Origin of the sequence: Gemella sp. GL1 (genome assembly GCF_013415365.1) — a bacterium.
Classification (GTDB): domain Bacteria; phylum Bacillota; class Bacilli; order Staphylococcales; family Gemellaceae; genus Gemelliphila.
On the sequence record NZ_JACBYB010000011.1, the window covers coordinates 1 to 115,343 of the forward strand.

113 protein-coding genes, 5 tRNA genes, 2 other RNA genes, 2 riboswitches and 1 other annotated feature are annotated in these 115,343 nt (G+C 28.4%); of the genes, 110 read left to right on the forward strand and 10 right to left on the reverse strand.

Annotation, left to right across the window (positions count from 1 at the left end; translation table 11 throughout):
• Nucleotides 1-115: 115 nt before the first annotated feature.
• The 24 genes from HZY82_RS02050 to asd all read left to right on the forward strand — a co-directional run bounded on the left by HZY82_RS02050 (nt 116) and on the right by asd (nt 24,575).
• A complete protein-coding gene (locus HZY82_RS02050) occupies nt 116-889 on the forward strand; it encodes a TIGR01457 family HAD-type hydrolase (RefSeq protein WP_135155740.1) in 774 nt (257 codons plus the stop codon).
• A gap of 11 nt (nt 890-900) precedes the next feature.
• A complete protein-coding gene (gene map, locus HZY82_RS02055; protein ID WP_135155741.1) occupies nt 901-1,662 on the forward strand; it encodes a type I methionyl aminopeptidase in 762 nt (253 codons plus the stop codon).
• Between the two features lie 76 nt (nt 1,663-1,738).
• Nucleotides 1,739-3,781, forward strand: coding sequence for a type I DNA topoisomerase (gene topA / locus HZY82_RS02060; RefSeq protein ID WP_135155742.1), 2,043 nt, complete (start codon nt 1,739-1,741; stop codon nt 3,779-3,781).
• 99 nt (nt 3,782-3,880) lie between these two features.
• Complete coding sequence (locus HZY82_RS02065) at nt 3,881-4,720, forward strand: P-loop NTPase family protein (protein ID WP_135155743.1); 840 nt, start codon at nt 3,881-3,883, stop codon at nt 4,718-4,720.
• 2 nt (nt 4,721-4,722) lie between these two features.
• Nucleotides 4,723-5,445, forward strand: coding sequence for a hypothetical protein (locus HZY82_RS02070; protein WP_135155744.1), 723 nt, complete (start codon nt 4,723-4,725; stop codon nt 5,443-5,445).
• Between the two features lie 202 nt (nt 5,446-5,647).
• Entirely contained in the window at nt 5,648-6,421 is a 774-nt protein-coding gene (locus HZY82_RS02075; RefSeq protein ID WP_135155745.1) for a TerC family protein, read from the forward strand.
• 85 nt (nt 6,422-6,506) lie between these two features.
• On the forward strand, nt 6,507-6,845 hold the full coding sequence (locus HZY82_RS02080) for a thioredoxin family protein (protein ID WP_135155746.1): 339 nt from the start codon (nt 6,507-6,509) through the stop codon (nt 6,843-6,845).
• Nucleotides 6,846-6,965: 120 nt separating this feature from the next.
• Complete coding sequence (gene mraZ / locus HZY82_RS02085) at nt 6,966-7,394, forward strand: division/cell wall cluster transcriptional repressor MraZ (protein ID WP_135155747.1); 429 nt, start codon at nt 6,966-6,968, stop codon at nt 7,392-7,394.
• A gap of 14 nt (nt 7,395-7,408) precedes the next feature.
• Nucleotides 7,409-8,341: a 16S rRNA (cytosine(1402)-N(4))-methyltransferase RsmH gene (gene rsmH, locus HZY82_RS02090; protein WP_135155748.1), complete on the forward strand. Its 933-nt coding sequence runs from the start codon at nt 7,409-7,411 to the stop codon at nt 8,339-8,341.
• A gap of 20 nt (nt 8,342-8,361) precedes the next feature.
• Complete coding sequence (locus HZY82_RS02095; protein WP_135155749.1) at nt 8,362-8,688, forward strand: cell division protein FtsL; 327 nt, start codon at nt 8,362-8,364, stop codon at nt 8,686-8,688.
• A gap of 93 nt (nt 8,689-8,781) precedes the next feature.
• A complete protein-coding gene (locus HZY82_RS02100; RefSeq protein WP_135155750.1) occupies nt 8,782-10,896 on the forward strand; it encodes a penicillin-binding transpeptidase domain-containing protein in 2,115 nt (704 codons plus the stop codon).
• An 11-nt stretch (nt 10,897-10,907) separates the two neighbouring features.
• Nucleotides 10,908-11,867, forward strand: coding sequence for a phospho-N-acetylmuramoyl-pentapeptide-transferase (mraY, locus tag HZY82_RS02105; protein WP_135155751.1), 960 nt, complete (start codon nt 10,908-10,910; stop codon nt 11,865-11,867).
• Nucleotides 11,867-13,228, forward strand: a complete 1,362-nt coding sequence (gene murD, locus HZY82_RS02110) for a UDP-N-acetylmuramoyl-L-alanine--D-glutamate ligase (protein ID WP_135155752.1) — start codon at nt 11,867-11,869, stop codon at nt 13,226-13,228. The genes mraY and murD overlap by 1 nt, the downstream gene beginning before the upstream one ends.
• Before the next feature lie 98 nt (nt 13,229-13,326).
• A complete protein-coding gene (locus HZY82_RS02115) occupies nt 13,327-14,175 on the forward strand; it encodes a cell division protein FtsQ/DivIB (protein WP_135155753.1) in 849 nt (282 codons plus the stop codon).
• 174 nt (nt 14,176-14,349) lie between these two features.
• Nucleotides 14,350-15,708: a cell division protein FtsA gene (gene ftsA / locus HZY82_RS02120; protein WP_245174654.1), complete on the forward strand. Its 1,359-nt coding sequence runs from the start codon at nt 14,350-14,352 to the stop codon at nt 15,706-15,708.
• Nucleotides 15,709-15,736: 28 nt separating this feature from the next.
• Nucleotides 15,737-16,849, forward strand: coding sequence for a cell division protein FtsZ (gene ftsZ / locus HZY82_RS02125; protein WP_135155976.1), 1,113 nt, complete (start codon nt 15,737-15,739; stop codon nt 16,847-16,849).
• Between the two features lie 71 nt (nt 16,850-16,920).
• Nucleotides 16,921-17,277, forward strand: a transfer-messenger RNA (tmRNA) gene (ssrA, locus tag HZY82_RS02130).
• An 83-nt stretch (nt 17,278-17,360) separates the two neighbouring features.
• Nucleotides 17,361-17,495: riboswitch (Lysine riboswitch) on the forward strand.
• 87 nt (nt 17,496-17,582) lie between these two features.
• Nucleotides 17,583-18,875 carry a diaminopimelate decarboxylase gene (gene lysA / locus HZY82_RS02135; RefSeq protein ID WP_179938554.1) on the forward strand — a complete coding sequence of 431 codons (1,293 nt, stop codon included), beginning with the start codon at nt 17,583-17,585 and terminating at the stop codon, nt 18,873-18,875.
• Nucleotides 18,876-18,887: 12 nt separating this feature from the next.
• Nucleotides 18,888-19,763, forward strand: coding sequence for a 4-hydroxy-tetrahydrodipicolinate synthase (gene dapA / locus HZY82_RS02140; RefSeq protein WP_135155756.1), 876 nt, complete (start codon nt 18,888-18,890; stop codon nt 19,761-19,763).
• Between the two features lie 9 nt (nt 19,764-19,772).
• A complete protein-coding gene (dapB, locus tag HZY82_RS02145) occupies nt 19,773-20,516 on the forward strand; it encodes a 4-hydroxy-tetrahydrodipicolinate reductase (protein WP_135155757.1) in 744 nt (247 codons plus the stop codon).
• Between the two features lie 20 nt (nt 20,517-20,536).
• The gene (gene dapD, locus HZY82_RS02150) at nt 20,537-21,238 is read left to right on the forward strand and encodes a 2,3,4,5-tetrahydropyridine-2,6-dicarboxylate N-acetyltransferase (RefSeq protein WP_135155758.1); all 702 of its coding nucleotides are present in this window, start codon (nt 20,537-20,539) and stop codon (nt 21,236-21,238) included.
• Between the two features lie 10 nt (nt 21,239-21,248).
• Nucleotides 21,249-22,412 carry a M20 metallopeptidase family protein gene (locus HZY82_RS02155; RefSeq protein ID WP_135155759.1) on the forward strand — a complete coding sequence of 388 codons (1,164 nt, stop codon included), beginning with the start codon at nt 21,249-21,251 and terminating at the stop codon, nt 22,410-22,412.
• Nucleotides 22,413-22,415: 3 nt separating this feature from the next.
• Nucleotides 22,416-23,483 carry an alanine racemase gene (alr, locus tag HZY82_RS02160; protein ID WP_179938556.1) on the forward strand — a complete coding sequence of 356 codons (1,068 nt, stop codon included), beginning with the start codon at nt 22,416-22,418 and terminating at the stop codon, nt 23,481-23,483.
• 9 nt (nt 23,484-23,492) lie between these two features.
• Nucleotides 23,493-24,575: an aspartate-semialdehyde dehydrogenase gene (gene asd / locus HZY82_RS02165; RefSeq protein ID WP_179938558.1), complete on the forward strand. Its 1,083-nt coding sequence runs from the start codon at nt 23,493-23,495 to the stop codon at nt 24,573-24,575.
• A gap of 31 nt (nt 24,576-24,606) precedes the next feature.
• Here the strand turns inward: asd and HZY82_RS02170 are convergent, their stop codons facing one another.
• Nucleotides 24,607-24,897 (reverse strand): YutD-like domain-containing protein, encoded by a 291-nt coding sequence (locus tag HZY82_RS02170; RefSeq protein ID WP_218925232.1) that lies wholly within the window; start codon nt 24,895-24,897, stop codon nt 24,607-24,609.
• Entirely contained in the window at nt 24,897-26,102 is a 1,206-nt protein-coding gene (locus HZY82_RS02175; RefSeq protein WP_135155762.1) for a hypothetical protein, read from the reverse strand. Before HZY82_RS02175 ends, HZY82_RS02170 begins: the two co-directional genes overlap by 1 nt.
• Nucleotides 26,103-26,352: 250 nt before the next feature.
• Between HZY82_RS02175 and HZY82_RS02180 the strand changes: the two genes are divergently transcribed.
• The 12 genes from HZY82_RS02180 (at nt 26,353) to lplA (ending at nt 38,459) form a co-directional block, all read left to right on the forward strand.
• Nucleotides 26,353-27,033, forward strand: coding sequence for a response regulator transcription factor (locus tag HZY82_RS02180; protein WP_135155763.1), 681 nt, complete (start codon nt 26,353-26,355; stop codon nt 27,031-27,033).
• Nucleotides 27,023-28,213, forward strand: a complete 1,191-nt coding sequence (locus HZY82_RS02185; protein ID WP_135155764.1) for a sensor histidine kinase — start codon at nt 27,023-27,025, stop codon at nt 28,211-28,213. Before HZY82_RS02180 ends, HZY82_RS02185 begins: the two co-directional genes overlap by 11 nt.
• Before the next feature lie 116 nt (nt 28,214-28,329).
• Nucleotides 28,330-28,833, forward strand: coding sequence for a YceD family protein (locus HZY82_RS02190; RefSeq protein WP_135155765.1), 504 nt, complete (start codon nt 28,330-28,332; stop codon nt 28,831-28,833).
• Nucleotides 28,834-28,867: 34 nt separating this feature from the next.
• Nucleotides 28,868-29,044 (forward strand): 50S ribosomal protein L32, encoded by a 177-nt coding sequence (rpmF, locus tag HZY82_RS02195; RefSeq protein WP_135155766.1) that lies wholly within the window; start codon nt 28,868-28,870, stop codon nt 29,042-29,044.
• A 91-nt stretch (nt 29,045-29,135) separates the two neighbouring features.
• Nucleotides 29,136-29,792: a DUF554 family protein gene (locus tag HZY82_RS02200; protein WP_179938560.1), complete on the forward strand. Its 657-nt coding sequence runs from the start codon at nt 29,136-29,138 to the stop codon at nt 29,790-29,792.
• Between the two features lie 15 nt (nt 29,793-29,807).
• Complete coding sequence (locus HZY82_RS02205) at nt 29,808-30,638, forward strand: metallophosphoesterase (RefSeq protein WP_135155768.1); 831 nt, start codon at nt 29,808-29,810, stop codon at nt 30,636-30,638.
• Nucleotides 30,639-30,700: 62 nt separating this feature from the next.
• Nucleotides 30,701-30,916: a binding site (T-box leader), on the forward strand.
• A gap of 71 nt (nt 30,917-30,987) precedes the next feature.
• On the forward strand, nt 30,988-33,651 hold the full coding sequence (locus tag HZY82_RS02210; RefSeq protein ID WP_483299219.1) for a valine--tRNA ligase: 2,664 nt from the start codon (nt 30,988-30,990) through the stop codon (nt 33,649-33,651).
• Between the two features lie 420 nt (nt 33,652-34,071).
• A complete protein-coding gene (locus HZY82_RS02215) occupies nt 34,072-35,268 on the forward strand; it encodes an NADH-dependent flavin oxidoreductase (protein WP_135155770.1) in 1,197 nt (398 codons plus the stop codon).
• 164 nt (nt 35,269-35,432) lie between these two features.
• Nucleotides 35,433-35,765 (forward strand): glycine cleavage system H family protein, encoded by a 333-nt coding sequence (locus HZY82_RS02220; RefSeq protein WP_135155771.1) that lies wholly within the window; start codon nt 35,433-35,435, stop codon nt 35,763-35,765.
• Nucleotides 35,758-36,534: a protein-ADP-ribose hydrolase gene (locus tag HZY82_RS02225; protein WP_135155772.1), complete on the forward strand. Its 777-nt coding sequence runs from the start codon at nt 35,758-35,760 to the stop codon at nt 36,532-36,534. The genes HZY82_RS02220 and HZY82_RS02225 overlap by 8 nt, the downstream gene beginning before the upstream one ends.
• A 13-nt stretch (nt 36,535-36,547) precedes the next feature.
• Entirely contained in the window at nt 36,548-37,420 is an 873-nt protein-coding gene (locus HZY82_RS02230; RefSeq protein ID WP_135155773.1) for an SIR2 family NAD-dependent protein deacylase, read from the forward strand.
• 19 nt (nt 37,421-37,439) lie between these two features.
• On the forward strand, nt 37,440-38,459 hold the full coding sequence (gene lplA, locus HZY82_RS02235; protein WP_179938562.1) for a lipoate--protein ligase: 1,020 nt from the start codon (nt 37,440-37,442) through the stop codon (nt 38,457-38,459).
• A gap of 77 nt (nt 38,460-38,536) precedes the next feature.
• Here lplA and HZY82_RS02240 read toward each other — a convergent pair whose 3' ends face one another.
• The 3 genes from HZY82_RS02240 to HZY82_RS02250 are packed head-to-tail and all read right to left on the reverse strand — an operon-like array spanning nt 38,537 to nt 40,767.
• Entirely contained in the window at nt 38,537-39,346 is an 810-nt protein-coding gene (locus tag HZY82_RS02240; RefSeq protein ID WP_135155775.1) for a MetQ/NlpA family ABC transporter substrate-binding protein, read from the reverse strand.
• A 31-nt stretch (nt 39,347-39,377) separates the two neighbouring features.
• On the reverse strand, nt 39,378-40,040 hold the full coding sequence (locus tag HZY82_RS02245; protein WP_135155776.1) for a methionine ABC transporter permease: 663 nt from the start codon (nt 40,038-40,040) through the stop codon (nt 39,378-39,380).
• Nucleotides 40,033-40,767: an ATP-binding cassette domain-containing protein gene (locus HZY82_RS02250; protein ID WP_135155777.1), complete on the reverse strand. Its 735-nt coding sequence runs from the start codon at nt 40,765-40,767 to the stop codon at nt 40,033-40,035. Before HZY82_RS02250 ends, HZY82_RS02245 begins: the two co-directional genes overlap by 8 nt.
• Nucleotides 40,768-41,027: 260 nt before the next feature.
• Between HZY82_RS02250 and HZY82_RS02255 the strand changes: the two genes are divergently transcribed.
• The 7 genes from HZY82_RS02255 (at nt 41,028) to HZY82_RS02285 (ending at nt 45,724) form a co-directional block, all read left to right on the forward strand.
• Nucleotides 41,028-42,035, forward strand: coding sequence for a LacI family DNA-binding transcriptional regulator (locus HZY82_RS02255; protein ID WP_135155778.1), 1,008 nt, complete (start codon nt 41,028-41,030; stop codon nt 42,033-42,035).
• Nucleotides 42,036-42,095: 60 nt separating this feature from the next.
• Complete coding sequence (gene rlmH / locus HZY82_RS02260; RefSeq protein WP_135155779.1) at nt 42,096-42,572, forward strand: 23S rRNA (pseudouridine(1915)-N(3))-methyltransferase RlmH; 477 nt, start codon at nt 42,096-42,098, stop codon at nt 42,570-42,572.
• Between the two features lie 10 nt (nt 42,573-42,582).
• Nucleotides 42,583-43,335, forward strand: coding sequence for a class I SAM-dependent methyltransferase (locus tag HZY82_RS02265; RefSeq protein WP_135155780.1), 753 nt, complete (start codon nt 42,583-42,585; stop codon nt 43,333-43,335).
• Nucleotides 43,336-43,428: 93 nt separating this feature from the next.
• Nucleotides 43,429-44,109, forward strand: coding sequence for a YjjG family noncanonical pyrimidine nucleotidase (locus tag HZY82_RS02270; RefSeq protein ID WP_135155781.1), 681 nt, complete (start codon nt 43,429-43,431; stop codon nt 44,107-44,109).
• Nucleotides 44,103-44,480 (forward strand): VanZ family protein, encoded by a 378-nt coding sequence (locus HZY82_RS02275; protein WP_179938564.1) that lies wholly within the window; start codon nt 44,103-44,105, stop codon nt 44,478-44,480. The genes HZY82_RS02270 and HZY82_RS02275 overlap by 7 nt, the downstream gene beginning before the upstream one ends.
• A 66-nt stretch (nt 44,481-44,546) precedes the next feature.
• Complete coding sequence (locus HZY82_RS02280; protein WP_135155783.1) at nt 44,547-44,822, forward strand: UPF0223 family protein; 276 nt, start codon at nt 44,547-44,549, stop codon at nt 44,820-44,822.
• 8 nt (nt 44,823-44,830) lie between these two features.
• Complete coding sequence (locus tag HZY82_RS02285) at nt 44,831-45,724, forward strand: 1,4-dihydroxy-2-naphthoate polyprenyltransferase (RefSeq protein WP_179938566.1); 894 nt, start codon at nt 44,831-44,833, stop codon at nt 45,722-45,724.
• 183 nt (nt 45,725-45,907) lie between these two features.
• On the opposite strand, the gene HZY82_RS02290 is transcribed toward HZY82_RS02285, so the two are convergent.
• Nucleotides 45,908-46,543: a YigZ family protein gene (locus HZY82_RS02290; protein ID WP_179938568.1), complete on the reverse strand. Its 636-nt coding sequence runs from the start codon at nt 46,541-46,543 to the stop codon at nt 45,908-45,910.
• A gap of 150 nt (nt 46,544-46,693) precedes the next feature.
• On the opposite strand from HZY82_RS02290, the gene HZY82_RS02295 reads away from it, so the two are divergent.
• The gene (locus HZY82_RS02295) at nt 46,694-47,530 is read left to right on the forward strand and encodes a DegV family protein (protein ID WP_135155786.1); all 837 of its coding nucleotides are present in this window, start codon (nt 46,694-46,696) and stop codon (nt 47,528-47,530) included.
• Nucleotides 47,531-47,703: 173 nt separating this feature from the next.
• Here HZY82_RS02295 and HZY82_RS02300 read toward each other — a convergent pair whose 3' ends face one another.
• A complete protein-coding gene (locus HZY82_RS02300; protein ID WP_135155787.1) occupies nt 47,704-48,573 on the reverse strand; it encodes a polysaccharide deacetylase family protein in 870 nt (289 codons plus the stop codon).
• A 150-nt stretch (nt 48,574-48,723) separates the two neighbouring features.
• On the opposite strand from HZY82_RS02300, the gene HZY82_RS02305 reads away from it, so the two are divergent.
• The 8 genes from HZY82_RS02305 to HZY82_RS02340 all read left to right on the forward strand — a co-directional run bounded on the left by HZY82_RS02305 (nt 48,724) and on the right by HZY82_RS02340 (nt 55,041).
• On the forward strand, nt 48,724-49,935 hold the full coding sequence (locus tag HZY82_RS02305) for an LCP family protein (protein ID WP_218925233.1): 1,212 nt from the start codon (nt 48,724-48,726) through the stop codon (nt 49,933-49,935).
• 140 nt (nt 49,936-50,075) lie between these two features.
• Complete coding sequence (secE, locus tag HZY82_RS02310) at nt 50,076-50,246, forward strand: preprotein translocase subunit SecE (protein ID WP_135155788.1); 171 nt, start codon at nt 50,076-50,078, stop codon at nt 50,244-50,246.
• 9 nt (nt 50,247-50,255) lie between these two features.
• On the forward strand, nt 50,256-50,804 hold the full coding sequence (gene nusG / locus HZY82_RS02315; RefSeq protein WP_135155789.1) for a transcription termination/antitermination protein NusG: 549 nt from the start codon (nt 50,256-50,258) through the stop codon (nt 50,802-50,804).
• Between the two features lie 23 nt (nt 50,805-50,827).
• Nucleotides 50,828-51,685: a DegV family protein gene (locus HZY82_RS02320; protein ID WP_179938570.1), complete on the forward strand. Its 858-nt coding sequence runs from the start codon at nt 50,828-50,830 to the stop codon at nt 51,683-51,685.
• Between the two features lie 97 nt (nt 51,686-51,782).
• Nucleotides 51,783-52,166, forward strand: coding sequence for a lactoylglutathione lyase (gloA, locus tag HZY82_RS02325; RefSeq protein ID WP_135155791.1), 384 nt, complete (start codon nt 51,783-51,785; stop codon nt 52,164-52,166).
• A 258-nt stretch (nt 52,167-52,424) separates the two neighbouring features.
• On the forward strand, nt 52,425-52,928 hold the full coding sequence (locus tag HZY82_RS02330; protein WP_135155792.1) for a hypothetical protein: 504 nt from the start codon (nt 52,425-52,427) through the stop codon (nt 52,926-52,928).
• Nucleotides 52,918-53,862 carry a polyprenyl synthetase family protein gene (locus HZY82_RS02335; RefSeq protein WP_135155793.1) on the forward strand — a complete coding sequence of 315 codons (945 nt, stop codon included), beginning with the start codon at nt 52,918-52,920 and terminating at the stop codon, nt 53,860-53,862. Before HZY82_RS02330 ends, HZY82_RS02335 begins: the two co-directional genes overlap by 11 nt.
• Before the next feature lie 9 nt (nt 53,863-53,871).
• A complete protein-coding gene (locus tag HZY82_RS02340; RefSeq protein ID WP_135155794.1) occupies nt 53,872-55,041 on the forward strand; it encodes a tetratricopeptide repeat protein in 1,170 nt (389 codons plus the stop codon).
• A gap of 16 nt (nt 55,042-55,057) precedes the next feature.
• On the opposite strand, the gene HZY82_RS02345 is transcribed toward HZY82_RS02340, so the two are convergent.
• A complete protein-coding gene (locus HZY82_RS02345) occupies nt 55,058-55,474 on the reverse strand; it encodes a hypothetical protein (RefSeq protein ID WP_135155795.1) in 417 nt (138 codons plus the stop codon).
• A 133-nt stretch (nt 55,475-55,607) separates the two neighbouring features.
• Between HZY82_RS02345 and tmk the strand changes: the two genes are divergently transcribed.
• From tmk to HZY82_RS02510, 33 genes are all read left to right on the forward strand, one after another.
• Nucleotides 55,608-56,231: a dTMP kinase gene (gene tmk / locus HZY82_RS02350; RefSeq protein WP_135155796.1), complete on the forward strand. Its 624-nt coding sequence runs from the start codon at nt 55,608-55,610 to the stop codon at nt 56,229-56,231.
• A complete protein-coding gene (locus tag HZY82_RS02355) occupies nt 56,219-57,007 on the forward strand; it encodes a DNA polymerase III subunit (RefSeq protein WP_179938572.1) in 789 nt (262 codons plus the stop codon). The genes tmk and HZY82_RS02355 overlap by 13 nt, the downstream gene beginning before the upstream one ends.
• Before the next feature lies 1 nt (nt 57,008).
• Nucleotides 57,009-57,746 (forward strand): tRNA1(Val) (adenine(37)-N6)-methyltransferase, encoded by a 738-nt coding sequence (locus tag HZY82_RS02360; RefSeq protein WP_218925234.1) that lies wholly within the window; start codon nt 57,009-57,011, stop codon nt 57,744-57,746.
• Between the two features lies 1 nt (nt 57,747).
• Nucleotides 57,748-58,041, forward strand: coding sequence for a GIY-YIG nuclease family protein (locus tag HZY82_RS02365; RefSeq protein ID WP_135155980.1), 294 nt, complete (start codon nt 57,748-57,750; stop codon nt 58,039-58,041).
• On the forward strand, nt 58,041-58,874 hold the full coding sequence (gene rsmI, locus HZY82_RS02370) for a 16S rRNA (cytidine(1402)-2'-O)-methyltransferase (protein WP_135155798.1): 834 nt from the start codon (nt 58,041-58,043) through the stop codon (nt 58,872-58,874). The genes HZY82_RS02365 and rsmI overlap by 1 nt, the downstream gene beginning before the upstream one ends.
• Nucleotides 58,858-59,196 (forward strand): hypothetical protein, encoded by a 339-nt coding sequence (locus HZY82_RS02375; RefSeq protein ID WP_135155799.1) that lies wholly within the window; start codon nt 58,858-58,860, stop codon nt 59,194-59,196. The genes rsmI and HZY82_RS02375 overlap by 17 nt, the downstream gene beginning before the upstream one ends.
• Before the next feature lie 108 nt (nt 59,197-59,304).
• Nucleotides 59,305-59,769, forward strand: a complete 465-nt coding sequence (locus tag HZY82_RS02380) for a ribosome maturation factor RimP (protein WP_179938574.1) — start codon at nt 59,305-59,307, stop codon at nt 59,767-59,769.
• A 21-nt stretch (nt 59,770-59,790) separates the two neighbouring features.
• The gene (gene nusA, locus HZY82_RS02385; protein ID WP_135155801.1) at nt 59,791-60,837 is read left to right on the forward strand and encodes a transcription termination factor NusA; all 1,047 of its coding nucleotides are present in this window, start codon (nt 59,791-59,793) and stop codon (nt 60,835-60,837) included.
• Between the two features lie 24 nt (nt 60,838-60,861).
• A complete protein-coding gene (rnpM, locus tag HZY82_RS02390) occupies nt 60,862-61,149 on the forward strand; it encodes an RNase P modulator RnpM (RefSeq protein WP_135155802.1) in 288 nt (95 codons plus the stop codon).
• The gene (locus tag HZY82_RS02395) at nt 61,149-61,478 is read left to right on the forward strand and encodes a L7Ae/L30e/S12e/Gadd45 family ribosomal protein (RefSeq protein WP_135155803.1); all 330 of its coding nucleotides are present in this window, start codon (nt 61,149-61,151) and stop codon (nt 61,476-61,478) included. The genes rnpM and HZY82_RS02395 overlap by 1 nt, the downstream gene beginning before the upstream one ends.
• Nucleotides 61,465-63,588: a translation initiation factor IF-2 gene (gene infB, locus HZY82_RS02400; RefSeq protein WP_179938576.1), complete on the forward strand. Its 2,124-nt coding sequence runs from the start codon at nt 61,465-61,467 to the stop codon at nt 63,586-63,588. The genes HZY82_RS02395 and infB overlap by 14 nt, the downstream gene beginning before the upstream one ends.
• Before the next feature lie 18 nt (nt 63,589-63,606).
• Nucleotides 63,607-63,957, forward strand: a complete 351-nt coding sequence (rbfA, locus tag HZY82_RS02405) for a 30S ribosome-binding factor RbfA (protein ID WP_135155805.1) — start codon at nt 63,607-63,609, stop codon at nt 63,955-63,957.
• A complete protein-coding gene (locus HZY82_RS02410; RefSeq protein WP_135155806.1) occupies nt 63,958-65,559 on the forward strand; it encodes an ABC-F family ATP-binding cassette domain-containing protein in 1,602 nt (533 codons plus the stop codon).
• A 65-nt stretch (nt 65,560-65,624) separates the two neighbouring features.
• Nucleotides 65,625-65,802, forward strand: a riboswitch (Lysine riboswitch).
• 68 nt (nt 65,803-65,870) lie between these two features.
• Nucleotides 65,871-67,343, forward strand: a complete 1,473-nt coding sequence (locus HZY82_RS02415; protein ID WP_179938578.1) for an amino acid permease — start codon at nt 65,871-65,873, stop codon at nt 67,341-67,343.
• A 104-nt stretch (nt 67,344-67,447) separates the two neighbouring features.
• Complete coding sequence (locus HZY82_RS02420; protein ID WP_135155807.1) at nt 67,448-67,951, forward strand: PTS sugar transporter subunit IIA; 504 nt, start codon at nt 67,448-67,450, stop codon at nt 67,949-67,951.
• A gap of 42 nt (nt 67,952-67,993) precedes the next feature.
• Nucleotides 67,994-69,430: a hypothetical protein gene (locus HZY82_RS02425; protein WP_135155808.1), complete on the forward strand. Its 1,437-nt coding sequence runs from the start codon at nt 67,994-67,996 to the stop codon at nt 69,428-69,430.
• Between the two features lie 14 nt (nt 69,431-69,444).
• The gene (locus HZY82_RS02430; protein WP_135155809.1) at nt 69,445-69,633 is read left to right on the forward strand and encodes a YqgQ family protein; all 189 of its coding nucleotides are present in this window, start codon (nt 69,445-69,447) and stop codon (nt 69,631-69,633) included.
• Between the two features lie 3 nt (nt 69,634-69,636).
• On the forward strand, nt 69,637-70,839 hold the full coding sequence (locus tag HZY82_RS02435) for an FtsW/RodA/SpoVE family cell cycle protein (RefSeq protein WP_135155810.1): 1,203 nt from the start codon (nt 69,637-69,639) through the stop codon (nt 70,837-70,839).
• 34 nt (nt 70,840-70,873) lie between these two features.
• Nucleotides 70,874-71,899: a tRNA preQ1(34) S-adenosylmethionine ribosyltransferase-isomerase QueA gene (gene queA, locus HZY82_RS02440; protein WP_135155811.1), complete on the forward strand. Its 1,026-nt coding sequence runs from the start codon at nt 70,874-70,876 to the stop codon at nt 71,897-71,899.
• A gap of 12 nt (nt 71,900-71,911) precedes the next feature.
• Nucleotides 71,912-73,066: a tRNA guanosine(34) transglycosylase Tgt gene (gene tgt, locus HZY82_RS02445; protein WP_135155812.1), complete on the forward strand. Its 1,155-nt coding sequence runs from the start codon at nt 71,912-71,914 to the stop codon at nt 73,064-73,066.
• Nucleotides 73,067-73,126: 60 nt separating this feature from the next.
• Nucleotides 73,127-73,387, forward strand: a complete 261-nt coding sequence (gene yajC, locus HZY82_RS02450; RefSeq protein ID WP_135155813.1) for a preprotein translocase subunit YajC — start codon at nt 73,127-73,129, stop codon at nt 73,385-73,387.
• A 132-nt stretch (nt 73,388-73,519) separates the two neighbouring features.
• Entirely contained in the window at nt 73,520-74,281 is a 762-nt protein-coding gene (locus tag HZY82_RS02455; protein ID WP_135155814.1) for an undecaprenyl pyrophosphate synthase, read from the forward strand.
• Entirely contained in the window at nt 74,271-75,047 is a 777-nt protein-coding gene (locus HZY82_RS02460; protein WP_179938580.1) for a phosphatidate cytidylyltransferase, read from the forward strand. Before HZY82_RS02455 ends, HZY82_RS02460 begins: the two co-directional genes overlap by 11 nt.
• 8 nt (nt 75,048-75,055) lie before the next feature.
• On the forward strand, nt 75,056-76,330 hold the full coding sequence (gene rseP / locus HZY82_RS02465; protein ID WP_135155816.1) for an RIP metalloprotease RseP: 1,275 nt from the start codon (nt 75,056-75,058) through the stop codon (nt 76,328-76,330).
• A 269-nt stretch (nt 76,331-76,599) separates the two neighbouring features.
• A complete protein-coding gene (locus HZY82_RS02470) occupies nt 76,600-77,346 on the forward strand; it encodes an RsmE family RNA methyltransferase (RefSeq protein ID WP_135155817.1) in 747 nt (248 codons plus the stop codon).
• An 11-nt stretch (nt 77,347-77,357) separates the two neighbouring features.
• A complete protein-coding gene (locus HZY82_RS02475; protein WP_135155818.1) occupies nt 77,358-77,882 on the forward strand; it encodes a hypothetical protein in 525 nt (174 codons plus the stop codon).
• 1 nt (nt 77,883) lies between these two features.
• A complete protein-coding gene (gene coaBC, locus HZY82_RS02480) occupies nt 77,884-79,062 on the forward strand; it encodes a bifunctional phosphopantothenoylcysteine decarboxylase/phosphopantothenate--cysteine ligase CoaBC (RefSeq protein WP_179938582.1) in 1,179 nt (392 codons plus the stop codon).
• Nucleotides 79,063-79,072: 10 nt separating this feature from the next.
• Nucleotides 79,073-81,433, forward strand: a complete 2,361-nt coding sequence (priA, locus tag HZY82_RS02485) for a replication restart helicase PriA (RefSeq protein WP_135155820.1) — start codon at nt 79,073-79,075, stop codon at nt 81,431-81,433.
• Between the two features lie 130 nt (nt 81,434-81,563).
• Nucleotides 81,564-81,809 carry a type B 50S ribosomal protein L31 gene (locus HZY82_RS02490; protein ID WP_135155821.1) on the forward strand — a complete coding sequence of 82 codons (246 nt, stop codon included), beginning with the start codon at nt 81,564-81,566 and terminating at the stop codon, nt 81,807-81,809.
• Nucleotides 81,810-81,877: 68 nt separating this feature from the next.
• On the forward strand, nt 81,878-82,471 hold the full coding sequence (locus HZY82_RS02495; protein WP_135155822.1) for a thymidine kinase: 594 nt from the start codon (nt 81,878-81,880) through the stop codon (nt 82,469-82,471).
• A gap of 1 nt (nt 82,472) precedes the next feature.
• On the forward strand, nt 82,473-83,561 hold the full coding sequence (gene prfA, locus HZY82_RS02500; protein WP_135155823.1) for a peptide chain release factor 1: 1,089 nt from the start codon (nt 82,473-82,475) through the stop codon (nt 83,559-83,561).
• Nucleotides 83,561-84,403: a peptide chain release factor N(5)-glutamine methyltransferase gene (gene prmC, locus HZY82_RS02505; RefSeq protein ID WP_135155824.1), complete on the forward strand. Its 843-nt coding sequence runs from the start codon at nt 83,561-83,563 to the stop codon at nt 84,401-84,403. The genes prfA and prmC overlap by 1 nt, the downstream gene beginning before the upstream one ends.
• Complete coding sequence (locus tag HZY82_RS02510; protein ID WP_135155825.1) at nt 84,404-84,898, forward strand: GNAT family N-acetyltransferase; 495 nt, start codon at nt 84,404-84,406, stop codon at nt 84,896-84,898.
• 216 nt (nt 84,899-85,114) lie between these two features.
• Here the strand turns inward: HZY82_RS02510 and HZY82_RS02515 are convergent, their stop codons facing one another.
• Nucleotides 85,115-86,374, reverse strand: coding sequence for a replication-associated recombination protein A (locus HZY82_RS02515; protein ID WP_135155826.1), 1,260 nt, complete (start codon nt 86,372-86,374; stop codon nt 85,115-85,117).
• 455 nt (nt 86,375-86,829) lie between these two features.
• On the opposite strand from HZY82_RS02515, the gene HZY82_RS02520 reads away from it, so the two are divergent.
• Nucleotides 86,830-87,105 carry a hypothetical protein gene (locus tag HZY82_RS02520; RefSeq protein WP_135155827.1) on the forward strand — a complete coding sequence of 92 codons (276 nt, stop codon included), beginning with the start codon at nt 86,830-86,832 and terminating at the stop codon, nt 87,103-87,105.
• Nucleotide 87,106: 1 nt separating this feature from the next.
• Nucleotides 87,107-88,168: a M42 family metallopeptidase gene (locus tag HZY82_RS02525; RefSeq protein WP_135155828.1), complete on the forward strand. Its 1,062-nt coding sequence runs from the start codon at nt 87,107-87,109 to the stop codon at nt 88,166-88,168.
• A gap of 33 nt (nt 88,169-88,201) precedes the next feature.
• Here HZY82_RS02525 and HZY82_RS02530 read toward each other — a convergent pair whose 3' ends face one another.
• A complete protein-coding gene (locus HZY82_RS02530) occupies nt 88,202-89,431 on the reverse strand; it encodes an FtsW/RodA/SpoVE family cell cycle protein (protein ID WP_135155829.1) in 1,230 nt (409 codons plus the stop codon).
• A 99-nt stretch (nt 89,432-89,530) separates the two neighbouring features.
• Between HZY82_RS02530 and mutS the strand changes: the two genes are divergently transcribed.
• The 23 genes from mutS (at nt 89,531) to HZY82_RS02645 (ending at nt 115,343) form a co-directional block, all read left to right on the forward strand.
• Entirely contained in the window at nt 89,531-92,083 is a 2,553-nt protein-coding gene (mutS, locus tag HZY82_RS02535; protein WP_135155830.1) for a DNA mismatch repair protein MutS, read from the forward strand.
• Between the two features lie 4 nt (nt 92,084-92,087).
• Complete coding sequence (gene mutL, locus HZY82_RS02540; protein ID WP_179938583.1) at nt 92,088-93,923, forward strand: DNA mismatch repair endonuclease MutL; 1,836 nt, start codon at nt 92,088-92,090, stop codon at nt 93,921-93,923.
• 25 nt (nt 93,924-93,948) lie between these two features.
• Nucleotides 93,949-94,851, forward strand: coding sequence for a tRNA (adenosine(37)-N6)-dimethylallyltransferase MiaA (miaA, locus tag HZY82_RS02545; protein WP_135155832.1), 903 nt, complete (start codon nt 93,949-93,951; stop codon nt 94,849-94,851).
• Complete coding sequence (locus HZY82_RS02550; protein WP_135155833.1) at nt 94,848-95,639, forward strand: RecX family transcriptional regulator; 792 nt, start codon at nt 94,848-94,850, stop codon at nt 95,637-95,639. The genes miaA and HZY82_RS02550 overlap by 4 nt, the downstream gene beginning before the upstream one ends.
• Before the next feature lie 12 nt (nt 95,640-95,651).
• Nucleotides 95,652-97,469, forward strand: coding sequence for a translation elongation factor 4 (lepA, locus tag HZY82_RS02555; RefSeq protein ID WP_135155834.1), 1,818 nt, complete (start codon nt 95,652-95,654; stop codon nt 97,467-97,469).
• Complete coding sequence (locus tag HZY82_RS02560; protein WP_135155835.1) at nt 97,459-98,559, forward strand: coproporphyrinogen-III oxidase family protein; 1,101 nt, start codon at nt 97,459-97,461, stop codon at nt 98,557-98,559. The genes lepA and HZY82_RS02560 overlap by 11 nt, the downstream gene beginning before the upstream one ends.
• Before the next feature lie 43 nt (nt 98,560-98,602).
• An RNA gene (ffs, locus tag HZY82_RS02565) (signal recognition particle sRNA large type) lies at nt 98,603-98,866 on the forward strand.
• Nucleotides 98,867-98,940: 74 nt separating this feature from the next.
• The gene (locus HZY82_RS02570) at nt 98,941-100,284 is read left to right on the forward strand and encodes an MATE family efflux transporter (RefSeq protein ID WP_135155836.1); all 1,344 of its coding nucleotides are present in this window, start codon (nt 98,941-98,943) and stop codon (nt 100,282-100,284) included.
• A 68-nt stretch (nt 100,285-100,352) separates the two neighbouring features.
• Nucleotides 100,353-100,426, forward strand: a tRNA-Asn gene (locus HZY82_RS02575).
• Nucleotides 100,427-100,429: 3 nt separating this feature from the next.
• Nucleotides 100,430-100,517 (forward strand) — tRNA-Ser (locus HZY82_RS02580).
• 8 nt (nt 100,518-100,525) lie between these two features.
• Nucleotides 100,526-100,600, forward strand: a tRNA-Glu gene (locus HZY82_RS02585).
• Between the two features lie 29 nt (nt 100,601-100,629).
• Nucleotides 100,630-100,705, forward strand: a tRNA-Asp gene (locus HZY82_RS02590).
• A gap of 34 nt (nt 100,706-100,739) precedes the next feature.
• Nucleotides 100,740-100,815 (forward strand) — tRNA-His (locus HZY82_RS02595).
• A gap of 109 nt (nt 100,816-100,924) precedes the next feature.
• Nucleotides 100,925-101,632: a ribonuclease III gene (rnc, locus tag HZY82_RS02600; RefSeq protein ID WP_135155837.1), complete on the forward strand. Its 708-nt coding sequence runs from the start codon at nt 100,925-100,927 to the stop codon at nt 101,630-101,632.
• A gap of 10 nt (nt 101,633-101,642) precedes the next feature.
• A complete protein-coding gene (gene smc / locus HZY82_RS02605) occupies nt 101,643-105,191 on the forward strand; it encodes a chromosome segregation protein SMC (protein WP_167753202.1) in 3,549 nt (1,182 codons plus the stop codon).
• Nucleotides 105,184-106,239, forward strand: a complete 1,056-nt coding sequence (gene ftsY, locus HZY82_RS02610) for a signal recognition particle-docking protein FtsY (protein ID WP_135155839.1) — start codon at nt 105,184-105,186, stop codon at nt 106,237-106,239. Before smc ends, ftsY begins: the two co-directional genes overlap by 8 nt.
• A gap of 46 nt (nt 106,240-106,285) precedes the next feature.
• A complete protein-coding gene (locus HZY82_RS02615; protein ID WP_135155840.1) occupies nt 106,286-108,169 on the forward strand; it encodes an ABC-F family ATP-binding cassette domain-containing protein in 1,884 nt (627 codons plus the stop codon).
• Between the two features lie 322 nt (nt 108,170-108,491).
• On the forward strand, nt 108,492-109,574 hold the full coding sequence (locus tag HZY82_RS02620; protein WP_135155841.1) for a PIN/TRAM domain-containing protein: 1,083 nt from the start codon (nt 108,492-108,494) through the stop codon (nt 109,572-109,574).
• Nucleotides 109,575-109,633: 59 nt separating this feature from the next.
• Nucleotides 109,634-109,864 carry a preprotein translocase subunit SecG gene (gene secG, locus HZY82_RS02625; RefSeq protein WP_135155842.1) on the forward strand — a complete coding sequence of 77 codons (231 nt, stop codon included), beginning with the start codon at nt 109,634-109,636 and terminating at the stop codon, nt 109,862-109,864.
• Nucleotides 109,865-109,939: 75 nt separating this feature from the next.
• Nucleotides 109,940-112,123 (forward strand): ribonuclease R, encoded by a 2,184-nt coding sequence (rnr, locus tag HZY82_RS02630; protein ID WP_135155843.1) that lies wholly within the window; start codon nt 109,940-109,942, stop codon nt 112,121-112,123.
• A gap of 5 nt (nt 112,124-112,128) precedes the next feature.
• Nucleotides 112,129-112,587, forward strand: a complete 459-nt coding sequence (smpB, locus tag HZY82_RS02635) for an SsrA-binding protein SmpB (RefSeq protein WP_218925235.1) — start codon at nt 112,129-112,131, stop codon at nt 112,585-112,587.
• 85 nt (nt 112,588-112,672) lie between these two features.
• On the forward strand, nt 112,673-114,517 hold the full coding sequence (typA, locus tag HZY82_RS02640) for a translational GTPase TypA (RefSeq protein ID WP_135155845.1): 1,845 nt from the start codon (nt 112,673-112,675) through the stop codon (nt 114,515-114,517).
• A 97-nt stretch (nt 114,518-114,614) separates the two neighbouring features.
• Nucleotides 114,615-115,343 carry a zinc metallopeptidase gene (locus HZY82_RS02645; protein WP_483299220.1) on the forward strand — a complete coding sequence of 243 codons (729 nt, stop codon included), beginning with the start codon at nt 114,615-114,617 and terminating at the stop codon, nt 115,341-115,343.

A 115,343-nucleotide genomic window follows, 5' to 3' on the forward strand; every position in this document is an offset into this window, starting at 1 on the left:
AGAAGAAAGTTTAGAGTTAAATTAATATAGAATTAGAGAACTTTTAGTTAAAAAAATTCTTTCTAAGAATTGGGGAGTATGTTATAATATAAATTATTTGTCATAGGAGAAATGTATGAAAAATTATAAATTATATTTAATAGATTTAGATGGGACTATATATAATGGTAATACTCCTATAAAATATGCTAAAGAATTTATAGAATATTTAAAAGAAAATAATCTTGATTATTTATTTATTACTAATAATTCAACAAAAACGGAAGAAGAAGTGGTAGATAAATTGAAAAATATGGAAATTAAAACTTCTAGCCAGCATGTTTATAGTTCAGCAATAGCCGCCGCTGAATATGTATATAAGGAAAATTATAAAAAAATACATGTAATAGGGGAGGGAGGCCTAAGAAAATCTTTAATAAAAAAAGGATTAAATTTAGTAAAACAAGAAGAAGCTGATGCTGTTGTAGTTGGTTTAGATAAAAATTCAACATATGAGAAATTAACTAATGCAGCTTTTGCTTTACAAAGAGGACTTCCCTTTATAGCAACAAATCCAGATAGATTAATACCTACAGAAAATGGTATGACACCTGGTAATGGGGGGCAAGTGAAGTTTCTAGAGTATGTTACAGGAAGAAAAGCAGTTGTCATAGGGAAACCAAGTAGTATAATAATGGAACTTGCTATAGAGAAATTTGATTATAAAAAAGAAGACATTGTTATGGTAGGCGATAATTATGATACTGATATTAAATCAGGAATAAATATAGGAATAGATACTATCCATGTTCAAACAGGAATTACAAGTAAGATGGAAGTTTTAAATAAAGAAAAAAAACCAACCTATACTCTAGAAAATTTAAAAGAATTTATGGATAGTATTAAATAAGGAGTAATGATATGATAATTAAAACTGAAGAGCAATTACAAAAAATGAAAGAAATTGGAAGAATCTGTGCAACTATTAGGGATGCAATGCAAGAAGCATCCCTACCTGGTGTGTCCACAAAAGATCTTGATAATATTGCGAAAGAATTATTCGAAAAATTTAATGCTAAGTCGGCACCTATAGCTGAATATGATTTTCCAGGTTATACTTGTATATCATTAAATCATCAAGTAGCACATGGAATTCCATCTAATTCAAAAATTTTAAAAGATGGAGATTTATTAAATATCGATGTTTCAGGTTGTAAAGATGGATATTATGCAGATACAGGTATTTCATTTGTTGTGGGCAAATGTGATGATGAACTTAAGCAAAGAGTATGTGATGTCGCAAAAGAATCATTCTTTGAAGGAATAAAATACGCACAAGTAGGTAAGAAGATAAATCAAATTGGGAAAAATATCCACAAGAAAATAAAAGAACACAAACTAGAAGTTATAGAAAATCTTACGGGACATGGAATAGGTACTGCATTGCATCAAGAACCAAATTATGTATTTAATTATTTTGACCCATGGGATAATATGATATTAAAAGATGGATTATGTTTAGCTGTAGAGCCATTCGTATCGACAAAAACTAAAGAAGTATCAAACAGTGGAAGAGATGAATGGGAGTTAGTAAGTAAAGATGGGTCTTACGTAGCTCAATATGAGCATACAATTATGATAAGAGAAAATCAGGAACCACTAATTCTTACAAAACTAGATTAAATATATTCTGAGTTGACAATTTAATAAAAATAAATTATTATACTAAATCTTAAGTTTAGTAATGTAGGAGAATTTTATGGCAGAAAATTTAGTTATTGTTGAGTCGCCATCAAAAGCAAAAACAATAGAAAAATATTTAGGAAAGAAATATAAGGTACTATCATCCAAAGGACATATTAAAGATCTACCAAAAAGTAGAATGGGTGTAGAAGTAGTAGATAAAGATAATATACAAGCGGATTATATATCTATTAGAGGAAAAGGGGATTTAATCAAATCTTTAAAAAAAGAAGCTAAAGGTATGAAAAACATATATCTAGCATCCGATCCAGATAGGGAGGGGGAGGCTATTGCTTGGCATATTGCATCCATCCTTAATTTGGAGAATGGAAAAAATAGAGTTATTTTTAATGAGATAACAAAAGATGCAGTAAAAGAGGCGATAAAAAGTCCTAGAGAAATTGATTCTAATTTGGTAGATTCGCAACAAGCAAGACGAGTATTAGATAGATTAGTAGGATACAATATATCTCCAGTATTATGGAAGAAGGTTAAACCAAAATTATCTGCCGGACGTGTGCAAAGTGCATCCTTAAAGTTAATAGTGGACAGAGAAAATGAAATAAGAAGTTTTATTCCAGAAGAATATTGGACTATACCGATTGATTTTATTAAAGATAGGAGAATATTGACGGCTAATTTTTATTCGTATAAAGGTGAGAAAGTAAAATTGCAAACTAAGAAAGATGTGGATGTAATTTTAAAAGGGATAAAAGGAAATACTTTTGATGTTATAGAAGTGAATAAATCTAATAAAAATAGGACGTCTCCACTTGTGTATACAACTTCGACTATGCAACAAGACGCATCTAGAAAAATTAATTTTAAAACAAGAAAAACAATGAGTGTTGCTCAAGAATTGTATGAAGGGGTTAATTTAAAAAAATTGGGAGGAATAACAGGTCTTATCACTTATATGAGAACAGATTCTACTAGAATCTCAGAAGAAGCGAAAAAACAAGCTTATGCTTATATAGTTGATCAATTTGGTGAAGAATATGTAGCTACTGTTGCAAAAAAAATAAAAGGAAATAAAAATGTACAAGATGCTCACGAAGGAATTAGACCCACTAATGTAAACTTTAGTCCTAATCTAGTAAAAGATTATCTTACGCCCGATCAACTAAAATTATATACATTAATTTGGAATAGGTTTGTTGCTAGTCAAATGGCTGCAGCTGTTTATGAAACACGCACAACTACTTTTGAGAATAATCAAATAGTCTATAAAGCATCTGATTCAAAAATTATTTTTGATGGATTCCTAAAGGTTTTAAAAGAAAAGGAGAAAGTTAAAGTTTCTGCAAGTTTTGAAAAAGGAGATGCGGCTAAGTATAAAGAGATAAAGGAAGAACAACATTTCACCCATCCCCCAGCTAGATACTCAGAGGCAAAATTAATTGCTAGTTTAGAAGAATTAGGTATTGGAAGGCCATCAACTTATTCATCTATCATTGAAACATTGCAAAAAAGATACTATGCTAAGTTAAATAATAAGGTCTTCACTCCAACTGAATTAGGGGAAATAGTTTCCAATATGATAGCTGAATACTTTCCTAATATAATAAATGTAGAATTTACAGCTAAATTAGAAAGTGATTTAGATAAAATTGCTGAAGGGAATATTAAATGGCAACATGCTATCTATGATTTTTATTCTAACTTTGAAAAGGATGTAGTGAAGGCTGAAAAAGAATTAGAAAAAGTTGAAATCCAAAAAGAGTATACAGGAGAAGATTGTCCAGAGTGTAGCTCCCCCTTGTTATATAAATTAGGAAAATTTGGCAAGTTTGTAGCTTGTTCTAATTTCCCAGATTGTAGATATACAGAAACCATTCAAAAGAAAGTAGGAGTGACATGCCCTTCATGTAAAAAACATGAAATACTTGAAAAAAAGTCTAAAAAAGGAAAAGTATTTTATGGATGTGAAGATTTTCCTAATTGTGAATTTGTTTCATGGGATAAACCAATAAATAGACAGTGTCCTAAATGTCAAAATATCTTATATGAAAATAAAAAACATGTTTTTTGTGCATCCTGTGACTATAAAGAAAAATAGTATAAAAAGAAAGTAGCTAGCTACTTTCTTTTTTATTTGAAATAGATAAATATTTAAGCTATTATTAAATAGCAATCTATTAAATACAAGAGGTATTTTATGTCATTACAATTTATAAACTTTAAGAAAAAGATCGAGAAAAACGAAGAATTACAAGTATCATTTAAGCTAGCCGATAAACAATCATTAGCGATTATCAATAAAAATTATAGACAATTAGATATATTTAAAAATATTTTTAAAAAAGTAGAAAATTATAGAGGTAATGTTTTAATAAATAATACTGATGTAAGAGAAAAGAAAATATTATTTGTGTTTGATAATATAGGTATGTATTCTAATTTTTCTTTATATCAAAACTTCAAATTTTTATTGAGGATACATTCGGTAAAAATTAGTAAAGAAACTTTATTAAAATATTTTGAAGACTTACGATTAGATTCCAAAAGGAACTATGTAAGTTTAGATGCTAGCGAAAAAGAAAAAGCAGAATTTTTACTGAGATTTTTAATATCAAAAGAAATATTTTTACTTGATTTATCTAAGAAAAATTTTATGGATATTAGAATTATTTCTGAATTTATAAAAGTAAATATAGATAAAATTGAAAAAAATGTAGTAGTTTTATCTAAGGATTTAAATGAGGTAACTTATCTTATGGATAAATTTTTGATAATAGATAAAAATAAACAAGAATATTATGGTGATAATAAAAATCATGAATTAGTAAGTAATTTAGTGGTTTTAAAATTATCAGTTTTAGATAATGAAAGTTTTGAAGATAGGTTAACTATGGATTATACAATAGTTAATAATAAACTAATTTTAGAAAAAAAGAATTTAGAAGCGGCTTTATATTATTTTGTTAGTAATGATATACAAGTGGAGAGTATTACTGACTTTGTAGACAATGATAGTTTGTATATGGATGGAGAATAAGAATGATAGTAGTAGAATTTTTAAAAATTTTAAAGAGAAAGTTCAATTATATATATGTGTTAGGAAGTATAATAGTTTTAATAGGTTTACATTATGCAACTAATATGGTGTATAAGGAAATAAGTGTTAATAAAGTAGAATTTTTATATAATTATTCTTTGAAATGGATAGTATCTATAGTAGTATTATTTTCTATCTTAAATACTATATTTTCGTATAGAAAGGACTATATAGATGGATTGAGCAAGCTGATACGATATTCAGAAGTTTCAAGACTTTACAATCTTTTTTCTAAATTAATAGCAAATTATCTTATAGCAGTGATATTTTTTATATTCATAACTGCCTTTTATTCAATATTTATTTATTATATGCAAGGTGCAGATGGATTTTTTTTAATAAACAGTACTATGAAAAATAACACAGCACTATCTTTATCGCTAATACTCTATGCTTCATCTGTAGCTTTACTAGTAAGTGTCATTTTCAATAATATATATCTTGCAATTTCCTTGAGTATATTTCCATTGACTGCTTTAACTTTTATTAGGGAATTTATTAGAGAAACATATAAGGTTCAGATAGGAGGAGATATATTTGCAGATACATTTGCTAAAATATCTGAGCATGCTTCTTTTGAAAGTTCAAATTTAATTCAAATAATAATATATTCAGTATGTATATTTTTAATTTCTCTATTTATAAAATTGTTGAAGAATAATTAGTTGACAGAAAAAATATTATTTAATATAATATTAAGGTATTATTCAAAGGGGAGTAACTTAACTCTTTATGAGTTTCTAGTATCGTCATTTCATAGATATAAAATCTATCGGTGCTAGAGATAACTGTGTTTATTTAGTAAGACCTTTGCTTTATTTAATTGTAAAGCAAAGGTCTTTTTATATTGATTGAAGGGAGAATAAAATGGATACACAGATTTTGATACAATATGGTATAGTATTACTAAGTTTGATAGTTTTAGAAGGATTACTATCGGCAGATAATGCTATAGTTTTAGCGATAATGGTTAGACATTTACCACCTAAGCAACAAAAACAAGCTTTAATGTATGGACTTGTTGGTGCTCTAGTATTTCGTATAGTAGCTATATTTTTAATTACTATTTTAGCAAAATATTGGCAAATTCAGGTAATTGGAGGAATATATTTACTCTACATGGCCTTTACTCATATTAAAGAATTTTACGCTAAATTAAATAATAGCGAAGTAGAAGAAGAGAATGTTCAATCAAAAACACAAAGTGGTTTTTGGATGACAGTTTTAAAGGTTGAACTAACGGATATTGCTTTTGCAGTAGATTCGATTTTAGCTGCAGTTGCTATCGCAATAACTTTACCTGCAATTACAGATATAACTATTGGTGGGATTAATGCTGGACCATTTGTAGTAATGGTTTTAGGTGGATTAGCTGGGGTTGTATTAATGCGTTTTGCAGCGAACTTTTTTATTAAAGTTTTAAAAGAACAGCCGGGATTAGAGTTAGCAGCTTTTCTTATTGTAGGCTGGGTAGGTATTAAATTATTAGTTATAGCAGCAGCTCATGAAGGGATTGGTTTACTAGCACACGACTTTCCTCATTCACCAGTTTGGACAGCCATTTTTTGGATAGTATTATTTGGATTAGCTGTATTTGGTTTCATTTATTCAAAAAAATTAAACAGAAATATGAATAAATAAGCATTAAGATAAGCAGAATAATTTTGCTTATCTTTTTTTTGTGATAAAATTTTATTAATAATAATAATTTAAAAGGAGATAACCTATGTCATTTTTTGATTATATAAAAGATTTTCCGCTAATTACATCAGAACAAGCAGAAGAGAAAATTAATAAAAAAGAAGAGTTAGTTTTATTTGTAGGGAAAGCAACTTGTTCATTTTGTTTAATATTTGCTCCGAAACTTTATTCTGTAGCTAAAAAAGAAGGAATTACTGTGCATTTTGTAAATAGTGAAGATTTCTCAGACTCTACACTTTCAGCATTCAGAACAAAATATAAAATTAAAACAGTTCCTGGTTTACTTGTTGCAAGAAATGGAGAGACTAAAGTAGTTTGTGATTCATCATTATCGGAAGAAGATATAACAAATTTTATAAAATAATTAAAAGACACTGAACGTTTTAAGTTTAGTGTCTTTTAATTATTCTTCAAGGAAAATTTAAATTTTAGTGGAAAAAAGTGGGGAAATGTGGTAAATTATATATTAAAGGTGGTGAAGCATGTGTTTATTGGTCAATATAATAATAAAATGGACGCCAAAGGGCGTATTTCAATGCCTGTAAAATTCAGAGATGAATTAGGAAATAAATTTATTATAACAAGAGGATTAGATTCTTGTTTATTTGGCTATTCACTGCTTGAGTGGCAAAAAATTGAAAGTAAAATAAAGTCACTACCCCTTACTAAAAAAAGCGCTCGTGCATTTCAACGTTTCTTTTTTTCTGGTGCAAGTGAGGTTGAAATAGACAAACAAGGGAGAATAAATATACCACAATCTCTTATAGAACATGCTAAGCTTGAAAAGGAATGTGTAGTTAATGGTGTTTCTAATAGGATAGAGATTTGGAATAAAGAAACCTGGAATTCACAATTATTGGATAGTGAAGAATCATTTGAAGATATTGCTGAAGAATTAGATTTTGAATTTTAAAATTAGGAGAAATTATGTTTAAGCATTATAGTGTGCTTCTAAATGAGGCAGTAGACGGATTAGATATAAAAGAAGATGGAATATATGTTGACTGTACTCTAGGGGGGGCGGGGCATAGTTTAGAAATTTTAAAAAGATTAAAAAATGGTAAATTGTATGCTTTTGATCAAGATCAAGTAGCCTTAGATAATGCCAAGGAAAAATTGGCTGAATATAGAGATAGGGTTGTATTTATCAAGTCCAATTTTAAAAATTTAGAAAAAGAACTTGTTAAACTTGGGATTGATAAAGTAGATGGAGTTCTTTATGATTTAGGAGTATCTTCACCTCAACTAGATACACCAGAAAGAGGTTTTTCATACAATTATGATACTAGATTAGACATGAGAATGGATATGGATGCCGAAATTTCTGCTTATGAGGTGGTTAACAACTATGATTATCATGAACTTGTAAAAATATTTTATCGCTATGGGGAAGAAAAATTTTCTAAGCAAATTGCAAGGAATATTGAAAAAGTTAGAGAATTAAAAAATATTGAGAGTACATTTGAATTAGTGGATATAATAAAAGATTCTATTCCAGCTGCAGCAAGAAGAAAGGGAGGACACCCAGCGAAAAGAGTATTTCAAGCAATAAGAATTGCGGTTAACAATGAACTAGGTGTTTTTGAATCTTCTTTAGAACAGGCGATTAAATTAACTAAGATTGGGGGACGAATTTCAGTAATTACTTTCCATTCTTTAGAGGATAGAATTTGTAAACAAATTTTTAATTCATATGCCAAAGGAAAAGAGTTACCTAGGAATTTTCCTGTGTTGCCAGAAGAATTTCAAGCAAAATTAAAAAATATAACAAGAAAACCTATTTTACCAAGTAAAGTAGAACTTGAAGAAAATAATCGTTCAAGAAGTGCTAAATTAAGAATAGCAGAAATATTAAGATAAGGAAATGAAGGGATAAATAAGTGGCAACGTTAAAAGTCTATAGTAGAGAATACGGTGTAAAAAAGATTGAAGAAAAAGTAAAGTTAACTAAGCCAGAGTTATTTATATATTTAACGATTCCAATTACATTATTTGTTAGTATTTATGTAATGTTAAGTTATGAAGGTGAACTATATTCTTTAAAAAATCAAGAAACAGTAAATTCTCAACAAATACAAAAAATAAAAAATGCTAATGAAGAACAAAAGGTTATTATAAATGATTTGTCTTCATATGATAGAATAAAAAATATATCGGAAGTATTGGGGATGACTTCACAAAAAGAAAATATAAAGGTTGTGAGATAATTGAGATTTTTAATTAGATTATTAACTCTAAGATTTCTTGAAGATCCCAAAAGTATTAGGAATAATGAGCATATATCAAAAAAAAGAACAAAAATGATATTTACATTTCTTTTTGTTTTTTTCTTTATATGGGTATTAATTTTTAATATTGGTCAGATGACCGTTTTAGGAACCATTAGAGGGAAAGATCTTAGTAAGTTAGCTGAAGAAAAATACACAGTAGATAGTGTTATAGAAGCTACAAGAGGAAAGATATATGATAGAAATGGCTTGATACTAGCAGATAATATTGAGTCATATAAGTTAATTGCCGTAGTATCTGATAAAGCATCAGAAAGTGTAAAAGATGGAGAAGAAAAAAAACATGTTGTTGATAAAAGGAAAACAGCGGAGGAATTATCCAAGTATATAAGATTGTCTAAAGAAGAAATTGAAAAAATATTAAATAATGATAGAGTATATCAAGTAGAATTTTCTTCAGCTGGTAAAAATATTGATGTTGAGACAAAAAGAAAAATTGAAGAACTGAAATTACCAGGTATACAATTTCAATCTACAACTAAAAGATATTATCCCAATGCTGCTATTTTAGGAAACTTTTTAGGATTTGCTCAGACTAGCGAAGAAAGTAATCAACAAATTCAAGGAAGATTAGGAATAGAGAAAATATTTGACCATTATTTAAGTGGAAAAAATGGAAGAATAGTATATGGTAGAGATGCTTGGGGGAAAGTTGTATCTAATATTCCGACGCATGAGGAGAAATCCGTCGAAGGTTCGGATGTATATCTTACAATAGATAAGAATATCCAAACTTTTGTGGATAATACACTGGAAGATATCCAAGAAACCTATAATCCTGAATTGGCCTTTGCATTCGTTATGTCGGCAAAAACAGGAGAATTATTAGCAATAGGACAGACACCAGCTTTTAATCCAAACACTTTGGAAAATTTAGATAGTGCATGGACTAATGCATTATATAACGGAATCTTTGAACCAGGATCTACAATGAAAACATTTGTCTTAGCCTTGATGATAGAAAATGGAATATATGATCCCAATAAGCTTTATAATTCGGGGTCATATAAACTGGAAGATAGGGTAATTTATGACCATAATAGAAAAGGTTGGGGGCGAATAAATTATAGATATGGATTCCAAGAATCTTCAAACACGCTTATGTTGACAATGTTTGAAGAACTGGGAACTGAAAAATTAAAAACAGGTCTTGAAAAATTTGGTTTTGGTAAGACTACAAACTCTCTGTATGAAAACGAATCATATGGTAAGCTATCTTTTGACAATAGAGTATCTGCTGGATCAGCAACATTTGGACAAGGTTCGGCTGTAACTGCAATACAAATGTTGCAAGCACAAACATCTATTTTAAATGATGGAAATATGCTTAAGCCATATTTTTTACAAAAAGTGCACGATAAAACTAACAACATAGATGTTAATATAGGTAGTAAAGAGATAGTGGGAAGTCCAATTTCTAAAGAAACTGCTGATAAAGTTAAATTAGAATTAGAGGGTGTTGTGAATGGTCAGTGGTCTAATGCAGGAACTAAGTATAAAATAGAGGGGTATAATGTAGCAGGAAAAACGGGAACTGCTGAGATTGCGGATCCTATTACTGGGAAATACTACGAAAGTAAGTATCAAGTTATGCATTCCTTCTTAGGATATGCACCAAGTGAAAATCCGGAAGTAATAGTATATGCTGGAATGAAACTTCCTAAAAAAAATCTACAGGCTAGTTTCAGAAATGCTGTAAAAGAAATATTTAATCCAATTATGACTACAACCTTAGAATATTTAAATATCTCTAAAAATTCAGAGGGAGTTAACAATAAAACTTTTGTGCTTGATTCATATATAAATAAGGATACAAAATTTAGTGTGAATGAGTTAACTAAAAGAGGTGCAGCTATAGTTCAAATTGGAAGTGGAAAGCAAGTTTTATCACAATATCCACAAGCTGGAGTCGAGATTTCTAACTCAGATAAGGTGTTTATCGTAACAGAGAATTTAGTTATAAACTTACCTAATTTGAAAGATTGGTCTAAATCCGATATCTTAAAATATTCAGAATTATCAGGAATTAAATTTAAAATAAATGGAAGTGGTTATGTAACTAGCCAAAATATCAATCCAGGTCAGAGAGTAAAGTCTGGCGATGAAGTCATAGTAAACTTAGCATAGGAGGTAGTATTATGAATTTATTTTTCATATTAAGTTTTATATTAACAGTACTAATGCTGCCAAGTTTAATAAAATATTTACATAAATTAAAATTTGGTCAAGCTATTAGAGAAGAAGGTCCACAAAGTCATGCAGCTAAGAAAGGAACGCCTACTATGGGAGGTATTTCCTTTATTTTAGCAATAACTATATCATTGATAATTGCAGCAATAGTAGATAAAACTAATGCAGTTTATTATTTCTTATTTATATATACAACATTATCATTTTCTTTAATTGGTTATATTGATGACATGTTGATAGTTGTAAAAAAGAAGAATGATGGATTAAAACCCAGACACAAATTATTTATGCAAATTGGATTTTCAATAATATTTTATATTTTATTAAAATTAATTTACGTTGATGTAGATTACATAGATTTACCACTTACAGATGTAAATATTAATCTATCAATAGTATATCTATTATTTGTAGTATTTTGGCAAACAGGATTTTCTAATGCGGTTAACTTAACCGATGGACTTGACGGTTTAGCAACAAGTGTAACAATAATAACAAGTTTAACTTTTGCCTTAATTGCCTATAAAGAAAATAATACAGCAGTTTTAACATTTTGCTTAATTATTGCAGGAAGTTTAGTAGGATTTTTATTGTTTAATAAAAAGCCTGCAAAAATTTTTATGGGGGATACGGGATCTTTAGCATTAGGTGGAATGTTAGCAGCAATTTCTATTATCTTACATAAGGAAATAGCATTCTTATTTATTGGTTTAGTATATATATTAGAAACTGCATCAGTTATGATTCAAGTTGCTTATTTCAAAAAAACAGGTAAAAGAATATTTAAAATGTCTCCATTGCACCATCATTTTGAATTATCGGGATATGGAGAAGTTAAAACTGTGTGGATATTTGTAGTAATAGCATCAGTATCTTGCTCAATTGGATATCTTATAGGAGTATTATAATGAATCAAGTAGAACTAGATAAATTAAAAAATAAAAATATATTGATTTTAGGTTTTGCCAGAAGTGGTTATAAAACGGCTTTAATTTTAAATAAATTAGGTATTAATGTAACAGTTAATGCTAGCGATGATTTATCTGATAATGAGCAAGCACATGAACTAAGAAATTTAGGAGTTAAGATTATATCAGGGGAACATCCATTAGAACTGCTAGATGAGACAGATTTAATAATAAAAAATCCAGGAATACCTTATAAAATAGAGTTTTTACAAAGAGCCTTAGAAAAAAACATAGATATTATTACAGAGATTGAACTAGCTTCGACCTTATTTAATCATAATATAATTGCATTAACGGGGACTAATGGAAAAACTACTACATCAATGATGCTGTATGAAATATTGAAAAAAGAGAAAGAAAATACATATTTAGCAGGAAATATAGGTTATCCAGCAATAGAAGTTGCTTATGAAAATGAAGAAAGTGCAAATATTGTAATGGAATTATCTTCTTTTCAACTAAATGGAACGATAAATTATAGACCGCATATTGCAATTATTACGAATTTAGGAGAAGCTCATTTGGATTATCATGGTTCAAAAGATGAATACCATAATATGAAGAAAAGAATTTTCAGAAATCAAAGTAAAAATGATTATGTTATTTTAAATGTTAAAGAAAAGAAATATTATGACAATACTGAAATTAAATCGCAAATAATCTATTATTCGACATCAGGAGATAGTGATCTTGAAGCATATGTAAAAAATAATAAATTCCTTTTTAAAGGTAAAGAGGTATTTGAAATTTCAAAAATAGCTTTACCAGGAGAGCACAATATAGAAAATTCAATAAACGCTGCAATAGCAGCTCAACTTGAAGGAGTGAGTATAGAAAATATTCAAGAGGTACTTTATAATTTTCAGGGTGTGAAACATAGATTACAGTATGTTGGTGAACATAGAGGTGTTAAGTACTATAACGATTCCAAAGCAACGAATCCAGAATCGACGATAAAAGCAATGAGTGGATTTGATAGAAATGTTATATTAATTGCTGGAGGAAAAGACAGGGGAATCGACTTTAAAGAACTAGAATCTATTTTACCTAAAGTAAAAGAACTTATCTGTGTAGGTGAATCAAAAGAAATTTTGTATAGTTTAGGTTTAGAAAATAAAGTAAGTAGTCATAAGGCGGAAAGAGTTGCAGATGCAATTCAATTAGCTAGTAGTTTAGCATATGCGGGAGATGTAGTTCTTCTATCCCCTGCATCAGCTTCATGGGATCAATATCCTAATTTTGAAGAAAGAGGTAATGAGTTTATAGAGAATTTCGAGATAATTAAAAACAGCATTTATTAAAAGAGTGTAATATATTACACTCTTTTAATATTGTGTAAAAATTATAAGTTATGTTATAATGAAGGGGAAATCTGTAAAAATAAAAGTGGAATTTGATCATGAAAAAAGATGAAATATTAGAAAGATATAGAAAAAAAAGTTATAATTCAACATTGAAAAGATATGAAAAGAAGAGACGAAATGAAATAATAATTTTGATAACTATTATAAGTTCAATAATATTATTTATTTCATTTTTAAATAGTTCATTTGTAAAAGTGGAAAATATAAATGTTGAAGGGCTTGTTCAACTTGAAGAAAATGAATTAATAGCTACTATTAATATTCAAGATGATGATAAAATTTGGAAGATAAAAGAAGAAGATATTGCTAATAAACTAGAAAATACACACAATATAATAAAAAATGCACAAGTTGAAAAAGAATTTTTAAATACATTAAATGTAAAAATTCAGGAAAAAAAACTTTTAGCTCAAGAAGAAAAAAATGGGCAGTATGTTAAACTACTAGAAGATGGACAGGAATATGGAGGTAAAGTAGTGCAGAATTATAATTTACCTGTATTAGAAAATTTTTCAAGCCATCCTCTAGAAAAAAATGAAATTTTAAAAAGTTTATCGGAAGTAGATAGTAATGTTTTACATAAAATTTCAGAAATAAGTTTTGATGAACAAAATAATAAAATTGCAAATATTTATATGAGAGATGGACAAAGAGTAAAAGTAAGCCTGGTGAATTTTTCTTCTAAATTAAATTATTATAATCAAATCGAAAAGTTTATTGATGATAAACGTTCTACAGTATTGAATCTTGTAAATGGTGCATATTTAGAAACAGAGACATCTGAAAAATATAAAGTAGAGAAAGTTAATTCATTGTTGAATTCTTATGAAGACAAGCAAGAAACAAAAGTAGATGAAAATGACAAAATAACAGTAAGTGCATAATAATATAATCCCCTAAAATTATAAAATTTAGGGGATTATATTATTAAAAACAGAAATTTATCAAAATTTAAAGGTTTTAGTTCCTATTTTATATATTTTTGTGTTATAATATTGCCATAGTATTATAATTAGTCGTATAAGGCAAATTTACATATAAGAATTTTTTGGAAAGGAGTGTTTGGATTGAATTCTCAATTATATACTGCATTAGATTTAGGTTCATCCTCTATAAAGGTTATAATAGCCGATGTGGCTTATGAAAAACTAAACATACTGGGTGTTGGGGTTGTTAACACTAATGCAATAAAAAGAGGGAATATTGTTGATGTAGAAAATGCAGCAAAAGATATAGAAAAAGCATTAGAATTAGCAAAAAAAGAAGCTGGTAAAGACATAAGATCTTTATATGTAGCTGTTCCAAGTGTACACACTCAAATAAAAAAAAGTGTAGCAGAAATACAATTTGATAATAAGCATGATATAGATGGTAGGGATATTGAGGAAGTAATTGAAGAAGCGAAAATATTATCGCTGCCTCGTGAAAGAGAAGTGGTGCAGGTAATACCTGATTATTACCGAATAGATGATATAGAGCATATTAGACAACCGAAAGGTATGACAGGTCATTCAAGTTTTGAAGTTACAGGTAATAGAGTATTAACATCGAAAACACATCTACATACTATATATAAAAGTATAGAGAAGTTAAAAATTGATTGTAATGAAACATTTTCTAGTTCCCATACTTTGGGTACTTTATTATTAACAGATGAAGAGAGGGACTATGGATCAGTAATTATTGATATAGGAGCAGGCCTAACAACCGTAAGTTATTATGAAGATAATATACTTCAATTATCACAGTCTATAGAACTAGCTGGAGACGACATTACAAGATTAATTTCGGATGTACTGAACGTGTCTTCAAAAAGAGCTGAGGAAATAAAAGTTACTCAAGGTCATAGTTTTTATGAATTAGCATCTGATGATGTAATAATTGAATTAGAAAATATTGGACCTGATGAAGAACCTTATACTCAAAAAGAATTATCAGACTACATTGAAGAAATTGTAGAGGAAATAATTCTTAAAGCATTCGCTGTTCTAAGAAAATCAGGAATAAATAGAATTAAAGGTAATGTTGTTTTTACTGGGGGGACAACACTGATGCCGGGTGTCTTAGAATTAGCTAAAGACATGCTTAAAAAAATGAATGTAAGAATAGGAACACCTAAAATAATAGGAGCCAATTCACCAGACCTTTCTGTTGCAGTTGGTACTTTAACAAGTAGCTACAATATAGAAACTTTATTTGGATATCAAAGTATTAATGAAGCTAATTTTGTTAATAAAGAACTGGAACAAGACGCAAGTTCTGATTTAGAACAAGTTATTAGTCAAAAAAGAGCGGCAATAGAAGAAGAGGAATACTATGAGGAAGAATATTATGAAGAAGATTACTATGAGGAAGATGATGATAACTCAAGTATGTTTGGAAGGCTAAGAAAGAAATATAGTTCGTTCTTTGAATAGAACAATTAGGAGGAAGAAATAAATGAATATGTTTTTAGATAATGAATTTGCACAATCAGCAGTGATTAAAGTAGTAGGAGTTGGTGGTGGAGGTGGAAACGCCGTAGACCGAATGGTAGAAGCAGGAGTTCAAAATGTAGAGTTTATTGCAGTAAATACAGATGCTCAAGCATTACGTCGCTCAAAAGCTGATATCAGAATTCAAATTGGAGAAAAATTAACAAAAGGACTGGGAGCAGGAGCAAATCCAGAAGTGGGACGTAAAGCAGCAGAAGAAACTAAAGATAAGTTAGAAGCAGCTTTAGAAGGTGCTGACATGGTATTCGTAACATCTGGAATGGGTGGTGGAACAGGAACTGGTGCTGCACCAATCGTTGCAAGTGTTGCTAAGGAGTTAGGAGCATTAACTGTAGGGGTAGTAACTCGTCCATTCAACTTTGAAGGAAAAAAACGTCAAGTACAATCAACAGCTGGGATTAATGCACTTAAGGGTGCAGTTGACACACTTATTGTAATTCCTAACGATAGATTACTAGATATTGTGGATAAATCAACTCCGATGATGCAAGCATTTGTTGAAGCTGATAATGTATTACGCCAAGGGGTTCAAGGTATTTCTGATTTGATTAATGTATCAGGAGCTGTAAACTTGGATTTTGCAGATGTTAAGGCAATTATGTCTGATCAAGGATCTGCATTGATGGGTATTGGTGTAGCATCTGGAGAAAACAGAGCTATTGAAGCTGCTAAAAAAGCAATATCATCTCCATTATTAGAAACTTCTATAGTAGGAGCTAGAGGAGTGCTATTAAATATAACTGGTGGACCATCATTAAGTTTATTTGAAGCACAAGCTGCAGCATCTATCGTACAAGAAGCAAGTCATGAAGATGTAAACATGATTTTTGGTACTGTCATCAATGAAGAATTAGAAAAAACTGATGAAATCATTGTAACTGTAATTGCAACAGGCTTTGATGATGAATCATCAGTAGATAGAGAAACATCAAGATTCCAAACTTCATCTCAGCAGGTACAACAACCACAAGCATCTACATTCACTTCTAATTATGGAAGTAGAGAAGAAGTTGATTCAGAAATGTTTCCACGTCCAAGAAGACGTTCAAGAAGAGATATTTAATAAATAGATTTAAAGTGAAGATACTTGTCTTCACTTTTTTTTACTAATATGATATAATATACAAATAATAGGGGGATGTTTAGGATTCGACAGGGATGCTGATTTATTTAATTGCACGTAAGAGATTCCGCTCTTTAAAAACGGTACAGTTTATAATAACTGACAACAATAAATCATTAGCTTTAGCGGCTTAATTTGCTAAAGACTGATTACCAGATATGACTGTGTTCTGGATAATCGGTTCATTAATTTACAGTCTATATCTAGATTCTTCTGTTTGTAGAATTTAGACTGAATCTAATCAAACTCGTTTTTTATAGCTTGTTTGTCAGCTTAAATAAAAAATTAAATTTAGTAGATAAACTAAACGTGTAGAGGTTAGGTGAAGGTATTCTTGGACGCGGGTTCAAATCCCGCCATCTCCATTTAAAACTTAGTAGGTGACTACTAAGTTTTTTTTAGATTGACAAATTATATAAAATTTGCTATTATATTGATTAAATAAATTATTGTTATAAAAAGAGGCCGCGATGACTAATTTAAAAGGTAGCATCGCCGAAGCGTGAAAACGCTGGGGCTATACTTGAATAAAGATAGCACTGTCACAAGAGGATGCCCATCCTTTTGTAGGTGAGCTTTTTATAATAGGGCAAAAGGATTAGATTTTTTTATAAACTATAAGAACCTTTTGTTCTTATAGTTTATTTTTATATATTTTTAGAGAGGTATAGTTATGCGTTTATTTGAAGGAATGAAGAATGAAAATGGTGTTTTAAGCATTGGAGGAGTAAAACTGACAGATTTATATAATAAATATAAACAAGCATTATATGTATATGATGAGCAGCTACTAGAAGATACCTGTAAATTATTTACAGAAAATTTTAAAAGTTCAAATTTTGAAACTGAGATTTTATATGCATCCAAAGCATTTTCTTGTTTAGAAATTTATAGATTAATATCTAAGTTTAACTTAGGTACTGATGCTGTATCACAAGGAGAAATGTTTACTGCGAAACAAGCAGGATTTGATATGAAGAAAGTATATTTTCATGGTAATAATAAAACTTATGAAGAATTAGCCGCTGCCTTAGATTATGGAGTATCTAATATTATCATAGATAATGACTATGAGTATCATTTTATAAATGATTTAGCGAAAGAAAGAGAAGTTCAGGTAAATATATTATTAAGAATTAATACAGGAATAGATGCACATACGCATGAATATATAAAAACATCAAAAGATGATTCAAAGTTTGGCTATTCAGTATATGATGAAAAAATATATGATTTAATTTATGATATGAGCAATCAGTCTAATCTAAATTTTTTAGGGTTCCATTCGCACATTGGTTCTCAAATTTTTGAAGAAGAATCCTTCTTTGAAGCAACCAAGACAGTCTTTAATTTTTCTAAAAAAGTTCAAGAAAAAGTTAAAATAGATATTAAGGTACTAAATTTAGGTGGTGGTTTTGGAGTATACTACACGAAAAATGACAAACCAATGGAATTAGTAAGTTTTTTAAATAGGTATATTAAAGTTATTGAAGATGAAAGAAATACATCAGGATTAAATATTGAAAAAATAATTATTGAACCAGGAAGAAGCCTTATCTGTAATGCTGGATCGACTTTGTATGAAATTGGTGGTACAAAGAAAACATATGCTGGACGAGAATATATTTTTGTAGATGGAGGAATGGGGGATAATCCTAGATATGCCTTATATAAAGCAGAGTATGAGTGTTGCATTGTAAATAAAATTAATAAAGAAAATATTAGAGAATATACAATAGCAGGTAAGTATTGTGAATCTGGAGATATAATTATTAAAAATGTAAACTTACCTCAAGCTGAAAGAGGCGATTTATTATTAGTAACTTCAACGGGAGCATATAACCATAGTATGGCAAGTAACTATAATAAAATGCGAAAATTGGGAGTGGTTTTCTTAAAAGATGGAAAAGATAGATTAGTGGTAAAAGCAGATACATTAGAAGATTTAATAAAAAATGATATATAGGAGATGATAGATATGACAATATATACAGGAAGTGGAGTAGCCATTATAACCCCATTTTTGGAAGATGGTATGGTAGATTACAAAGAGTTGGAAAAATTAATTGAATTTCAAATTAAAGAAGGAACAAAAGCCTTGATTATAGTAGGAACTACGGGAGAAAGTTCAACTATGCTAGATGATGAACAAATTGAAGTAATAGAATTTGCTGTAAAAAAAGTTAATAAGCGTATTCCAGTTATTGCTGGGACAGGAGTGAATGATGCACGTCATGCTGTATATTTAAGTACAGAAGCTGAACGAGTAGGTGCAGATGCGTTACTAGTAGTAACTCCCTACTATAATAAAACAACACAAAAGGGATTAATAGAGCATTTTGAATATATAGCAGATAGAGTAAATATTCCAATAGTATTATACGGAGTGCCAGGTAGAACAGGGCAAGTAATGACGCCAGAAACAATAGCTCATTTATCTAATCATAAGAATATAGTTGCATATAAAGATGCAACTGGAGAAATGTCACATACTTTAGAAGTTATCCGTCTTTGCGGAGATTCGATAGATATTTATTGTGGAAATGATGATATTAATGTACCTATGATAGCTGCAGGAGCTAAAGGTTCAATTTCTGTTTTAGCTAATGTATATCCAAAAATAAATCAAGAGATGTGTAAACTTGCATTAGAAGGAAAAATTTCAGAGGCTATGAAAATTCAGCTAAAATATAATAAATTTACAAATTTATTATTTGCAGAACCAAATCCAATGCCGGTTAAGAAATGTCTGGAGCATTTAGGATTCTCTAAAGCTTACTATAGACTACCTATGACACAAATTAATGATAGTTTATCCCGAAAATTGAAAAAGGAAATGGATAATTTAAATTAGGAGTAGAAGATGAAAGTAATTATTAGTGGATTTACTGGTGCTATGGGTAATACATTAGTTAAATTGATAGAAGAAAGTTTTTTTGACATAGAAATAGTTGCAGGTGTTAGCAATAAAAGTAGAGGAGAATGCAAGTTTCCAGAATATGAATCGTTTTATAAAATAAAAGAAAAGGCTGATGTTATAATTGATTTCTCACATCACATTTTGACAAAGGATATGGTAAAGTATGCTAGTAGTACTAAAACAAAAGTAGTAATAGCAACTACGGGACATACAGAAGATGAATTAGCGAAAATCCATAACTTGTCTAAAAAAGTTGCAGTAATATATAGTGGTAATTATAGTTTAGGAATTAATGTACTAGTAGAATTAGTAAACAAAGCTAGTGAGTTTTTAAGTGGCTATGATATAGAGGTAATTGAAAAACATCATAATAATAAAATAGATTCTCCAAGTGGAACGGCTAAAATGTTAGTAGATGCTGTTTATAATGTAGAAGATTATGATAGAATTTACGGCAGACATGGAGATGGTAAACGTGAAGATAGAGAAATAGGTATCCATGCAGTTAGGGGAGGAACTATAGTAGGAGAGCATGAAGTAATTTTTGCAGGAGATGATGAAATCATTGAAATTAAGCATACAGCATTAAGCAAAAGAATGTTTGCTAATGGTGCTATAAAAGCAGCTTTGTGGTTAAAAGATAAACCAGCAAAACTTTATTCAATGAAAGATGTATTAGGAATATAGTAAAATTAAAGAGGTATAAAATGAAAACAACAGAAGAAATTATCAAATATATAGCAAGTTCAGTAAAAAAAACACCTGTAAAGGTGTATGTAAATTTTAAAGAAGAAATAGAATTTCCAAAAACATTGGAAGTATATGGAGAGGGTAAGTCAAAAGTAATTTTTGCAGACATGAAAGATTGGCAAGAATTTTTCTCAGGAAATGAAGAAAAAATTGATCAATTTAGATTGGAAAATAAGGCGCGTAATTCAGCGATTCCTATGAAAGATTTGACAAATGTAAATGCTCGTATAGAGCCAGGTGTTTCAATTCGTGAACATGTAGAAATTGCAGATAATGCTGTAATTATGATGGGAGCAGTAATAAATATAGGAGCAAAAATAGGTAAGAATACCATGATTGATATGAATGCAATTTTGGGTGGTCGAGCAGAGGTTGGAGAAAACTCACATGTAGGAGCAGGAGCAGTTTTATCAGGAGTTATTGAACCAGCTAATGCAAAACCAGTGAAAGTTGGAAACAATGTTTTAATAGGTGCTAATGCAGTAATTCTTGAAGGAGTTCAAATTGCAGATAATGCAGTAGTGGCAGCTGGGTCAGTTGTGACAAAAGATGTAGAAGCAGGAGCAGTTGTTGCAGGAGTACCAGCGAGAGTAATTAAAACAAGAGAAGAAGTTGCAAATGAGAAAGTAGATATCATTGCAGAATTAAGAAATTTATAGTGGGTAATTTATGAATATTGTAACTAGACAAATGCTAACAAAATGGAGAAGGGAGATGCATGCTCATCCAGAGTTATCATTGCAAGAATATAAAACAAAAGAATATATTAAAAGTATATTAGAAGGAAATAATATTCCTTATGAGGAAGTATTAGAAACAGGATTAATAGTAAAATTTAATGCTAGTGAAGACAATGCAGAAACACTATTATTTAGAGCAGATATAGATGCTCTTCCTATACAGGAAGAGAATGAAATTGAGTTTGTTTCAAAAAATACTGGAGTCATGCATGCTTGTGGGCACGATGGACATACTGCTATGTTGCTGGGAGCAGTATTAGAAGCGAAAGAATATTATGAAAATAACAAAACCAAGTACAATTCGATGTTTGTTTTCCAGCCAGCAGAAGAAACTATCGGTGGAGCAGCTTTAATGCTAAATGCATATAATTTTAAAAAAGATAAGATCAAAGCAGCATTTGCTTTACATATGAATCCAGATTATGAAGAAGAGGCTATAGTATCAAAAGAAAAAGATATTATGGCTAGTGCTACAGAATTTAAAATAAAAATTGAAGGACAGGCAGCTCATGTTGGATTAAAGCATTTAGGCTCGGATGCTATCAATACAGCTAGCATTTTCTATCAAGAATTATTAAAATTGAATACGTTAAATCTTAGTGCAAGAGATACTAATATAATACATATTGGCTTACTTAGTGGAGGAGATGCTCTTAATATTGTTGCTCAATCAGCGAAACTAGAGGGAACCATAAGAACATATTCTAAAGAAAATTTTTCAATAATCTCCAAAAAAATTTTAGATATAGCAAAGGGATTAGAATTAATTACAACAACTAAGATAAGTGTGGATTTTGGAGAAAGCTATGATGCGGTTTATAATGATGGGGAAGAATATAAGTTAATAAAGGACGTTTGTAAAAATAAGGGTATAAAATATATAGAGTTGGAAAATACCTATTTATACGGTGAAGATTTTTCTACTTTTAGAAAAATTTCACCTATTAATTATTCTTTCCTAGGTGTCAGAAATGAAGAAAAAGGCTATATTTGGGGTTTACATACTCCAAAATTCAATTTTGACGAAATTGTATTAGAAACAGGAGTGAAATATTATATGGGGATATTGGAAAAATATAATAAAGGAGGATAAAGTGTGGCTGAATTGGAGATAGATTATAAAAAAATTGCTAAAAATATTAATCAATTTAAGCTTAATAAGGAAAAAATAATTGCAGTAGTAAAAAATAATGCCTATAATATGGACTTAGAAGATTCTATAAGAACTATGTATCAAACAGGAATAAGATATTTTGCTACAACAAGCTTGAACGAGGCTATTAGTATTAGAAAAATATTAAAGGATGTAGATATTTTTCTAATAAATCCAACATATAAGTTTGAAGAAGTGAAGAAGTATGATATAGAAATAAACATTAGTTCTTTAAACTACTTGAAAGAAAATTATGAAAATTTAAGTGGCTTGAAATTACATATGGAATATGCTGGCTTTATGAATAGGTCTGGAGTTAAAAATTTAGAAGAAGCTATTGAAGTTATAAAATTTTCCAATGAAAATAATCTTATTTTGAAAGCCTTATGGTGCCACTTTGCTCATGCTGATGAATTTGATGGTAATTATGAAATTGAAAAATCTAGAATCTTAAATATATATGAAGAATTATGCAAAATTCATAAATTTGAAGTTAAGCATTTTCAAAATTCAGCTTCATATTTGAGAGATGGAATATTTGAAATTGCTAGCCATATTAGACCAGGAATTATGTTATACGGTGCTTATCCTTATGATGTGAAAAAAAATCCGACTAAGGAAGTATATAAACCATATCAAACTTTTGAAGTAAGAGCTAAAGTATTAAATATCAGAGAACTTGACAAAAATGATTCAATAGGTTATTGTAATTCTTATATAGCAAATAAAAAAACATGTGTTGCTATCGCAGATATTGGGTACGGAGATGGTATTTTAAGATCTAGACTTACAGGAAAAACATGTATAATTAATGGACGAGAATATGAAATTTTGTCCGTAATGATGAGTCATATTGTTGTTGAAATTGATAAAGATGTGAAAATAGGGGATCAAGTTATTATTTACAATGATAACTTACCTATATATTCTTATAATAAATACTGTAACTCCAATTCAGAACAGATGGCAGTATTGAATAAAAATTCATTACATGTAATAAAGAAATATTAGGAGAAGAAAATGAACAAATCAAGAGTGGCAGTTCTTGGAGCAACTGGAATGGTTGGTCAAAGACTATTAATGCTTTTAGAAAATCACCCATACTTTGATGTGGTGAAACTTGCAGCTTCTGCTAGATCAGCGGGACAAAAATATGGGAAATTAATGGAAAATCGTTGGAAATTAGAAGAAAAAATGCCTTCTTATGTTGAAGATTTAGAAATATATGACGTTTTTGATATTGACAATATTGCCTCTAATATTGATATGGTATTTTGTGCTTTGGATTTAGATAAATCAAGGCTTATTAAGTTAGAGGAAGATTATGCTAAAAGAGAAGTTGTAGTAGTTTCTAATAATTCGGCAAATAGGATGATGGAAGATATCCCTATGATTATTCCAGAAATTAATGTGGAACATTTGGACATAATAGATTTTCAAAGAAAAAGATTGGGAACAAAGTATGGATTTATAGTGGTAAAACCAAATTGTTCAATTCAATCTTATGTTCCAGTATTTAATGCAATACGCGAATATGGCATAAAAGAAGCATCTATCTGCACCTATCAAGCAATATCAGGTTCAGGAAAAAACTTTGATGAATGGCCAGAAATGATAGAAAATATTATTCCATATATTGGTGGAGAAGAAGAAAAATCTGAACAAGAACCATTAAAAATATTTGGAAAAATAAAAGATGGAAAAATTATTTCAGATTCATCTATGAAATTATCAGCACAATGTATTCGTGTACCAGTCTTAGATGGACATATGGCTGCTGTATCATTTAATTTAGAGAATGATCCAGGAAAAGAAGTCTTATTAGAAAAAATAAAAAATTATGTATCTGATATTGATAAATATGATTTACCTTTAACTCCTAAACCATTTATCAAATATTATGAAGAAGATAACCGCCCTCAACCTATATTAGATAGAGATCATGAAAAAGGAATGCAAATCTCTGTAGGACGTTTTAGAGAAGATAATTTATTTGACTATAAATTTGTAGCTTTATCACATAATACAATGAGAGGAGCTGCTGGAGGGGCATTACAAACAGCGGAGTTAATTAAAAAATTAGGATATTTGGATAAAAAATAAAAAGAAATTCATCGTATAGATGAATTTCTTTTTATTTTATTCTTTTTATTACAAAGAAAGGACAACCGAGATTACAATATTCTAATAGAAAGTCTTCTAAATTAGCTATATTACGAGGACTATTTTTTTCTTTTGTAGTTATAAAACCAGTTAACCTCAATTTTTCATGGGATATATCTCCGATAATAAAGTCTCTATCATCTAGTATATCAACATATTTTTCAAAAAATAAATCTTTATCGAAGGCATCTTTATAATTAAATATAAGTTCAAATTTGTGATGTTTCATTTCGAAAAAAAGATGTTCTTGTGATATGTGCATTATGAATTTCTCCTAAAAATTTTTTTAAAAATATAGATAAGACTATATAGAGAGATATAGATGAATAGTAAGAAAGATAAGATGTAAGAAATATTTGAAATAGTTGAATCAAGTTTCTCTTTATCATTAAAGCCTCTAATACTAGTATTTTTTCTGAAATTATTCATTAAGACATCTCTAATATTTATAGTCTGTTTTTCTTTATTTGTATAGCTTGTGAAAACACTGGAATTATTGAAAGAAAGTGTGTCATAGTTTTGTATTAAAATAATTCTTTCATTCATTAATTGGAAATTCAAATTATTTTGATTATGATTTTTATAGAATAAATCATATATTTCAGAATTGATTTCTATGTCTTGTTCATTAATTTTATGATTTCCAGCCTGGACAATTACTTGGTAAGCATAATTTGAAAATAAATAAGGGTATAATTTGTTTAAGTTTTCAAAAATAATATTTTTATCTAGTGAAGAATTTAATAAAACTATTATAAAGTTAGTATTTCCTGAATTAATAAGTATCTCTGAATTTTTTTCCTTATATGATAAACCTAGGATAGTGGTGTTTTCAGAAGTAATGGGAATAGTATTATTTAAAGTAGTTCCATTTTCTAATGTATATTTTTCTTGCTTTGTTATTTGACTAAGCTCATAGAAATTTTTTAAGGTTTCTTGAGTAAGATAGGCAAGATTTCTGGAACTAATTTTATTTTCGGAGTTAATTTCTAATTTATTAAGCTCTGTATCAGAAAGTGTAAGCTTATCAAGAATTGATTGGGCTTTTGATTGATCTATATTAAGGGCATTTAAAACATTTATTGCTAAAGTGCTTGTGTCACTTTGTTCAAGTAAAAATAAGGCATCTTTAATATTAATATCTTCAGTGATATTTAATGTTTTTAAAACTTCATCTTCTGTAACCTTAATTCTATGTTCTAATGTAATAGAATTGTCTTTTAATTTTTCAGATAGTGAGAAAATTGCAAGTTTATTTATTAAATTTTTATAGGTAACTTTTTGATCTGCATCTTGTCCTGCGATTATTTTTCCGGTATTAAGTTCTGCAACAATAAATTTAGAATTATTGTCATTTACAAATGATGTAATATTTGGATCAGTAAATTTATTATTAGCATAAGTCGAAGTATTTAAATTAAATAATAAAATAGATGCTGAAATAATAATTTTTTTAATTAGTTTCATTGAATGCTCCTTTTTAATAATTGAATACCAATTTAATTATATATTATTTTTTTGAAAAAAACTATAGACAAAGTAAATTGTAGTATTTCATAGAATTAAGAATTTAATTAAGTCAATATTGCCGAAAATAAAAAATTTAATATTAGGGATAATAACTATTGTAGATAGGTAGTATTTTGAATATAAATAATGTATACTATATGTTATAATTAAGATATAAAATTTAGTAATATATTACAGGAGGTTGCAGATGAGAATATTATTAGCAGAAGATGAAAAAGATTTGGCTGAAGCTCTCGCTGCTTTATTAAAGCACAATAATTATTCAGTAGATGTAGTGAATAATGGGAAAGAGGCTCTAGATTATCTAAAGTTAGAAGACTATGATGGGGCTATTCTTGATCTCATGATGCCCCAAATGGATGGAATACAAGTGGTCAAAGAACTAAGAAAAGAAAAAAAATCGACACCAGTCTTAATTTTAACTGCTAAATCTCAAATTGAAGACAGAGTAGAAGGATTAGATGCTGGAGCAGATGATTATTTAACAAAACCATTTGACACAAAAGAATTACTTGCCCGTGTTCGTTCAATGACTAGAAGGCAATCGTCTTTTACAGCTAATGAGTTAGAATTTGGAAATACAAAATTAAATAAACTTACTTTTGAATTGAGCACAAGTAAGGATGCTATTGTATTATCTAATAAAGAATTCCAAATTATAGAAATGTTGATGAGAAATCCATGGAATGTTATTTCAACGGAAACATTTTTAGAAAAGATATGGGGTTATGACAGTGACTCTGAAATAAATGTAGTTTGGGTAAATATTTCATATTTAAGGAGAAAATTAAAAACTTTAGATGCTAATATCCACATAAAAGCTAAGAGAAATGTAGGATATACTTTGGAGTTATTAGATGATAAATAAGTTAAGAAAAAAATTTATAATAGTAGCAACAGCTAGTATTACCTTAGTAGTATCTTTAGTATTTATTATTGTTAATTTATTGAATTATTATAATATATGGGAAAATGGAACTAATAGTATTGACAAAATAAAAAATAATTCTACACTAGTAAATGAAATAGTTAATGATGAATATTTTGATACAAACAAAATTACTCTTGATCGTGGAATTCTTATCGCTATAATAGATTCAAGTAAAAATATTTCAAAGATATATAGCAAGAATCTACAATTTTCTGAATCAAATAAAATGGATTTGATTAAAATAGCGATAGAAAATCTAGATAATGAGAAAGAAGCTTATGTGAATAATTATAAGTATGATTATATCCAACATCAAGATAAGAATATATTATTTTTAGTTGATGTAGATAGAGAATTAAAAATATTTAATTTATTTTTATTTAATAGTTTAATGGTAGTGAGTGTAATAGTATTACTAGTGATACTATTACTAATAATACTGTCTAATAAAGTTATTGAACCCTTAGCTGAAAATGTAAAGAAACAAAAACAATTTATAACTTATGCTTCTCATGAATTAAAGACTCCCTTGGCTATTATTTCTTCTAATACAGATTTATTAGCAATAGAACAGGGTAAATCTAAATGGTTGAGAAACATTCGTAAGCAGATAGATAGGTTGTCAGAACTTATTGCTTCGCTTATAGAATTCTCGAAAGCTGAAGAAAAATATACAGTAAAAAGAAATATATTTTCTCTAACAGAATTAATTGAAGATAGGGTAGAAGACTTTTCGGAATTTAATTTTAAGAATATACATGCTAATATTGAAAAGGATATTTATTATAATGGGGAATATGAGTCAATATTTCAGGTCATAGATATTTTATTAGATAATGCAATGAAATATTCTGATGAGGAGAGCTATATAGAAGTAAGTTTAGTATCATACAGAGGAACACCTAAATTAACAGTTAATAATAAATCTAAGTTTACCAAGAGAGGGAATTTAGAAATAGTCTTTGATAGGTTCTATAGAGAAGAACACTCGAGAGAAAATAGTCAAGGTTACGGTCTAGGACTAGCTTTAGCAAAATTGGTATTAGATAGACATGATGCTAAAATAAGAGCATATTCTGAAAAAGATGGAGAATTTACAATAGAAATACTCTTTTAAATAATCTTAGAGATTGAATAATTTCATAAAAAATAGAAGTGTAAACTTTTTATGTTGACATCTAATCTTATATACTATATAATAATAGATGTGTGTTAATAAAGGAGAAAATTTAAATGAAATGGTTAAGGTCAACTTTATTTATAGATAATAAAGATGAGTTTAAATTTGAAGAATCAGTAAATGTCAACATAGCCAATTTTAACGCCAGTGTAGAAGGTGTTGAAAATGTAATAGTTGGAGGAACTTTAACTAGAAATGGTCAAGATAAAATACTTGTTGATTTAATAATTAAGGGTAATTATAAGGTAGTTTCTAGTAGAAGTCTTAACATAATATCTGTTCCTTTTGAAATAAGAGAAACAGAAGATTTTATTGATAAATCTATCCTTAATGGAGATGACTATAATACTTTTGCAATGGATGCTTATATTGATATAAGCAATCTTGTTAATGAATTAGTATTGCTTAATGCTCCATTAAACTACTACTTAGAGGAAGAAGAAGTGGTTAATAAAAAAGGGAAAGATTGGCAATTATTGACTGAAGATGAAATATTGTCTAAAGAAAGAAAGGACAGTCCTTTTTCAGCTTTAGGAGATATGTTTAAAGAAAAATAATTTTCATAATTTATAATATTGGAGGAAATTAAAAATGGCAGTTCCTTTTAGAAGAACATCGAAAACAGCTAAAAGAAAAAGAAGAACTCATAAAAAATTATCTGCACCTGCAATCACTTTAGATGCACAAAGCGGAAACTATGTTATGGGACACCGTATTGACAAAAAAACAGGAATGTATAAAGGTCGTCAAGTACTAGAAGTTAAATAATTTTTTTGATAAGTAGTTATGTTGTGAGCATGATTGCTTATTTTTTTATGATATAATAAGGAATAAATAAAATAGGGAGGTTGATTTATGTATGCCAACAGGTATGATAGTAAACAGCATAGCAATTATCTTAGGTGGAATAATTGGAGTAAGGTATGGAGATAAATTATCTGAAGATTTAAAACAAAAATTAAATTTAGTCTTTGCTCTAAGTGCTATGACTATAGGAGTATCATCTATAACCTTGATGAAATATATGCCTGCAGTAATATTTGCAACGGTACTTGGAACAATATTAGGAGTTTATTTTAAAATAGGAGATAGAATTCAGAATGTTCCTACGTGGGCTCAAGCTTTGATAACGAGAAATTTAGGAATGAAAAAGGGACCAATTAATGAGGAAGTATTCAATCAAATGGTAACTTTAATTATGATATTCACTGCAGCTGCAACTGGAATATATGGTAGTTTAGACCTTGGAATTACTGGAGATAGTAAAATATTGATTGTAAAATCTATGTTAGATTTTTTTGTAGCAATCATATTTGCTGCTAATTTAGGAATTATAGTGCCTGTCATAGCTATTCCACAATTTATAGTATGTATATGCGGAGGAATAATTTTATTATCCAATGGATTTAGGCTGGCTAATATTAAAATGTTTCCGTCTGCAGAACTATTACCAGCAACGGTTTTAGTAGTGCCATTTTCATACATATGGCTACAATATATTTTACCTTTATTTTAAGAAAAGAGACATAAGATGATAAAAAAAATATTACTTACAACAACTATTTTATCAATAGCTTATCTATATCAAAATAGGTATATTAAAAAGAGAAAATATATAATAAGTGATAAAAAAATTTCACAAAGTTTTAATGGATTTAAGATAATTCAATTATCTGATATTCATTGTGGAAAATTGGGATTTTCTGATCAAATTTTTCTAAAAAATATAAAAAAAGAAAAAGCTGATATAATTGTTATAACGGGAGATATACTTGATAGTTATAGAAATGATTCTGCATGTGCATACAATATATTATCACAGATTTCAGACATTGCTCCTACATACTTTATTTCAGGTAATCATGAAGTAAGGTTATCTAAAGAATATACTGAATTAAAAGAATTTTTAAAAAAATTAGATATTAACCATTTAGAGAATAAATCTCAGCCGATATCTAGAGAGAGAGAATCAATTAATTTAGTGGGAATTGAGGACTTTAATTTCTTTAGAAAAAATGATAAAAAAAATTATTATGCAAATTATAGAAATATTTTAAAAAATAATTTTCAAGAAAATAAATATAATATTTTGTTAGCTCATAGACCAGAAAAGTTTTTTATGTATTCAGAATTGGGATATGATTTGATATTTTCTGGACATGCCCATGGGGGACAGTGGAATATTCCACTTCTAGGTAGAATATTTTCACCTAGTCAAGGTTTATTTCCAAAATTTACTCATGGGATTTATGAAGAAAAAAATTCTAAAATGATAGTTTCTCAAGGACTGGGTAATAGTTCATTTTCTACAAGAATTAATAATTTTTTGGAGTATATAGTAGTGGAATTAAAAAATGAATAATAATTTACTTGCATTATTCTGAATTATATGCTAGAATGACAGTATATTAAATTTTTTAATAGATATATGCGATGAGCCGACAAGTAGGAGTACTTGCGTACCGAGGATACAGAAAAGGAATCAGTGGATGAGAGATTTCTCCTTGGCAAACTTTGAAGTAGACGGTGAGCATTTAGGGTGAAAATAAGTAGTCCTAGACGTGTATAGAGCGATAATCTAATAAAGTGCTAACTTAAAGTTAGAAAAAAGGTGGTACCACGGTAAATGTCGTCCTTTGATGTTTACTGGTATTATTGTCAATAGAATTTAAACAAAGATCTAGTAAATTAATTTGCTAGATCTTTTTAATATGTTATATAAAAGGAGAAATATTATGTCAGAAATGTCTACGAAATACAATCCACAAGAAGTAGAAGCTAATAGATATTCTTGGTGGTTAGAGAAAGAAGTTTTTAAAGCAGATAATAAATCTAAGAAAAATCCATATACAATTGTAATTCCACCACCGAATGTAACTGGAAAATTACATATAGGACATGCTTGGGATACAACATTGCAAGATATGTTGACACGATTTAAAAGATTGCAAGGTTACGATGTACTATACCTACCTGGTATGGATCATGCAGGTATAGCAACTCAAGCAAAAGTTGAAGAAAGATTAAGACAAGATGGAATTTTACGTCATGATATTGGACGTGAAAAGTTTTTAGAAAAAGCTTGGGAGTGGAAAGATGAATATGCAGGCTATATTCGTGAACAGTGGGCTAAATTAGGATTAGGCTTAGATTATTCACGTGAACGATTTACTCTAGACAAGGGATTGAGTGAAGCAGTAACAAAAATCTTTGTTGATCATTATAATAAGGGAATTATTTACCGTGGTGAAGGAATTATTAACTGGGATCCGGTACAAAGAACAGCCTTGTCTAATATTGAGGTAATTTACAAAGATATAGAAGGAGCATTCTATCACCTAAAATACTTTTTAGCAGATGGTTCGGGAGATTATCTAGAAGTAGCAACAACTCGTCCAGAAACTTTATTTGGAGATACTGCTGTTGCTGTTAATCCTAAAGATGAAAGATATACTAAATATATTGGAAAGAAAGTATTATTACCAATAACAGGAAAAGAAATTCCAGTTATTGCTGATACATATGTAGAAATGGACTTTGGTTCGGGGGTAGTTAAGATTACGCCAGCCCACGACCCAAATGATTTTGAAGTAGGAAATCGTCATGATTTAGAAAGAATTGTAGTTATGGACGAATCTGGAATTATGAACGAGCATGCAGCTAAATATGCAGGACAAGATAGATTTGAATGTCGTAAAAATTTAATCACGGATTTAGAGGCAGAGGGAATATGTTTTAAAATTGAAAAACACATTCATTCAGTAGGACATTCAGAACGTTCGGGTGCAGTAATAGAACCTTATCTTTCTAAGCAATGGTTTATAGCAATGAAACCTTTAGCAGAAAGAGCGTTAGAAAATCAAAAAAATGAAGATAGTAAAGTACACTTTTATCCAAATAGATTTGAAGGAACTTTTACAACTTGGATGGAAAATGTTCAAGACTGGTGTATATCTCGACAATTATGGTGGGGACATCGTATTCCTGCTTGGTATCATAATGAAACGGGAGAAGTATATGTTGGAACAAGACCTCCAGCGGATCTTGAAAACTATACACAAGATGAAGATGTTCTAGATACTTGGTTTTCATCTGCTTTATGGCCATTTTCTACACTTGAGTGGCCGAATGAAGATTCAGAGGATTTCAAACGCTACTATCCGACAAATACATTAGTAACAGGTTATGATATTATCTTTTTCTGGGTATCACGTATGATTTTCCAGGGATTAGATTTTACAGGAAAGCGTCCATTTAAAGATACGTTAATCCATGGTCTAGTTCGTGATGAGCAAGGACGAAAAATGTCTAAATCATTAGGTAATGGAGTTGATCCAATGGAAGTTATTGAGCAGTATGGTGCTGATTCTCTACGTTACTTCTTGGCGACTAATTCTACACCAGGCCAAGATTTACGTTATTCAAAGGAAAAAATTGAGGCATCATGGAACTATATTAACAAAATTTGGAATGCTTCAAGATTTGTAATTATGAACCTTGAGGGATTTGACTATTCAGATATAGATTTATATGGAGAGAAAACTTTAGCGGATAAATATATTCTAACTAAGTTAGCAGAAACATCTAAAGATTATGAAAGATTATTTGAAAAATATGAGTTTGGAGAAGCGTCACGTATTCTTTATAACTTTATTTGGGAAGAATTTTGCTCTTGGTATATTGAAATTGCTAAAATTAGTTTGAATGGTGGGGACCTAGCTGCTAAGAAAACTACTCAATCAGTACTTATTTATGTATTAGATGCGTCTTTAAAAATGTTACATCCATTTATGCCGTTCGTAACAGAAGAAATTTGGCAACACATTCCGCATAAAGGAGATTCTATTGTAACTTCTGAATTCGTTAAATTAAATGAGGATCTAGTATTTGAAAAAGAAACAGCACAAATGCAACTAGTACAAGATGTAATTACTCTCGTTCGTAATATTAGAAGTGAAGTAAATGCACCTATGTCAAGAGAAATTCCAATTAAGATTAAGTATACAGCTGATGAAACAAAAGAAACTTTATTAGCAGGTAAATCTTATTTAGAGAAGTTTGCTAAACCAAGTCAACTAATTATTGAAAAAGATGTGGAGATTTTTGAAACAGATATCTCTAGAGTAATAGCAGGTCTAGAAATATATGTGTCACTAGCTGATTTAATTGATGTTGATAAAGAAAGAGAAAGATTAGAAAAAGAACTAGAAAAGCTTCAAAAAGAATTAGAGCTAGTTAACAAGAAATTATCTAATGAAAAATTTGTATCGTCTGCACCAGAAGCAGTAGTTAATAAAGAAAAAGAAAAATTAGCTATGTATCAAGAACAATTTGATACAGTAGAAGGTAGAATTAAATTTTTAAATAATTTATAGAAAATAATAGCAGAGAATTTAAAAATTCTCTGTTATTATTTTTTACTAGGATACTTGTGAAAAATATTTACCAAAATTTTAGGATATGGTTGTGCTGGATATAACAATAAGGTAATAAAATTTTATAGAGTTATATTAATTGAGATATATTAATTGAAAAATTTTAAATTAATAAGTCGTAAATCATACTGTGATTTTTTAGGAGAATTTATATATAAGAAATTCACAGTCATATTTTATATTCTTTAAATATTTAAGAAAAAAATTAAAACACCAAATGAATTAGTTTTCTATGATATTGATGATAAATATGTTATACTTTAATTAAGTATAAAATTCATATATTGTGAATCTTATATTGAAATATTATAAATAATTTATAAAAATAATTAACTTACTAATTAAAGAGGTGGAAGAATTTTGTTTACAAATACGGATTTATCTAAACCATTAAAACTTTCTAATGGAGTAATTTTGAAAAATAGATTTGTTTTATCTCCTATGGTAACCAATTCGTCAACAAGTGATGGAAAAGTTAGTCAAGATGATTTGAACTATGCACTTAGAAGGGCCAATTCAGCTCCTTTACAGATAACAGGAGCAGCCTATGTGGATGAATATGGTCAATTATTTGAGTATGGATTTAGTGTAGTAGATGATTCGTGTATTGAAGGTCTTACTAGTTTAGCAAAAGCTATGAAATCAAAAGGAGCCAAAGCTATTCTACAATTAACCCATGCAGGAAGATTTTCTAGTCACGCTTTATTTAAATATGGTTTTGTTTATGGTCCGAGTTATATGAAGTTACAAAGTCCTATTCCACACGAAGTGAGAGAGCTTAGTATATCACAGATAGAAGATCTAATATTTTCTTATGGGGAGGCAACTAAAAGAGCTATTGCAGCTGGCTTTGATGGTGTAGAAATTTCATCAGCTCAGAGATTGCTAATTCAAACATTCTTTTCTAAGTTTTCAAATGAAAGACAAGACGCTTATGGTAGACAAACTTTGGAAAGTCGTTCTAAATTTGCTCTAGATATTTTAAAAATAGTTCAGAGAACAATAGAAAAATATGCTAATTCAGATTTTATTTTGGGTTTTAGAGCAACTCCGGAAGAAACTAGAGGGAATCAAATAGGATATACTATTGAAGAATTTTTAAAGTTTATGGACTTGGCAAATGAAGTTGCTAATATTCATTATTTAGCTGTAGCTAGTTGGGGACATGATGTATATAAAAATAGAGTAAGAGCACCGGGAAAATATCAAGGAAAGTTAATAAATAGAGTTGTAAAAAATCATTTGGAGGGAAAAATTCCTTTAATGGCAACTGGTGGAATTAATACCCCTGAAAAATCTTTTGAAGCCATAAAAGATTCAGATTTTATAGGTTCATCAACCCCCTTTGTAGTAGATCCTGAATTTGCTATAAAAATAATTGATGGAAATTTCCAAGATATTCAATTTAAAATAAAAATTGATGATTTGGAAGAATTAGCAATACCGCAAGCATCGTTTAAGGATATAGTATCTTTGATGGATTATGGAGAATCTTTACCAAAGGATACACGTGATTTTTTTAGAAGTTTAGAAAAAAATTATGAGGATAGATTATGAAGGTTCTAGTTTGGATTAAGAATAAGAGGGATGAGTTTTTTTGAGTATTTTATAAATTTAAGTAGAAGAATTTTTGAAAATATTTATGTGTTTACAGATAAAAATTTCATTAATGATAACTTTAATTATAGGGAAGAATTATGAATTAAATTAGGAGAATATTAATGAGAAAATTTGCAAATTATCTATGGGTAGAAAAAAAAGATGATGTATATACTATAGGGATGACGGCGGAATTACAAGATGATGTTGGTACTATTGGATATGTAGAATTTACAGAAGGAGATCGTGTAGAAGTTGATGATATTATTTTAAACTTAGAAGCTTCCAAAACAATAATGGGAATTTTATCTCCTTTAGCAGGAAAAGTAATAGAGCGTAATTTAAATGCAGAGGCAAGACCAACATTACTTAATTCAGGAAAGAAAAATGAAAATTGGCTTATAAAGTTGATTGATGTTGATCAAGATGCTTTTTATAATTTAGAAGATGAATAGAAGAAATATTCTCTTAAAAGAAATGATAAAATATCTTTTAGAAGAAAAGAATGAAACAAATCAAATTCTTGAAGATAGTTCAGATTTACATACTATTTGGAGATCTTTAATTAATTGTAGGTATGCTAATCCAATTTCTTTAAAATATTTAGAGCTTGAAGATGAATATTTACGAATGATTAATAATTTGCAATATAATATTTCTGATTGTATACCTACAAATAATCCAAGAATTTTTATTTTTAAGGGAGATATAACAAATCTAGCAGTAGATGCAATTGTAAATTCAGCTAATAGTGATATGTTGGGGTGTTTCACTCCTAATCATCATTGTATAGATAATGCTATTCATACCTATGCAGGAGTTAGATTGCGTTTAGAATGCAAACTCTTGATGACAAAGCAGGGAAGAAAAGAATCTGTCGGACAAGCCAAAATAACATCTGCATATAATTTGCCTTCAAAGTATATAATTCACACTGTGGGACCTTATATTGAAAAAGGAAAAGAAGTATCAGCTATAAGGAAAAATTTATTAAAACAATCATATTTATCTTGTTTGAAAATAGCACAGCAATATGGTATTACTACTATAGCTATATGTGCTATTTCTACTGGAGAGTTTGGATTTCCAAAGGAAGAGGCATGTTCAATTGCAATATCTACTGTTAAGGATTGGTTAAATAAAAGTGATGCAAACTTAAATGTAATTTTCAATCTTTTTAATCAAGAAGATTTTGATTTATATCATCAGCAATTATTAATTTAAGGAGTTGAAGTTTATGCTTGTATGGAAATCATTGACGAAAGTAGGCTTATCCCAATCTGAACAACTTGCGGAACTTATTAGAGAGGCGGATGCACTTGTAGTAGGTGTTGGAGCTGGAATGTCAGCTTCAGATGGTTTTACTTATATAGGAGCTCGTTTTGAAAATATGTTTTCGGATTTTATAAATAAATATAAATTTCTAGATATGTTACAAGCTAGTCTTTTTGATTTTGAAGATTGGCAAGAATATTGGGCTTTTCAAAGTAGATTCGTATTTTTAAACTATATCTCACAACCAGTAGGTAAGGGATATCTGGCTTTAAAATCAATTTTAAATCAAAAGCCATATCATATCATAACAACAAATGCAGATAATGCTTTTGATATAGCTGATTATAATATGGAAAAAATTTTCCATATTCAAGGAAAATACTGCCTATGGCAATGTAGTGAATATTGTCACAATCAAACCTATAGAGATGATAGAACTATATTGAAAATGCTGTTGAATCAAAAAAATATGAAGATTCCATGTGAACTAGTCCCCTTGTGTCCTAAGTGTAAAGCTCCATTTGAAATTAATAAACGTAATGAAGAAAGAGGAATGGTCGAAGATAGTAGTTTCTATGTAAAAAAGGAAAAATATGAAAAATTTTTAAGTAAGTATGAGAATGGAAAAATTATGTATATAGATATTGGGGTAGGAAATACCACACCTCAATTTATAAAACACCCATTTTGGAAAAGGGTAGAAAAAAATCCGGATGCACTATATGTTGTTTTAAATTATAAACATTATCGTATACCTACAAGTATTCGATCAAGGAGTGTAGAATTTACGGATAATATATCAGAATTAATTATTAAAACTAATAACTTATTATAAACTTAAGGAGAAATTATTTATGTATCTTATTGAACCGATTAGAAAAGGAAAATATATAACAGATGGAGCTACAGCTTTAGCATTACAAGTGTATGTGCAACAAAATGTGTTTTTAGATGACGATATTTTATTTCCATATTACTGTGATCCTAAAGTAGAAATTGGTAAATATCAAAATGCAGTTATTGAAACAAATCAAGATTATCTGAAAGAACATAATATTCCAGTAGTTCGTCGTGATACTGGAGGAGGAGCTGTGTATGTAGATTCTGGAGCTGTAAATGTTTGTTATTTAATTAAAGATAATGGAATTTTTGGTGATTTTAAACGTGCTTATGAGCCAGTGGTTAGAGCTTTACACGAATTAGGTGCTAGGGGTGTAGAACATAGTGGAAGAAATGACTTACTTGTTGAAGGAAAAAAGGTATCTGGAGCAGCTATGACTATTAGTAATGGACGTGTTTACGGTGGATTTTCATTACTTTTAGATGTTAATTTTGATGCTATGGAGAAAGTTTTAAATCCAAACCGTAAAAAGATTGAATCTAAAGGGATTAAATCTGTTCGTAGTCGCGTAGGATCGCTTAGAGAGTATTTCTCATCAAAATATAAAAATATAACAACAGTAGAATTTAAAGATATTATGATTTGTAAATTACTTCAAATTGATAATATAAATCAAGCAAAACGTTATGAATTAACAGAAAAAGATTGGGAAGTTATTGACAAGTTAACAGAAGAAAAATACAAAAATTGGGAGTGGAATTATGGAAATTCACCTCAATACTTTTACCAACGAGATGGAAGATTTAGTGTGGGAACTATTGATATTCATTTAGATGTAAAAAAAGGGCGTATTAATGCATGTAGAATTTATGGAGATTTTTTTGGCCGAGAAAATATTGCTGATATCGAAAAAATTCTTATAGGTAGTAAGATGATTCAAGAAGAAATTTTTGAAAAACTTGATAATATAGATTTATCTCCATATTTTGGTACTATAACAGCTCAAGAATTAACTGATTTAATTTTCAGTTAAATAATAAAATTATAACGAAACAAGCACATCTCGATGAGATGTGCTTCGTTTATACTATTCAATTATGGGTTATTTTCTTAGAAAGCAGGAGTATTAACTGCTTTTTCTTTTAGTAAATTTTTAACAGATTCGCTAGTTAGAGCTTTTTGTAATGCTTTAACAGCATCAGAATCTTTGTTATCTTCACGTGCAGCTAATCCTAAAGCATAAACTGGATCTGGTGTTTCTTCTGCAAGAACAGCATCCTCTACTTTAGTATATTTTGTTGCTGAACTTGGATAGTCGAATACTAGATCAGCTTCTTGGTATTTTTGACCAATTGTTGCAAGAGAAGCAGGTTCGATATTAATATCTTTAACTTTAGTCACGTGTTGGTCAACTTCATCAGGCTTAATAGCAAGAACAGAAGAATCTTTTAATTTGATAAGTCCAGCTTTTTCTAATAATTTTAGTGAGCGTGCAAAATTGAATGGATCGTTTGGTACAGCAACTTTAGCCCCATCTTTTAAATCTTCAATTTTTTTCACATCTTTTCCATAGAATGCTCCAAGGAAGTTATAAACTGGTTGAACGTGAACTAGGTTAGCATTCTTTCCTTTATTAAACCCTTCCATGAATGGTTTGTGTTGGAATAAGTTAGCATCAACTTCTTTATTGAATAGTGCATCGTTAGGTGCAGTATAATCAGAAAATTGTTTTACCTCTAAAGTATATCCATCTTTTTCTAATTCTTTTTTAGCAACTTCTACGATCTCATCAACAGCAGAAATTTTAGCTACAGATAATTTAATAACTTTATCGTTTGCTGAAGCAACAGGAGTAGTTAATCCAGTTGCTACTAAAGCTAATGTTGCAGCTGCAACGAATGATTTAAATAGTTTTTTCATTATGATATATTCTCCTTAAATATAAACCTTATTATCTTTTGTTTACCCTGTTTGCGAAGAAATAACCAATATTTTGAATAATATAAACATAGACAATAAATATAAGTGCTAGTAAATACATAACATCATAGTCGTATTCTTGATAACCATAAGTATAAGCAAAATCACCTAAACCACCGGCTCCAATAACTCCCATTACGGTAGAGTAAGAAAGCAGACTTATTGTTACTGATGTAAATGATAAAATTAAATCAACCTTAATAGAGGGTAATAAAAAATATCTTATCATTTGAAATTTTGTAGTTCCCATAGAAATAGCTCTATCAATAATCTTATCTGGAACATTTAATAATGCCTGTTCAACAAAACGACTATATAGACTAACAGAAACTAATGTTAAGGGTAAAACTGCAGGTAAATTACCAAAACCAGTACCAAATATAAATCTATTTACGGGTATAATCATAAGTATGAAGATTAAGTAAGGAATACTTCTTACTGTATTTAGAATTATACTTAAAATTTGGTATGCTAAGGGGTTTTCTAGTAAATATTTATTTCTAAATGAAAATAGTAAAAATCCACAAGGAATAGCAATAAGCAAACATAGTATTAGAGATGCGAAAACCATAAAATTAGTTTCCCAGAAAGCTTCCCATATTAGTTTATAATACTTTTCAAACATATTAATCATTTGTTAAAAATTCCTTTACGTGATTAAAATAATCTTGCTTATAGTTACTTGATAAAGATTTTTTAGGGGTAATCACTTCTTTTATTTGTGAATCTCCAAGTATAATAACCTTATCACAGAAATTTTTTAAAATACTTAAGTTATGAGAAATAACAACGAGTGATATATTAGTTGTATCTCTTAATTTTAAAAGTAAGTTAAATATTTCTTGTTCACTATTTACATCAAGTGCAGAACTTATCTCGTCACATAATAGAACCTTAGGATTCTGTAAGATAGACATAGCTATTGCGACTTTCTGTTGTTGACCTCCTGAAAGATTTCGACAAATTTCCTTTTTTAAATGAAAAATATTCATGAAACTTAAGATTTCATCAATTTTCTTTTCATCAATTTTTTCTCCGTTAAGCTTAAAGATAAGTGATAAATGATAGTAGACAGATTCTCCTTCTAGTAAGTTACTATTTTGAAAAATATAAGAAATAGATTTTCTCATTTTTCTTAATTCGTCATCATTCATTTTTGTAATATCTTTACTATCAATAAGTATTTGTCCTGAATCAAAAGAAATTAAGCCATTCAACATTTTTAAAATTGTTGATTTACCAGATCCGTTAGGGCCGATAAGACCGATAATTTCTTTTTCTTTAACTTGAAAAGAAATATTATTCAATTTGAAATTAGAATTTTTATATTGCTTAGCAATATTATTTACTTGAATTACCATTGTTTTCCTCCCAAAAATAATATAACATTTTTCATATTAAATTTCAAGACTTTTTATTGTTGTTTTATTAGATTTATATACATATATATATTTAATTAGATAGCGAGGGAATAGAATTTTCAAATCTGTTTCTTATCACCACAAACATCTGTACTAATCCTTTCAATATATAGGAAAACGTTTGAATAAATAGAATTAAATTTACAAATTGCTATAAATTCAGTATAATTAATGTATGATATTGGTAAAGGATGCAAATTATGAAAAAAATAACAATTGTAGATATCGCTCGCTTAGCAGGGGTAGGAACTACAACAGTATCTAGATATTTTAATAATGGTAAATTGAAAGAAGAAACAAAAAAAAAAATTAAAAAAGTAGTAGAAAAGTATAATTATAGTCCGAATACTTTTGCAAAAGCTTTAAAAAGTAATGAGAGTAGGATAATTGGGGTCATAGTGCCAACTTTGTCATCATTTGTATCCAGTAGAACTTTAATGTATGTTGATCAAAAATTAAAAGAAAATAATTATGAAACATTAATAATGAATTCTAATTTTAGTTCGAAATTGCAGTTAGAGTATTTAAAAAAATTAGCAAGAATGAATGTAGATGGTATAATTTTACTACCAACAATAATGGATAAAAATTTTGAAGCTACAATAAAATCAATAGATATACCTGTTGTTATTTTAGGACAAGAAGGTGAATATACTTATAGTGTAGAATATAATGATTTTCATGCGGGAAGAGATATTGCTAATTTTGTAATGGCTTCGGGGCATAGAGATATTGTTTATTTAGGTGTAGATGAAAAAGATATAGCTGTGGGGACATATAGAAAGATGGGAATAGTTCAAACATTAGGAAAGTATGGAATTATTCCTAAAGAAATTATTACAACTTTTGATCAAAATTATTCCTATGAAAAGGTAATTGAAAATATAAAGTTTTTTAAAGATTCTACTTGTTTAATCTGTGCTACTGATAATATAGCCTACGGAGCTATAAGAGCATTAGAGAAAAACAATTTAATAGTTGGAGAAAACTACTCGGTAGCAGCTTTTGGAAATTATGAATCATCTGTATTATTGAAATCACCTTTAACTACAATAGAGTTCAATATAAAAGAAGCAGCTGAAAAAACGGTAGATATTATTTTACAAACTATAAAAGGGGAAGAAGCTACGATAAAAACCTTGATAGGTTATGAATTGAAGATTAGAGATAGTGTACTAGACATAGGTTTTAAAGATATAGAAGATTAGGATATGCCTAATCTTTTTCTATAGAACATAATAAAATGTAATTTATATTAGGAGATTTATATGAAAATAAGTATAGTTTGTATAGGTAAAATTAAAGAAAAATTTTATAAAGATGCAATTAATGAGTATTTAAAAAGGTTATCTGCATATACGAAATTAAATATAATAGAATTAAATGATGAAAAAGTAAAAAATGAAAATGAATCAGAAATAAAACTTGCTATGGATAAAGAAGGGAAAAATATTTTATCAAAAATAAAAGATGGACAATTCTTAGTAACACTAGAGATATTAGGAAATAATTTTTCAAGTGAAGAATTGGCATCTAAAATAAATTTTCTAGCATTGCAAGGAAGTAGTGATATAGTATTTGTCATTGGAGGTTCTTATGGATTATCTGATGAAGTTAAGAGCAGAAGTGATTTTGCTCTATCGTTTAGTAGAATGACATTCCCTCATCAGCTTATGAGAGTTGTTTTAGTGGAACAGATTTATAGAGCGTTTAAAATAATAAAGAAAGAACCATATCACAAATAGGTAACATAATATGATAGTAACAACTAATGTAAATAAAAGAAAAGCCAATAATGAACTGGAAGAAGAGGCTATAAAGGTAGCAAAATATTTTAATTGCCAATATATTGATAGAGGAAGATTAACGGTTAAAGAGTTAATTGGAAAATTTGGAGAATGTATAATTATATATAAGCAAAAGACAGTATATATTAATAAAAACTTTGAAGAGTTATACTTTCATCTAGATACTGCTATGCTTAGAATAAAAAATAAATGTGTGCCGCTTCTAAAAATAATAGAAGGAAGAGAGCAAAGTATTTTGGATATGACTATGGGTCTTGCAAGAGATAGTATAACATTGTCTTATTTTGGTCATAAAGTAGAGGCTTTGGAAGATAATAAAATAATTCATTATATTGTATCCAATGGTTTAAAAAAATTTGATTCAGGTAAAAGTGATATTAATGAAGCTATGAGAAGAATTAAAACTTATAATATTAATAGTTTAGATTTTTTAAAAAAGCAAGAATCAAAATCAATAGATTACATATATTTGGATCCAATGTTTATTTATAAAATAAAAGACTCTAGTAATATATCCATATTTGATAGTTTAGCTTGTCAAGATTCTATAAATGATGATTTAATGAATGAAATGACAAGGGTAGCTAAAAAAAAGATTATTCTCAAAGCTCATAAATTAGATCCAATATTTGAAAAATACAATTTCAATATAATAGAGAGAGTTGGGGCTAAATTTTTTTATGGTTATATAGGCTTATGATTAGTTGATGATTAATCATAACTACTGATAAATTAGAATGATAATCTAGTGGTAAGTTATAATATAATTACGAATACGATAAGGAGAATATAGATGAAATATAAGTATCTATTATTTGATTTAGATAACACACTTTTTGATTTTGATAAATCTCAAGATAGAGCAGTTAGAGAATTGTTAAGAGATCAAGGTATAAAGAATATAGAAAAATATTTAGATAAATATATAGAGATAAATAAAGCATTATGGATTTCTTTTGAAAAAGGAGAAATAAGCAGAGAATATTTAGTTAATAATCGTTTCAAATTATTATTTAGTAACTTTGGAATAGATGTTGATGGAAATCTTTTAGCCAAAAAATATGAAGAAATATTATCTAAAAAATCTTATACTTATGATGGGGTAAATAGTTTATTGGAAAAATTAAAAGAAAGAGGATATCAGATTTTTGCTGCAACAAATGGACTATCTGTAATACAAAGAGGAAGACTTGCTAATGCAAGTTTTACTAAATATTTAGATGATATTTTTATTTCGGAGGAAATAGGCTATCAGAAACCAGAAAATGAGTTTTTTGAATATATATATAATAAAATAGGCGGAGTAAAAGATGAATACCTTATGATTGGAGATACACTATATTCGGATATAAAAGGCGCAAATGATTTTGGGATAGATAGTGTGTGGTGTAACTATAAGAATATAGGTAAAGTTGATGTTTATGCAAATTATATAGTGAAAAATTTAAAGGAACTGGAGAAAATACTGTGTTAAAAATTTTATTTAATAGAAAGTTTTCTTTAATTATGGTTATTTTTTTAATGGGAACTATATTTTATTTTTCCCATCAAATTGGATATGAATCTAATCAATTATCCAATAATGTACTAATAAGGAAATTAGCACATATCACAGAATACGCAGTTCTAGGATTTTTTGTATATATCCATTTATTAAATTGCAAAATAAATAGGGTAAATTTAGTTGCAGGTGCAGTTTCTATTGTATATGCAGCAAGTGATGAATATCACCAAACATTTATAGAGGGTAGAAGTGGTAATATTATAGATATTTTTATAGATGCTATAGGGGTGATGATAGGAATAGGTATTGCAAGTTACTTTGTGGAAAAAATTGTTATATAATATAATAACTTGCTTTTTATCTATAAATCATATAATATTATGTATAAGCGTTTAGGAGGTGTAGAAATGGAGTTTGATTATCCAATTGATTATACTTTGTATAATGTTGAAGAGATAACTTTGATAATAAAATTCTTAGACACTATAGAAAATTGTTATAAGAAAGGTGTGAATTTAGAAGAATATAAATCTTTATATAGAGAATTCAAAACTATAGTTATATCAAAATCTGAGGAGAATAATATTTTTAGGACATATAAGGAAGTTACGGGTTATGATGGTTACTTAACAACAAAAGCAATGAGAAATAACGAAAAAATTATTAAATTGAAATTAAATTAGGAGGAATTATGGAAAAGTTTAAAGAATATTTAAGGTGCGCTAGAGCTCATTCATACCCAGCAGCAATAGCACCAGTTTTGGTTGGAGCTACTTATTCGCTATTTTATATAGAAAAATTTGATTTTTTTAAGTTTTTTATATTTTTAATAGCATGTTTATTAATTCAAACATCAACAAATTACTTTAATGAATACTATGATTTTAAACTTGGATTAGATAAGGTAGATTCACAAGGGATTTCAGGATCTATTGTTCATGGTCGTTTGAAACCTCAAGAAGTTTTTAAGGCAGCTGTTATATTATATATAGTGGCTTTGATTTTAGGACTGTACTTAGCAAGTCTGACATCATATTATATACTGCCAGTTGGATTGATGTGTATGCTAGTAGGGTATTTATATACGGGGGGAAAGTCACCTATTGCTTATGGTCCCTATGGAGAGGTCGCAGCTGGTTTTTTCATGGGAACAATAATTATAGCTTTATCTTTTTACGTTCAAACAGGATTTGTTAATTTATCAGTTATTTTATTATCAATTCCTTTATTTTTAATGATCGGTAATATTTTATTAGCTAATAGCATAAGAGATGCAAAAAATGATGAAGAATCAGGGAGAAGAACCCTAGCTATAGTAGTAGGTAAGAAGAGATCTGTAGAAATACTAACTATATCATTTTTATTAGTATATTTATCTAGTGTAGCTCTTATTTTTATTAATAATGGTACAATTTTTTATTTATTAGTATTAGTTTCGATACCTTTAGCAATTAAAGTAATAAAAGGATTAGCTGTAAATAAAACAAAAGAAACAATGGCACCATTTATGGTATTAACAGCTAAAATGACAATTATTATAGGTTTTACAATGGCATTAGCTAATATTTTAAACTATTATATTTAAGAAAATCACTCTAAGAGAAACTTAGAGTGATTTTCTTTTTATTATGAATTAGATGTTTAAAGATATGATTATATTCATTAATAACTATTATGCTTTTAAATTTAATCAGCTATTAAATGTAGATTAACCTATATTATGTAAAAAAGACTAACACTAATTTATGGTAAAGTTAATTTGAGAAAATTAATTTATATCAAACTCTAATTTTTTCTCTTTCCTATCAATTATTTTAAAATTATCACTGGTTATTTCTTGGATCCATTGTAAAAAATTTTCTTCATTTTCTTTCATGACATACACATCATAAGCTATTTTATCTGTATAAGATATATTATTAACTATATATGGAGTTTTTGCAATTTCATATTCTATTTTTCCATTTAAGTGATAGTCAATTTCAAACTTGATTTCTATAGCATTTTTTCGTTCTACTAAACTTGCATTTTTAATAGCTTCGATTAAGCCGTGAGTGTATGCTCTAACTAAGCCACCAGTTCCCAATTTTATTCCACCATAGTAACGAATTACAACAGCACATACATTTCTTAAATTATTTTTTATTATACAGTCAAGCATAGGAGCCCCAGCCGTACCACTAGGTTCACCGTCATCATTAATGCGACATATTTCATTATTATCTCCTAATGCAAAGGCAAAGCATACATGGCTTGCGTTATAGTGCTCTTTTTTCATATTTTTTATAAAATTTTTAGCATCATCTTCATCTGTTATTCTTATTAAATGTGTAATAAATTTGGATTTTTTTTCAATAAATGAAGTAGATATGTTGTTCTTTATAGTAATAAATTGTTTTTCCATAATAAAGTCCTTATGATAATTTATAGTATTATCTAGTATAACATAAAAATAAAGTAAAATATTATTTAATATTATGTATTGTAAAATTTTCTACTTAATAGTATACTATAAAAGTAAACTAAAAAGTTTATTAATTTAAGGGGTGATGATATGAAAAAGATTAAAATAGTTACTGATTCAACAAGTGATTTAAGAAAAGAAGAAATTGAAAAATATGGTGTAGAAGTTGTATATTTAACAGCTTTAATTGATGGAGTAGAGTATAGAGAAATTGATAATACAGAATATATTTATAAATTGAGAGAGGCAAAAAATTTCTCTACGAGCCAGCCATCGGTAGGCCAATTTATGGAAACTTATGAAAAATGGACGAAGGAAGGATATGATATTATTTCTATACATTTGACACCAGCAGTATCTGGAACATACTCGACAGCAGTTTCTGTAGCAAATGATTATAAAAATGTAAAGGTGATTGATACAACTACTAGTTCTAGAGGTATGATTTATTTTATTAAGGATGCTTATAAGTATATTCAAGAGGGGAAATCTTTAGATGAGATTTATAAATTATTACAAGAAAAACGAGAAAAGGTTATTACCTATGTAAGCATTGATAAATTAGATAATCTTGTAAAAGGAGGTAGACTTAAGAAAACTGTAGGATTTATGGGAGGTTTACTTAATTTAAAAATTTTAACAAAAGTAACAGAAAATGACGAGTTAGTTCCTATAGAAAAAGTGAGAGGAAAGAAAAAATTAGTTCAAGCAATTATTGATAATATGAAGAAAGATCTTGCAGGTCAGGAATTAAAAACTATAAGTTTAGTTCATGCCCTATCTGATGAATATATTAAATTATTGAGAATTGCTCTGAAAGAAGAATTTGGATATCAAATAAAAGATGAAGATATAGAAATTGTAACAGCTGTTATTTCAACACATGTTGGAGAAGGTGCAGTAGGTATTTTAATAGAACTTAAATAATATTTAAATATTTTAAATCCATAGAAGATTTGAACATTGATAAGAAATAGATCTTTGTTCAGTTAATATGAACATTTAATAGTTTTTCTTAAAGAAGTATAGATATATTATTAAGTGTGATTTATGTTGAAATTATTTAAAAATAAGAGAAGCGAATTTTTCGCTTCTCTTATTTATTCTAAAATTCCAAATTCATAACCTTGATCTTTAAAATACTTAATTATTCTAGGTAAAGTTTCAACAGTTATTTCTCTTCCTACAGTATCATGCATTAAAACAACTTTAACAGTAGTTTCTGGATAATATTGACCAGAACTATGTAAGTATGTCATCATCTGTTCTGGAGTTTGAGGTTTTTTAAGTGGAGATTCAGCATCACCATTCATTAGATTCCAGTCTATGTTTTCGATTCCCTGTGCTTTAAGAGTAGTATCTACAGTTTCTAAGCCACTCCATGACATAGCTCCACCTGGATATCTCCAAACAGATGGGAAGTAGTCATTGCCTAGTATGTTTTTGATAGCATCCTGAGTATCCTTAAATTCTTGTAAGATAACAGGTGTGTTTCCTACCATATAAGGATAAAGAAGACCAATGTTATGAGTGTAAGAATGAATTCCAATAGCATGTCCTTCACGGATTTGTCGAGTCATTATATCTTTCGCACTCTCAGTAACGTATTGTCCTACTACAAAGAAAGTAGCGGGAACTTGATGCTCTTTCAAAATATCTAATATCTGAGGAGTTATAAGGGTATCAACTCCATCATCGAAGGTAAGAAACACTAATTTTTTATCAGTTTGACTTTCTCCCTTGATATAAGAATTTATCTCACTTGTTTTATAAGCATATTCGTCAGCTTTCAAATTGTGATTAGAGCCCTTTTTCAAGTTATCTTTATCGACAAACTCGGTAGTGGTTGTTATTAATAAGTTATTTGTTGGATTGGTTCCATATATGATATTCTTTCCTAATGTATAGGAACCGAATAATAAAACACCCATAGTAGCAAAAGTAAGGATATATAAAAATATTTTTTTCAAAATAAAGCCACGTCCTTTGTAAAATAAAATGTTCTAAACTAATTGTACCTTAAATTGCTGTTAAAATAAAGTGAAACAAAAAAATTTTTACTAGAAAATAAGTATTTTTTGTAGTATAATTTTGTGGAAGTAAAGTATATAGGTGACAAGATGCAAATTCATAATAAATTATCTAGAACAGAACGGTATTTAGAAGAAAAAAAGAAAGTAAAGAGAAAGAAAAGATTTGCTATATTTACACTTGCTGTTTTACTTGCTTTTATAGCATATGTAATATATATAGTTTATCACAATATCAATAATGGATATAAAAAGTCTTCATCAACAGTAGAAATTGATCCTAACTTCAATAGTTTTTCAGTTTTGGTTATGGGAATTGATGAAAATGAATCTAGAAAAGCACAAGGACAGACAAGAGATAACAGTAGAACAGATTCATTAGTTTACTTGGCCGTCAATAAAGAAAAGAAAAAAATGGATATGGTTTCTATTCCAAGAGATTCCTTAAGTCTTATGAAAACTGAGTTTGATAACAGAGAGAATTCTTATTTCTTTGATAAAATAAATCATGCATATGCATATTCTGGAGTTGATGGTACTATCGAGTCGGTATCTAGTCTCCTTAATGCTCCAATAAACTTCTATATTGTAATCAACTTTGCTGCATTTGAAAAAGTAGTGGATTCATTAGGTGGAGTGAATTTATATGTACCATTCGATATGAAGGAACAAAATGCTAATGGTGAGCAAGGAACGATTGAACTGAAAGAAGGTTGGCATACCTTAAGTGGGGCTCAAGCACTTGCTTTCTCTAGATCTAGATATTATGACAGTGATTTAGATCGAGGACAAAGACAATTACAAGTAATTCATGCGGTAATTGATAAGGCTAAATCGTTAGGTGCTCTGGCTAAAATTGATGAATTGATTCAAATTACAGGTTCTAATGTAACTCATGATTTGTCAGTAGGTAATATTGCAACAATAGCGAGTATGTTTACTGCAAATGAAATAAATATAGTTGCTCACAAGATAGGGGGTTATGATGCTTATATGGACGGTGTTTATTACTATTATCCTAAACCTAAGCATTTATTATATCTATCTTCAGTTTTAAATGATACTCTAGGATTACCGCTTCCGAAGAGTGATGATTTATTAAATATAGTATATCAAGATTATATTAGACCATTAGAGAGAAAGTACACTCTATCAATACCTACAGATATTGAAAATACGCATACTAGATTTTTTTATATAAATTTAGATGATGAAGATCAAAAGAAGAATCTTCCTAAACAATTAAAGCTTGAAGATTTAGCATATGATCCTACGATAAGTAATGAAAATAGACCTACATAAAAAATAGTAACTAAAAGCAATATATCATTTTTTGGATATATTGCTTTTTATTAAGTAATAGACTTGAATAAGTATATATGGTATAATTACATAATATTATTTAATTAATTTGAATATAAATTATAGGAGACAGAGTATTAATGTTTAGTTTTTTTAAAGGTGTAGTTTCTGAAATGAAAAAGGTTTCTTGGCCTACATTTCCAGAATTAGTAAAAAAGACATCTATAGTTATTTTTACGATGATATTATTAATGCTATTTATTTACATTGTAGATTTAGGAATATCTACTTTAATTAGAAATATAAAATAGGAGGAACTAATGGAGAATACAGTAAAAAAAGCCTGGTATGTAATTCACACTTACTCGGGATATGAAGATAAAGTTAAAGAAAACTTAGAAAAACGTGCAGAAACTTTAGAAATGCAAGATCAAATTCATAGAATTGTGGTACCTAAAGAAAAAGAAATAACAACGACTCCAACCGGAAAGAAAAAAGAGTTAGAAAGAAAAACTTTTCCAGGCTATGTTTTAGTAGAGTTAGTGATGTCTAATGAAGCTTGGTTTATAGTGAGAAACACACCTGGAGTAACAGGTTTTGTAGGATCTCATGGTGGTGGTACGAAACCAGAACCACTGTTGGAAGAAGAGATTGACTTTATTTTAAGAGAAATGGGTCTATCTACAATTACAGAAGTGGATTTCCAAGTTGGAGATTATGTAAAAGTTATATCAGGACCATTTAATAATATGGAAGGTAAAGTAGTAAGCTTAGACTTATCTAACTATAAGTTGGAAGTTCTACTAGAATTTATGGGACGTGAAACTAAGACAGAGTTGGAGCTATATCATGTGGTAAAAGCTAATTAATTATAGAAAGGCAACTAGTTTAAGTGAGTAAAATAGCAGTGTTAGTAGATTCTACAGCGTATGTAAGTGAAGAATTGAAAAACAATAAAAATTTAAGATTAGTTTACTTATCGGTAACGATAAATAATATAGTAAAAAAAGAAATAGAAGAAATTTCTTTAGATGAATATAAGTTTTATTTACAAGAGGAAAATGGAGAATTTCCTACAACATCACAGCCTGCTATAGGTGATGTAGTTCTTACATTAGAAGAATTAAAATCAAATGGTTACGAAGAAGTAATCGCGATTGCTTTATCTAGCGGAATTAGTGGTACTTGTTCTTCTTATTCAATTGCAGAATCAATGGTTGAGGGGATAAAAGTATATCCTTTTGATTCTGAGGTTTCAGCTCAAGCAGAAGAGTTTTATGTGAAAAAAGCCTTGGAAATGATTTCTAAAGGTGCAACAAGTTCAGAGATCATTAGCACCTTAAACGAGGTTAAAAAAGTATCTCAGGCTTATTTTATAGTAGATGATTTGAATCATTTACAAAAAGGGGGAAGGTTGAGTTCGACTCATGCTTTAATTGGCGGTCTTCTGCAGATAAAGCCAGTTTTGCATTTCCAAGATAAAATAATTGTTCCTTATCAAAAAATAAGAACATATAAAAAAGCAATTGCAGCAATTTATAGTTTGTTTGATAAATTTTATAAAGATCATAAAGGAAAAAATATTAATATATGCATAATTCATACTCTTGCGGAAGATAAAGCTAATGAGGCTGAGGAATACATAAGAAGTAAATATCCTGATGTGAAAATTGAAAAGGGAATTATTGGACCTGTAATAGCGACGCATTTAGGTTTAGGTGCTATTGGTGTAGGCTGGACAATTTTGTAAGCAATAGACTTTACTGAAAATGAATTATAGTCTATAATTTATATAAGTAGTTTATATTTTTGTATTATAAACAATAATTACATTAAGGAGATTTATCATGTTTCAAAAAATGGCACATACTTGCTACAGAGTAGCTAACTTAGAGGAATCGGTTAAATTTTATACAGAGGCTTTTGACTTTTCTATCAGTCGTAAACGTGATTTTCCAGAACATAAGTTTACATTAGTTTATTTAACTTTACCTGGAGAAACTTATGAGTTAGAGCTTACTTATAACTATGATCATGGACCATATGAATTAGGAACAGGGTATGGGCATATTGCAATTGCAGTTGATAATTTGGAAGAATTACATGTAAAACATAAAGCCGCTGGTTATAACGTAACAGATTTAAAAGGATTACCAGGAACTCCACCAAGTTACTATTTTATTATGGATCCAGATGGATATAAGATAGAAGTAATTAGGATCAAAAAATAAAATTGAAATAAGGAACATAATGTACATTATGTTCCTTATTTCAATTTTATTTCAATCACTAAACTTAAGAATTAACTAATTCTTAAGTTTAAGTAAGTGGAATAGTTTATTATGGTCTTTAATAAGTATATAAATATTCCCTTCAATATAAATTTTTAAAACATTATAAAAAGGCGTAGTTAGAATACCAATAATAGTAATGACTGTTCTAATCTTACTATTTGTGCTATAATTTTAAAAAATAATAAAGGAATGAAAATGAAAAATAGTGAGTATAAATATGATGAAAATTTAATATCAAATTTAGCTTATGATAGGCTAGTAGATAGATATGGTCTAGACAAAGAAAATGTTAATCATGCTATATATTATGCGATTACTTCTTTAGACAGTCATATTAATTCTTTAAAAAAAATCGAAAATAGCGAAGAAAATATTTTATTAGGGGATTATTATTCCTTTGAATACTATAATTTAGTTCAAGGGGATTTGTTTTTGCTTAATAAAATATCATCACATATGGCTAATATTTATAAATATTTACAAAAAGGAAATCTAAGTAGAAATCAATTATATCAAGTTATTTTTAATCTATATGCCATTTTATTGGATGAGTACGGTCTTAAACTGAAATATGACGATATAGATCTAATATTAGATTCTTACATGAATTTTTATCATGAAAAAATAGTCAGTGTGGCAGAAGTGGAATTTGATAAAGAATATTTATTAGAAAAAGCGAGGGCTATGTATGATAGATAAATATAAAAAAGATATAGCATTAGCAAGAAGTGAGATTAGAAATATATATTTATCTGATGATAATGAACTGAATTCGATTATTGATGATTATTTCAAAATAGGTGGTAAGGGTGTTAGATTAATTTTATCCCTTATCTTTTCTAGGGTGGGAGAATATGAGAAGCAATATTCTAAATTGATACGAAATGCTGCTTTAGTTGAATTGATACATACAACTAGTTTGATTCATGATGACATAATTGATAAATCGTTAAGTAGAAGAAGCAATCCAACACTTAATAATCTTTATGGTAACAAAAGGGCCTTATTTATTGGAGATTATCTATTTTCGACAATTTTAAAAGAAGTGTCGAGTATAACTAATAGGGACTTTCATAAATATTTATCTTTGACTTTGAAAGAATTATGTTACGGTGAACTCATTCAAAATAAAGATTTATATAATATTGATACAAGAGTGATTGATTACCTAAAAAAAATTAAAAGAAAAACAGCCATTTTAATTGCCTTTGCTTGCGTTTCAGCAACAATTTTGTCTAAGGCAAATGAAAAAGAAATATTAGCAAGCTATAAATTTGGTTATTATTTAGGAATGTCTTATCAAATTATGGATGATTATCTTGATTTTGTATCAGATGAAGTTACTTTAGGTAAGGATATAGGTCAAGATTTGATAAATGGGAATGTAACTTTACCAATAATTTTAAAGATAAAAAAAAGTAAAGAGAAATTTAAAGAATATAGAAATTTATCATTAGAAGAAAAATTAACACTAGTCAATGAAATAAGGCTTGATGATGAAATATTAATTGAGTTAAAAAACATAAGTCATGGATATTTAAAAAAAGCACTACAAGCTATAGAGATATTTGATGAAGATATACAAGAAGATCTAATTCTTGTTGTAAAAACTCTTAAACATAGAAATTATTAAGGAGAAATTATGGATTTTCAAAAATTTTTAGATGAATATAATGAATTAAATTTGAAAACTTTAGATAGGGAACAATTAGAAGCATTCCGTGGTATTTTTGTAGAACATGGAGAATTAGAGAAAGCTTTAGAGATTTCAAAAATTATTTATGAAACATATGATGATGAAGCGGCAATTGTATCCTATGCAGATAATTTAATGCATCTAGATAAAAAAGATGATGCACTGCTAGTTTTATATAAGGCACCTAAAACATCACAAGTTATATTTCTAGAAGGGATAATTTATCAAAATGATGGTTTAACAGATGTAGCTGAAGACAAATTTAGGCAAGCTTTAAAGGTGGCAGGAGAAGATATGGATCTCAAATTTATGATAGAATCTTATTTAGTTAATTTATACACAGAAGAAGGAAGAAATGATGAAGCATTACAACTTGCCTTCCAAAATTTCCAAGTGAGTCCAAGTTTAAATACTTTTGTAGCAGTACTTGATAATCTAATATACTCTACACAATTTGAAGAAGCTATTGAATTTTATAATGAAAATGGTCATAAGTATGATGATGCTTCTATATATTTTGCCGTTTCATTTACTTATAATCAGTTAGGAGATATTGAAAAATCGAAAGAATTTTTATTGAAAACAATTAAAATAGACAACCAGCATCAAGAGGCATATATGCATTTAGGTTTTATGTCGATTGGTCAAGAAGCAATTAATTATTTTGAAAAATATCTAGATTTACAAGGAGCTTCTTACAATGTCTATTTACAATTAACTAGCTTATACAAACAAGAGGAAAGATACAATGATATTAGATTATTGGTTAGGAAAACTCTAAAAGAGATGGGAATAGATGTGGATACCTTATATGTAGCTATAAATGCTTTGAGAGAATTATATGAAACTGAAAAAGTATATGAAATTTACAAAGAGCATAATATAATAAAAAATGATGCTCCCCTACTAACTTTAGCTTTATTAACCTTATCTGAGGAAGAAGATTATATAGATTTTGTTGAAGAAGAGGTAATTAAGTATCATGAATTTATAAAAGAAGAATACTTCTATTATGAATTACTTCAAAATATTTACCAATCGAAAGCTAGTAAAACTATTGAAAAATATCTGACAGAGGTACAGAATTTAAGATTATCATCAATGATGGAAGAATAATAAAAAGAACTCCTGATTAGGAGTTCTTTTTATTATTCTTGACTAATTTTCTATTCCGTTTTTTTCTTCTAACAAGTACATATAAGTATTTAATAAAACGAACAAGTTTCTTAACTACATATCCAGATCCTTGGCCACAAAGGCTTAAAAATATGTATAGTAATGCATATATATATATTTCAAAATTCCAGAATATAACACAAGATATTAAGAAACATATACCGGTGAAAATGGCGAAAGAATATGAAAAATCTTCATTATTATATGAATAAATAAGTGATACTATAAATGTGAATGTTGTAAATATAATAACAACCATATTTATCATAGCTTCAGATTTGTTATTGAAGAAATGATAGGCTATTGGTAAAAGTACAAATAATAAGAATGTAAAAATAAAATAAGGTAATTTTTTAATATGAGTTTTAAGCATAAATTCCTCCTAAAATATATTAAAATTCTATCATAGAAGATAATAAAAAACAAATGAAAATTATATTATTGTATTTTTTTAATAATAATAGTGGTATAATGTATTATAGGAAAATTTTATTTAGGATGGAGAAATGAACGGTAAATTTATAACAATTGAAGGAATTGATGGTTCTGGTAAAAGTACCATGAGTCACTATATAGTGAATAAAATAAAAGAAAGAGGCTATGATGTTATTCTAACTAGAGAGCCAGGCGGAACAGATATCAGTGAAATGATAAGAAAGATTATACTAGATAATGAAATAGATCCTAAAACAGAAGTATTGCTTTTTGCAGCTAGTAGAAGAGAACATCTTGTTAAGAAAATAAAACCAGCATTAGAAAAAGGAATATTTGTCGTTTGTGATAGATTCTTAGATTCATCAATTGCTTATCAATCTTACGGTAGAGGATTGGATGAAAAGAAGATAATTAATATAAATGATTACGCCCTAAATGGAATAAAACCAGATGTTACTTTATATTTTGATGTAGATTTGGAACGTGGATTAGAAAGAACACAAAAAAGGGAAAAAAATAATAAATTAGATAGTCAATCATTAGAATTTTATGGAAAAATAAAAAATGCTTACGATAATCTTTATAAAAAAGAGCCTAATAGGATAAAAAGAGTAGATGCTAATTTAGAAATTAATGAAGTAGAGAAAGAATTAGATAATTTATTAGAAAGCTTATTTAGAAAATGGAAAATTTAGCAAATAGATATTTAAATAATATCCTAAGAAATAATAAAATAGGACATGCGTATTTATTTTATGGGAATAGTGAATATAATTTGCAAAATTATGTACTTAATTTTGTAAAAGCAATGTTTTGTTTGAAAAACATAAATAAAGAATTTTTTTCTTGTAGCACATGTAAAATTTGTAAGCAAATAGAACATGGAAATTATGTAGATTTTTATATCATTAATGTAGATAGTAGTATAAAGAAGGAAGATATTTTATACTTAAAGCAGGAAATGAGTACTAAAGCAAGATTTAGTAGAAAGGTATATTGGATAAAAAATATAGATAGTATAACTCCCCAAGCTGCTAATAGTATTTTGAAATTTTTAGAAGAGCCTGAAGAAAATATCACAGCTATATTAACGACCACAAATTTAAAGGCTGTATTAGATACTATAATTTCAAGATGCCAAATTATAAATATAGGTTCAGATAAAAAAGATTTGAATATAAATTCGGAAGAAATTCAGATATATATTGAGTTTTTCCAATTGTATGAGAAAAATAGAGATTTAGCAATATTAGAATTTATAAACTTCATGGAAAATCGGAAAAAAGTAGAAGACTTTATTGATTATATGATAAAAAAGATAGCTGGCTCTAATCAAAATGAAAATAAAGTAGAATTATTATCTATATTACTGGAAGGGAAAAAGGATTTATCAATGAATGTAAATTATAATTTAGTAGTGGAATCGATATTGTTTAAGATTGTAAAAAAGGGATTAACATTAGATATATAAAATGAGTAATATTGAAAAAATTGAGAGAATAGATTATTTATATAAAAATTTAAAGTTTATACAATATGAGAATCATTACAGTGTGTCAACTGATACTTATTTACTAGCTGATTTTGTAAAAATGTCGAAAGTGAATAAAAAGAAAATGATTGAATTGTGTAGTGGTAATGGAGCAATTTCTCTTATACTTAGTTATAAATATAACATAGATATAACTATGGTGGAAATACAAGAAGATTTAGTGGAACTTTCTAAAAAAAATATTGATATAAACGAAATTCAAAGGATAAGTTCAATTCAGGGAGATATAAGGAATATAAAGGATATGTTTAGACCATCTTCATTTGACTACCTTGTATGTAATCCACCTTACTTTCCTGTAGAAAATATGCCGAAAACAAAACAAGGAACTAATCATTCAATTTCAAGGCATGAAATACTATGTAATTTAGATGATGTTATTTCAAGTATAAAATATTTACTTAAGCAGAATGGAAGATTTTTTATGGTTCATAGGAGTTATCGTTTAGCAGATATCATAATGGCATGTAATAAGTATAATGTAGGAATAAAGAGAATAAAGTTTGTTTATAGTAAAATTTCTAGTGATACTAGTAAAATTGTTTTAGTTGAAGGTTCTATATCAAATATAAATGATATAAAGATAGAACAACCTATGTATATATACAATGAAGATCTTACTTATACTTCGGAGATGAAAAAAGTATATGGCTTATAAAATGCATTATACCTATATAGTAAAATGTATAGATAATACATTATATACAGGTTATACCACGGATATTAAAAGGAGAATAAAAACACATAATAGAAAAAAAGGGGCTAAATATACTAGGACAAGGACACCTGTAGAATTATATTATTTTGAAGAATTTGTTGATAAAAGCAGTGCAATGAAAAAAGAATACTTACTAAAACAATTTGATAGAAAAACTAAAATAAAATATGTAGAAAAAAATTTAGATTTAAAAAAAAGAGAATTTATAAGTGAAATAAATAGAGGAGAAAAGTGATGTTATATGTAGTAGGGACACCCATAGGGAATCTTGATGATATCAGTGTAAGAGCGCTTAAGACATTAGAAAATGTTGATATAATAGCTTGTGAAGATACAAGGAATACACAGAAATTATTAAATTATTTCCAGATAAAGAATAAGAAATTAATTTCTTTTCATGAGCATAATGAAGAAAAAATTAGTCAAAAAATAATAGAGCTTATTGAAGAAAATAAAAATGTAGCTTTAGTCTCTGATGCGGGGATGCCATGTATATCTGATCCGGGATATATTCTGGTAAATAAGTGTATAAGCAAAAAAATTAAAGTAATCACAATACCAGGTCCAAATGCTGCTTTAACAGCTCTAGTTTCTAGTGGAATAGAATCATATACGTATACTTTCTATGGATTTTTACCAAGGAAGAAAAAGGACTTGAAAGTAAAACTTAATGAAATTTTATTATCTAAGCATACCTCTATAATATATGAATCACCACATAGAATAATTAATTTAATTGAAAATATTTGCGAAATTTCTAATCACAGAATTATATCCGTATCTAGGGAATTAACAAAATTTTTTGAAGAAGTAGTCACTGATACATCTGAAAAAATTTTAGAAAAATTTAAAAGAGGTAACTTAAAAGTAAAAGGTGAGTTTGTTGTGATTATAAGCCCTAATAAAGAAGAAACACATGAAGAAATTGATAACTTTAAGCTTATAGAAGAAGTAAAAAAAATGGTCGACAATGGAAGTAAGAGTTCAACTGCCATAAAAATAGTTGCAGATAAGTATGGTATAAATAAAAGAGAGGTCTATAATTTGTATCATGAAGAAATTATATAAGTTAATTGGATTAAACATTTTAGTTTCACTAGTTTTAGTAGTAACAGCCTTTTCAGGTGTACATTTAGAATATTTGTTTTTCCCCTTAGCACTGGTTACGATGCTGAATTTATATTTATTATATAAGAAGAGTAATTCAATGGATGAACAAGAAATTAAAAAGAAGATCATGTTACATCAAATTAAAAATTCTTTGTCGGTAATTTTAGGCTATAGTGAGGCTCTAAATGACAATGTGATAAGTAAGGATGAATTTGAACAAAATCTTAAATTAGAAATTGATAAAATGGTAAATAGCATTAGATCAGATTTGTATAAGTAGGTTGACATTTATAAAGATATATGTTATATTTACCGTAAGTGAATAAACCTAAAAAGCGGTGAATTTCTGTATTCTCCGCTTTTTTTACAAGAAGAAAGAGGTGTTTTTATGGCAATTATAGATAAAGTTAGAGATCTAGCTTTAAAAAAAGTTGAAGATACTGAGTACAGTCTTTATGATGTAGAGTATGTCAAAGAGGGAACAGACTATTTTCTAAGAGTATATTTTGATAAAAAAGGTGGTTTGAATCTTGATGATTGTGTTACTCTAACAGAAATGTTATCAGATGATTTAGATAAAGAAGATTTTATTAAAGATAATTATTATTTAGAAATATCATCTCCAGGAATTGAAAAAGAACTTAGAAGTTTAAAAGAAGTAGTAGATTCTATAGGGGAGCATGTGTGTATTAAAACATATGAAAAAATTGATGGAATTAAGGAATTTTATGCAGACATATTAGAAGTTAATAATGAAGAACTTTTGGTAGAGTATAAGGATAAAGCTAAAATAAAGAAAGCAATTATACCTTATGAAAAAATATCAAAAATTCGTTTAGCGGTTAAATTTTAGTAATACTAAGGAGAAAGAATCATGAGCAAGGCATTGCTTAAAGCGATTGAAGTAATAGAAACAGAAAAAGGAATATCTAGAGAAATATTATTTGAAGCAATAGAAGTAGCGTTATTATCAGCATATAGAAAAAATTTTAATTCTTCAAAAAATGTTACCGTAGATTTTAATAGGACAACAGGTAAGTATATTTTCAAAATTTCAAAAGAAGTGGTAGAAGAAGTTTATGATAATAGAATTGAAATTTCATTAGAAGAGGCATTAAAAATTAATCCTGCTTATGAGATTGGTGATTTATACATAGTTGAAGATATTCCAGAAGAATTTGGAAGAGTTGGAGCTCAGGCAGCTAAGCAAGCCCTGATGCAAAGACTAAGGGACGCTGAAAAAGAAGTATTATACAATGAATATTTGGAATATGAAGGAGAAATTAGATCTGGGTATATCGATAGAATTGATTCAAGATATGTATATGTAAAATTGGGGAAAATTGAGGCTATTTTAGGAGAAAGTGAGAGAGTGTTAGGTGAAGAATATATACCACAAACTCCTATAAAAGTATATATTGCAAAAGTAGAAAATCCGGCTAAGGGAAGTAGACCACATGTATTAGCGTCTAGATCTCATCCTGATTTTATTAAACGCTTATTTGAGCAAGAAGTTCCTGAAATTTATGATGGAGTAGTTGAAATTAAGTCAGTTTCACGTGAGGCGGGGGAAAGAACAAAGATAGCTGTATATTCAGATAATAACAATATTGATGCTGTAGGTTCTTGTGTAGGACCATCAGGGAGCCGTGTATCTACAATTTTGAAAGAGTTGAATGGAGAAAAAATTGATATTATCCCTTGGGATAAAGATATTGAAAAATTTATTATTAATTCATTATCACCAGCTAAAGTAGATTCAATTACAATAAGTGAAGAAGAAAAAATTGCCAATGTTATAGTAAATCCAGGGCAATTATCACTGGCAATAGGTAAAAAAGGACAAAATGTAAGGCTCGCAGCTAAATTAACAGGTTGGAAAATTGATATAAAAACAGAAGAAGCTTTAATTGAAGAATAGTTAGAAAAATGAGGTAGAGTAATTATGAAGCAAAAAAAGATACCTAGTAGAAAATGTATACTTACAAATAAAATGTTTCCTAAAAAAGATTTACTACGAATAGTGAAAAATAAAGAAGGCGAGATTTTTGTTGATGCTACAGGTAAAAAAGCTGGTAGAGGTGCATACGTAATAGCTGATTTAAATATAATTGAAGAAGCTAGAGAGAAGAAAAAATTGGAAAAATATTTTAGTGTAGATTCGGAAAAAATGGATGAAATATATTCAGAAATTATACGATTAATATATAGAAAGTTGATACCTACTAAATAATGAAAAAATCACTAAATTTATTAGGTTTAATGACAAGGGCTGGAAAAATAGTCACAGGCGAAGAATTAATAACTAAGAATATACAAGAATCTAAAATACAGTTATTATTAATAGCTACTGATTGTGGAAATAATACAAAGAAAAAATTAAGTGATAAATCAGAATATTACAAGATAAACAAATTAGAGTATTTTACGATAGATGAAATAAGTCGAGCAATTGGTCGTGAGAATAGGGTTGCAGTTGGAATAACTGATTCAGGTTTTAGTAAAAGATTAAAAAAATTAATAATAGAAGAAGGAGGATGTATCGATAATGGGAAAAATTAGAGTACATGAATATGCTAAGAAAGTAGATAAATCTTCGAAAGAAATAATAGCTGCGATCAAAGATCTAAATGTTGAGGTAGGAAATCACATGTCAATGATCACAGAAGAAACATATGAAAAATTAGAGGCTATATTTAATAAAAAAGAAAAGAAAGTGGCAACTAAGAAGGATTCTAATACAGCTTCTAAAAAAGAAAAAAAAGTTACTATTGAAGTGAATCCAGAAGATTTAGATCAAGAGCTTATTAGAAATAATAAAAAAAATAAAAAGAAAAAAAAGAAAAAAGAGAAACAGAAAAAAACTGCTAAGCAACAACCAGCTATGATTGAATCACCGAGTGAAGAAACTATTAGTGATGATACAATATTAGTTAAAGATAACATGACTGTTGCAGAATTAGCAGACGTCTTATCTATAACTTCAACAGAATTGATAAAAAAATTATTTGTTGAGTTAAAAATAATGGCTAATATTAATCAATCTTTAACTCTAGAGCAAATTGAGTTGATTGCTATGGATTACGGTAAGGAAATTCAGCAAGAAGTAGAGATTAATAAAGAGAATTTAGATGTTTATTTTGAAGTTGAAGAAGATGAAAAAAATACTAAAGTTAGACCTCCAATTGTTACTATTATAGGACACGTAGATCATGGTAAAACAACTTTATTAGATACAATTAGGAATTCTAAAGTTACAGCAGGAGAAGCGGGTGGAATTACGCAACATATTGGTGCATATCAAGTAAGGGTAAATGATAGAAAAATTACTTTTTTAGATACACCAGGACATGCGGCATTTACAACAATGCGTGCGCGTGGTGCTAAAGTAACAGATATTACTATTTTAGTGGTTGCTGCTGATGACGGTGTAATGCCTCAAACTATAGAGGCTATAAATCATGCTAAAGCTGCAGAAGTTCCAATCATTGTAGCAGTGAATAAGATGGATAAACCGCAAGCTAACCCAGATAAAGTTATGGGAGAATTAGCAGAGCGTGGATTAACACCAGAAGCTTGGGGAGGAGATACAATTTTTGTTCCTATTTCAGCACTTCAAGGAGAAGGAATTGATGAACTATTAGAAATGGTTGTATTAGTGGCTGATGTACAAGAAATTAAAGCTAACCCAGATCGTTTAGCTATGGGAACAGTAATTGAAGCTAAGTTAGATAAAGGACGTGGAGCTGTTGCGACATTATTAGTACAAAGTGGTACTTTAAATGTTGGAGATCCAATAGTAGTTGGTAATACATTTGGACGTGTTCGTGCTATGATTAATGATAGAGGGAAATCTATAAATCATGCTAAACCATCTATGCCAGTTGAAATTACAGGATTACAAGACGTGCCTAATGCCGGAGATAGATTCGTAGTATTTGGTGACGAAAAAACTGCGCGTCAAATTGGAGAATTACGTCAACAACAACACATTGAAAGCCAAAGACAAAATGCATCTGCTGTATCATTGGATACTTTATTTGAACAAATGAAGCAGGGTGAGATGAAAGATTTAAATGTAGTTTTAAAAGCTGATGTACAAGGTTCTGTAGAAGCTTTAGCTATGTCTCTTGCTAAGATTGATGTTGAGGGTGTAAATGTTAAGATTATTCATACAGGGGTAGGAGCTATTAATGAGTCTGATATTACATTGGCATTAGCTTCTAATGCAGTAGTAATTGGATTTAATGTTCGCCCTGATAATAATGCCAAAATAATGGCTCAAAATGAGCAAGTAGACATAAGACTGCACAGTATCATCTACAAAGTTATTGAAGAAATTGAAGCAGCTATGACAGGACTTTTAGACCCAGAATTTGCAGAGAAAGTAATCGGACTTGCAGAAGTACGACAAGTATTTAAAGTCTCTAAATTAGGAAACATTGCAGGGGCTTATGTTACTGAAGGAAAAGTATCACGTGAAGGAAAAGTACGTGTAATTCGTGATAGTGTAGTAATTTATGAAGGAGAAATTGATACATTAAGAAGATTTAAAGATGATGTTAAAGAAGTACAAGCTGGATATGAGTGTGGTATGACTGTGGAAAACTACAATGATATTCGTGAAGGTGACATATTCGAAGTATTCATCATGGAAGAAATAAAACGATAAAATCAGGGAGAATAAATAGTGTCTGAACTAAGAGTAAATAGATTAGGAGAACAAATTAAAAAAGAAATAACGTTTGTTCTTGCAACTAAAATAAAAAATCATGATTTAGGTTTCATTACTATTACTGAAGTGAAATTAACAGGGGATTATTCACAAGCAAAAGTTTATTATACAGTTTTAGGTGATGAGAAAGAAAAAGAAAAAACTAGAATGTCATTAGCAAAAGTTAAAGGATTTATTAAATCTGAGGTTGCTAAAAAAGTTAAGGTTAGAAAATTCCCAGAATTAATCTTCGAATATGATGATACTAGTGAATACGCTATGCGTATAGAAAGTCTTATTGCTAGTGTAAGTAAAGGAGAAAACTAGATGTTACAAGTTACGAACCTAGGTCTGCGTTTTGCAGATAGAAAGCTATTTGAAGATGTAAATATTAAGTTTACTAGTGGTAACTGTTATGGTTTAATTGGAGCCAATGGAGCTGGAAAAACTACATTTTTAAAAGTTTTATCAGGAGAGATTGAATCACAGCAGGGTCATATTTCTCTTGGGAAAGATGAACGTTTAGCAGTTTTACGTCAAAACCATTTTGATTACGAAAATGAAAAAGTAATAGATGTTGTAATGATGGGCCATGAAAAATTATGGGATGTAATGAATAAAAAAGATGATATCTATATGAAAGATCCATTTACAGAGGAAGATGGGATAATAGCTGCAGAATTAGAAGCTGAATTTGCAGAAATGGATGGTTGGAGTGCTGAAAGTGATGCAGCACAGTTATTAGAAGGTTTAGGAATTCCAAGTGATATACATTATTCACTTATGTCAGAAGTTGATAACTCACAAAAAGTTAAAATTTTATTAGCAAAGGCATTATTTGGTAATCCGGATGTATTATTATTGGATGAGCCTACTAATGGTCTGGATTTAGCAGCTATTCAGTGGTTAGAAGAATTTTTAATTAACTTCGAAAATACTGTAATTGTAGTAAGCCATGATCGTCATTTTTTAAACAATGTTTGTACACATATCTGTGACTTAGACTTCGGTAAAATTCAGTTATATGTTGGTAACTATGATTTTTGGTATCAATCTAGTCAACTTGCTCGCAGAATGCAAGAAGATGCTAATAAGAAAAAAGAAGAAAAAATTAAAGAACTTCAGGAATTTATTGCCAGATTTTCTGCGAATGCTTCCAAATCTAAACAGGCAACAAGTAGAAAAAAAATGCTTGATAAAATTAATCTAGACGATATAAAACCAAGTAGCAGAAAATATCCATATGTAAGATTTACTCCAGATAGGGAGATAGGCAATGATTTATTAATTGTAGAAGGGGTTTCGAAAACTATTGATGGAAAAGAAGTTCTTAAAAATATAAGTTTTACGGTTAATCCAAATGATAAAATTATTTTATTAGGTGATGAATTAGCAAAAACTACACTTTTAAGAATTCTTGCAGAAGAGATCGAGCCGGATAGTGGATCCTTTAAATGGGGAGTAACAACTTCACGTTCATATATGCCTAAAGATAATAAGGAATACTTTGATGAGAAAAAACTATCATTAGTAGAGTGGCTAAGACAATATGCATCGCCTGAGGAAGAGACAGAATCTTATTTACGTTCATTTTTGGGAAGAATGTTATTCTCCGGAGAAGAAGCATTGAAAAATGCTGATGTTCTTTCTGGAGGAGAAAAGATGCGTTGTATGTTATCTAAGATGATGTTATCGAAAGCAAATGTTATCATGTTGGATGAGCCTACAAATCATTTGGATTTAGAATCAATTACAGCAGTTAATGAAGGAATTGCACAGTTTAAGGGATCAGTATTCTTTACGTCACATGATTATGAATTTATTCAAACTATAGCAAATCGAGTTGTAGAAATTTTACCAGAAGGTGGAGTTATTAATAAAGAGATGGATTATGAATCGTACCTAAAATCTAATGGTATAATAAAATAAATTTCTTGACAGAATAAATAATAAATACTATAATAAATTGTACAATAAAATATGGAAGCCTTACTATGTGAGGTAGAGGTCGCGAAAATTATTAGTAGTTGGTTGGAGGTTGTAGAAAGTCTGAGAAGATCAAGGAAAGGAATTTTTGCCGAAATGATAGTTCATTCTACGGAGTTATCATTGGGTTTATACTTAATAAGTATAAAACTGTCATAGTGATTGCTATGTTGAGCTACTAATATTGAGGTGCGGAAAATGCACAACTATATTTAGCTGTGCATTTTTATTTTATAAAATTTTTAGGAGGTTGTATGAGTAAAGAGAATAGAGTACAAAGAAAATTAAAATCGCGTCATATAACAATGATTGCGATAGGAGGATGTATAGGTAGCGGTCTATTTATGACAAGTGGACAAGCAATTTCAAATGCAGGTCCTGGAGGAGCTTTATTAGCATATTTATTAATTGGGTTGATGGTTTATTTTCTAATGACTTCATTAGGTGAAATGGCTACATATTTACCAACATCAGGTTCATTTTCAACATATGCTTCTCGATATGTTGATCCTTCTTTAGGATTTGCATTAGGCTGGAATTATTGGTTTAACTGGGTAATTACAGTTGCTGTTGATATTGAGTTATCTGCCTTAGCAGTTTCTTATTGGGAACCAATGAGAATATTACCAGCCTGGGTGTGGTCAATGATATTTTTATTAATCATTATTGGTCTTAATTCATTAAGTGTTCAAGTATATGGAGAAAGTGAGTATTGGTTCGCTTTAATTAAAGTGGTAACAGTAATTGTGTTTTTAGTAATTGGATGTTTAACAATTTTTGGTATTTTAGGTGGACCATTTATAGGTTTAGAAAACCTTACAGTAGGGGAAGCTCCATTCATAGGAGAAGACTCATCTTTATCAAGTAAAATATTGGCTGCTATAGGTGTGTTTTTAATTGCTGGGTATTCTTTCCAAGGAACAGAGCTTATAGGTGTAACAGCAGGAGAAAGTGAGAATCCAGAAAGAGCGATACCTAAAGCTGTTAAGCAAGTATTTTGGCGTATTTTAATTTTTTATGTATTAGCAATTATTGTAATTGGTTTGTTAATTCCATATACATCAGAAGATTTAATGGGAGCTGCGAGTGCAGAAGAGATTGCTAAATCTCCATTTACTATTGTTTTTCAAAATGCTGGATTTGCCTTTGCTGCATCTGTTATGAATGCTGTAATTTTAACATCAATATTGTCTGCTGGAAACTCAGGTATGTTTGCATCTACTCGTATGTTATATGCAATGAGTAAAGAAAATCAAGCCTTTCCAATTTTTTCTAAATTAAACAAAAATGGTACACCAATTAATTCATTAATAGCCACAACTTTAGTAATAGTGACGGTATTATTAATTCAGAAAACAAGTGACGGTGCTTATACATATATAGTAGCTGCAAGTGGATTAACTGGATTTATTGCTTGGTTAGGAATAGCTATAAGTCATTACAGATTTAGAAGAGCATATATCAAACAAGGGAAAGATTTAAATGAATTGAAATATAAAGCAAAGTGGTTCCCTGTAGGTCCAATTTTAGCTTTGATTTTATGTATAATTGTTATTGTAGGGCAAGATACTCAGTTAATTACAAAAGGTGTGGTTGATTGGGGAGCTATTGTGACAACTTATATGGGAATTCCGGTATTTCTATTCTTTTATCTATACCACAAAATTAAATATAAAACTAAATTAATTCCTTTAGAGAAAGTTGATTTATCAAAAAATATCGACTAATTAGTTACAAAAATCCTACCTATTTGGGTAGGATTTTTTAGGTTGTATAGTAAAAAAATATGTGATAGAATAGGTATATAAAATTATTGAGGAGCATTTGAATTATGGGATTATTTTCAAAATTATTTAGTAAGGAAGAGAAAGTTTCAGAACAAACGATTAAGGCTTTTGCTACAGGAGATTTAGTGGAAATTTCTGAAGTTCCAGATCCAGTATTTGCACAGAAAATGATGGGAGATGGTTTTGCTATACAGCCTTCTGAAGGAACAGTTGTAGCTCCGTTTGATGCTGAAATAGTAAATGTGTTTCCAACAAAACATGCAATTGGATTAAAAACAACTGCTAATGTTGAGTTACTAATTCATATTGGATTAGAAACGGTTAATATGCAAGGAGAGGGATTTGAAGTACATGTTAAAGAAGGAGATAAAGTTTCTGCAGGTGATAAACTAGTTACTTTTGATTTAGATTTAGTAAAAGAAAAAGCAAAATCAACTATCATTCCATGTGTGGTAACTAACATGGATTCAGTTGAATCATTGACATTTTTAAAAGAAAATACAAAAGTTAATTTTTTAGATGAAGTAGCTTCAGTTAAACTTAAATAGCCTATAGGCTATTTAAGTTTATTCATTAAGGATTGAAATTTAATGAGTGAAAAGCAATTTTGGAAGATAGCATATTTATATGCTACTAAATATAATTATGATATTTTACATTATAGATCTGAAAAAAAAGACATATGGTTTATAAATTCTTATAATGAAATTACTAGATTAATATTTACACAAAATTTAAAGTTAGCAGATGTTGATTCTAATGTGTATAATATAATAAATAATGAAAAAAGATTAAAAAAAGTATTTAAATTATCAAGCTTAAAAATTAAAACTTTACATATTACGGATAATTCAGAAAGTAATATACAAGAATATAAAAAATACAAAGTTTCTGATACCTTAAGCATTGAGAGAATATTAGTTACTAAAAAAAATATTTCTAATTTCATTGATAAGAAAGATGAAAAATTTATTAATTTTGCTGTCTATAATAATAGATATAAAAATAAAGTAGAAGATAAGTATGCTTCAAAATTATCCTCAGGATATGCTATCAATTTTTACTTTATGATTTTAGCTCTGATATTTATTTTAGGATTTGTGGCAAATTACTTATTATTATATTTAAAAAATTTTAAATTATATGAATATATAGATTACAATTATCAAAAAATAATCAGTGGTGAATTTTATAGGTTATTTACTGATATTTTAGTTTTTAGTAATTCCAATCAACTAAGTATAGTAGTAATAACGGTTGTTTGTATGGCAGTATTTTTGGGGAATTGTATAAGTTTAAAATCAACAGGAATTATAATATTTTTTACAACAATAATATATAATATTTTACGATTATTTAGACAATTAGATAATGTAGATGTTGTTAGTTTATCAATATTTTCCTTATTGGGTTCTATGTTTATAGTAGAATATAATAAGAGGACTAATAATTTGAAGCTTATGTATGCGACTATTATACCGATAGTATATACAGTTGCTACATTATTAGTAGTAGATACTAATATAAATATTATACATTATTTAGTCTCTTTTGTATTGGGAGCTTTGATACAGCTTATTCTGTATAAAAAAATAAATATTATAGTATTTTATTTGTTGATAGGACTTTTTATTATTTCTGGTCTAATGATTCAATATTTAAATATCGATGTGAAATCTAAAATTAATAATTATCATTATAGTTTGGTAAAAGATAATTTTGAGAATATTAATGAAGAGACGTCTAGTATTGATTTAGAAAAAGAATTGTTATCAGAAAATAAATCAGTTGTTACTTATTACCAATTGGGCTTAGTGAAAATGGCAACTGTATCTATATCGGAAGCCAAAAAGGTATTTTTGGAGGCAATAAACTTTGATAACACTTTTGCTCCTAATTATTATCAATTAGCATTGATTGAATATTCAGAAGATAATATTGAAAAGAGTAAAGAATATATAAATAAAGCTATAGAAATTGATTCAGCTAATACAGTATATAAAGATTTAAAAAATGAATTAGGATAGTAAGGGAGAATATTATGAGAAATTTTTATGATATCCAACAACTTTTAAAATCGTATGGAATTGTTGTGTATATGAAAGATAGAAGGCATTATTTAGATTTAGTTGATTTTGAGGTTAGAGAGTTGTATAAAAGGGAGCTTATACCTCAAAAAGAGTTTTTATTAGCAATAAGTATAATAAATCAAGAAAGACAGTATAGTTAGTGTATGATTAAATTTAAACAAATATTTAAAAGAGCCGCTAAAGAAAAGAGATTAACTAAATTAGATATATCGGTTACATTATCATTAGTGTTATTACTGATAAGTAGTTGTATTATGGTTTATAGTGCAACTATGATTGGGAATAAATATGGAATGTTTACTAATGGGATTCCAGTATCATCAAATTATTTTTTGATCAGACAGAGTGTTTGGGCTATAGTCTCATTAGTTGCGTTTTTATTTTTCTCAATAGTGCCATATGAAATATTTAAAAATAGAACTTATTATAGTTATGGATTTTTAATTATAGCAGTATTATTAATAATTCCGAGGTTTGGATCATCGGTGAATGGAGCATACTCTTGGATAAATATAGGAGGATTTACATTTCAACCATCAGTACTAGCTCAAATTTTTGTTATTGCTTATATGGCTTTAATTTTAGAGGCAAGAAAAGAAATTTTAAGAAGACCAACTAAACCAACTGTCTTAGTAAAAATTTTTGCTATCCCCATAGCAATACTAGGTTTAATTTTTACACAAAACGACACTGGAACTATGCTTATAACTATAGCTGTAGTTATAATTATAATGTTATGTGCTAATATTAGCTTTAGAAATATAATGTTTCTTGTAAAAGTAGGAATAGGGTCTTTAATAGGATTAGCTTTTGTTATATATATCAGAGGTTTAATTTCGGGAGGAGCCGCATATCAATTAGATAGAATTCAAACTTTTTTTGATCCGTTTGCGGGAACAAGTAACTCCAATGAGCATATAATTAATTCTATGATTTCCTTTGGGAATGGTGGTTTATTTGGTAAAGGGTTAGGTAATTCTATTCAAAAATTAGGATATCTACCAGAAGCTCATACGGATTTTATTTTAGCTATAACTGCGGAAGAATTTGGTTTTATGGGTGTGGTAGTAGTAGTTACTTTACTTACAATTATAATTACAAAAATTTTATATACTGGTTTGAATTCAGGAAGAACTTTTGAATCTATCTTTTCATTAGGTTTTGCTGCCTTGTTATTTACACAAACTATGGTAAATATAGGAGGTATTTCAGCAGCATTACCTATGACAGGAGTACCCATCCCTTTTTATTCGTTTGGAGGGAGCTCTATGTTTGTATTATCAGCTACGTTGGGTATTGTAATGAATTTACTATCACACATAAAATATGTAAAAGGTAGCAATTAGGCTACCTTTTTATCATATAAAGGAGAACATAATTATGAAATTGGAAGATTTTGATTTTTACTTACCAGAAAATTTAATAGCTCAGACACCTTTATTAAAAAGAGATACTAGTAAATTATTAGTGATTAATAGGACAAGAGATAATTATGAGCATAAATCTTTTTTTGATATACTTGAGTATTTAAATAAAGGAGATACTCTAGTATTGAATAATACTAGAGTTATGCCAGCAAGATTAATAGGAGAAAAACAAGATACTAAAGCATCAATTGAGGTACTTTTATTAAAAAATATAGAAGATAATTTATGGGAATGTCTTGTAAAGCCAGCAAGAAGAGTAAAAGTTGGAACGATACTTAACTTTTCAAATATAATGCAAGCAGAATGTATTGAATCAAAAGAAGATGGATTTAGATATTTTAAATTTAAGTATACTGGTATTTTTCAAGAGAGGTTAGACGAATTAGGAACTATCCCCTTACCACCCTATATAAAACAGAGTCTTGGAGATAAAGAAAGATATCAGACAGTATACTCTAAGGCAGTAGGGTCATCAGCAGCACCTACAGCAGGATTACATTTTACAGAAAAGTTATTAAAAAAAATAAATGATAAAGGTGTGAATATAGCCTATGTAACTTTACATGTAGGTTTAGGTACATTTAGACCTGTGGTAGTTAGTGATATTGAAAATCATAAAATGCATTCAGAGTATTATGAAATAGATGAGGAAGCAGCAAATTTAATAAATGAAACAAAAAAATTAGGTAAAAGAGTGATTTCGGTTGGAACTACTAGTGCAAGGACTTTAGAAACAGTTGCAAGTAATAATAGTGGGAAGATAAAAAAAGAAAGCGGTTGGTCGAATATATTTATTTATCCTGGGTATAAATTTAAGTGTGTTGATGCATTAATAACCAATTTTCACTTACCTAAGTCATCTTTAATCATGTTAGTAAGTGCTTTTTACACTAGGGAAAATATGTTAGAATTATATGGGTTAGCAGTAAAAAAAGGATATAGATTTTTCTCTTTTGGAGATGCTATGTTTATATATTAATAGGAGAAAAATATGAGAGAATTAAAAGAAAATGCAGTGTGGTATGAACATATAAAAACATGTAAACAATCTGGAGCAAGATTAGGTCGGCTTCATACGCCACATGGAACATTTGAAACACCAGTTTTTATGCCGGTAGGAACACAAGCAACTATAAAAACAATGTCACCAGAAGAGGTTAAAGATATGGGGGCTAATATTATACTGGCAAATACATACCATTTGTGGTTACGTCCAGGTGAAAAAATTGTAGAAAATGCAGGAGGGCTGCATAAATTTATGAATTATGATGGTAGTATTCTAACTGATTCTGGAGGCTTTCAAGTATTTTCACTAAGTAAACTCAGACTGATAGAAGAAGAGGGAGTAACTTTTAAAAATCATCTATCAGGAAAAAAATTATTTTTATCACCAGAAAAGGCTATACAAATCCAAACGTCTTTAGGAAGCGATATAATGATGGCTTTTGATGAATGTCCTGATTTTAATCATGATTATAAATATATTAGGCAATCTGTTGAAAGGACTAGCCGTTGGGCAGAACGTTGTTTAAAAGCACAGAAAAATAAAAAAGATCAGTCTTTATTTGGAATAGTTCAAGGAGCTGGATTTTCAGAGTTAAGGAGACAAAGTGCTAAAGATTTGGTATCTATGGATTTTCCAGGATATGCTATAGGTGGTTTATCTGTTGGAGAACCTAAAGATATTATGTACAGGGTTTTGGAAGAAACTACCCCAATATTACCGAATAATAAGGCTAGATATTTAATGGGAGTGGGATCGCCAGATGCTTTATTTGAAGGAGTATTACGTGGTATAGATATGTTCGACTGTGTTTTACCAACACGTATTGCTAGAAATGGAACATGTATGACTAGTGAGGGAAGGTTGGTAATTAAAAATGCTAAGTATTCAGAAGATTTTTCACCTTTAGATAAAGATTGTGGATGTTATACTTGTAAAAATTATACGAGAGCATATGTACGTCATTTATTTAAAGCAGATGAAACCTTTGGTGCGAGACTTGCAACAACTCACAATATTTATTTTTTACTTAATCTAATGAAAAATATAAGACAGGCTATCTTAGAAGATAGGTTCTTAGATTATAAAAATGAATTTTTTGAAAAATATGGATTAAACAAAAAAAATCCTAAAAATTTCTAGAAATAATCAAAAATATATAGTACAATATAATTTATAAATAATTGAAGGGAAAATAGTATAATGTCACAAAACTTATATAGCATAATTATGTTTGCGTTAATATTTGGATCTATGTATTTCTTTATTATTAGACCGCAAAACAAAAGAAATAAGGAATTAAAATTATTACAAGATTCTTTAAAATCTGGTGATAATGTAGTAACATTTTCAGGAATATATGGAGAAATAGTAGAAGTAGGAACTGCTACTATAACCTTAAGAATTGCTCCAAAAACAGAGGTGAAAATGGATAGAAATGCTATTAAATCATTAGTAGCCTAATATAATAAAAATTAGCATGAATTTTTATTCATGCTAATTTTTATTTTTAATATGATATATTAAGCTATGTAGTGACTTAATGATTAATATGTGCTAAAATTATAAGGATTAAGTATGTACTTAGGAGATAGTATGTTTAATATTTTTAAGAAAAAAGAAATAAAAAAAGAACAAGGATTTAATTTGAAAAAAATACCAAAACATATAGCTATAATTATGGATGGTAATGGAAGATGGGCTCAAAAAAGAAATCTTCCAAGAATTAAAGGACACTATGAGGGAATGCAGACAGTTAAGAAGATAACTAAATATGCAAGCGACTTAGGTGTGAAATATTTAACTTTATATGCATTTTCTACAGAAAATTGGTCTAGACCTAAACGAGAAGTATCTTATTTAATGGATTTACCAGAAAAAATGTTCTCTAGTTTTATGCCTGAATTAATGGCGAATAATGTTAAAGTTTTAGTAATAGGTGATATAGAGGAACTTCCCCAAAATACGCAGCAAGCTGTAAATAATGCAATAAAAAAAACAAGTGACAATACCGGACTGAATCTAATTTTTGCATTGAACTATGGCTCAAAAAAAGAAATATTAGATGCAATTAAAAATATTTCTTACGATGTGAAGCAAGGTAATATCACTGTAGAAAACATAGATGAGCAATTATTAGAATCAAAATTGTACACAAAGAATATACCAGCACCAGATTTATTAATACGGACGTCAGGAGAACAGAGATTGTCTAATTTCTTATTATGGCAATTAGCTTATAGTGAGTTTATCTTTACAAATGTTACATGGCCAGACTACACTGAAAAGGAATTCCTTAAGTCTTTGTTAGAGTATCAGTCTAGAGACAGAAGATACGGAGGTTTACATGAAGGTTAGGATAATAACGGCTATAGTAGCAATTACAGCATTTATTCCTTTTTTGATTTTAGGAGGAAATTATTTTTTATTTGCGACAATTATACTGAGTGCGCTATCTGTATATGAAATAACAAAAATTTGTTTTAGTTATATAAATAAAAGTGTACTACTATTAGCAAATTTATTTGTAATATCGATATTTTTTAAAAATCATATGGAATATAGTACTTGGTTAATAATATTTTTATCTATTGTATTTCTATTGTTAGCAGAAATAATCATATCATCACATAAAGTAAAAATAGTGGATATTTCAACAGTATTATTTTTATCAGGATATGTGTCAGTAGGATTTTATTCACTGTATAGTATAAGAATTCTTGATATTCTATGGGTATTATTCTTACTTTTAACAATTTGGGTGACAGATTCGTTAGCTTATTTTGGTGGTATGAAATTTGGTAAAAGAAAACTCTCTGTAAATATTAGCCCTAACAAGTCTATTGAAGGTTCTTTAATAGGAACAATGTCAGCTTTATTTGTAGCGATTATATTTTATCTGTTTACAAATGTATTTAATAATATATTTGTAGCAATGATAGTCACCCTCCTAGCAAGTATTGTTGGACAAATGGGAGACTTGATAGAGTCAGCCTATAAGAGAGAATATGGTGTGAAAGATAGTAGTAATTTATTACCGGGGCACGGTGGAATACTAGATAGATTTGATTCAATTATATTATCAGCACCTATGCTATTTGTATTGTTAGAATTTATAAATTAGGAGGCTTTATGCAAGGGATATTAGTTTTTATAATAGTATTTTTTATTGTAGTAACAGTTCATGAATTAGGACATTTTTTAATAGCTAAAAGATCCGGAATTTTATGTCAAGAATTTTCGATAGGTTTTGGTCCTAAAATTTTCCATAAAAAAATTGGTGAAACAAACTTTACAATCAGATTATTACCTGTTGGTGGATATGTAAAAATGCCAGATAATGTTTTTGATTTCAATAATGAGGTATCACCTTATGATATTCAAAAGGGAATGAAGTTAAGGTTGAAATTAGATGGAAATGATCAAATAGAGAAAATAATACTAGATAAAAGCAATGATATAGAATTACTTGAGATAGAAGTTAATGAATTTGATTTAACTGAAAAGTTATTTATTGAAGGTTATATAAATAATGGTGAAGAACTAGAGAGGTTTACCGTAAAAAAAGATGCATGTGTTATGTTCTCTGGAATGGAGGAGCAAATTGCTCCAGTAGAAAGAATGTTCTCTTCTCATTCTTGGCAAAAAAAATTTGCAACTCTTTTTGCAGGTCCATTATTCAACTTTATATTAGGAGCGCTTATTTTTGTAGGATTAGCAATATATAATGGGGTACCACAAAATAAACCAATAATAGGAAGTATTACTGAAAATAGTCCAGCAGCTATTGCAGGATTACAAACAGGAGATATTATAAAAGATATTGATAATACAAATGTTTCAACTTGGAGAGAAATAAGATCTAATATCTCTAAATCAGAGGGGCGTGAAATAACTTTAAAAATAGAGAGAGAGTCTAGTGAAAAAATTATTAAAGTAACTCCAAAAATTATCAAGGATGAAAAGGGGAATACTTCATATTTAATAGGAATAGGATATTATTATGAAAAAGGAGATATATTTGAATCTATAAAATATGGTTTCATACAAACTCTAAATTATGGAACAATTATATTTACAGCAATAATAAATCTATTTAAATCTTTTAGTATTGATCAATTAGGAGGTCCAGTGGCAATTTACGAAAGAACTACTGAAGTGGCACAAAGTGGTCTGGAAACAACGTTGGAGTGGATAGGTTTATTAAGCATTAATTTAGGACTAATGAATCTAATACCAATTCCAGTTCTAGATGGTGGAAGAATACTATTTGTTTTATATGAAGGAATATTTGGACGACCATTTAGTAAGAGAGCACAGTATTATGCAACAGCAATATTTAGTATTTTATTAATAATATTAATGCTGGCAGTGACGTGGAATGATATAACGAGATTATTTTCATAATAAATAAAAAGAACAATTCATTTTGAATTGTTCTTTTTATTTATTATGAAAAGGAGAAAATATATTTATAAGATCATAATTTATTAATAAATTGTTATATTTAGATAGACTATTATGAAAATATTTGTTTTTTTATAATTTTGTTAGTGTATTGCAATTTTAAAAATGCTATATTATAACCTTGTTAAAATTTGTAGTATTAGGTAGTGTGATTAACAAATATTCTATGTTATAATATTATATAACTTTTTAAGGGATGAGAAAAAATAATGCAACAGTATTTTATAAAAGAAAATTATAATAAACAAAATTTTATATTGTCTAAGGATGATAGTTATCATATTACCAAAGTAATGAGGAAAAAGGTAGGAGATAAAGTATTTGTCGCTTTTTTAAATAACAAAAGATATGTATGTGAATTAGTGAAGGTAGATATTGAAACTGTAGAGATATTTCCGATAGAAGAAGTTACGCATAGTACAGAACTAGATGTAGACATTACTATAGCTATTCCACCTTTAAAAAATGATAAAATAGAATACCTTATACAAAAAGCAACAGAGTTAGGTGTAAATAATATAGTATTATTTGATTCTGAACGAAATATAGCAAAAATAAAGGCAGATAAATTCGATTTGAAGAAAAAACGTTGGAGCAAGATAGCTAAAGAAGCATCAGAGCAATCAAAAAGAGGAATTATTCCAACAATTAATTATGAAAAAACAATTTTTTCATTAATTGAAAAATATAAAGATATAGATTATAAATTAATTGCTTATGAAAATGAATCTGCTAATATAGATAATAATAATTTATCTAAATTTTTACAAGGAGATTTATATAAGAAGACTGTAATTGCGATTTTTGGTAGCGAGGGAGGATTGTCTGCAAATGAAGTAAAGGTGTTCAATGACAATAAGTATCAATTGGTGGGATTAGGCAAAAGAATATTGAGGGCGGAGACAGCTCCGCTATATTTTATATCATGTTTAGCTTATTTTTCAGAGCTTAATTAAGGAGAAAAAATATGGAATTTAACTTAAAAGCAGTAGAAATTTATGAAAAAGAATTTACTAGAAGTAAAAAAGATAAAGAATTTTATAGTATTCAAGAAGTAAATGAATATTTAGATTTAATTATTGAAGATTATCAAAAAATCGAAAAAATTATGGAAAGATTAGAAGAATTAGAAGAAGAAAATAGAAAATTAAGGGTGAAAATAAAGATACCTAACGAAGAAAAATTTGAGGAAAAAGTGGTTTCTAAAGAAGAACACAGTAAAGAAATTATTAGTAATTTATCTAATGTAGAAAATGAAGAAAGTAATTTAATTGAGAAAGAAATAGAAGAAAACCAGGAAGGTTCAGAAGAAGTTTGTAAGGTAGAGAAGACAAAAAATTTAAATATTGAGAATAAGGATGATTTTAATGAGAATTTAATAGAATCTCAAAAAGAAGTAGAAACACTAACAATAGAGGATATAGCAGAAATAAGAAGACTTTTGCAAGAAGAAAAGAATGCAATGTATGAAAGGAATGAGGCTAGGAGATAAAATGAATATTTTACAAATTGTTTCAGGAGGAATAGCCGTTTATAAAGCGGTGGAATTGACTAGAGAATTAGTAAAGAGTGGTAATGATGTAAAAGTGATAATGACAGAAAATGCTAAAAAATTTGTTACAGAATTAACATTTCAAACTATATCTAAAAATACTGTATATGTAGATATATTTATGGAAGAAGACAAAAGTCAAATACAACATATAGACTTAGTAAAATGGGCTGATAAAATAATAATAGCACCAGCGACAGCAAATATAATAGCCAAAGCTGCTAATGGAATTTCTGATGATTTGGCATCTACTCTATTATTAGCAGTAAAAGACTTTTCTAAAATTTATATAGCTCCGGCCATGAATACAGTAATGTATGAAAATCCAATTACACAGTCTAATATGAATAGATTAAGAAAATTAGGTATGAATTTTATAGAATCAGAAATAGGATTATTAGCATGTGGTGATCTAGGTAAAGGGAAGTTAGCAGATACGGAAACTATATTAAAAAATATATATAATAAAAAAACATTATTAAATAAAAATATTTTAGTTACAGCTGGACCTACATTAGAATATATTGATCCGGTTAGATATCTATCAAATCCATCAACTGGAAAAATGGGGATAGCTATAGCAGAGGAGTCTGCTAAAAGAGGAGCAAATGTAATATTAGTTACATCAGCAAAATATAAACCTAAGTACAATAATATAAACATTATAAGTGTAGTCTCTACTGAAGATATGTTTGAAGTCGTAAAAAACAATTATGAAAACAGTGATGTTGTAATAAAATCAGCAGCAGTATCTGATTATAAACCAGTAGTAAAGTATGATGAAAAGATGAAAAAGAAAGATGAAAATGTTTCTATAGAGTTAGAAAGAACACAAGATATATTATTATACTTAGGACAAAATAAAGATAAACAAATATTGGTAGGTTTTGCTGCTGAAACTAATAATGTAATAGAATATGCTCAAGATAAAATTAAAAAAAAGAATTTAGATTTAATAGTTGCAAATGATGTATCTAAAGCAGATATAGGGTTTGCTTCAGATGAAAATGAAGTATACATTATTGATAAAAAAAATAATATAAATAAGATTGATAAAGAAAGTAAAAAAGAAATAGGAAGAAAAATATTAGATGAAATAGAAAATTTATTGAATAAGTAGGTGATTATCGATGTTTGTAGAGGTAATAGTCGATATAAAAAACTCTAATTTGAATAAAAGCTATTATTACAGAGTTCCAGATGAGTATAATCATATAAAAAACTATATAGGCTATAGAGTGGAAGTTCCTTTTGGAAGAAGAAGTATACAAGGATATATAGTTAATCAAAAAGAAAATATAGATTTTGATGATAATAAATGTAAAGCAATAAATAAGATAAAAGATAGTTATCCTGTATTAAGTGAGGAATTAGTATTGTTATCGGAACATTTATCAGATGAACTATTTTGTACCCAGATCCAAGTAATAGAAGCTATGTTACCAACTATATTAAAAAATAAATATAAGGAATATTATAGACTATTAGAAGTAGATGAGATAAATTCAGAGTATAAAAAATATTTTAATAAAGAGAAGATAGTAGATAAAAGAAAACTAGATAAGATTTTAGATCAAGAAGAGATTATGAATATGATATCTAAATCAATTATAAAATTAGTTAATTTATCTCAAGATCAATTAAAAGAAGATAGAGAAATATTTTATCAATTAAAAATAGGAACTATTATAGAAAAAATGACACCTAAACAAAAATTATTAGTTGACTACCTAAAAGAACATATAGAAATAAAAAAGAAAGAAGTTAAAGAAATTTTAGGAATAGGTATGAGTGTTGTAAGGAAGCTTATTGAAGCGGATATTATTAAAGAAGTAGTTAAGGAAAATAAAATTTTTTTAGATGAATCTTATTATAGAAATAGCACCCAATTAAATAAAGAACAAAAATTTGTATTTGATACTGTAAAAAAATCATTGCAAATAAATAAATATCAAGATTATTTGCTTCATGGTATAACAGGTTCAGGAAAAACAGAAATCTATATAAAGTTAGTAAAAGAATGTATAGATCAAGGGAAAGAAGCAATAGTATTGATACCAGAGATAATTTTAACCTCTCAAGTTGAGAACAAATTTAGAAGAGTGTTTGGTGATAATATAGCTGTACTTAATTCTAAGCTCAATAAAAAAGAAAAATACATAGAGTGGAAAAAAATAAAAAATTCTAAGGTTAAAATATGTTTGGGGACGAGATCATCAATTTTTGCCCCTTTTGAAAATTTAGGTTTAATAATAATAGATGAAGAACATGAATCTACGTATAAGCAGCAAGATACACCTAGGTATGATGCTAAGGATATTACGAAAAAAAGGGCAGTATATAATAAAGCTACAGTAGTCTATGCTAGTGCTACACCCAGTATAGATTTATACTATGAATTTCTTAAAAAAAAACAAGGTAGATTATTAAAGCTTGTGAAACGACACAATAGTACTTTACCTGACATAGATGTGGTTACTTTGGATAACAAAGAAGATATTATTTCACAAAAATTGATGCAGGCTATAAGAGAAACTATTGATAGGGGAGAGCAGGTACTTTTATTCATTAATAAGAGAGGATACACAAATTTTATTCGTTGTTTTACATGTGGTCATGTCTATAATTGTGAAAATTGTGATATTAGTCTAAATTACCATAAGAAAAATCATGCACTTCGATGCCATTTTTGTGGATATAAGAAAAGAATTTCTGATATAAATAAATGTTGTGATAATCCTGAATTGATATCTGGAATGTATGGAATTCAAAAAATTGAAGAGTATTTGAAAGAAAAATTAGTTGGGGTAAAGATAATAAGAATGGATTCGGATACAACAACCAATAAAGGAGCATATAAGTCATTACTTCAAGATTTTAGGGACAAGAAAGCAAATATTTTATTAGGGACGCAGATGATTTCAAAAGGCCTAGATTTTCCCAATATAACTTTAGTTGGAATTTTATCAGTAGATAATATAGTATCTTTTACTACATTTAAATCTAATGAAAAAATCTTCCAGCTGTTAGTACAAACAGCTGGAAGAGCAGGTCGTAGTGAAAAAAAAGGAAAAGTTATTATACAATCAAATATAAATTCGAATATAATTGAATATGCGATAAATAATGATTATAAAAAATTTTATGATTATGAGATTAGAAGGAGAGAGTTGATTAACTATCCTCCATTTTGTAATATATCTTTTATCACAATAAAAGGAACAGATGAAAATAAAACTAATCAAGCGGCTATAAGTATTTATAATTTTTTACATAGATATTATGACAGGAAAAGAATACTAGGGCCAAGTAAGAGTATTTTATATAAAATTAACAATGAGTATAAATATAATATAGCAGTTAAATTTACAGAAAGTGAGTATAATAAATTACATAAGGCTCTAAAATATATATATACTTATTTTATAGATGTGTATAATAAAGATAAGATATCTTTAACTATAGATAATTCAGCACATGATTATATTTAAAATTTAAGAATGACTAACATTAATTACTTGATTTTTAAAAGATGATTTATTATAATATTTAAGTATGTGATTATATCACATAAAATATTCTGTTCATATATAAATGTTCAGGGCATAAAGGAGAAACACAATGAAACAAGGAATACACCCGGATTACCGTAAAGTTGTATTTTTAGATACAACAAGTGGATTCAAATTTTTAAGTGGGTCAACAAAACCTGCTAAAGAAACAATCGTTTGGGAAGATGGAAATGAGTACCCATTATTAAAGGTGGAAATATCTTCAGATACTCACCCATTCTACACAGGACGTCAAAGATTTGCTCAAGCAGATGGACGTGTTGAACGTTTCAACAAAAAATATGGGATCAAGTAAGAATTATAAAGCAGACAGCACAGGTTGTCTGTTTTTCTTATGTGAGGGTGTCAATAGAGGTGGAAATTATGTTTGAAAAACGAAAAGTAGGATGGATAGAGTGCATATGTGGCTCTATGTTTTCAGGTAAATCAGAAGAATTATTAAGACGAATTAGAAGAGGATTGATTGCTAATCAAAAAGTGATAGTATTCAAACCTAGTATAGATATAAGATATCATATAGACAAGGTGACAACTCATAATGGGACAAGCTATAAATCTACATCTATAACGAAACCTATAGAGATATATGAGTATATAAAAAATGAAAAATATGATATTATAGGTATTGATGAAATTCAATTTTTCGATAATACTATAGTGGGTGTTATTCGAAATTTAGCAGATAGAGGAATCAGAGTTATTGTAGCTGGATTAGATATGGATTTCAGGGCTGAACCATTCCAACCAATGCCTGAAATAATGGCGGTAAGCGAATTAGTTACAAAGCTACATGCAGTTTGTAGTAAATGTGGTGGAGAGGCATATGTAAGTCAAAGGCTTATAAATGGTAAACCAGCCCAATACAAGGATCCTATTGTTATAATAGGAGCAAGTGAATCATATGAAGCAAGATGTCGTCACTGTCATGAAATAATTAAAAATATTGAGGAATTATAATATGGAAATATTAAATCAACTTGAAATTGTAGAAGAACGCTATGAAAAACTAAATGAGTTATTAAGTGATCCAGATATAGTTAGTAATACTAAGAAACTTATGGAATTATCAAAAGAACAGAGATCAATAGAAAAAACAGTTACTGTATTTAGAGAATATAAGTCAATTGTAAAACAAATTGAAGAGACAAAAGAACTTCTTGAGATTGAAGAAGATAAAGATATGAAAGAAATGATGCAAGAGGAATTAAAAGAATTAGAACCATCTCTTGCGCCATTGGAGGAAGAATTAAAAATATTATTATTACCTAAAGATCCTAATGACTCTAAAAATGTAGTAGTCGAAGTTCGTGGAGCAGCAGGAGGAGATGAGGCTGCATTATTTGCTGGAGACCTTTTGAGAATGTATACTAGGTACGCTGAATCTCAGGGATGGAAAGTGGATATCTTAGAGCGTTCTGAAATTGGTATTGGTGGAGTAAAGGAAGCTACATTTGTTGTATCAGGAGAAGAAGTATATTCTAAAATGAAATTTGAATCGGGAGCTCATCGTGTTCAACGTGTTCCATCAACAGAATCGAGTGGTCGTATCCATACTTCTACAGCAACAGTGGTGGTTTTACCAGAAGTTGAAGAGGTTGAAGTAGATATTAATGAAAATGATATTCGTGTTGACACATTTGCATCCTCTGGAGCAGGAGGCCAATCAGTAAATACTACAATGTCAGCAGTTCGTTTAACACATATGCCTACTGGTGTTGTAGTATCTATGCAAGATGAACGTTCACAAATTAAGAATAAAGAAAAAGCAATGAAAATTCTTCGTGCTCGAGTTTATGATATGTTTCAACAACAGGAACAGGCTAAACATGATGCAGAACGTAAATCAAAAGTAGGAACTGGAGATCGTTCAGAGCGTATTAGGACATATAATTATCCGCAAAATCGTTTAACAGATCACCGTATAGGATTAACTATTCAAAAATTGGATCAAATTATGGAAGGAAAATTAGATGAAGTTATGGAAGCTTTGCGTATAGCAGAACAAACAGAAAAAATGGCAGAGCTTAATAAAGGGGATGAATTATAATGAAAAGAAGGCAAGCTTTGGAAAAGGCTTGTTTTCTTTTAAGAGAACAAGCGAAAGAAGAATCTATAGCGAAATTTTTACTTCAATATATACTTGATGAGAATAGCGGAAAATTTAATTATAATATGGATGCAGAATTGGAGAAAGAACTAGAAAATAAATATTTTGGGTTAATAGAAGAACATATAGAAAAAGATACACCACTTAGTCATTTAGCTGGTTTTGAATATTTCTATAATCGAAAATTTAAAGTTAACAAAAATGTTTTATCTCCAAGGATGGAAACAGAAGAATTAATATATAAAATTTTGGATGATTTTAAATATTGTGATAAAAAGTATTTGAAAATTTTAGATTTATGTACAGGATCAGGGATAATAGGAATAACTTTAGAAAAGGAATTAAAAATAGCGACGTCAATAACTGCAAGTGATATATCAAAAGAAGCACTACAAGTTGCTAGAAGAAATGCAGAGTTATTACAATCAAGTGTGCACTTTATTGAATCAAACTTATTTGAAAATATTGAAGATAAGTTTGATGTCATTGTTTCTAATCCTCCATATATTCCATATGAGGATATGTCTACGATAAAAAAAAATGTATTAGACTATGATCCTCATCTAGCTCTATTTGCTAAAGAAGAGGGTATGTTTTTTTATAAACGAATAATAGAAAGTGCAGATAAATATTTAGAAGAAGATGGAATAATATATTTTGAAATAGGATATAATCAAAGAGAAAAAATACAAGATATTGCAAATAATCATAAATTTATATGTCAAATAATAAAAGATATAAATAGTAAAGATAGAATTGCTATTTTATCTAAGGAGAAGTAAGTGGATGTTATTATACGAATAATTGATGAAAGTTTATCTAAGGATATAAATTTAAAGAATGGAAAGTTTGATCTAATAGGAAGATTTGTTCCTAAATATATGAATGAAGAATGGGGAAATGATATTCAGATCTTTTCTGAAGACAATATAGGTAGTCAAATTTTTCCTAATGAAAATTATAATTATGAGCTTATGAAGGAAGAGTATATTTTTGTTGCTGCTTATTATAAAAATGAGGTAGTAGGACTAGCTGTTTATAAACATAATTGGAATAAATATCTATATCTTTATGATTTGAAAGTGAAGAATGAATTTATCAACAAATCTATAGGAAAATTGTTGATAAATAAAGGAAAAGAAGTGGAAAAAGAGTATTCATACAATGGAATTTATACTCAAACACAAGATAATAATCTATTAGCTTGTTTATTTTATTTGAAAAATAGTTTTAAAATAGGGGGATTTGATAATAAAGTTTACGAAGGAACTCAATAAGAAGGAAAAGCGGATGTAATATTTTATTTAAATATAACTTAATAAAAAGGAGAAAATAGAAATTTTTGCTATAGATATCTAAATTTATAATGAAAATTGAATTAAAAAATATATTCAATATATGTAGTTAAGGGAAATTAAAAAGTTATTAGTATGTTGTTATGAAGAATAACCATAGAAAAAAATAAAAAAGAAGATTAGTGGGCAATTTTGGCCTTAAATCTTCTTTTTATTTAATGTTTTTAAAAATTCTTGATATAGAGCTAAATTTTTTTCATTTTTATTATTAATGTTTGGGATATAAAATTTACTACCTTGTAATTTTTTAGGCAAATAGTTCTGTTTAACGTAGTTATTAGGATATGAATGAGGGTATTTATATTCAACACCTGCTCCTAATTCTGAGGCACCTTGATAGTGAGAATCTTTTAGATGATTAGGAATTTCAAAGTTTGGGTTTTTATTCAATACCTTTAGTGCGGCATCGATAGCCACATAAGCAGAATTAGATTTAGGAGATAATGCTAATTGAATTACAATATTAGCTAAGGGAATTCTAGCTTCAGGAAATCCTAATGATTTTGCGCTTGTGATAGCGGCATGAACAAAAGAACCAATACTAGGGTTAGCTAATCCTATATCTTCATAGGCGATAACACTAAGTCTACGACAAATCGTCTCTAAATCACCACTATCTATAAGAAGTGCAAGATAATATAAAGAAGCATCTACATCACTACCACGAATTGATTTTTGTAAGGCAGATATAGTGTTATAAAAATAATCACCATCTTTGTCATAAGACCTAAAATTACCTATATTTAATTTAAAAAGATAATCATTATCAATAATCTCTCCTTCATTTGATAAATTATACAAAATTTCTAGTGTATTTATAGCGAATCTTAAATCTCCTGAGGAACTTTTAGAAATTATTTTAAAAACATTTTCTTCTATTTTAGTATTTTTTATGAATATCTCTTTGTTAGAACTTATTTTTTTTAAATAATCTGATATTTCTTGTTCCTCTAAAGGTTTTAATTCAAATATTTTTAATCTAGAACGAATAGCAGGAGCTACACTGTGATAAGGATTTTGAGTTGTACAGCCAATAACGAATATATTTTCATATTCTATTTCTGGTAAAAGTATATCTTGCATAGGTTTAGTTAATCTATGAAATTCATCTAGTAAAAGGAGTACTTTCTTAAATCTTTTTGACTCTAAAATTATATCGGTTAAATCTTTTTTACTACAATTAACAGCATTTAAAATTTTGAATTTATAGTCTAATTCATTAGCTAGTGCAGAAGCTATAGTTGTTTTGCCGATTCCTGGTAATCCATAAAGTATGAATGAAAACATGGAGTTAGTTTCAACTATTTTATTCAATACACGACCCTCTCCTATTAAATGATTTTGTCCAACAACATCTTTCAAAAATTTTGGTCTTAGTTTATTATTTAATGATTGCATATAATCCCTTTCTTTAGTAATTAAAAGTATAGATTTAGATATAGTTTTATAATCAATTTTTTAAATTTTACTATATCAGTATTTTAAAGTTAAGTTTGTAGAAAATATAAATAAAATTACTGTATTTTTAAAAATTCCAGAAGTTTAATATATATTAACTACATGAATATATATTATTTTTATTGCAGAATATTTAAATATTTTTTGAATAGCTACTACTGGAGTATTGATTTTGAATAAAGTGCGTAGCATATAATAATTAATTAAAATTATCGTATTTCTACAAATATTTGTCAAATTTTAGATGATATCATATATTTATCTTTCTTGTTAAAAATACTATATTGTCGCTTTTTATGCTTTATAGTGTTATGTAGTGTAATTGCAACTAATATATGATACAATTATTATAATAATTACTATTAAGATTGGTTGGCAAGAAAGAGGGGTTAAGAATGAAAACATTAAAAAATATAATTTTATTTTTTTCACTAGGGGCAGCTGTATATGCAATATACAAAAAAATAGATACTGTAAAAAGAGAAGATGGATACGTGGAAGAATGTAAGAAACAAATATTTGCAAGAGGTCTGGAAATTAAAGATTCTTGGTATTTTAATTTAATTGAAAATAATTATTTGGAATTTGTATTTACAGATTTCAAACAAAAAAATTACAAAGTTATATTTAGTAAAATAGAAAATAAAATTACAGCATTTACAGAGGTTTAGGATGGAAAATTCAATAAAAATTTTAAAAGAATTAACCTATTTAGATGCAGTAGCAGGTTTTGAAAAGGAAGTAGCAGAGTATTTAATAAAAAATTTAAGTCCGTATGCAGATGAAATTAGAAGAGATAACCTAGGCGGAGTATACGCGTATAAATATTCTAAAAATCCAAATTCAAAAACATTAATGATTGCCGCACATATGGATGAGATAGGATTTATGATTACAAAAATATTACCTAATGGTTTTCTAAAGTTCGAAACTTTAGGTGGTTTTAGAGAGGATACTTTATTAACTCAAAAATTTACAATTACAACTTGTGAAGGTAAGAAATTCGTGGGGGTTATTCCGGCAGTACCTAAGCATTTTATATCGGATAAAGAAATGGGAATTAAGATTTCTGAGATGGTTATTGATGTAGGTGCAGAATCTGAGAATGATGTGAGAAGTTGGGGAATTAAAGAAGGAGATATTGTTACTCCAAGAACTGAATTCGAAAGATTAACTGAAAATCGTATATTAGCCAAAGCTTTTGATAATAGATATGGTTGTGCCTTAATAATTGAAGTTTTAAAAGAATTATCAACTAAAGAGCTTGATTGCAATTTAGTGGTTTGTTCGACCGTACAAGAAGAAGTTGGATTAAGAGGGGCTAGTATTGCAGCAAATATGGTTAAACCTGATCTTGCGCTAATTGTTGATTGTAGTCCAGCCAATGACATGGGTATGAATAGGGAAGTTAATGGAAAATTAGGAGAAGGATTTTTAGTTAGACTAATGGATAGAACTATGATTTTAAGAGGAAATCTAAGAGAAAAAATTATAGGTTTAGCACAAAAAAATGAAATTAAGTATCAATATTTTACATCTCCAGGTGGAACAGATGCTGGAGCAATACATCAAAGCTTATTGGGAATACCTACTGCTGTTATAGGGATTTGTGGAAGATATATACATAGTCATAATTCTATGATTGATATACGGGACTATTTATCTGCTAAAGCAATAGTTAAACATATTACTGAAGAGTTAAATGATGAGTTTATTAAGTATATACGTTTATAAAAAAGGTCTGGGATGTTATCCCAGACCCTTAAATTAGATTTGCTGATCTGTATCGTTATAGGAAATCATATCTATTTCGTCAAAATCCGAAATATTTTTATCCATATAATCATATTTCTCTTCAAAATCAGCTAATTGTTCATAATAAATAGTATTATTAATTTTTAATAGAATAGCAAAAAGAATAGAATTTGCAAGTAATGAACTTCCACCGTAACTGATGAAAGGTAAACTTATACCTACTACAGGCAATAATCCAGTAGTAGAATAAGTATTTATAATAAATGGAAATGCAAGAGTAAAGACAGCTAGTATTAAGAAATAATAACTGAAATTACCATGATTACATTTTTTTACAATTCTAAGAATATATAGCAAAAATATTAAATAGGTTGCTATGAATATGAAACTACCTATAAAACCGAAATTTTTTGCTATAACGGAAAAAATAAAATCATTGTGTAATTCTGGTATGTGAGTAATATTTTTTGATATAGTTCCAGTCAGACTACCTTTTGCTATCTCGTTTAAGACTAAATTACTTTGATAAGAAAAATCATTCTTAAATTCTTCAGGATAAATCCAAGAAAGTATTCGATTTGATTGATAGCTTTTAAAACCAAATACATTTAGAAATCTAGGGAAGAATAGTGCAGATAGAATAATAACACTTATCAAAGATAATAATAATAGATATATCCGTAGAAAAGTTTTATTTTTATTAGATACAATAAATGTTAATAATAAAAATAGGAATATAAAAAACAATGCATTTCCTAAGTCATTTTCTTTAACTATTAAAAAGAAAGGAATTGCTACAATAATCCCTAAGGTTAATAGTTTAAGTATATCTGCTGATTTATAAAATTTTTCCTGTTTAAGTACTAGGCAAATAAGAGCAACAGTTGAAATTTTGGCGAATTCAGAGGGCTGTAAGGTGAAAAATCCAAAATTAAACCAAGCTTTAGCACCATTTATAGTAGGAGCTATATTTTCGGGTGTTATTAATAGTAGAAGAAGTGCAGCTATACTAAACAGATACATAGCAATACTAAATTTTTCTATTGTAAATATGTCAATTTTCTGAATTAAGTATATTATCCCAAATGAAAGTATAAAAAATAAAATTTGTTTAATGAATAAGGTAGTACTAGTTCTGTTACCATATTCAGCTAAGTATATTGAAACTATACTGAAAATCGATAGTATGAAATAAAATAAAATTAAAATTATGTTTCCCTTATCTGTTAAAAAATTTTTCAAATAATCAACTCCTTATCATTTGCAATAATTATACACTAGTGGGAATTTAAATGCAATGATAATAAGTTAGTTTAAAATTTAAGAAAGTAGGTGTTTTTTATGAAATATACTCCAATGATAGAACAATACCTAGAAATAAAAAAAGAATATGAGGATTGTTTTTTATTTTATAGATTAGGAGATTTTTATGAAATGTTTTTTGAGGATGCAATAAAAGCTTCAAAAATATTAGAAATAACATTAACGGGTCGAGAAGCTGGTGGTGAAGAAAAAATCCCAATGTGTGGTGTTCCCTTTCATTCGTCAGCTTCCTATATTGATGTTTTAGTAAATTCTGGGTACAAGGTTGCTATATGTGAGCAGGTAACACCGGCCAAACAAGGAAAAATAGTTGAGCGAAAAGTGGTTCGTGTCGTGACACCGGGAACCTATATGTATTATAAAAACCTGGACGAAAATAATTATTTAGGAGCTATTTATAAGAATAATGATTATTATTTATCATTTGTAGATATAATGACAGGTGATGCAAAGAGTATTGTTTTCGCTACATTAGAAGAAGTTTTAGATGAAATTTCTAAAAAGAATATAAAAGAGATTTTAAATTTAGATAATGCTCTCAAAAAATTAAATCAAATATACTTAACAACTAAGAATATTGATGTAAATTTAGAATATTTCAATACTAAAAATATAAGTAATAAATATCAAAAATTAGTATGTAATAATTTGTTAAAATATATAGAAGATACTCAAGCAATCGATGTTAATAATATTAAAGATTTTGAAATATATTCCAAAGATAGATATCTTTATATGACGAATTACTCACTTAAGAATTTAGAAATAAGTCAAAATATGTCTACTTCTAGTAAAAAGGGATCATTACTAAGTGTTATTGATAAAACAAAGACATCTGCAGGTTCTAGAAAAATAAAATTTTGGTTAGAAAATCCGCTTGTTAATTTAGATAAGATTAACAAAAGACAGAAAGTAGTATCAGATTTTATATCCCATTATTTCGAAAGAATAGAAATTCAAAATGCATTGAGAGATGTTTATGATTTAGAAAGAATATCTACAAAATTAGCATATAATATAATTACACCTAAAGAATTACTTAATTTAAAAAATACAATCAAAAAAATTCCTGAAATTAAATCAATATTGCAAACAATATCATCTGATAATATTGATGAATTAAATCAAGGCTTGGATTCATTATCGGATCTTAATGAATTTTTACAAATTTCTATTAACGAACAAGCTGGAAATACTATCAAAGAAGGAAATGTAATAAAGAAAAATTATAATGAAGACTTAGATAGATATAGGCATGCTAAAGAAAATGCTAGTAGAATGTTATTAGAAGTAGAACAAAAAGAGAAGAAAAGAACAGGAATTAAGAATCTTAAAATTGGATATAATAAGATATTTGGATACTATATTGAAATTACAAAAACATCTTTAAAGGATTTAGATACAGATGCTTTAGGATATATAAGGAAACAAACCTTATCGAATAATGAGCGATATATTTCAGAAGAATTAAAAAAAATAGAAGAATATATTTTAAATTCCTCTTCAAATATTGAAGAGTTGGAAGTATCTTTATTTCAAGAAGTGAAAGAAAGGGTTAAAAAATATATACCAGATCTACAAAAATTAGCAGATAAATTAAGTGAATTAGATGTATATATAGCACTAGCAAATGTTGCGGAAGAGTATAATTATGTAAGACCCAGTTTCAATTTTAATAAGATAGTGGATATAAAAGAAGCCAGACATCCAATTGTTGAGAGAATGGTCAGATCAGATACTTATGTGAGTAATGATTGTAAATTTTCTAAGAAAGATAATATTTTACTTATAACAGGGCCTAATATGTCTGGTAAGTCTACTTATATGCGGCAATTAGCTTTAATTGTTATTCTGGCCCAAATAGGTTCATATGTTCCTTGTAGTAAAGCAAATTTACCAATTTTTGATAAGATTTTTACAAGAATAGGTGCTTCGGATGATTTAGCGGGCGGGAAATCTACATTTATGGTTGAGATGATAGAAGCTAAAAAAGCTTTAGTAGAGTCTACTAAGGATTCTTTATTAATTTTTGATGAAATTGGAAGAGGTACATCTACGTATGATGGTATTGCATTAGCACAAGCTATATTGGAATACATTAATAAGAAAATAGGATGTAAGACATTGTTTTCAACTCACTATCATGAATTAACAAAATTAGAAAATATTGAGCAAGGTATTAGAAATATTCATGTAACTGCAAAAGAAGAAAATGGACGATTATTTTTTTTATATAAGGTAAAGTATGGAGCTATTGAAAAAAGTTATGGAATTCATGTTGCGCAATTAGCTGAGTTGCCAAGTGAAATTATAGAAAATGCTAATAATATTCTTATAGATTTAGAACAGGGAAATGTACGGAATATATTACCGAATAAAAAAATAGAAAAAAAAGAAGAGACAGAAAATAAAACTTATACTAAATTATCATTTGATTTGGATAATGATAGTGAATTAGAAAAGTATGGGGAAGTTGAAAAAATTTTGAGTAATATAGATTTATTAAATACAACACCTCTTCAAGCAATAAATATATTAGGTAAGTTGAAAGATAATTTAAATAAGAGGTAGATATATGGGTATAATAAATATTTTATCAGAAACACTCTCTGACAAAATTGCTGCAGGAGAGGTTGTTGAACGACCTGCTTCAGTTGTAAAAGAATTATTAGAAAATTCTTTAGATGCGGGTAGTGATAATATAAAAATTATAATTAAAGAATTTGGAATTGAAGAAATAAGAATAATTGATAATGGTGAAGGTATTGCTAATGATGATATAGAAAAAGCGTTTATGCGTCATGCTACTAGTAAAATTAAATCAGACTATGACTTATTTCATATAGAAACTTTAGGATTCAGAGGAGAGGCATTAGCTAGTATTGCATCTGTTTCTAATATAGAAATAAAATCTTGTTCGGGGGAAAAACAAGGGAAATTATTAGAAATAAGTGGTGGGAAAATAAAAAATAATACTTATTATGCTCCTATTAAAGGGACAGATATTTCTATAAGAAATTTATTTTTTAATACTCCAGCTCGATTAAAATATTTAAAAAATAAATATACGGAACAAGCGGCAATAACAACTATCGTTCAAAAAATTGCTTTATCTAATCCAAATGTATCTTTTGAATTACTGATGGATGATAAAATTATACTAAAAACCTATGGTGATGGTGATATTAGGAAATTAATATCTAAAGTTTATAATTTTTCTATTGCAAAAAATATGATGGAACTCATTAAAGAAAATGATGATTATAAAGTTTCTGCATTTATTTCTAATCCAGAAGAAACTAGATCTAATAAAAGTTATATAAATATCTTCATCAATGGAAGATATATTAAAAATTATTCTATACAAAATGCAGTCATAGATGCATATGGAACATTATTGATGAAAAATAGATATCCAATAGTAATTTTGAATATTGGAATGAATCCAGTTTTATTAGATGTCAATGTACATCCGACAAAACAAGAAGTTAGATTATCTAAAGAATCTGAACTGATAGAAATAATAAAATCTGGAATACAAGAAAGACTATCTAATGCAACTTATATACCTGATGGAATAAATAATGTTATTAGAAAAAAAGAAAAACAAGCGGAACAATTAGATTTTACAGATTACTTAGATAGTCATTTTGTTGTTAAAACAGAAAAAAATGATATTAATAGTGAAGAAATAAGTGATCTTTCTAATATAAATACTATAAATGAAGCTGATAATTTTAATTATGTTTTCGATATAAATGATGAAGTAGTGTTTTTTGATAGTAACAGTGAATCGATGATAGAAGAAGTAGATAATAATTTTTCAGAAAAAAAATTACCTCAAATAAAGGTAATAACACAATTATTTAAAACTTATATTCTTGGAGAAACAGGAGATGAATTATATCTTATAGATCAACATGCAGCACAGGAAAGATATAATTTTGAAAAATTTCAAAAACTTTTTTCTGAACAAAAGTATGCTGCCAAACAATTATTAATTCCAATTGTATTTAATTTTTCACCTAATGAAATGAGTAATATTAAAGATATATTATATAGACTAACAGAATTGCAAATTGATTTACAAGAATTTGGAAATAATGCCTATATTTTAAGGTATTATCCGATATGGATACAAGAAGATATAGAGGGGACAGTAAGAGAAATAATAGAAAAAATTGTTAAAAACAAGTCAATAACTTTTAAAGATTTAAGGCATGATGCAATTGCAATGGCCAGCTGTAAAGCATCTATAAAAGCTAATCAAGTATTAAGCATAGATGAAATGAGAAAAGTGGTGGATGATTTATATTCTTGTGAAAATCCATTTACTTGTCCTCATGGAAGACCTATTATAAGTAAGTTGAGTAAGACTGACTTAGAAAAGATGTTTAAAAGAATTGTTTAAAATATTGTTAAGAGGTAAAGATAATATGAAAATCCCTATTATTTCAATTGTAGGAGCAACAGCAGTTGGAAAAACAACTTTAAGTATACAATTAGCTAAAAAATTTGATGCAGAGATTATATCAATAGACAGTGTTCAAATATATAAAGAATTTGATATTGGATCTGCAAAAGTTAAAAAAGATGAGATGGAGGGAGTAAAACATCATTTAATTGATATTTTAGATCCAACACAAAAATTTTCGGTGTATGATTTTCAAAAAATAGCAAGAAAAAAAATAGAAGAAATATATAATAAGGGGAAGATTCCTATATTAATTGGGGGAAGTGGATATTATATGAATGCTGTTATATATGATTATTGTTTCGTTCAAAGAGATACAGGTATAAAGAAAGTCAGTTTAGAGGAAATGTTGAAATATTTGAAAATTAATTTTCCAGATACATATGAAGATTTAGATTTAAAAAATGGAAGAAGGGTTATAAATGCATATAATAATGTAATTTCTTCTGGAAAGTCAACAGCTGATAATAAAAATGGTGGAAATATATTTTATAAATATGCTCCTCATGTAATAGTTCTAGATAGACCAAGAAAAATTATATATGACAGAATAAATAAAAGAGTAGCTAAGATGATAAAAGAAGGACTAATTGAAGAAGTTAGAAATATAGAGATAAGTTACGGTCGTGACTTACAAGCAATGTCTTCCATAGGCTATAAAGAGGTACTTAATTATTTAGATGGAGATATATCTAAAGAAAAAATGATAGAGGAGATAGCTCAAAATTCTAGAAGATATGCTAAAAGACAACTTACATGGTTTAGAAATAAGTTAGTAGATAAATATTGGTATGATTTAGAGAAAACTGATTATACAGATATAGAAAAGAATATTGAGAGATTTTTAGGTAATAATTTTAAATGAAGATAAGTAATGTTGCTAAATTAAAGAAGTTTTATAAACTAGTATTAGAAAATCAAGATGAGGTGTATCTTCATGAAGATACAATTATTAAGTACAATCTTTATAAAAATAAAGAAATTACCGAAGAAGAACTAGTGAATATTAAAATTCATGATAAAAATGAATCTGCATTTACTTTTTCTCTTAACTACCTTAGTTATGGAATAAAAACAGAATATGAAATAGGTGAATATTTATTAAAAAAGGAATTTTCAGAAGAGAGTATTGTATTTGCAATAAAAAAGTTAAGAAAACTTAAGTATATTGATGATTTTAATTATGCACAGGTTTATACAAGAGATAGATTTTTCTTTAAATATAAAGGACCAGAGTACATAAGAAAACAACTTAAAAGTAAAAAAATATTGGAAGAATATATAGAGAGTACGATTTTAAATATATGTACGGATAAGCAAATTCGTAATAATATATATAAATTAATTCTTAAAGAATTTAATAAGGGGATATTACCAGAAAATAAGAAAATTCAAAAAATTACTACTAAACTTTACACAAATGGATATTCTTTTGATATAATAAAAGATGTCTTTTCGCAGTTTTTAGATGAGAAAGATTCACGTAAAAAAGATAAAGATATTATTGAAAAATATTATAAAAAAGCTTATTCTAAACTATCGAAGAAATATAAAGATAGGTATAAGTTAAAACAAAAAGTTATAGAAAAATTAATGAGAGATGGATTTTCTTACGATAGTATAATGGATTATTTATCTCAAATAGAATATTAAAGGAAGATACATATGGATAAAAGAAATGAAAGGCAAAAAAAAATAAGAAACTTTTCTATAATCGCTCATATAGATCATGGAAAATCTACTTTAGCCGATAGAATTTTAGAAAAAACAAAAGCTATTGAATCTAGGGAAATGAAAGCTCAACTTCTAGATTCTATGGATATAGAGAGGGAACGAGGAATAACTATAAAGTTAAACGCTGTTAAACTTAATTATACGGCTAACAATGGAGAAGAGTATATATTTCACCTTATAGATACGCCAGGGCATGTGGATTTTACTTATGAAGTATCTCGTTCTTTGGCAGCGTGTGAAGGTGCAATACTAGTGGTTGATGCTGCTCAAGGTATTGAAGCACAAACATTGGCTAATGTTTATTTAGCATTAGATAATAATTTAGAGATTATCCCTATAATTAATAAGATAGATTTACCAGCAGCTGATCCAGAAAAAGTAAAAATGGAAATTGAGGATGTCATAGGATTACCGACTGATAATATAGTATTGGCGTCCGCCAAATCAGGAATAGGTATTGAAGAAATTTTAGAGCAGATAGTTGAATATATACCATCTCCAGATGGAGATTCAAATAAATCATTGCAAGCTCTTATTTTTGATTCAGTTTATGATCCGTATAGAGGAGTGGTTGTTTCTGTAAGAATTAAGAATGGAAGTGTAAAACCAGGAGATAAAATCAAGATGATGTCTACAGGAAGTGTATTTGATGTAACAGAAGTAGGTATTCACACACCTAAAGAACAACAAGTAGATGAGCTTACAGTTGGAGATGTAGGATATATTTGTGCATCTATTAAAAATGTAAGTGAAACAAGTGTGGGAGATACTATAACTTTAGCAACAAATCCTGCAAAAGTAGCGCTGCCAGGATATCGTAAATTAAATCCAATGGTGTATTGTGGTTTATACCCTATAGACTCAGCTAAATATAATGATTTACGAGAAGCACTTGAAAAATTAGAAATTAATGATTCTGCTCTGCAGTTTGAGGCAGAGACATCTCAAGCTCTAGGTTTTGGATTTAGATGTGGTTTTTTAGGAATGTTGCATATGGAAATAATTCAAGAGCGTATTGAACGAGAATTTAATATAGAAATTATTGCAACAGCTCCTTCGGTTATATACAAAGTTGAATTGACAGATGGTTCTACTATAGAAGTATCTAATCCATCAGAGATGCCAGAACCACAGAAAATAGTGCAAATAAAAGAGCCTTATGTTAAATCAAGTGTAATGGTACCTAACGATTATGTGGGATCTGTAATGGAATTATGTCAGAAGAAGCGTGGTACATTTATAAATATGGATTATATTGATTCTACTAGGGTAAATATTACGTATGATATGCCCTTGTCAGAAATAGTATTTGATTTCTTTGATCAGTTAAAATCTAATACTAAAGGTTATGCTTCATTTGATTATGAAATGACAGGATATCAGGCAAGTAATTTAGTAAAAATGGATATTTTATTGAATGGAGATCAAGTCGATGCCTTAAGCTTTATTGTACACAGAGAATTTGCATATCATCGAGGTAAAGCAATAGTTGAAAAACTTAGAAAATTAATCCCAAGACAGCAATTTGAAATACCAGTACAGGCAGCTGTTGGAAATAAAATAGTTTCTCGAGAAACTATTAAAGCAGTTCGTAAAAATGTAATTGCAAAATGCTACGGTGGAGATATTAGTAGGAAAAAGAAATTATTAGAGAATCAAAAGAAAGGTAAGGAAAGAATGAAAGCAGTAGGAAGTGTAGAAGTTCCTCAAGATGCATTCATGGCGGTTTTAAAGATGGATGAAGAATAATGATATAAAAAGAGGAATATATATACATATTCCTCTTTGTGATTATATGTGTCCTTATTGTAATTATAATGCCGAAATGATAAATAATAAAAAATATGTAAATAAATATGTAGACTGTATTATAAAAGAAATTGAAAATTTAAAAATAGATGGAAATATAAATACTATTTATATAGGTGGAGGTAGTCCTAATTTTATTTCAGATTTAAGTATGGAAGATTTGTTAGCTGTTATTTGCAATAAAATTGATATTTTAAAACTTGATGAATATACTATTGAAGCTAAGCCTAATGAGTTAGAAAAAAAAAGGATACATATTTTAAAAAAATATGGAATAAATAGAGTTTCTATGCCCATTCAAACTCTTAAAGCAAGTGATAAAGAATGTTTAGGGTTAAAATATTCAAAAATTGATGTGGAGTCCGCTATTAATAATTTATATAATGAAGGTATTAGTAATATCAGTACAGATTTACTATTACTTAATTACAAGAGAAGTACTATAGAAAGTATATTGGATGAAATTGAAAGTTATAAAATTAATCATGTGACTTGTTATTCACTTGATGAATTTCTAAACAATGATATGACAAATGAAATTGAATATGAGTATATTATTGGTTTATTAAAGAATAGAGGATATAGTCAATACGATCTAATAAATTTTTCTAAAAATTATTCTAAAGGTATACATAATTCTAATTATTGGAAAAGAGGAGAGTATTATGCCGTAGGTGCGGGAGCACATGGTTTTATAAACGGATGTAGATATTCAAATTATAGTGATATAAAAGAATATATTTATAGAGTTGAAAATGGAATGACTAGTATAGAAACAGTTAAAAATTTATCTTTTAAAGAACGAATAGAGGAAGAATTTTTTTTAGGTCTTCAACTGTTGGAAGGTATTAATATAGAAGAATTGAATTCAAAATATCTACTTAATACACTAGATATATACCGTTCAATAATAAATAAGCATATAAATTTTGGGAATTTAAAGTTAAATAAAAAAATATTAAAATTAACTAACAAAGGTTTGCTTAACTCTAGTGAGGTCCTGTCTGATTTTTTGATTGATGAAATATAAACACTATATTTGACAATGCATCTAAAAATTTGTTATAATTTTAGTATGCTAGGTGGGGAGTTAGCGGTGCCCTGTACTTGCAAGCCGCTTTAGCAAGACTGAATACCGAGATTCGGGTAGTTATTGTGATGACGAGTTCAACACGTAGTGTTGAGATTGAGGCATCTTGTGACGTAATGCTTATGAACCATGTCAGGTCAGGAATGAAGCAGCATTAAGTAAGTTTTTATGGGTGCAAGTTTTTGTCAAGGTTGAGCTGTCGATTGAACTAACGGTTGTGAAAATTATTCAACTCTCGGTTGCATATATACTGTGTGATTGTTAATTAATTTGGAATGAATCTGTGGATTTATTCCAATTTTTTTTGAAGGAGATATTATAATGTTTGATTCACTTGATACGCGAAAACAAATTTATCAATTTATAAAATTATTATTTCCAATAATGATCTATCAAATGATTTCGTATTCATCAGGTATGATTGGAACCTTTATGGTTGGGAATTATAGTGAAATAGAGCTTGCAGGAGTTAGTATGGGAATTAATATATGGACACCAATTTTTTCTGTAATTTCAACACTTGTAGTAGCAATAATACCTATAGTTTCTCAATTAATAGGAGATGGTAAAGAAAAAACAATACCAGGCAAAGTTAGACAATTTATTTATGTAGCACTATTTATATCGATAATGATATCTATTTTAGTATATTTTTCAATAGATTATATAATCGATAGGATAGTACTTAATGATGAGATTGTAGAAATAACAAAACTATTTTTAAAATACCAAGCATTTGGATTAATTCCTATGACTTTATATGTAACTTTACGATCATTTATTGATAGTTTAGGCTTAACAAGATTGTCAATGATTGTAATGCTAGTATATGTACCCATCAATGTGCTATTAAGTTATATTTTTATCTTCGGTAAATTTGGTGCTATTGAATATGGAGGAGTAGGATTAGCCATATCTACAAATATAACTTATATTTTTTCATTAATAATTGTTATTTTTTTAGTGATAAAGCACCCTAAAATAAAAAAATATCAAATTTTCAAAATTGAAAAATTGAATATAGAAGTATGGTATGAAATATTTAAATTAGGACTTCCGATGGCACTAGCTGCTTTATTAGAAACTCTAGTCTTTTCGGCTTTATCTCTAATGGTATCTATTTTTGATACTATAACTATAGCAGCACATCAAGCAGCATTAAATTTTGCTGGTTTTTTATATGCTTTACCCATGAGCATTTCTAGTGCATTGACTATTGTAGTTGCTTATCAAGTAGGTGCTAAAAATTACAATCAAGCAGATAAATATGTAAAAATAGGAATGTGTGTATCTATTGGACTAGCTACAATAGTAGCATGTCTTATATATATTTCAAGATCAATAATTCCATATCTGTATGGGAAAGATTTAAATTTTCTTAAATTAAATAGTTATTTATTACTATTCGTAGTATGTTTTGTAATATTAGATTCTTTTTCTGCATGTTTAGTGGGTGTATTAAGAGCTTATAAACAAGTATTTCCAACATGTTTAGCTCAGTTAATAGGGTATTATTTAATTGGATTACCACTTGCATTTTATTTTCTGTATAAAACAAAATTAGGTGTTCAGTCATTATGGATAGCGTGGATTATAGGCTTAACTATTTATGCATTTTGCATGATTATATATTATTTAAAAGTTTTAAAAAAGAATAGATTATAAAATGAAAAAAAATGTTGACAAAAATCAAAAAGAGTTATATAATTATATTTGTTCTTAAGGAACAATATTCCACAGTAGCTCAGTTGGTAGTAGCATCTGACTGTTAATCAGAGGGTCGCAGGTTCGAGTCCTGCCTGTGGAGTTTGGAGTAGTACTCAAGAGGCTGAAGAGGCGCCCCTGCTAAGGGTGTAGGTCGGGAAACTGGCGCGAGGGTTCAAATCCCTCCTACTCCGTATTATTTGGCCCGTTGGTCAAGTGGTTAAGACACCGCCCTTTCACGGCGGTAACACGGGTTCGAATCCCGTACGGGTCACCACTTAAATTTTGAAGATTGTATATTATTTAGGTCCCGTGGTGTAGCGGTTATCACGTCGCCCTGTCACGGCGAAGATCGCGGGTTCGATTCCCGTCGGGACCGCCATTTTACTAAGTACGATCTTATTTTTTATTTTATGGCGATCGTGGCGAAGTGGTTAACGCATCGGATTGTGGTTCCGACATTCGGGGGTTCGATTCCCCTCGGTCGCCCCATTAAAAAAGAAGAATATACAGAGTCCTAACTTATAATATAGGTTGGGGCTTTTTTGTCTTATAGTTTTAAATATGCTATAATTAAAATAGGTAATTTTGGAGGAATAGAATGGAAAAAATAAAAAATTTAATTATGTATATAAATGAAAATTTTGGTATATATAGTTCATATAGGGAAGAATATATGATAGCATTCACGCATTCCTCTTATATAAATGAGAATCGTAATATTCCTAAAAATAATCATTATGAAAGACTAGAATTTTTAGGAGATGCAATAATTGAGTTGACTACAAGTGAATATCTGTACAAAAAATTTCAAAATTTAACAGAAGGAGACTTAACGAGACTAAGGGCCTCTATTGTATGTGAACCAACACTAGTTAAATATTCTAAAATCCTTTCGTTTGATAAATACATTCTTCTAGGAAAAGGAGAAGAAAAAAATGGTGGTAGAAATAGAGATGCCTTATTAGCTGATATATTTGAATCCTTTGTAGGTGCTTTATATTTAGATAGGGGATTAAATGAGGTTAAGAAATTTTTAAATGCAACACTATTTAAGGAAGTTACAGACGATTCATATCAATCTTTTATAGACCATAAAACCATATTGCAGGAGCTTATTAGTAAGGAAAAGATGGGTCGAATTGAATACAAATTAATTTCTTCTGAAGGACCATCACATGCAAAAGTATTTATTTCTAGTATTTATATAGATGATGAGTTGTACGGTCAAGGGAAAGGGAAGACAAAAAAAGAATCCGAACAAAAATGCGCTGAGAAGGCCCTGAAAAAAATTAAAAAATATTCGTGAGGAAAGTAATGTGAAATTAAAACAAATAGAAATAAATGGTTTTAAATCATTTCAATCTAAATCTATAATATCTATAGATTCTAATTTAATTGGTATTGTAGGACCAAATGGATCAGGGAAAAGTAACATAATAGATGCTATTAGATGGGTATTAGGAGAACAATCTGCGAAAAATTTACGTGGTAATAGTATGAATGATATTATTTTTTCAGGAAGTGAGGATAAGAAATCAAAAAATTTTGCGGAAGTTAGTATTAGTTTTGATTTAAATGAAGAAGAACATGTTATAACAAGACGTCTTTATAAAAATGGAGATAGTGAGTACCTGCTAGATGGGAAAAGATCTAAATTAAAGGATATAACTGATATTTATTTAGACTTAGGTGTTAATAAAGAAAGCTATAGTATTATAACACAAGGAAAGGTTGATACTATTCTTTCATCTAAAGCACAAGATAGACGCATAATAATAGAGGAAGTTGCAGGAATTTTAAAATATAAAAAGAAAAAAAGAAAGAGTATCTTAAAACTTGAAAGAACGCAAAGCAATCTTAATAGATTGAGAGATATATTTATTGAAATTGAGGCTAGACATAAAATTCTTTTTGAACAAAAAAAGCTAACAGAACAATATTTAAAATATGTGGAAGACTTAAAAGAAAAAGATATTAGTTTGCAAGTATTTAATATAAAAATGTTTCAAAATAAGATGGAAGAAACACAATTACAATTAGATGATCTGTTAAATAAAAAGTCTGATTTGGAGAAACAATTATTAAACTTAGATAATAATATTAATAATAATAAAGAAGAATTACATAATAATGACAATACATATATAGAATATAAAGATAGAGAGTTAATCTTAGTTGAAGAAATAGGGAAACTAGAGTCAACTATAAAACTATATGAAGAAAAGAAAAATTCTTCTTCGACCATACAAAAAAAATTGGATGAAGAAATTTCTATTTTGAAACAAAAAAAAGATGAAAAAACTGAATTAGACAAAATATATAAAATAGAATTAAAAAATATAAAACGTGATCTAGCTAAAATTTCTGAAAAAATAAAAAATGAAAAAAGCCAAACAAGTATTACAATTGAAGAAATAGATGAAGTTTTGGATGAATTTAAAAATAAGTATTTTAATTTAGTTAATCAAGAATCAAGATTAGAGAATGATATTGTTTTAAATGAGCAAATGTTAATTACTAAAAAACACAGCATAGAGGAAGTGAATCAAGAAATTAATAATTTAGAATATTTATTAGAAGATCAGAGGAATGAGATTGATAATTTAGTTTCTTTACGTAATAAATATGAGAAAGAGAAGTTTGAATTAAAGGAAGATAGAACTTTAAATTTAGACAAGCAAATTAAATTAGATGAAGACAGAATGGATTTAATTAATAATATCTCCAAGGGAAATGATCTATTTAATGCTCTTAATACTAAGAAAGTATTTTTAGAAAATCAATATGCCTCAGAAACTTATTATAATGTTGGTGTAAAAGAAATTTTGGCACAAAAAGAAAAAATTAAAGGAATTTATGATGTTTTAGCTAATGTAATAACCGTAAAAAAAGAATATGTGAATGCACTAGATGTGGCTTTAGTATCAAATCAACAAAATATTATTGTAGATAATTCAAACACTGCTAGACTATGTGTTAAGCACTTAAAAAAAATCAATAAAGGGAGAGCTACTTTTTTACCCTTGGAAAATATAAAATTTAGAAAAATTGATAATAATATATATGAATTATTGAAGAAACAAGTAGGATTTATAGATATTGCAGATAAATTAGTAGATTTTGATAAAAAATTTGAAGGTGCAGTTTCTAATGTATTAGGACTAATTATAGTTTGTGATAATTTATTTAATGCTAATAAAATAGCAGAGATTATTGAGTATAGATATAGAATTATAACTTTAGATGGCCAGGTTATAAATAGTGGGGGATCAATAAGCGGTGGAGCTATGTATAAAACATCTAATTCTATTATTAAATATAAATCAGAATTAGATAATTTATCTTTTAAGGTTGTTAAGTTGGAAAGCAAACTTAATAAACTCAAGACTGAATTAAAGAGTCTAGATGAAGAATACATTACAATAAAAAATTATCTAGTACAGCTTAAGGATAGTGAAAATCAAATTGATAAAAATTTAACTGATAATTTTATAAGATTAGAAAGTCTTCAAGAAAAGATTTTAAGCTTAGAGACTGCATTAGCAAATGAAAAATCAAAATTAAATTCATTTGGAGATATGAATAAACTTAATGCAAGTAGAACTAAGTCGAAAGAAAAATTAATTAATATAAGAAAAGAGTTAAATTTAATTAATTTAAGAATTGATGAGGAACAAAAAAGAAAAAATACGGTTTCTCTTGAACAAAATGAGCAAAATGAATTTATTAATGAGCTATTTATGGAGAAATCTAGACTTGGAGAGTTAATTAAATTTAAGGAAGATTTGTTAGCTAAGAATAGAGAAACTATAGAAGAGATTGAAAATAGAATGTCTAGATTAGTTTTTGAGAATAATAAAAATTTAGAAAATTTAAACAAAGTTTTTGAATTACCTAGATATAAAAATAAATTAAAGAAATTTATTAAAGAATTATCGACAGTAAAAGAAAAAATAGATGATGTAGCTAGGCAAAAACACATTTTATATTCTAATGATATTCGATATAGTGAACAACAAAAAGAATATTACGATAAACTTACGAAATTGAACAATGAAGTTGAGAAAATAAACATTAGTAGAAGTCAATTCTCTGTAAAAATTGAGGAAATGATTATATATTTGAATACCACTTATAGTATATCTTATGAAGCAGCAGAAAAAATGTTTAATGATATAGCAATTATTGATATTTCAAATTACAAAGGTGCTGTTATGGAATTGAAATCAAAAATAAATTCATTAGGTAATATTAATTTAAATGCACTAGAAGAATATACTGCCATTAATGAAAGATATGAATTCTATAAATTAGAAATTGATGATTTATTAGGGGCAAAGTCTAAATTAGAAATTACGATAGCAGAAATAGATGATGAGGTTAAGGAAAGATTTTTGACTACCTTTAATATAGTTTCAGAGCATTTCAGTAGAATATATAGAGTGCTGTTTAGGGGTGGAAATGCTCAAATGACATTGGATAATCCTGATAATTTATTGGAAACAGGAATTAATATACTGGTTAGTCCTCCAGGTAAAAAACTACAGATGTTGTCACTTTTATCGGGTGGAGAGAAGGCATTAACTGCATTAAGTTTACTTTTTGCAATTTTAGAAATTAAACAGCCTCCATTTGTAATATTAGATGAAGTAGAAGCTGCTTTAGATGATATAAATGTTCTAAGATTTGCAAAATTTTTGAAAACATATTCGAAAGAAAATCAATTTTTAGTGATAACTCATAGAAGGATAACTATGGAAGAAATGGATAAGTTATATGGAGTAACAATGAAAGAAAAAGGAGTAAGTTATATACTTTCTTTAGATTTAAATACGATATTAAAAGAGGATTTTATAAATGAGTAATTTTTTTAATACAATAAAAAATAAATTTTCTAAAAAGGAAGAACAATTAGTAGATAATTTAATATCTTTAGATGAATATGAAGAATTAGTTGAAAGTCAGCTAGTAACAGAAAAATTTAAAAAAGGATTGAAAAAATCTAGAGACAGTTTTTCTAATGCGTTAAATAACTTGATTTCTTCATATAGAGAAATAAATGAAGAGTTTTTTGAAGACTTAGAAGAATTATTGATTCAATCGGATGTCGCATATTCTACTGTTTTAGAATTAGTAGATTATTTAAAAATTGAATCACAGAGACAGAATTTAAAAGAGCCTGCGCAACTACAAGACATGATAGTTTCTAAGTTAGTAGATATCTACATGGAGGGAACTAGTAAGGTTGAACTAAATGTAAATAATGATGGTCTAACAGTATATCTTTTTGTAGGTGTTAATGGAGTAGGAAAAACAACATCTATAGGTAAATTAGCTTATAATTTAAAAAAGGAAAGAAAGAAAGTTCTTATTGCTGCAGGAGATACATTTAGAGCAGGAGCGATAGATCAACTTGTAGTTTGGGCAGATAGAAGTGGTGCGGATATTATAAAATCTCATGAAGGATCAGATCCTGCATCTGTAATTTTTGATGCTATACAATCTGCTAAGTCTAAAAATTATGACGTTTTATTATGTGATACAGCAGGGAGACTGCAAAATAAAGAACATCTGATGAAAGAATTAGAAAAGATTGTAAGGATTATAAAAAGAGAAGTTCCACAAGCTCCTCATGAAGTATTATTAACAATAGATGCAACAACGGGGCAAAATGGGATACTGCAAGCCAAAATATTTAAGGAAGTTAGCGATGTTACAGGTGTAGTTTTAACAAAATTAGATGGAACTGCTAGAGGTGGAATTGTGATTGCTATTAAGAAAGAATTAGATATTGCTGTTAAGTTGGTAGGGCTTGGAGAAAATATAGAAGATTTAGAAGTCTTTGACCCTGAAAGCTATATTTATAGTTTATTTTATAAAGAAGGCAGGGAACAAAGACAAGAGAATAGCTAGTAAATTCTAGCTTTTTTCTATAGTTTATGTATGAAAGGATACAATAATGAAAATATATAAAGTTGAGAATATATTAAAAACTCACGGAGAAAAAACACTATTCTCAGATATAAATTTTTCGATAGCTACTGAAGATAAAGTTGGATTAATAGGGATTAACGGGACAGGGAAATCTTCTCTTTTAAAATGTATGGCTGGTTTAGATTCCTTTGATAAAGAAGATATAATACATCCAAATGACTATACAATATCGTATCTATCGCAAGATATAGACCTTGATGAAGAAATGAGTGTAATAGACGCTGTGTTCCAAAGTGAGTCAAAAATTATGAAATTATTAAAAAAATATGAATTAGCTATAGTAGATTTAGAAAACGATCCAGAAAACGAGGCTAAGCAAAAAAAACTTTTATTATTGCAAGAAGAAATGGAGTATGCTAAGGCTTGGGATCTGAGTTCAAGTGTTAAAATAATCTTATCTAAATTAGGAATAAAAGAGTATGACAGAAAAATAAAAGAATTGTCAGGGGGAGAGAAAAAGAGAGTTGCTTTAGCTAAGGTTTTAATAGAAATGCCAGATTTATTACTTTTAGATGAGCCCACTAATCATTTAGATTTTGAAACGATAGAATGGTTAGAAAAGTATCTTAAATCATATCCTAATAGTATATTGGTAATAACTCATGATAGATATTTTTTAGATAATATATCTACAAGAATATTTGAATTAAATAAAGGACGTCTTTTCGAATATTCAGGAAATTATTCTTCATTTTTATTAAAAAAAACGGAAAGAGAAACTAATGAAATAAGTCAATATAACAAAAATATGAAGATGTATAAGCAAGAACTTGAATGGATTAGACGAGGAGCCAAAGCCAGAACTACAAAACAACAGGCTAGAATTGATAAATTTGAAAAGCTAGAAGAAAAATTGGAGAATAGGGTGCAAGAAGAAATTCTTAATATTGAGTTAGGGGGTTCTAGGCTAGGAAAACAAGTATTTGAAATAGAAAAAATTAGTAAAAAATACTATGATAAAGTAATATTAGATGATTTTTCAATAATTGTTCAAAAAGATGCTAGAATAGGGATTATAGGAATCAATGGAGTAGGTAAAACTACGTTATTAAATATACTATCTGGTAATGAAAAAATTGATTCAGGAACAATAAAAGTGGGACAAACTGTAAAAATTGCATATTATAGTCAATTTAATGATGATATGGATATGAATTTAAGAATGATAAACTATATTAGACAAGGAGCAGAGTCTATAAAAACATCTGAAGGAAATAAAATTTCAGCAACTCAGTTATTAGAGAGATTTTTATTTCCTTTGCATAGTCATGGTACTATATTATCAAAATTGTCAGGTGGAGAAAGACGTAGGTTATATTTATTAAGATTGTTAATGCAAGAACCAAATGTTTTAATATTAGATGAACCTACAAATGATTTAGATACAGAAACACTAACAATTTTAGAAGATTATTTAAAAAGTTTTAGTGGTGCAGTTATTACAGTATCACATGATAGATACTTTCTTGATAAAACCGTAAATGAATTACTTGTCTTTAAGGGACAAGGAAAAATTGAGAAATTTATAGGGAATTATACAGAATATATTGAAGCTGGTAATACTATAAAAGAAGAGAAGGTTAAAGAAATATCTAAAGAAGTTATAGTAAAGAAGAAAACTTCTAAGATAAAATTTACTTATAATGAGAGGAAAGAATGGGAAAATATAGACTCAGAAATAGAAAAATTGGAAAATAAAATTTCAGAGTTAGAAAATTTGATGGTTGAATATTCAACTGATTTTGAGATGATAAGTAAATTTACCAAAGAAAGGGAAGTAGTGAAAATTCAACTTGAAAATAAGTTAGAACGATGGGAATATTTAGCATCTATTGCAGAACAACAATAAAATTAGATTTTAATATGATTATAAAGAAGAAAGATTTTTTCGTATTTAAAATTTAAAAATTGAAATTTTTTTACAAAAGTAAAAATTATATATAATGGTTCATTAATTTGAAATTTTAAGAAGTATATGAGATTTTTCATTATATTATAATTTTAAAATGATATATAGTTTATTTAAGTTTATAGTCTATAAAGTGCCATTGAAAGTAATATTATAAATATTGTAATTACAAATATACTAAATTGTAACACACAAGTTTTTTGATCTGTGGTATAATAACATTTACTACATCTATAATAATGTGAAAGAAAGGAGATATATCATGTTAAAAAAAATACTTATTATAACATCAGGATTGATTGGTGTAACAATTGGTACAATATTAGCGAATTATTTGATAACTAATAATGTTTTTTCTAATTTATTGAACCCTACTTTATTAAGGTTATTTGTCACTGTCTTTATAGCTATACTATTTGTAATAATAGCATTATTATTATCGGATAAATTTGTAAAAGGAATATATAAAGTAGAGGAGAAACTTAGTAAGATACCTATATTTAAAGTTATTTCTACTTCTATTGGATTAATTTTAGGGTTGTTAGTGGCAACTTTATTAACATTTGCTACAGATGCAATACTTTCATTAGAGTGGCTTTCTTCAATAATTTCAGCTCTATTTTATATTGTTTTTGGATATTTAGGCTTTGTTATAGGATATAGAAGAGGAAATGAAACCTTAAATATTTTTTCAAATAAGTTAGGTAATTTAAAGACAGATTCTGAAAATAAAAAAATTAAGAAAATAAAGACAAAATCTAAGTTGTTGGATTCTAGTGCATTAATAGATTCTAGAATTGGAGATATAGTGGAAACAGGATTTATAGAAGGAGAAGTTATAGTTCCGGAATTTGTCTTAAAAGAATTACAATTAATCGCAGATTCAGAAGATCCTGCTAAAAGAGCAAAAGGAAGGTTAGGATTGGAATGTGTTGAAATTTTAAAGAATAGTGAACATGCTGAGTTAATTATTGATAATAAGTTTAAGTATAAAGAATTTAGTTCTGTAGATGATTTATTAATAGAGTATGCCTTGAAGAAATCATCTACAATTATTACTACAGACTATAATTTAAATAAATTAGCAACACTACAAAATATTAAAGTATTAAATGTTAATGATTTATCAAATGCGGTAAAACCTATTTTAAGTTCAGGTGAAAGAGTAGAGGTATTTATCCAAAGAGAGGGTAAAGAAAATAATCAAGGTGTGGCCTATAGTCAAGATGGAACAATGATTGTAGTGGAAAATGGTAAAAATTTTGTAGGTAAAAATGTTAAAGTAGAAGTAAAAAGTGTCCTTCAAACATCGTCGGGTAGAATTATATTTACAAAGATTATTTGATTTTTGATGAAAAATGTGTTAGTATAACATAATGTGTATTAATGAGTAGGAGGAAAAGTATGCATGCTTTTTTAATGGTTTCAACTATTATAAGTAGTATTTTGATAATAATAGTAGTACTACTACAAGAAAGCAAGTCTGGTGGACTGTCAGGTCTTACAGGAGGAGCGGAAGAATTGTTTGGTAAGCAAAAAGTAAGAGGGGCAGAATTACTATTACAAAGAGTTACTGTGTTTTTAGGAATAGTCTTCTTTTTATCTTTACTAGGACTTACTTGGTTCAATATTTAAAAATAAAGTCAGACCCAAAATGAGTAATACATTTTGGGTTTTTATTATAATAATTATGTTAGAAGGGAGTTGTATATGGAAAGACTTATAAAATTATTTGAAAAAAATAAAATTATTTCAATGGATGAATTAAAGAGTACGTTATTAGTTGATAGTTCTAAAGATTTTGTAAAACTGATAAAAAATGTTGAAAAGCTTATTAAAAATGAGGAACTAGTACAATTAAAAAATGAGAAATTTTTATATGTAGAAAAGGAAATGGAGTTTGAAGGGATTATAAAAATTAATAGTTCAGGCTTTGCTTTCGTATACTGTCAAGATATAGAGTCGGAAATTTACATACCCAGAGGTTATACTAGGAGTGCAATGACTGGTGATAAGGTAAGGGTGAGACTTGATGATTTCTATAGTGAAGAAAAGAATTTAGAAGGTATAGTTATAGCAGTTGTTGAAAGAAATAAAAAACATACAGTAGGGACACTAATTAGAGCAAAAAGATTTTCTTATGTGAAGAGCGATGATAAAAATATAGATAGGTATATTAGAATAGAGAAGGAGACATTGATAAATTTAGTTGATGGGCAAAAAGTTATTGTAGAGATAACTGAGTATGCTAAAACAAGATTTGATGATCATAGAGGAATAATAATCAAGAGTATAGGTCATAAAGATGATCCAGGAATTGATATAGTATCAACTATTTATAAACACAATATACCGACTGAATTTTCTAAAGAGGTGGAAATCGAGCTTGATAGAATAAGTGAAGAGGTTACTATGAAAAATCCTTATAGGGATTGTCGTGATGAACTTGTAGTAACTATAGATGGAGATGATTCTAAAGATTTAGATGATGCTATCTCTGTTATTAAGTTAAAAAGTGGCTATAGATTAAAAGTTTTTATTGCTGATGTATCTTCTTATGTTACTGAGAATAGTGAATTGGATAAAGAAGCTCAGAATAGGGGATGCAGTGTTTATTTGATAGATAGAGTAGTCCCTATGTTGCCAAGAAAATTATCTAATAATGTCTGTTCGTTAAATCCAAATGTAGATAGATATACTATTTGTTGTGAAATGGAATTCAATGCAGATGGAGCAATAAATTCTTATGATATATACCCTGCTGTGATAAATTCAAAAGGAAGACTAACTTATGGTAAAGTTAATGCTGTTTTTGAGAATGATAAAGAAGTCCAGGAAGAATATAAAGAATATTTAAAGATGTTAAATAAAGCTTTGGAACTTACTTTAAAAATTAGAAAAAATAGAGAACAAAGGGGAGCAATTAATTTTAATAAATCAGAAGCTAAGATAATTCTTAATGAAAATTCTACAGTTAAAGATATAATTTTAAGGGAAAATAGCAAAGCGGAAAGATTAATTGAAGATTGTATGATCAGTGCCAATGAAGTAGTAGCAGAACATTTCTATTGGCTAGAAACACCTTTTATATATCGTGTACATGAGCAGCCAAGAATAGAAAAGTTGAGGCAATTTTTTGAATTATCAGCTAGTTTGGGGTATAGAGTACAAGCAAATTTAGAAAATATAGAGGCTTATACATTAGCTAATATGCTAAAAAAATTTAAAAAAAGTCCTGTTGAAAATATGTTATCTACTGTTCTTCTAAGAACTATGAATCAAGCTAAATATTCGATAATGTCGTTAGGACATTTTGCCTTAGCGTCTAAATATTATACACATTTTACTTCTCCCATAAGAAGATATCCAGACTTATTAGTCCATAGAATGATTAGGTCCTATATATTTAATGGAGATATAAGTCAAGCAAATAAAGAACATTTCTATGAAATTTTACCGAATTTAGCAGAAAAATCTTCAGTTTATGAAAAAAGGGCTGTTGATTGTGAGAGAGAAGTTGAGCAAATCAAAAAATGTGAGTATATGCTTGAAAGAGAAAATCAGGAGTTTGATGGGATAGTTTCATCGGTAACAAGGTTTGGAGTCTTCATTAGCTTGTCTAATACGATAGAGGGATTGAGTCATATTAAAAATATGCTAGATGATTATTATGAATTTGATGAAAGGAATTTAATTTTAGTAGGAAAAAGGAAGAAGAAAATTTACAGGATTGGAGACAAAGTAAAAGTCAAAGTGGACAATGTAAATCTTGAAAACCAGACTATTGACTTTAAAATTATTTATCACAAAGAAACAGTTAGAAGGGAGGATAATAAATTTATATTAAATAATAAAAAAGTCAGAGATAAAATTTTAAAGAGAAGAAGGAGGTAAATATATTGGAAGTTAAAGTAGTTGCTAATAATAAAAAAGCCCTACATGATTATTTTATCGAAGATACGTTGGAAGCAGGAATTGTCCTTACCGGAACGGAAATAAAATCTATTAGACGAGGAAGAATAAATTTAAAAGATTCATATTGTCATATTAGAAATGGAGAGGTTTTTGTTCATAATATACATATTTCCCATTTTGAAGAAGGGAATATATTCAATCATGATCCATTAAGGGTTAGAAAATTACTATTGAAAAGAAGACAAATATTAAGTTTAGGAAAAGTTCAAGCGGAAGCAGGAATGAGTATTGTCCCATTAAAACTTTATATAAAAAATGGTTATGCAAAGTTACTCATTGCTCTAGCTAAAGGTAAAAAAAATTATGATAAGAGAAATAGTTTGAAAGAAAAAGAAGCAAATAGAGAAATGAATAGAGCTTTTAAACAAAGTCAAAGGTATTGATAAAAATATATACTAACTTTTTAATTTACTTTAGATAGCTAGTATGATAATATTTATAGATTAGATTTATTTAAGGAGAAAATTAATGTCTGTAAAATTAAGAGAAGATATTAGAAATATAGCAATCATAGCTCACGTTGACCATGGGAAAACTACTTTAGTTGATGAGCTATTAAAACAATCAGGAATATTTCGTTCTAACGAGTACGTTGAAGAGAGAGCAATGGACTCTAACGATTTAGAGCGTGAACGAGGGATAACGATTTTGGCCAAAAATACCGCTATTGATTATGCTGGTAAAAGAATTAATATTCTTGATACACCAGGACATGCTGATTTTGGTGGGGAAGTAGAACGTATTATGAAGATGGTAGATGGTGTACTTTTAGTGGTTGATGCTTATGAAGGTACAATGCCTCAAACTAGATTTGTACTTAAAAAGGCGCTTGAACAACATTTAAAACCAATTGTAGTTGTGAATAAAATTGATAAAGATTCTGCAAGACCAGATGAGGTTGTTGATGAAGTTATTGACTTGTTTATTGAGCTGGGTGCGGATGAAGATCAATTAGAATTCCCAGTAGTCTATGCATCAGCTATTAACGGAACGGCATCACTAGATAGTAATCCATCTAATCAAGATGAAAATATGAAGTGTTTATACGATACAATTTTAGATTATGTACCAGCTCCGATTGATAACAGCGACGAACCGTTACAATTTCAAACAGCTTTGCTAGATTATAGCGACTATGTGGGACGTATTGGAATTGGACGTGTGTTTAGAGGTAGTATGAAAGTAGGGGACGCAGTAACTCTTATTAAGCTTGATGGTACAACTAAGAACTTTAGAGTTACAAAAATATTTGGTTATTTCGGGCTAAAACGTGAAGAAATTCAAGAAGCTAAAGCAGGAGATATCGTAGCAGTAAGTGGTATGGATGATATTAACGTTGGTGAAACAGTGTGTCCGATAGACCATCAAGAAGCACTTCCAGTATTACACATTGATGAGCCCACATTACAAATGACTTTTCTTGTCAATAATTCACCATTTGCGGGTAAAGAAGGAAAATGGGTTACTGCAAGTAAAATTGATGACAGATTAATGCAACAATTAGAAACAGATGTTTCATTAAGAGTTGAACAGGCAGGAAACGATTCATGGATAGTTAGTGGTAGGGGAGAATTACACTTATCAGTACTTATTGAAAACATGCGTCGTGAAGGATTTGAACTCCAGGTATCTAAACCAGAAGTAATCATTAAAAATATAGATGGAATAGACTGTGAACCAGTAGAAAGAGTACAAATTGATACTCCAGATGAGGCAGTGGGAGCAGTAATCGAATCTATTGGTCAAAGAAAAGGAGATATGGTGGATATGCAGGCTGATGGAAATGGACAGACAAGGCTTATTTTTAATGTTCCGGCTCGTGGTCTTATTGGATATAGAACAGAGTTTATGTCTATGACAAAAGGATATGGAATTTTAAATCATACATTTGATTCTTATCAACCAATGCAAAAAGGGAGAGTTGGAGGACGTCGAAATGGAGTTTTAGTTGCTCAAGAAAATGGACAAGCAACAGCATACTCAATTACGGGTTTAGAAGATAGGGGAACTGTGTTCGTAGAGCCAGGTACAGATGTTTATGGAGGTATGATTGTTGGTGAAAATAGCAGGGAAAACGACCTAACTGTAAATATTACAAAAGCAAAGGCACAGACAAATGTACGTTCATCTACCAAAGATCAAACTGTAACTCTAAAGAAAGCTAAGATTATGACTTTAGAAGAAAGTTTAGAGTATTTAAATGATGATGAATATCTAGAAGTAACACCAGAATCGATTAGATTACGTAAAAAAGAATTAGATAAATCTATTCGTGAAAGACTTGCGAGAAAATCAAAATATGCTGAAGAATAAAAAGTAGAATTCCAAGTATAAATATGATATAATCTTTCTAAATATTTAAATACTGAATATTTAATTAAAATATAAGGAGAAAATTATAATGCCAGGAATGACAAATATAGGGTTATATGGAATGTCAGGATCAATGTTGTTCTATTTTGCACTATTAATGCTATTGCCACTTTTAGCCCAGTGGAAAGTAAAAAGTGCTTATAATCGATATAAGCAAGTAAGAACACTTTCTGGTTTAACTGGAAAAGAAGTCGCTGAGATAATATTAAAAGCTAATGGAATTACTGATGTTCGTGTTATAAGAGGAGAAGTTGAATTATCAGATCATTATAATCCAGCTGAAAATGTAGTTGTATTATCACCTATAGTGTATTCACAACCAACAGTAGCCTCTGTTGCAATTGCAGCGCATGAAATTGGACATGTTATCCAAGATAAAGTAGCTGATTATAAGCCGATGAGATGGAGGCATTCACTAGTGCCATTGGCAAATTTAGGAGGAAATCTTTCTATGATTTTAATAATGGTGGGTATGGGATTATCATACATGGTTTCATCATTTGGAGTCACAATTGCTTGGATTGGAGTGTTCTTCATGTTGTTCGCTGTTCTATTCCAGGTAGTGACACTACCCGTAGAATTCGATGCATCAAAACGAGCTTTAGAGCAAGTTGTTGAGCTAGGTATTGTTAATGACCAGGAAAAGAGACACTGTAAAAAAGTTCTTACTGCTGCTGCTTTAACTTATGTAGCCGCTGCAGCTGTAGCTTTGATGGAATTAATTAGATTTGTAATGATACTTTTATCAATGCAGAAAAGAGACTAA

Excerpts from the sequence above, each read along its gene's own strand:
- murD (WP_135155752.1), top strand. The coding sequence starts at position 11,867 with ATGAATCAAGTAGAACTAGATAAATTAAAAAATAAAAATATATTGATT.
- HZY82_RS02075 (WP_135155745.1), top strand. The coding sequence starts at position 5,648 with ATGGATACACAGATTTTGATACAATATGGTATAGTATTACTAAGTTTG.
- rnr (WP_135155843.1), top strand. The coding sequence starts at position 109,940 with ATGGAAAGACTTATAAAATTATTTGAAAAAAATAAAATTATTTCAATG.
- HZY82_RS02240 (WP_135155775.1), bottom strand. The coding sequence starts at position 39,346 with ATGAAAAAACTATTTAAATCATTCGTTGCAGCTGCAACATTAGCTTTA.
- HZY82_RS02290 (WP_179938568.1), bottom strand. The coding sequence starts at position 46,543 with ATGGAAAAACAATTTATTACTATAAAGAACAACATATCTACTTCATTT.
- HZY82_RS02230 (WP_135155773.1), top strand. The coding sequence starts at position 36,548 with ATGCTTGTATGGAAATCATTGACGAAAGTAGGCTTATCCCAATCTGAA.
- ftsY (WP_135155839.1), top strand. The coding sequence starts at position 105,184 with ATGAGTAATTTTTTTAATACAATAAAAAATAAATTTTCTAAAAAGGAA.
- HZY82_RS02525 (WP_135155828.1), top strand. The coding sequence starts at position 87,107 with ATGGAAAATTCAATAAAAATTTTAAAAGAATTAACCTATTTAGATGCA.
- nusA (WP_135155801.1), top strand. The coding sequence starts at position 59,791 with ATGAGCAAGGCATTGCTTAAAGCGATTGAAGTAATAGAAACAGAAAAA.
- tgt (WP_135155812.1), top strand. The coding sequence starts at position 71,912 with ATGAGAGAATTAAAAGAAAATGCAGTGTGGTATGAACATATAAAAACA.
- HZY82_RS02070 (WP_135155744.1), top strand. The coding sequence starts at position 4,723 with ATGATAGTAGTAGAATTTTTAAAAATTTTAAAGAGAAAGTTCAATTAT.
- HZY82_RS02155 (WP_135155759.1), top strand. The coding sequence starts at position 21,249 with ATGAATATTGTAACTAGACAAATGCTAACAAAATGGAGAAGGGAGATG.
- HZY82_RS02250 (WP_135155777.1), bottom strand. The coding sequence starts at position 40,767 with ATGGTAATTCAAGTAAATAATATTGCTAAGCAATATAAAAATTCTAAT.
- HZY82_RS02380 (WP_179938574.1), top strand. The coding sequence starts at position 59,305 with ATGGCAATTATAGATAAAGTTAGAGATCTAGCTTTAAAAAAAGTTGAA.
- rpmF (WP_135155766.1), top strand. The coding sequence starts at position 28,868 with ATGGCAGTTCCTTTTAGAAGAACATCGAAAACAGCTAAAAGAAAAAGA.
- secG (WP_135155842.1), top strand. The coding sequence starts at position 109,634 with ATGCATGCTTTTTTAATGGTTTCAACTATTATAAGTAGTATTTTGATA.
- HZY82_RS02335 (WP_135155793.1), top strand. The coding sequence starts at position 52,918 with ATGATAGATAAATATAAAAAAGATATAGCATTAGCAAGAAGTGAGATT.
- HZY82_RS02345 (WP_135155795.1), bottom strand. The coding sequence starts at position 55,474 with ATGCTTAAAACTCATATTAAAAAATTACCTTATTTTATTTTTACATTC.
- HZY82_RS02620 (WP_135155841.1), top strand. The coding sequence starts at position 108,492 with ATGTTAAAAAAAATACTTATTATAACATCAGGATTGATTGGTGTAACA.
- HZY82_RS02180 (WP_135155763.1), top strand. The coding sequence starts at position 26,353 with ATGAGAATATTATTAGCAGAAGATGAAAAAGATTTGGCTGAAGCTCTC.
- HZY82_RS02355 (WP_179938572.1), top strand. The coding sequence starts at position 56,219 with ATGGAAAATTTAGCAAATAGATATTTAAATAATATCCTAAGAAATAAT.
- yajC (WP_135155813.1), top strand. The coding sequence starts at position 73,127 with ATGTCACAAAACTTATATAGCATAATTATGTTTGCGTTAATATTTGGA.
- HZY82_RS02115 (WP_135155753.1), top strand. The coding sequence starts at position 13,327 with ATGAAAAAAGATGAAATATTAGAAAGATATAGAAAAAAAAGTTATAAT.
- HZY82_RS02340 (WP_135155794.1), top strand. The coding sequence starts at position 53,872 with ATGGATTTTCAAAAATTTTTAGATGAATATAATGAATTAAATTTGAAA.
- lplA (WP_179938562.1), top strand. The coding sequence starts at position 37,440 with ATGTATCTTATTGAACCGATTAGAAAAGGAAAATATATAACAGATGGA.
- asd (WP_179938558.1), top strand. The coding sequence starts at position 23,493 with ATGAACAAATCAAGAGTGGCAGTTCTTGGAGCAACTGGAATGGTTGGT.
- HZY82_RS02455 (WP_135155814.1), top strand. The coding sequence starts at position 73,520 with ATGTTTAATATTTTTAAGAAAAAAGAAATAAAAAAAGAACAAGGATTT.
- HZY82_RS02645 (WP_483299220.1), top strand. The coding sequence starts at position 114,615 with ATGACAAATATAGGGTTATATGGAATGTCAGGATCAATGTTGTTCTAT.
- infB (WP_179938576.1), top strand. The coding sequence starts at position 61,465 with ATGGGAAAAATTAGAGTACATGAATATGCTAAGAAAGTAGATAAATCT.
- rnpM (WP_135155802.1), top strand. The coding sequence starts at position 60,862 with ATGAAGCAAAAAAAGATACCTAGTAGAAAATGTATACTTACAAATAAA.
- HZY82_RS02395 (WP_135155803.1), top strand. The coding sequence starts at position 61,149 with ATGAAAAAATCACTAAATTTATTAGGTTTAATGACAAGGGCTGGAAAA.
- secE (WP_135155788.1), top strand. The coding sequence starts at position 50,076 with ATGTTTAGTTTTTTTAAAGGTGTAGTTTCTGAAATGAAAAAGGTTTCT.
- HZY82_RS02360 (WP_218925234.1), top strand. The coding sequence starts at position 57,009 with ATGAGTAATATTGAAAAAATTGAGAGAATAGATTATTTATATAAAAAT.
- rlmH (WP_135155779.1), top strand. The coding sequence starts at position 42,096 with ATGAAAATAAGTATAGTTTGTATAGGTAAAATTAAAGAAAAATTTTAT.
- HZY82_RS02270 (WP_135155781.1), top strand. The coding sequence starts at position 43,429 with ATGAAATATAAGTATCTATTATTTGATTTAGATAACACACTTTTTGAT.
- HZY82_RS02210 (WP_483299219.1), top strand. The coding sequence starts at position 30,988 with ATGTTATATAAAAGGAGAAATATTATGTCAGAAATGTCTACGAAATAC.
- typA (WP_135155845.1), top strand. The coding sequence starts at position 112,673 with ATGTCTGTAAAATTAAGAGAAGATATTAGAAATATAGCAATCATAGCT.
- dapD (WP_135155758.1), top strand. The coding sequence starts at position 20,537 with ATGAAAACAACAGAAGAAATTATCAAATATATAGCAAGTTCAGTAAAA.
- HZY82_RS02430 (WP_135155809.1), top strand. The coding sequence starts at position 69,445 with ATGAGAAATTTTTATGATATCCAACAACTTTTAAAATCGTATGGAATT.
- HZY82_RS02515 (WP_135155826.1), bottom strand. The coding sequence starts at position 86,374 with ATGCAATCATTAAATAATAAACTAAGACCAAAATTTTTGAAAGATGTT.
- HZY82_RS02175 (WP_135155762.1), bottom strand. The coding sequence starts at position 26,102 with ATGAAACTAATTAAAAAAATTATTATTTCAGCATCTATTTTATTATTT.
- HZY82_RS02425 (WP_135155808.1), top strand. The coding sequence starts at position 67,994 with ATGAGTGAAAAGCAATTTTGGAAGATAGCATATTTATATGCTACTAAA.
- HZY82_RS02435 (WP_135155810.1), top strand. The coding sequence starts at position 69,637 with ATGATTAAATTTAAACAAATATTTAAAAGAGCCGCTAAAGAAAAGAGA.
- HZY82_RS02255 (WP_135155778.1), top strand. The coding sequence starts at position 41,028 with ATGAAAAAAATAACAATTGTAGATATCGCTCGCTTAGCAGGGGTAGGA.
- HZY82_RS02295 (WP_135155786.1), top strand. The coding sequence starts at position 46,694 with ATGAAAAAGATTAAAATAGTTACTGATTCAACAAGTGATTTAAGAAAA.
- HZY82_RS02470 (WP_135155817.1), top strand. The coding sequence starts at position 76,600 with ATGCAACAGTATTTTATAAAAGAAAATTATAATAAACAAAATTTTATA.
- ftsZ (WP_135155976.1), top strand. The coding sequence starts at position 15,737 with ATGTTTTTAGATAATGAATTTGCACAATCAGCAGTGATTAAAGTAGTA.
- prfA (WP_135155823.1), top strand. The coding sequence starts at position 82,473 with ATGGAAATATTAAATCAACTTGAAATTGTAGAAGAACGCTATGAAAAA.
- lysA (WP_179938554.1), top strand. The coding sequence starts at position 17,583 with ATGCGTTTATTTGAAGGAATGAAGAATGAAAATGGTGTTTTAAGCATT.
- rsmH (WP_135155748.1), top strand. The coding sequence starts at position 7,409 with ATGTTTAAGCATTATAGTGTGCTTCTAAATGAGGCAGTAGACGGATTA.
- HZY82_RS02225 (WP_135155772.1), top strand. The coding sequence starts at position 35,758 with ATGAATAGAAGAAATATTCTCTTAAAAGAAATGATAAAATATCTTTTA.
- HZY82_RS02065 (WP_135155743.1), top strand. The coding sequence starts at position 3,881 with ATGTCATTACAATTTATAAACTTTAAGAAAAAGATCGAGAAAAACGAA.
- HZY82_RS02365 (WP_135155980.1), top strand. The coding sequence starts at position 57,748 with ATGCATTATACCTATATAGTAAAATGTATAGATAATACATTATATACA.
- HZY82_RS02420 (WP_135155807.1), top strand. The coding sequence starts at position 67,448 with ATGGGATTATTTTCAAAATTATTTAGTAAGGAAGAGAAAGTTTCAGAA.
- HZY82_RS02415 (WP_179938578.1), top strand. The coding sequence starts at position 65,871 with ATGAGTAAAGAGAATAGAGTACAAAGAAAATTAAAATCGCGTCATATA.
- HZY82_RS02330 (WP_135155792.1), top strand. The coding sequence starts at position 52,425 with ATGAAAAATAGTGAGTATAAATATGATGAAAATTTAATATCAAATTTA.
- nusG (WP_135155789.1), top strand. The coding sequence starts at position 50,256 with ATGGAGAATACAGTAAAAAAAGCCTGGTATGTAATTCACACTTACTCG.
- HZY82_RS02200 (WP_179938560.1), top strand. The coding sequence starts at position 29,136 with ATGCCAACAGGTATGATAGTAAACAGCATAGCAATTATCTTAGGTGGA.
- HZY82_RS02220 (WP_135155771.1), top strand. The coding sequence starts at position 35,433 with ATGAGAAAATTTGCAAATTATCTATGGGTAGAAAAAAAAGATGATGTA.
- HZY82_RS02100 (WP_135155750.1), top strand. The coding sequence starts at position 8,782 with ATGATATTTACATTTCTTTTTGTTTTTTTCTTTATATGGGTATTAATT.
- priA (WP_135155820.1), top strand. The coding sequence starts at position 79,073 with ATGTTTGTAGAGGTAATAGTCGATATAAAAAACTCTAATTTGAATAAA.
- mutL (WP_179938583.1), top strand. The coding sequence starts at position 92,088 with ATGGGTATAATAAATATTTTATCAGAAACACTCTCTGACAAAATTGCT.
- gloA (WP_135155791.1), top strand. The coding sequence starts at position 51,783 with ATGTTTCAAAAAATGGCACATACTTGCTACAGAGTAGCTAACTTAGAG.
- dapB (WP_135155757.1), top strand. The coding sequence starts at position 19,773 with ATGAAAGTAATTATTAGTGGATTTACTGGTGCTATGGGTAATACATTA.
- HZY82_RS02560 (WP_135155835.1), top strand. The coding sequence starts at position 97,459 with ATGAAGAATAATGATATAAAAAGAGGAATATATATACATATTCCTCTT.
- HZY82_RS02410 (WP_135155806.1), top strand. The coding sequence starts at position 63,958 with ATGTTACAAGTTACGAACCTAGGTCTGCGTTTTGCAGATAGAAAGCTA.
- HZY82_RS02190 (WP_135155765.1), top strand. The coding sequence starts at position 28,330 with ATGAAATGGTTAAGGTCAACTTTATTTATAGATAATAAAGATGAGTTT.
- queA (WP_135155811.1), top strand. The coding sequence starts at position 70,874 with ATGAAATTGGAAGATTTTGATTTTTACTTACCAGAAAATTTAATAGCT.
- HZY82_RS02495 (WP_135155822.1), top strand. The coding sequence starts at position 81,878 with ATGTTTGAAAAACGAAAAGTAGGATGGATAGAGTGCATATGTGGCTCT.
- lepA (WP_135155834.1), top strand. The coding sequence starts at position 95,652 with ATGGATAAAAGAAATGAAAGGCAAAAAAAAATAAGAAACTTTTCTATA.
- tmk (WP_135155796.1), top strand. The coding sequence starts at position 55,608 with ATGAACGGTAAATTTATAACAATTGAAGGAATTGATGGTTCTGGTAAA.
- dapA (WP_135155756.1), top strand. The coding sequence starts at position 18,888 with ATGACAATATATACAGGAAGTGGAGTAGCCATTATAACCCCATTTTTG.
- HZY82_RS02205 (WP_135155768.1), top strand. The coding sequence starts at position 29,808 with ATGATAAAAAAAATATTACTTACAACAACTATTTTATCAATAGCTTAT.
- topA (WP_135155742.1), top strand. The coding sequence starts at position 1,739 with ATGGCAGAAAATTTAGTTATTGTTGAGTCGCCATCAAAAGCAAAAACA.
- HZY82_RS02570 (WP_135155836.1), top strand. The coding sequence starts at position 98,941 with ATGTTTGATTCACTTGATACGCGAAAACAAATTTATCAATTTATAAAA.
- HZY82_RS02375 (WP_135155799.1), top strand. The coding sequence starts at position 58,858 with ATGAAGAAATTATATAAGTTAATTGGATTAAACATTTTAGTTTCACTA.
- HZY82_RS02050 (WP_135155740.1), top strand. The coding sequence starts at position 116 with ATGAAAAATTATAAATTATATTTAATAGATTTAGATGGGACTATATAT.
- mutS (WP_135155830.1), top strand. The coding sequence starts at position 89,531 with ATGAAATATACTCCAATGATAGAACAATACCTAGAAATAAAAAAAGAA.
- HZY82_RS02550 (WP_135155833.1), top strand. The coding sequence starts at position 94,848 with ATGAAGATAAGTAATGTTGCTAAATTAAAGAAGTTTTATAAACTAGTA.
- HZY82_RS02080 (WP_135155746.1), top strand. The coding sequence starts at position 6,507 with ATGTCATTTTTTGATTATATAAAAGATTTTCCGCTAATTACATCAGAA.
- map (WP_135155741.1), top strand. The coding sequence starts at position 901 with ATGATAATTAAAACTGAAGAGCAATTACAAAAAATGAAAGAAATTGGA.
- HZY82_RS02285 (WP_179938566.1), top strand. The coding sequence starts at position 44,831 with ATGGAAAAGTTTAAAGAATATTTAAGGTGCGCTAGAGCTCATTCATAC.
- HZY82_RS02245 (WP_135155776.1), bottom strand. The coding sequence starts at position 40,040 with ATGATTAATATGTTTGAAAAGTATTATAAACTAATATGGGAAGCTTTC.
- rnc (WP_135155837.1), top strand. The coding sequence starts at position 100,925 with ATGGAAAAAATAAAAAATTTAATTATGTATATAAATGAAAATTTTGGT.
- HZY82_RS02185 (WP_135155764.1), top strand. The coding sequence starts at position 27,023 with ATGATAAATAAGTTAAGAAAAAAATTTATAATAGTAGCAACAGCTAGT.
- mraY (WP_135155751.1), top strand. The coding sequence starts at position 10,908 with ATGAATTTATTTTTCATATTAAGTTTTATATTAACAGTACTAATGCTG.
- HZY82_RS02170 (WP_218925232.1), bottom strand. The coding sequence starts at position 24,897 with ATGCACATATCACAAGAACATCTTTTTTTCGAAATGAAACATCACAAA.
- coaBC (WP_179938582.1), top strand. The coding sequence starts at position 77,884 with ATGAATATTTTACAAATTGTTTCAGGAGGAATAGCCGTTTATAAAGCG.
- miaA (WP_135155832.1), top strand. The coding sequence starts at position 93,949 with ATGAAAATCCCTATTATTTCAATTGTAGGAGCAACAGCAGTTGGAAAA.
- HZY82_RS02460 (WP_179938580.1), top strand. The coding sequence starts at position 74,271 with ATGAAGGTTAGGATAATAACGGCTATAGTAGCAATTACAGCATTTATT.
- HZY82_RS02280 (WP_135155783.1), top strand. The coding sequence starts at position 44,547 with ATGGAGTTTGATTATCCAATTGATTATACTTTGTATAATGTTGAAGAG.
- prmC (WP_135155824.1), top strand. The coding sequence starts at position 83,561 with ATGAAAAGAAGGCAAGCTTTGGAAAAGGCTTGTTTTCTTTTAAGAGAA.
- HZY82_RS02615 (WP_135155840.1), top strand. The coding sequence starts at position 106,286 with ATGAAAATATATAAAGTTGAGAATATATTAAAAACTCACGGAGAAAAA.
- HZY82_RS02520 (WP_135155827.1), top strand. The coding sequence starts at position 86,830 with ATGAAAACATTAAAAAATATAATTTTATTTTTTTCACTAGGGGCAGCT.
- rsmI (WP_135155798.1), top strand. The coding sequence starts at position 58,041 with ATGTTATATGTAGTAGGGACACCCATAGGGAATCTTGATGATATCAGT.
- HZY82_RS02475 (WP_135155818.1), top strand. The coding sequence starts at position 77,358 with ATGGAATTTAACTTAAAAGCAGTAGAAATTTATGAAAAAGAATTTACT.
- HZY82_RS02265 (WP_135155780.1), top strand. The coding sequence starts at position 42,583 with ATGATAGTAACAACTAATGTAAATAAAAGAAAAGCCAATAATGAACTG.
- HZY82_RS02490 (WP_135155821.1), top strand. The coding sequence starts at position 81,564 with ATGAAACAAGGAATACACCCGGATTACCGTAAAGTTGTATTTTTAGAT.
- HZY82_RS02305 (WP_218925233.1), top strand. The coding sequence starts at position 48,724 with ATGCAAATTCATAATAAATTATCTAGAACAGAACGGTATTTAGAAGAA.
- rseP (WP_135155816.1), top strand. The coding sequence starts at position 75,056 with ATGCAAGGGATATTAGTTTTTATAATAGTATTTTTTATTGTAGTAACA.